The sequence below is a fragment of the Streptomyces tibetensis genome, assembly GCF_007655005.1.
GTDB classification, from domain to species: Bacteria; Actinomycetota; Actinomycetes; order Streptomycetales; family Streptomycetaceae; genus Streptomyces; species Streptomyces tibetensis.
The window spans coordinates 113957-205190 of sequence record NZ_SZVW01000018.1 but is presented as its reverse complement, the minus strand read 5'-3'; the positions used below and the strand labels follow the sequence as shown (position 1 = coordinate 205190).

Annotated in this window: 80 protein-coding genes, 1 tRNA gene and 2 pseudogenes (1 of these 83 only partly in view); 62 read left to right on the top strand and 21 right to left on the bottom strand. The window is 71.9% G+C overall.

Annotation, left to right across the window (positions count from 1 at the left end; all coding sequences use genetic code 11):
* The first annotated feature begins 97 nt into the window (after nt 1-97).
* The 10 genes from FDO69_RS29480 (at nt 98) to FDO69_RS29435 (ending at nt 9844) form a co-directional block, all read left to right on the top strand.
* Entirely contained in the window at nt 98-1024 is a 927-nt protein-coding gene (locus FDO69_RS29480; RefSeq protein WP_234388167.1) for a permease, read from the top strand.
* Nucleotides 1021-1728 (top strand): TIGR03943 family putative permease subunit, encoded by a 708-nt coding sequence (locus FDO69_RS29475; protein WP_104783766.1) that lies wholly within the window; start codon nt 1021-1023, stop codon nt 1726-1728. Before FDO69_RS29480 ends, FDO69_RS29475 begins: the two co-directional genes overlap by 4 nt.
* 64 nt (nt 1729-1792) lie before the next feature.
* Entirely contained in the window at nt 1793-2203 is a 411-nt protein-coding gene (locus FDO69_RS29470) for a Pycsar system effector family protein (RefSeq protein WP_104783763.1), read from the top strand.
* Nucleotides 2204-2437: 234 nt separating this feature from the next.
* Nucleotides 2438-3004, top strand: coding sequence for a class I SAM-dependent methyltransferase (locus FDO69_RS29465; protein ID WP_104783760.1), 567 nt, complete (start codon nt 2438-2440; stop codon nt 3002-3004).
* 531 nt (nt 3005-3535) lie between these two features.
* Entirely contained in the window at nt 3536-3904 is a 369-nt protein-coding gene (locus FDO69_RS29460) for a hypothetical protein (protein ID WP_104783758.1), read from the top strand.
* Nucleotides 3904-5352, top strand: a complete 1449-nt coding sequence (locus FDO69_RS42760) for an FAD-binding oxidoreductase (protein WP_104783755.1) — start codon at nt 3904-3906, stop codon at nt 5350-5352. Before FDO69_RS29460 ends, FDO69_RS42760 begins: the two co-directional genes overlap by 1 nt.
* Nucleotides 5349-6122, top strand: coding sequence for an SDR family NAD(P)-dependent oxidoreductase (locus FDO69_RS29450; RefSeq protein WP_104783753.1), 774 nt, complete (start codon nt 5349-5351; stop codon nt 6120-6122). Before FDO69_RS42760 ends, FDO69_RS29450 begins: the two co-directional genes overlap by 4 nt.
* Nucleotides 6123-6275: 153 nt before the next feature.
* Nucleotides 6276-7238 (top strand): GNAT family N-acetyltransferase, encoded by a 963-nt coding sequence (locus FDO69_RS29445; protein WP_104783750.1) that lies wholly within the window; start codon nt 6276-6278, stop codon nt 7236-7238.
* Between the two features lie 67 nt (nt 7239-7305).
* The gene (locus FDO69_RS29440) at nt 7306-8145 is read left to right on the top strand and encodes an ester cyclase family protein (protein WP_104783747.1); all 840 of its coding nucleotides are present in this window, start codon (nt 7306-7308) and stop codon (nt 8143-8145) included.
* Between the two features lie 40 nt (nt 8146-8185).
* Nucleotides 8186-9844: an FAD-dependent monooxygenase gene (locus tag FDO69_RS29435; protein WP_104783744.1), complete on the top strand. Its 1659-nt coding sequence runs from the start codon at nt 8186-8188 to the stop codon at nt 9842-9844.
* Nucleotides 9845-9929: 85 nt separating this feature from the next.
* Here the strand turns inward: FDO69_RS29435 and FDO69_RS29430 are convergent, their stop codons facing one another.
* Nucleotides 9930-10418 carry a MarR family winged helix-turn-helix transcriptional regulator gene (locus tag FDO69_RS29430; RefSeq protein ID WP_104783741.1) on the bottom strand — a complete coding sequence of 163 codons (489 nt, stop codon included), beginning with the start codon at nt 10416-10418 and terminating at the stop codon, nt 9930-9932.
* Nucleotides 10419-10542: 124 nt separating this feature from the next.
* Between FDO69_RS29430 and FDO69_RS29425 the strand changes: the two genes are divergently transcribed.
* The 7 genes from FDO69_RS29425 (at nt 10543) to FDO69_RS29395 (ending at nt 20060) form a co-directional block, all read left to right on the top strand.
* Nucleotides 10543-12099 carry an FAD-dependent monooxygenase gene (locus FDO69_RS29425; protein WP_104783738.1) on the top strand — a complete coding sequence of 519 codons (1557 nt, stop codon included), beginning with the start codon at nt 10543-10545 and terminating at the stop codon, nt 12097-12099.
* A 93-nt stretch (nt 12100-12192) separates the two neighbouring features.
* The gene (locus FDO69_RS29420; protein WP_104783736.1) at nt 12193-13194 is read left to right on the top strand and encodes a methyltransferase; all 1002 of its coding nucleotides are present in this window, start codon (nt 12193-12195) and stop codon (nt 13192-13194) included.
* Between the two features lie 116 nt (nt 13195-13310).
* Nucleotides 13311-14288 carry a quinone oxidoreductase family protein gene (locus tag FDO69_RS29415; protein WP_104783733.1) on the top strand — a complete coding sequence of 326 codons (978 nt, stop codon included), beginning with the start codon at nt 13311-13313 and terminating at the stop codon, nt 14286-14288.
* A gap of 155 nt (nt 14289-14443) precedes the next feature.
* A complete protein-coding gene (locus tag FDO69_RS29410) occupies nt 14444-15421 on the top strand; it encodes a quinone oxidoreductase family protein (protein WP_104783730.1) in 978 nt (325 codons plus the stop codon).
* Nucleotides 15422-15633: 212 nt separating this feature from the next.
* On the top strand, nt 15634-17211 hold the full coding sequence (locus tag FDO69_RS29405; protein WP_104783728.1) for an MDR family MFS transporter: 1578 nt from the start codon (nt 15634-15636) through the stop codon (nt 17209-17211).
* A gap of 195 nt (nt 17212-17406) precedes the next feature.
* Nucleotides 17407-18447 (top strand): methyltransferase, encoded by a 1041-nt coding sequence (locus tag FDO69_RS29400; RefSeq protein ID WP_104783725.1) that lies wholly within the window; start codon nt 17407-17409, stop codon nt 18445-18447.
* Nucleotides 18444-20060, top strand: a complete 1617-nt coding sequence (locus FDO69_RS29395) for an FAD-dependent oxidoreductase (protein WP_104783722.1) — start codon at nt 18444-18446, stop codon at nt 20058-20060. Before FDO69_RS29400 ends, FDO69_RS29395 begins: the two co-directional genes overlap by 4 nt.
* A 351-nt stretch (nt 20061-20411) precedes the next feature.
* Here the strand turns inward: FDO69_RS29395 and FDO69_RS29390 are convergent, their stop codons facing one another.
* Entirely contained in the window at nt 20412-21989 is a 1578-nt protein-coding gene (locus tag FDO69_RS29390; RefSeq protein WP_104783719.1) for an FAD-dependent monooxygenase, read from the bottom strand.
* A gap of 205 nt (nt 21990-22194) precedes the next feature.
* Here FDO69_RS29390 and FDO69_RS29385 point away from each other — a divergent pair, with 205 nt between their 5' ends.
* From FDO69_RS29385 to FDO69_RS29300, 18 genes and pseudogenes are all read left to right on the top strand, one after another.
* A complete protein-coding gene (locus FDO69_RS29385; RefSeq protein WP_104783716.1) occupies nt 22195-22644 on the top strand; it encodes an anthrone oxygenase family protein in 450 nt (149 codons plus the stop codon).
* On the top strand, nt 22641-23174 hold the full coding sequence (locus FDO69_RS29380) for a PNPOx family protein (protein ID WP_104783713.1): 534 nt from the start codon (nt 22641-22643) through the stop codon (nt 23172-23174). The genes FDO69_RS29385 and FDO69_RS29380 overlap by 4 nt, the downstream gene beginning before the upstream one ends.
* Nucleotides 23171-25042, top strand: a complete 1872-nt coding sequence (gene asnB, locus FDO69_RS29375) for an asparagine synthase (glutamine-hydrolyzing) (protein ID WP_104783711.1) — start codon at nt 23171-23173, stop codon at nt 25040-25042. The genes FDO69_RS29380 and asnB overlap by 4 nt, the downstream gene beginning before the upstream one ends.
* A gap of 319 nt (nt 25043-25361) precedes the next feature.
* On the top strand, nt 25362-27302 hold the full coding sequence (locus tag FDO69_RS29370; RefSeq protein WP_104783708.1) for an AfsR/SARP family transcriptional regulator: 1941 nt from the start codon (nt 25362-25364) through the stop codon (nt 27300-27302).
* 161 nt (nt 27303-27463) lie between these two features.
* Complete coding sequence (locus FDO69_RS29365) at nt 27464-27835, top strand: TcmI family type II polyketide cyclase (protein ID WP_104783705.1); 372 nt, start codon at nt 27464-27466, stop codon at nt 27833-27835.
* Entirely contained in the window at nt 27832-28263 is a 432-nt protein-coding gene (locus FDO69_RS29360; protein ID WP_104783702.1) for a cupin domain-containing protein, read from the top strand. Before FDO69_RS29365 ends, FDO69_RS29360 begins: the two co-directional genes overlap by 4 nt.
* Nucleotides 28260-29546: a beta-ketoacyl-[acyl-carrier-protein] synthase family protein gene (locus tag FDO69_RS29355; protein ID WP_104783700.1), complete on the top strand. Its 1287-nt coding sequence runs from the start codon at nt 28260-28262 to the stop codon at nt 29544-29546. Before FDO69_RS29360 ends, FDO69_RS29355 begins: the two co-directional genes overlap by 4 nt.
* A complete protein-coding gene (locus FDO69_RS29350) occupies nt 29543-30919 on the top strand; it encodes a ketosynthase chain-length factor (protein ID WP_104783697.1) in 1377 nt (458 codons plus the stop codon). The genes FDO69_RS29355 and FDO69_RS29350 overlap by 4 nt, the downstream gene beginning before the upstream one ends.
* A gap of 137 nt (nt 30920-31056) precedes the next feature.
* Nucleotides 31057-31320 (top strand): acyl carrier protein, encoded by a 264-nt coding sequence (locus FDO69_RS29345; RefSeq protein ID WP_104783694.1) that lies wholly within the window; start codon nt 31057-31059, stop codon nt 31318-31320.
* Nucleotides 31320-31769, top strand: a pseudogene (locus FDO69_RS42350) (SRPBCC family protein); the annotation flags it as partial. The gene FDO69_RS29345 and the pseudogene FDO69_RS42350, both read left to right, overlap by 1 nt.
* Nucleotides 31749-32516 carry an SDR family NAD(P)-dependent oxidoreductase gene (locus FDO69_RS29340; RefSeq protein WP_234388165.1) on the top strand — a complete coding sequence of 256 codons (768 nt, stop codon included), beginning with the start codon at nt 31749-31751 and terminating at the stop codon, nt 32514-32516. The pseudogene FDO69_RS42350 and the gene FDO69_RS29340, both read left to right, overlap by 21 nt.
* 29 nt (nt 32517-32545) lie before the next feature.
* Nucleotides 32546-33295, top strand: coding sequence for an SDR family NAD(P)-dependent oxidoreductase (locus tag FDO69_RS29335; RefSeq protein ID WP_104783688.1), 750 nt, complete (start codon nt 32546-32548; stop codon nt 33293-33295).
* A gap of 1 nt (nt 33296) precedes the next feature.
* Complete coding sequence (locus FDO69_RS29330) at nt 33297-33623, top strand: antibiotic biosynthesis monooxygenase family protein (RefSeq protein ID WP_104783685.1); 327 nt, start codon at nt 33297-33299, stop codon at nt 33621-33623.
* Nucleotides 33620-34033: an antibiotic biosynthesis monooxygenase family protein gene (locus FDO69_RS29325; RefSeq protein ID WP_104783683.1), complete on the top strand. Its 414-nt coding sequence runs from the start codon at nt 33620-33622 to the stop codon at nt 34031-34033. Before FDO69_RS29330 ends, FDO69_RS29325 begins: the two co-directional genes overlap by 4 nt.
* 2 nt (nt 34034-34035) lie before the next feature.
* The gene (locus tag FDO69_RS29315) at nt 34036-35379 is read left to right on the top strand and encodes a cytochrome P450 family protein (protein ID WP_234388161.1); all 1344 of its coding nucleotides are present in this window, start codon (nt 34036-34038) and stop codon (nt 35377-35379) included.
* Between the two features lie 38 nt (nt 35380-35417).
* Entirely contained in the window at nt 35418-36236 is an 819-nt protein-coding gene (locus tag FDO69_RS29310) for an SAM-dependent methyltransferase (protein ID WP_104783680.1), read from the top strand.
* Nucleotides 36237-36242: 6 nt separating this feature from the next.
* Nucleotides 36243-37745, top strand: a complete 1503-nt coding sequence (locus FDO69_RS29305) for a peptide MFS transporter (protein ID WP_104783677.1) — start codon at nt 36243-36245, stop codon at nt 37743-37745.
* A gap of 441 nt (nt 37746-38186) precedes the next feature.
* The gene (locus tag FDO69_RS29300) at nt 38187-39275 is read left to right on the top strand and encodes an MFS transporter (protein ID WP_234388164.1); all 1089 of its coding nucleotides are present in this window, start codon (nt 38187-38189) and stop codon (nt 39273-39275) included.
* Nucleotides 39276-39379: 104 nt separating this feature from the next.
* On the opposite strand, the gene FDO69_RS29295 is transcribed toward FDO69_RS29300, so the two are convergent.
* The 4 genes from FDO69_RS29295 to FDO69_RS29275 all read right to left on the bottom strand — a co-directional run bounded on the left by FDO69_RS29295 (nt 39380) and on the right by FDO69_RS29275 (nt 42523).
* Entirely contained in the window at nt 39380-39637 is a 258-nt protein-coding gene (locus tag FDO69_RS29295) for a hypothetical protein (protein WP_234388160.1), read from the bottom strand.
* 926 nt (nt 39638-40563) lie between these two features.
* Nucleotides 40564-40637 (bottom strand) — tRNA-Pro (locus tag FDO69_RS29285).
* 47 nt (nt 40638-40684) lie between these two features.
* The gene (locus FDO69_RS29280; protein ID WP_104783673.1) at nt 40685-41455 is read right to left on the bottom strand and encodes a Pr6Pr family membrane protein; all 771 of its coding nucleotides are present in this window, start codon (nt 41453-41455) and stop codon (nt 40685-40687) included.
* 129 nt (nt 41456-41584) lie between these two features.
* Entirely contained in the window at nt 41585-42523 is a 939-nt protein-coding gene (locus FDO69_RS29275; protein WP_104783671.1) for a metallophosphoesterase, read from the bottom strand.
* A 134-nt stretch (nt 42524-42657) separates the two neighbouring features.
* Between FDO69_RS29275 and FDO69_RS29270 the strand changes: the two genes are divergently transcribed.
* Entirely contained in the window at nt 42658-43122 is a 465-nt protein-coding gene (locus FDO69_RS29270) for a GatB/YqeY domain-containing protein (protein WP_104783669.1), read from the top strand.
* 413 nt (nt 43123-43535) lie between these two features.
* Here FDO69_RS29270 and FDO69_RS29265 read toward each other — a convergent pair whose 3' ends face one another.
* Nucleotides 43536-45827, bottom strand: a complete 2292-nt coding sequence (locus FDO69_RS29265) for a transglycosylase domain-containing protein (protein ID WP_104783667.1) — start codon at nt 45825-45827, stop codon at nt 43536-43538.
* A gap of 408 nt (nt 45828-46235) precedes the next feature.
* Between FDO69_RS29265 and wblA the strand changes: the two genes are divergently transcribed.
* Nucleotides 46236-46574, top strand: coding sequence for a transcriptional regulator WblA (wblA, locus tag FDO69_RS29255; RefSeq protein WP_030846174.1), 339 nt, complete (start codon nt 46236-46238; stop codon nt 46572-46574).
* 97 nt (nt 46575-46671) lie between these two features.
* On the opposite strand, the gene bagB is transcribed toward wblA, so the two are convergent.
* The 3 genes from bagB to FDO69_RS29240 all read right to left on the bottom strand — a co-directional run bounded on the left by bagB (nt 46672) and on the right by FDO69_RS29240 (nt 49704).
* Complete coding sequence (gene bagB / locus FDO69_RS29250) at nt 46672-48102, bottom strand: ATPase BagB (RefSeq protein ID WP_104783665.1); 1431 nt, start codon at nt 48100-48102, stop codon at nt 46672-46674.
* An 88-nt stretch (nt 48103-48190) separates the two neighbouring features.
* Nucleotides 48191-49168 (bottom strand): ATPase BagA, encoded by a 978-nt coding sequence (gene bagA / locus FDO69_RS29245; RefSeq protein ID WP_104783662.1) that lies wholly within the window; start codon nt 49166-49168, stop codon nt 48191-48193.
* 308 nt (nt 49169-49476) lie between these two features.
* Nucleotides 49477-49704, bottom strand: a complete 228-nt coding sequence (locus tag FDO69_RS29240) for a hypothetical protein (protein ID WP_234388159.1) — start codon at nt 49702-49704, stop codon at nt 49477-49479.
* A gap of 212 nt (nt 49705-49916) precedes the next feature.
* On the opposite strand from FDO69_RS29240, the gene FDO69_RS29235 reads away from it, so the two are divergent.
* The 4 genes from FDO69_RS29235 to FDO69_RS29220 all read left to right on the top strand — a co-directional run bounded on the left by FDO69_RS29235 (nt 49917) and on the right by FDO69_RS29220 (nt 52325).
* Complete coding sequence (locus FDO69_RS29235) at nt 49917-50075, top strand: Sp36 family protein (protein WP_097218487.1); 159 nt, start codon at nt 49917-49919, stop codon at nt 50073-50075.
* Nucleotides 50075-50536 (top strand): RidA family protein, encoded by a 462-nt coding sequence (locus FDO69_RS29230; protein WP_053669671.1) that lies wholly within the window; start codon nt 50075-50077, stop codon nt 50534-50536. Before FDO69_RS29235 ends, FDO69_RS29230 begins: the two co-directional genes overlap by 1 nt.
* Nucleotides 50537-50628: 92 nt before the next feature.
* Nucleotides 50629-51498 carry an NUDIX hydrolase gene (locus FDO69_RS29225; protein WP_104783656.1) on the top strand — a complete coding sequence of 290 codons (870 nt, stop codon included), beginning with the start codon at nt 50629-50631 and terminating at the stop codon, nt 51496-51498.
* Complete coding sequence (locus tag FDO69_RS29220; protein ID WP_104783653.1) at nt 51495-52325, top strand: MBL fold metallo-hydrolase; 831 nt, start codon at nt 51495-51497, stop codon at nt 52323-52325. The genes FDO69_RS29225 and FDO69_RS29220 overlap by 4 nt, the downstream gene beginning before the upstream one ends.
* Before the next feature lie 6 nt (nt 52326-52331).
* Here FDO69_RS29220 and FDO69_RS29215 read toward each other — a convergent pair whose 3' ends face one another.
* On the bottom strand, nt 52332-53153 hold the full coding sequence (locus tag FDO69_RS29215) for a nucleotidyltransferase domain-containing protein (protein ID WP_104783650.1): 822 nt from the start codon (nt 53151-53153) through the stop codon (nt 52332-52334).
* Nucleotides 53154-53279: 126 nt separating this feature from the next.
* A complete protein-coding gene (locus FDO69_RS29210; RefSeq protein WP_010031945.1) occupies nt 53280-53954 on the bottom strand; it encodes a Crp/Fnr family transcriptional regulator in 675 nt (224 codons plus the stop codon).
* A gap of 335 nt (nt 53955-54289) precedes the next feature.
* Between FDO69_RS29210 and nth the strand changes: the two genes are divergently transcribed.
* The 3 genes from nth (at nt 54290) to FDO69_RS29195 (ending at nt 57537) form a co-directional block, all read left to right on the top strand.
* Nucleotides 54290-55366, top strand: a complete 1077-nt coding sequence (gene nth, locus FDO69_RS29205; RefSeq protein WP_104783647.1) for an endonuclease III — start codon at nt 54290-54292, stop codon at nt 55364-55366.
* A gap of 262 nt (nt 55367-55628) precedes the next feature.
* A complete protein-coding gene (locus FDO69_RS29200) occupies nt 55629-56324 on the top strand; it encodes an NUDIX hydrolase (protein WP_104783794.1) in 696 nt (231 codons plus the stop codon).
* A gap of 13 nt (nt 56325-56337) precedes the next feature.
* Entirely contained in the window at nt 56338-57537 is a 1200-nt protein-coding gene (locus FDO69_RS29195; protein WP_104783791.1) for a MarP family serine protease, read from the top strand.
* 54 nt (nt 57538-57591) lie between these two features.
* On the opposite strand, the gene FDO69_RS42340 is transcribed toward FDO69_RS29195, so the two are convergent.
* The 7 genes from FDO69_RS42340 to FDO69_RS29160 form a co-directional block, all read right to left on the bottom strand.
* On the bottom strand, nt 57592-57774 hold the full coding sequence (locus FDO69_RS42340) for a hypothetical protein (RefSeq protein WP_079129072.1): 183 nt from the start codon (nt 57772-57774) through the stop codon (nt 57592-57594).
* Nucleotides 57775-57902: 128 nt separating this feature from the next.
* Nucleotides 57903-58841, bottom strand: a complete 939-nt coding sequence (locus tag FDO69_RS29185) for an alpha/beta fold hydrolase (RefSeq protein WP_104783644.1) — start codon at nt 58839-58841, stop codon at nt 57903-57905.
* Nucleotides 58838-59326 carry a phage holin family protein gene (locus FDO69_RS29180; RefSeq protein ID WP_104783642.1) on the bottom strand — a complete coding sequence of 163 codons (489 nt, stop codon included), beginning with the start codon at nt 59324-59326 and terminating at the stop codon, nt 58838-58840. The genes FDO69_RS29185 and FDO69_RS29180 overlap by 4 nt, the downstream gene beginning before the upstream one ends.
* 120 nt (nt 59327-59446) lie before the next feature.
* Nucleotides 59447-60883 carry a Na+/H+ antiporter NhaA gene (gene nhaA / locus FDO69_RS29175; RefSeq protein ID WP_104783639.1) on the bottom strand — a complete coding sequence of 479 codons (1437 nt, stop codon included), beginning with the start codon at nt 60881-60883 and terminating at the stop codon, nt 59447-59449.
* Nucleotides 60884-61106: 223 nt separating this feature from the next.
* Entirely contained in the window at nt 61107-63062 is a 1956-nt protein-coding gene (gene acs, locus FDO69_RS29170) for an acetate--CoA ligase (protein ID WP_104783788.1), read from the bottom strand.
* Nucleotides 63063-63306: 244 nt separating this feature from the next.
* Nucleotides 63307-63519 (bottom strand): hypothetical protein, encoded by a 213-nt coding sequence (locus tag FDO69_RS29165; protein ID WP_138430213.1) that lies wholly within the window; start codon nt 63517-63519, stop codon nt 63307-63309.
* Entirely contained in the window at nt 63516-65885 is a 2370-nt protein-coding gene (locus FDO69_RS29160) for a bifunctional SulP family inorganic anion transporter/carbonic anhydrase (protein WP_104783636.1), read from the bottom strand. Before FDO69_RS29160 ends, FDO69_RS29165 begins: the two co-directional genes overlap by 4 nt.
* 288 nt (nt 65886-66173) lie before the next feature.
* On the opposite strand from FDO69_RS29160, the gene FDO69_RS29155 reads away from it, so the two are divergent.
* The gene (locus FDO69_RS29155; RefSeq protein WP_104783634.1) at nt 66174-67439 is read left to right on the top strand and encodes a polysaccharide deacetylase family protein; all 1266 of its coding nucleotides are present in this window, start codon (nt 66174-66176) and stop codon (nt 67437-67439) included.
* A 90-nt stretch (nt 67440-67529) separates the two neighbouring features.
* Entirely contained in the window at nt 67530-68354 is an 825-nt protein-coding gene (locus FDO69_RS29150; RefSeq protein WP_104783631.1) for a Fic family protein, read from the top strand.
* 333 nt (nt 68355-68687) lie between these two features.
* Here FDO69_RS29150 and FDO69_RS29145 read toward each other — a convergent pair whose 3' ends face one another.
* Nucleotides 68688-69521 (bottom strand): HAD family hydrolase, encoded by an 834-nt coding sequence (locus tag FDO69_RS29145; RefSeq protein WP_104783629.1) that lies wholly within the window; start codon nt 69519-69521, stop codon nt 68688-68690.
* Nucleotides 69522-70105: 584 nt separating this feature from the next.
* Here FDO69_RS29145 and ssd point away from each other — a divergent pair.
* From ssd to FDO69_RS29110, 7 genes and pseudogenes are all read left to right on the top strand, one after another.
* Entirely contained in the window at nt 70106-71209 is a 1104-nt protein-coding gene (gene ssd / locus FDO69_RS29140) for a septum site-determining protein Ssd (protein WP_104783626.1), read from the top strand.
* Nucleotides 71206-72415 (top strand): annotated as a pseudogene (locus FDO69_RS29135) (TadA family conjugal transfer-associated ATPase). Before ssd ends, FDO69_RS29135 begins: the two are co-directional and overlap by 4 nt.
* Nucleotides 72412-73284 (top strand): type II secretion system F family protein, encoded by an 873-nt coding sequence (locus FDO69_RS29130; protein ID WP_104783623.1) that lies wholly within the window; start codon nt 72412-72414, stop codon nt 73282-73284. Before FDO69_RS29135 ends, FDO69_RS29130 begins: the two are co-directional and overlap by 4 nt.
* A complete protein-coding gene (locus FDO69_RS29125) occupies nt 73281-74072 on the top strand; it encodes a type II secretion system F family protein (RefSeq protein ID WP_104783620.1) in 792 nt (263 codons plus the stop codon). The genes FDO69_RS29130 and FDO69_RS29125 overlap by 4 nt, the downstream gene beginning before the upstream one ends.
* Nucleotides 74073-74142: 70 nt before the next feature.
* A complete protein-coding gene (locus FDO69_RS29120) occupies nt 74143-74352 on the top strand; it encodes a DUF4244 domain-containing protein (RefSeq protein WP_104783617.1) in 210 nt (69 codons plus the stop codon).
* Nucleotides 74339-74698, top strand: coding sequence for a TadE family type IV pilus minor pilin (locus tag FDO69_RS29115; protein ID WP_104783614.1), 360 nt, complete (start codon nt 74339-74341; stop codon nt 74696-74698). The genes FDO69_RS29120 and FDO69_RS29115 overlap by 14 nt, the downstream gene beginning before the upstream one ends.
* On the top strand, nt 74695-75126 hold the full coding sequence (locus tag FDO69_RS29110) for an Rv3654c family TadE-like protein (protein WP_167526701.1): 432 nt from the start codon (nt 74695-74697) through the stop codon (nt 75124-75126). Before FDO69_RS29115 ends, FDO69_RS29110 begins: the two co-directional genes overlap by 4 nt.
* Here the strand turns inward: FDO69_RS29110 and FDO69_RS29105 are convergent.
* Nucleotides 75017-77545, bottom strand: a complete 2529-nt coding sequence (locus FDO69_RS29105; protein WP_234388158.1) for a DEAD/DEAH box helicase — start codon at nt 77543-77545, stop codon at nt 75017-75019. The genes FDO69_RS29110 and FDO69_RS29105 overlap by 110 nt on opposite strands.
* Before the next feature lie 78 nt (nt 77546-77623).
* Between FDO69_RS29105 and bldG the strand changes: the two genes are divergently transcribed.
* The 9 genes from bldG to FDO69_RS29060 all read left to right on the top strand — a co-directional run.
* Entirely contained in the window at nt 77624-77965 is a 342-nt protein-coding gene (bldG, locus tag FDO69_RS29100; RefSeq protein ID WP_003991900.1) for an anti-sigma factor antagonist BldG, read from the top strand.
* 124 nt (nt 77966-78089) lie between these two features.
* The gene (locus FDO69_RS29095) at nt 78090-78527 is read left to right on the top strand and encodes an ATP-binding protein (RefSeq protein WP_104783606.1); all 438 of its coding nucleotides are present in this window, start codon (nt 78090-78092) and stop codon (nt 78525-78527) included.
* Between the two features lie 273 nt (nt 78528-78800).
* Nucleotides 78801-81206, top strand: a complete 2406-nt coding sequence (locus FDO69_RS29090) for a sodium-translocating pyrophosphatase (RefSeq protein WP_104783603.1) — start codon at nt 78801-78803, stop codon at nt 81204-81206.
* Between the two features lie 193 nt (nt 81207-81399).
* Nucleotides 81400-81990, top strand: coding sequence for a small secreted protein (locus FDO69_RS29085; RefSeq protein ID WP_104783600.1), 591 nt, complete (start codon nt 81400-81402; stop codon nt 81988-81990).
* A gap of 87 nt (nt 81991-82077) precedes the next feature.
* Complete coding sequence (locus FDO69_RS29080; RefSeq protein ID WP_167526699.1) at nt 82078-83616, top strand: DUF7059 domain-containing protein; 1539 nt, start codon at nt 82078-82080, stop codon at nt 83614-83616.
* Between the two features lie 222 nt (nt 83617-83838).
* Nucleotides 83839-84036, top strand: coding sequence for a hypothetical protein (locus FDO69_RS29075; RefSeq protein ID WP_104783597.1), 198 nt, complete (start codon nt 83839-83841; stop codon nt 84034-84036).
* A 246-nt stretch (nt 84037-84282) separates the two neighbouring features.
* Nucleotides 84283-87114, top strand: coding sequence for a type I DNA topoisomerase (gene topA / locus FDO69_RS29070; RefSeq protein ID WP_104783594.1), 2832 nt, complete (start codon nt 84283-84285; stop codon nt 87112-87114).
* Between the two features lie 221 nt (nt 87115-87335).
* Nucleotides 87336-90653, top strand: a complete 3318-nt coding sequence (gene tmk, locus FDO69_RS29065) for a dTMP kinase (RefSeq protein WP_104783591.1) — start codon at nt 87336-87338, stop codon at nt 90651-90653.
* A 316-nt stretch (nt 90654-90969) separates the two neighbouring features.
* Nucleotides 90970-91234: the start of a DNA polymerase III subunit delta' gene (locus FDO69_RS29060; RefSeq protein WP_104783588.1), read on the top strand. Its footprint extends 941 nt past the window's final position; the window shows 265 of its 1206 coding nt (coding positions 1-265); it begins with the start codon at nt 90970-90972; its stop codon lies beyond the right edge, outside the window.

Sequence of the window (91234 nt, the reverse complement as noted above, 5' to 3'; positions counted from 1 at the left end):
CGGGGCGGGCCCGGGCGGGGACGCCGGGGCGGGCCCGGGCGGGGACGCCGGGGCGGGGCGGGGCAAGGAAGAGGCCAAGTACCTCAACTCCCCCCTCCTGCTGACCCTTCTGTTGCTCACGGCGGTGATGTTCCAGGACCCGGTCCGCGGAGCCCTGGCCGCACCGGTGATGCAGAGCTGGATGACGGTGTTCGTCGCGGTCCTGGTCCAGGCGCTGCCGTTCCTGGTGCTCGGGGTGCTGCTGTCGGCGGCCATCGCGGTGTTCGTGCCGCCGTCGTTCTTCGCGCGGGCCCTGCCGAAGCACCCGGCCCTCGCGGTGCCGGTCGCGGGCGCGGCGGGCGCGGTGCTGCCGGGCTGCGAGTGCGCGTCCGTGCCGGTGGCCGGCGCTCTGGTCCGCCGCGGCGTCACCCCGGCGGCGGCCCTGGCCTTCCTCCTGTCGGCGCCCGCCATCAACCCGATCGTGCTGACGGCGACGGCCGTGGCGTTCCCCGGCAACCCGGAGATGGTCCTGGCCCGCTTCGTCGCGAGCCTGCTGGTGGCCTGCTCGATGGGCTGGCTCTGGCACCGCCTCGGCCGCACGGACTGGCTCCGCCCCCCGGCCCGCGCGTCGCACGAGGGGCAGGGCAGGGGAGCGGCCTTCTGGGGCTCGGTCCGCCACGACGTGACGCACGCGGGCGGATTCCTGGTGATCGGCGCGATGGCCGCGGCCACCCTCAAGGCGGTCGTCCCCGCGGGGTGGCTGAGCCTCGCGGCCGGCCACCCCGTGCTGTCGGTCCTGGTCCTCGCGGCCCTGGCCGTCCTGCTCTCCATCTGCTCGGAGGCGGACGCGTTCGTGGCGGCGTCCCTGACCCAGTTCTCCCTGACGGCCCGTCTGACATTCCTGGTCGTCGGCCCGATGATCGACCTGAAACTCTTCGCGATGCAGGCGGGCACCTTCGGCCGCGCCTTCGCCCTGCGCTTCGCCCCCGCGACCTTCGCCCTGGCCGTCATCGTGTCGGCCCTGACCGGAACGGTCCTGCTGTGAACCGCCTGGCCCAGACGGCCCTCCTCTTCCTGCTCGGCGCGACCCTCCTGCACGCCGGCACGACCGACCTCTACCTGCGTTACGTCAAGGAGGGTCTGCGCCCCCTGGTCCTCCTGGCGGGCGCGGTCCTGATCGCCACGGCGGCGGCCACCCTCTGGTACGACCGCCGCGGCGCCCCCACACACGACCACCACCGCGAACCCCGCGTCTCCTGGCTGCTCACACTCCCGGTCCTCGCCCTGATCCTGGTCGCCCCGCCGGCCCTGGGCTCCTACAGCGCGGCGCACACCGGTACGGCCCTGACGAAACCCTTCGGCTTCCCGGCCCTCCCCACCGGCGACGCACCCCTGCGCCTGGCCGTGGCGGACTACGCCGGCCGCGCGATCTACGACGACGGCCGGGCCCTCCACGACCGTGAGCTGAAGATCACCGGCTTCGTCACCCTGGACCGGACCGGCGCCCCCTACCTGGTCCGCATGGGCCTCAACTGCTGCGCGGCCGACGCACAGCCGGTGAAGATCGCCCTGACGGGCAACACCCCGCCGGTCCTGAGCCCGGACACCTGGCTGGAGGTCACGGGCACGTACACCCCCCGCCGTACCAAGGACCCGGTCAACAACGGCCCCATCCCCTACCTCGAGGTGACGACCGCGAGGCCGGTCCCCACCCCGCGCGACCCGTACGACGAGACGGGGAACTCCTGAACTACGGTGTGGAGCAGCCTTTTTGGGGTACTCGGAGGAGACCGCTGATCAGCGAGGGGTAGGCATGACCACACTCCGAGGCGAGCGCACGGCGGACCTCGGCCGGCCGCTTCCGCCCGAGGCGGTCCGCGAGGAACTGGCGAGGGCCGACCACCGGGCGGGACTGACCCTGGCCACCCTCGGCGCCGCCCTGGCCGCGCTCCTCACCGCCATCACCGCCGGCGTCATCACCCCCGCCCAGTACGCCGCGATCCCCCAGCTCCTCCTCTGGACGGGCTGCGCGGCCTGCGCCCCGTCCCTGGTCCTGCTGAGCCTGGCGAGGACGCCCCATCCGGCCCCCACCGCCGACACCCCGCCGCAGCTGCTGACCCGGACCACCCGCGTCAAGCACCGCCGGATACGGCACGCGATGACGTGGGGGGCGGCGTTCCTCGCCCTCACCCTCGCGGGGACGCTGGCGGGGGTGCTCTCCTAAGCGTGTCCGCAAAGTCCCGCCTGCCCCGCGACGACTTAGGCCGTGTCCGCCGGATCCCGATCCGGCGCGCGGGGCCGGGCATGTGTCCCCTCCGAGCCGCTCCGACCGGCGGTTTGGAGTGCGGCTGGAGTCTCGCTCGCGAAGGCATCCAGGGCCGTCGCTCGTGGGGACGGCATCTGTAACTCTCGGCGAAGAGACCGCGAACGTCTCGAAACTCGTGACGGGGAGTTCCGCATGCCCAATGCCGTTTCCTGTACCGACCCTGCGGCCGAAGCCGCCGTTCCCACCTTCGAAGCCGCCACCGGAACCCTCCTGCGGCAGTTGGTGCTGGCGGCCGGGCCGCTGACCGTGCTCCAGATCGGCTGCCCGTACGCGTCGTTCACCGCCGGGCTCGCGGCGGCGATGAGCGAGAACGGGCACGGCCGGGTCATCTGCTGCGAGCCGGAAGCCGTACGCGCCGAGGCCGCCGCGGCGGCGGTCGAGAAGGCCGGACTCGGTCGGTACGCGGACGTACGGGTGGGCCGTCCCGAACGGTCGCTGGCGACCGTCCCCGGACCGGTGGACCTGCTGCTGCTCGGGGGCCCGCCGGAGTCCTTCCTGCCGCTGCTGAAACTGGTGGAACCGAGGATGCTGCCGGGCGCGGTGGTGGTGGCCCTCGGGGTGCGGGACGTGCCGGCGCCGTGCGCGGAGTTCCTCGCCCATGTCCGGTTCTCCGGCGGCGGCTACGTGTCGCTGCCCCTTCCCTTCGACGGTGACGGCGACGTCGACGGCGGCGTGGAAATGGCCGTCCGCGCCGCCTGACGGATCCGCGCCGTCGACGCATTGGCGCCGTCTGGCGCCTCCGCGCCGTCTGGCGCCTCCGCGCCGTCTGGCGCCTCCGCGCCGTCTGGCGCCTCCGCGCCGTCTGGCGCCTCCGCGCCGCCTGACCCCTCCGCGTCGGCCACCCCCTAGGAGTGCCGTGTCCCTTCGTCCGTTCGATCCGGAGTTCCTGCCCGAGGGACACCCCGACAAGAAGACCGTCCCGCCCCGCGTCACCGCTCCGCGTGCCGTGTGGCGAGGGCTTGTGCGCTACCTGCTGCTGCCGGCGTACCGCGCGCTGGTGGCCCTCGGCTCCGTGCACGTGGCCGCGCTCTGGCACCCGGAGTTCGGGCCCGCGTGCACGCCGCCGCGGGAGGAGCAGCCCGGCGGGCAGTCCACCGAGCGGTCCGGCTACAGGGCGTTTCGAGCGGGTCTTGAGAGCGGGCCGGAAGCCTGGCCCGGGCAACCCGCTCGCCCTGTTCCCCCAGTTCCACCGGCTTCCCCAGCTTCCCCAGAGAATCGAGGAGATCTGTGATGAGCGACGTACGGCTGGTCGGCACCTGGACCACGCAGTTGGACGACGACGGCAAGGCGGTCCCCGGGCTGGTCAGCTTCTCGGCGGACGGCACGGTCGTCTCCACCCAGCTCAACACCAAGAACATCGGCCTGGGCACCTGGCGTGCCACGGGCCCGGACAGTTTCGAGTACGGCTTCCACATCCTGGCCGCCGACCCCGAGGGCAACCACGTGGGCGAGGCACACGTGCGGGTGTCGGGCGAGTTCGTCTCGGACACCGAGTGGCAGGGCACCGGCGGTGCCGAGTTCTTCGACCCGCAGGGCACCAAGCTGCGCGGGCACGCGGGGTCCAAGGTGACCGCCGGCAAGTTCGGCATCGACGACTGATGCGGGCGGCGGCGCTGCGGGACCGGCTCGACGGGGACCTGGTTCTGCCGGACGAGGGGGGCTTCGCTCTGGCCCGGCAGCTTCAGAACACCGAGTACGACACGATCGAGCCGTACGCCGTCGCGTACTGCGCCTCCGAGGAGGACGTCGCGCTGTGCGTGCGGTACGCCCGGGAGCGGGGGGTGCGGCTGCACGTCCGGGGCGGCGGCCACAGCTTCAACGGCTGGTCGACCGGTGAGGGCCTGGTCGTCGACCTGTCCCGGATGAACCACGTCGTCGCCGAGGGGCCCGTGGTGCGGCTGGGGGCGGGCGTCCAGTCGCTGGACGCGCTGGACGCCCTGCGGACCCAGGGGCGGCAGATCGTCACCGGGACGTTCCCCACGGTCGCCGCGGGCGGATTCCTGACCGGCGGCGGGATCGGCTGGCAGACGCGGAAGTTCGGGCTGGGCAGCGACCGGGTCGCCGCCGCGCGCGTCGTGCTCGCGGACGGCAGGACCGTCCGCTGCTCGCCCACGGAGGAGCCCGACCTGTACTGGGCGTCGCGCGGTGGCGGCGGAGGCACCTTCGGGGTGGTCACGGAGTTCGAGGTGCGCTCGATCGACGCGCCCGCCCTGACCGGCTTCGAGACGCTGTGGGCGTACGACGACGCCGTGGAGGTGCTGACGGCCTGGCAGGAGTGGGCCGTCGACGGCCCCGACGAGCTCGGTACCTCCCTGGTCGTCCTCCCGGGCATGTTCGGGCCCGGCGGGCGTCCGGTGGTCCGGGTCTGGGGGGTGCACCTGGGGCCGGACGAGGCGCTGCGCGACGGGCTGGACGAGCTGGCGGAGCGGGCCGGGTGCAAGCCGCTGAGCAGGACCGTCGCTGTGCGGGGCGGGTACGCCGAGGTGATGCACGAGGCGCTGTGCGGCTCGAAGTCGGTGTCCCAGTGCCGTCGTACGGGCACCGGGCCCGAGGCCGAGGGGCACCGCCACCCGTACACCCGGCAGACTTACCGGCTCACCGCCCGGGCCGCGACCCGGCCGGAATCGGCGGCGCTGCTCGACGCCTGGGATCCCGCGCTCGACGCGGCGGGGCAGGAGCGCTATCTGCTGTGCATGGCCCTGGGCGGTGCGGCGAGCCGGGTGCCGAGCGGCGCGACCGCCTACGCGCACCGCGACGCGCGGTTCCTGGTCGGCTATCAGTTCGCCTGCCGCGAGGCGGGTGCGGACCCGGCGGCGCCGGCGCGGCTGACCTCGCTGGCGGACCGTGCGGCCGATGCGCTCACGCCGCTCGCCTGCGGCTCGTACATCAACTTCCCCAGCTCGCGGGTGGGCGAGGACTGGGAGACGGAGTACTTCGGCGCGAACCGGACCCGGCTGCGCGCCGTGAAGCGGGCCTACGACCCGGAGGACTTCTTCCGGCACGCGCAGAGCATCAGCCGTGCCCCGACGACCGAGGTGGACTCATGAGGACGGATCTGCGGAACAAGGTCGTGCTGGTCACCGGCGCCTCCTCGGGGATCGGCCGGGCGACGGCCGTGGCGTACGGACAGGAGGGGGCCAGGGTCGCGATCACGTACCACAGCAACGAGGACGGGGCCCGGGAGACGGCACGGCTGGTGACCGAGGCGGGCGGGACACCGCTGGTGGTGCGCTACGACCTCGCGGACGAGCGCTGCATACGGGACGCCGTGGGGCGGGTCGCCGAGGAGTGGGGCGGCATCGACGTGCTGGTGGCCAACGCGGTGGTCTGGAGCGAGGCGATCCCGCGGCCCGGGCAGCCGGCGCCGCGCTTCGAGGACGTACCGGCGAAGCAGTGGCAGGAGGTGCTGCGCACGTCCGTCGATGCCGTGTTCCACACGCTCCAGGCCGTGCTGCCGTGGATGCGCGGACGGCCGTGGGGCCGGATCGTGCTGCTCGGCGCGGGTCTCGCGGACACCGGCAAGGCCGGGGCGGGGGCCTACGGCGCGGGCAAGTCCGCGCTCTTCGGGCTGATGCGCAGCCTGGCCTGGGAGCTGGGGCCGGACGGGATCCTGGTCAACATGGTCGTGCCCGGCCAGACCAGCACCGAGATCGTGCGGGCGCACGTGCCCCCGGGCTTCCTGGAGGAGAAGGGCAAGACCCTGCCGTCGGGCCGGATGTCCGCTCCCGAGGACGTGGCCCGGGCCGTCACCTTCCTCGGCTCGGCCGCCAACGGCAACACCAACGGCGAGACGCTCCGCGTGACGGGTGGCGCCTGACGGGCCGGAGCAGCGTCCGCCCACGGTAGGGGCCCCGTCGCATTCCAGGTAGCTGGGAGTGCGGCGGGGCCCGCTCCGTTCCGCCCGGTGCCCGTACCCGGTGTCGAGTTGTCCTCGACGGTGTTTCGAGAGGCCCGGGTCACCGTGTGGGGCATGGAGATTCGTAGCCTCGACGGCGATGAGCCGGCGACCATCGCCGCGTTGCTTCCCGGATTCCGGGACACCATGAGTCTGGAGCTGCCCGGGGACCCGCCGGTGACGGAGGCCCTGCTGGCGCGGCTGTTCCAGCGGCGGCACGGGACGGAACGGATCGTGCTGGCCGCGTACGACGGCGGCACCCCGGCCGGTGTGCTGAAGCTCGGGCTGGATCTGGGCGACCCGAGCGGGCCGGGACACGGTTCGCTGTGGGTGTTCCCCGCTTTCCGGCGGCGCGGTGCCGGGCGGGCGCTGGCGGCCGCGGGGCTGGCGGCGCTGCGGGAGCGGGGGCGGGACCTGCTGCTCGCCGACGCTCCGAGGGCGGTGGCCGGTGAGCGGTTCGCGGCCGGGCTCGGAGCCGAACTCATCGGCGAGAGCGTGCGCCATCGGCTCCGTCCGGCCGGGCCCGCTTCAGCGGTGCTTCAGGCCGCGGCGGCCCGGCCGGTGCCCGGGTACCGCCTGGTGGCGTGGCGGGGGCCCTGCCCCGACGACCTGGTGGAGCCCTACGCGCGGGCCTGGAGCGGGCTGGAGGAGCGGGTCAACGGCCAGGCCAGGATCCGGCGTCCCTCCGCCGACGACGTGCGGGCGCGGGAGGCCGAGGCGGAGCGGGCCGGGCATCTGCCCCACGTGGTGGCGGCGCTGCCCGAGCACGGCACCGCGATCGTCGGGTACGCCACCTTGTTCGTGCGCGACAGCCCGATGGCGGACGGCGGCGAGACGCTGGTGCTGCCGCAGCACCGGCGGCGCGGTCTCGCCACCTGGCTGAAGAGCGAGCTGCTGCTCGGAGCCGCCCGGGAGAACAGCCGGCTCGCCCTGGTCCAGGTGTTCAACGACACCGCCGACACGGCCGTGGTCGCGCTCAACCGCAAGCTCGGCTTCGAGGCCGACTCGTACTGGTCGACCTACGCGCTCAAGGCCTGAGCGGTCAGCACCGCCGGATCCGCCACTCGATCCCCGAACCCGATCAAGAGCCGAGCGAGAGGAACCCATGACCACCGTCATCCCTGCCGGGCAGCGCACGCGCAACGCCGAGCTGATCCGCGAGCTGTACGGGACGCTCTACCGCGAGCGCCGCTTCGAGGAGGCGGATCGCTTCTTCCATGCCGACCACGTCGAGCACGACCCGGCCGACTGGCGGACGTCGGACCGTACGTTCCCGGCACTGCGCGCGGACATCGACCACCTGGTGGCCGGGAACGACCGGGTGATGCTCTTCGCGACCTGGACCGGGCGCTCCCGATCGGGCGCTGAACTCCGTTTGCACACGGCCGAGTTGTACCGTCTGGTGGACGGCAGGGTCGCCGAGCACTGGACCGTGGTGGACCGCGACGTGCTCGTCGCGCACGGCGTGGACGGCGGGCCGGACCGCAGCGGCCAGCCGGCCGCCCCCGGTCTGCACGGCCCGCACAGCGACACCGAGCGGGCCAACGCGGAGCTGGTGCTCGGCGCGTACCGCGACGTCTTCAGCGAGCACCGGCTGGATCTGGCCGAGCGCTACTACCACCAGGACTACCGGCACCACAACATGCGTACGGACGCGGTGCCGGACGGGCTCGACGCGTTCAAGGCGTTCTTCGCCGACAACATCGCCGCCTTCCCCGACCTGGTCACCACCGTCGACCACATCGTCGCCGCCGACGACCGGGTGATGGTCTTCGTGACCTGGACCGGCACGCTGACCGGCGCGTGGAGCGGAGGCGGCCCCTCCGGGCTGCCTCTGGAGATGCGTACCTGCGACCAGTTCCGGATCGAGCGCGGGAAGGTCGCGGAGCACTGGGAGGTCGTGGACTACCTGGCCCTGGGACGGGCCGGACTGCCGACCCCGTGAACCTGTGCCCGAGCCTGATCACCCAGAGAGGGACCGTGTGATGACCTCCGCTTCCGACCGTTCCGGCAGCGCACCCGTACTGATCGTCGGCGGCAGCCTCGTCGGGCTGTCCACCGCTGTGTTCCTGGCCCGGCACGGAGTCCGTTGCACCCTGGTGGAGCGCCATCCGGGCACGTCCGTCCATCCGAGGGCCGTCGGCTACTACCCCCGTACCGGGGAACTGCTGCGGCAGGCGGGGGTCGAGGACGCCGCAGTCCGGGAGGCGTCCGGCTTCGCCACGCACCGCACCCGGGCCGGAGTGACCTCGCTGGCCGGTGAGGTGCTGTTCAGCAAGGAGGAGCTGGAGGGCGACGACGATCTGGGCGACCTCACCCCGTCCCGGCTGCTCCTGCTGCCGCAGGACCGGCTGGAGCCGCTGCTGCGGGACCGTGCCGTGGAGCTCGGGGCCGACCTCAGGTTCGGTACGGAGCTGGTGTCCTTCGCGGAGGACCCGGAGGGGGTCACCGCCGTCCTCGACGACGGCGCCGGTGGCACCGGTACCTTCCGCAGCTCCTACCTGGTGGCCTGCGACGGGCCGCGCAGTACCGTCCGGGAGGCGCTGAAGGTGTCCCGGCAGGGGCGCGGGGTGCTGTCCCGTCATGTGAGCATCGCGTTCGGCGCGGATCTGCGCCCGGTGCTGGGGGACCGCCGCTACAGCGTGGTCCATGTGCAGAACCCCCAGGTCACGGGCATCCTCGTGCATGACGACACCTTGACCGGGGGCACGCTCATCGTCGGGTACCGGCCCGAGGACGGGGAGGGCCTGGAGGACTTCACCGACGACCGCTGCGCCGAGCTGGTGGGGGCCGCGGTGGGAGCGCCGGGGGTCGAGGTGACGATCCGTTCGCGCTTCCCCTGGGACATGGCGGAGCAGGTGGCGGACAGGTTCGTGCACGGGAGGGTGCTGCTGGCCGGCGACGCGGCCCATGTGGTGCCGCCGACCGGGGGCTACGGGGCCAACACCGGTATCGCCGACGCCCACAACCTCGCCTGGAAGCTCGCCCTGGTGGTCGGGGGCGTCGCGGGGCCCGGCCTGGTGGAGACGTACGACGCCGAGCGACGGCCCGTGGCCCTCTACACGGCCGAGCAGGGTTCCCTCCAGCTCGCGCTGCGTTCCGGCACCGCGACCCCGGAGCAGCGGGCCGCCGTCGCGGACGCGGTGACGGTCACGTCGGGTCAGGCCTACCGGTCCGCCGCGGTGGTGGCGGAGCCGGGCGGCGCGGATCTGCCGGTCGCCTCCGACCCGCGCGCGCTGCGCGGGGCGCCGGGCACCCGGGCGCCGTACGTGGAGCTCGTGCGCGGCGGTGACCCGGTGTCCACACTCGACCTGTTCGGGCGGGACTTCGTCCTGCTGACCGGAGAGAACGGCCGCGAGTGGATCTCGGCGGCGGTCGCCGCCTCCGCCGAACTGGGCCTGAAGATCACCGCCCGCCGGGTGGTGCCGGGGACGGACGCGGGGGCGGGCACCCTGGCCGACCCGGACGGCGGCTGGTCCGAGCGCTACGGCGGTCTGCGCCCCGAAGGGGCCGTGCTGGTACGCCCGGACGGCGTCGTCGCCTGGCGGTCGCCGGGTGCGGACCCGGGAGGCGAGGAAACCCCGGTGCTGACAGCGGCGCTGCGGAGCGTCCTCGCACGGGGTTCCCGCACGGGCGGGAGGTAGCGGGCCGAGGTCCGTGGCGGTCGCCGCCGCGGGCCTCTTCCGTGCGGATGGCCGGGCCGCCCACCCGGCCCGGGGCGCCGGAGGGTCAGGCGGAGCCCGACTCGTGCTGCAACTCGCCCACGGAGTCCACGTACTTGATCAGCAGACGGGCGAATTCGAGCCGCTCCGCCTCCGGCCAGTCCTGGGTGATGCGCTCGAAGGCCGCGCGCTGGTGGCGGCGGAAGCGGGCGAGCGTCTCGTGCCCCTCCGGGGTGAGCTGCAGGATCGTACGGCGGCCGTCGCGCTGCGAGGCCGCACGGATCAGATAGCCGGCGGAGATGCAGTCGGAGACCATCCGGCTCGCCACGGAGGGGTCGACCGCGAGCCGCTCGCCCACGACACCGACGGTGATCTCCTGGCCCTCCTGGTCGGGCCCGTCCTGCACGATGTTGAGCACCAGCGTCCTGGTGAAGTCCTTGCGGGACACCTGCTTCTCCACATTCAGCGCCTGCGCACGCCGCAGTCGGGAGAAGGCGGGACCGACGGCGTCGAGCAGATCCGCTGCCCGCGGCGGGGGCTGAGTCGAAGTGTCCATGTCCGCATTCTAAGCGAGTTGATTACGGCAGACGAGCATCTGTATGCTCTCAATCGACTGCATGACATTAAGCATATACCTGTGAGCGAACATGTATCGCGCACATCCAACGAGGGGGAACCTCATGTCCCAGTCCGTGCCGCCCGAGCACTCCGATCGCGACGTCGAGATCGCCTACGACACCGGCGTCGACTTCGACGTGCTGATCGTCGGCGGCGGTCCCGTCGGCATGCTGCTCGCCGCGGAGCTCCGGATCGCCCGCGTCCGTGCGGTGGTGCTCGAGCGGCTTCCCGAACGCACCCCGCACTCCAAGGCCTTCGGGCTGCACGCCCGCTCCCTGGAGTCCCTCGACCGGCGCGGCCTGCTCAAGAGGTTCCGCGAGGGGGCCCGCTCCTGGAACAACGGCCACTTCGCCGGACTCGACGAGTGGGTCGACTTCTCCACCCTCGACAGCGCGCACGGCTACGCCCTGCTCTCCGAGCAGACCCGGACCGAACGGCTGCTGGAGGAGCGTGCCGCCGAGTTCGGCGCCGAGATCCGGCGCGGTCACGAGGTCACCGCGATACGCCAGGACGCCGACGGCGTCGAGGCCGAGGTGACCGGCCCCGACGGCGCCTACACGCTGCGCGCCCGGTACGCAGTGGGCTGCGACGGCGGCCGCAGCCTGGTCCGGCAGGAGGCCGGCATCGCCTTCCCCGGCACCGGCGGCCGGGTCACCGCCCGGCTCGGCGACGTGATCCTCGCCGACCGCGAGAACGCCCCCATGGGCATGGAGCGCACCGAACGCGGCCTGCTGTTCTGCGTCCCGCTCGACGACACCTACCACCGTGTCTCCACGTTCGACTTCGAGGCGGACCGGGAGCCCGGTGCGGAGCTCACCCTGGACGAGCTGACCGCCAGCCTGCGCGAGATCTGGGGCGACGACCTCGGCGCGCACGCGCCGCGCTGGCTCTCCGTCTTCACCGACTCCGCGTGCCAGGCGGACCGCTACCGCGAGGGCCGGCTGCTGATCGCGGGTGACGCCGCCCACACCCACTTCCCGGTCGGCGGCCAGGGCGTCAACCTCGGTCTCCAGGACGCCTTCAACCTCGGCTGGAAGCTCGCCGCCGCGGTGCACGGCTGGGCCCCCGAGGACCTGCTCGACAGCTACGACCGGGAGCGGCAGGCGCCGGCCCGCAAGGTGCTGGCCAACACCCGCGCCCAGATCGCGCTGATGAACCCGGACCCGTACGTCACCCCGCTGCGCGAGCTGTTCACCGACCTCATGCGCACCGAGCAGGTGAACCGGTACCTCGCCGAGATGCTCAGCGGCGTCACCGTCCGCTACGCGATCGACGGCCCCGAGCACCGGCTGCTCGGCGACTTCGCCCGCGACCTGGAACTGAAGACCGAGGAGGGTGTGCGGCCCCTCCCCAAGTACCTGAAGCGCGGCACGGGTCTGCTGCTCGACCTGACCGGCGACTCGCTGATCGGCCAGGTCCACGAGAAGTGGGCCGCGGGCGTCTCCTGGGCCGGCCGGCTCCAGCACGTCCGGGCCGAGTGCGCCCAAGAGCCGCAGCTGGCCGGTCTGCTGGTCCGCCCCGACGGCTACGTCGCCTGGGCCGCGGACCGGGACATGCCGGAGCCGCAGCTGCGGGAATCGCTGACCGCGGCCGTCACCACCTGGTTCGGCACCGTCTGACGAAGAGGCCGGAAGGGCCGGAGGGGCGCCTCCCTTCGGCCGGTACGGCACCTTCCCCCACCCCCACACCGCATGTGCACGTGAGAGGAAGCAGTGAGCAATCCCCCCTGGTCGCAGGAGTTACTGGAGAAGAGCGACCTGATCACCCCCATGGCCATCAGAGTGGCCGCCACCCTCGGACTCTCCGACCACATGGCCGCCGGCGCGGTCACGGTCGAGTCGCTGGCCCGGGAGGTGAACGTGGACCCGACCGCTCTGGGCCGTCTCCTCGGTCACCTGGTCAACGCCGGGATCTACCGCACCCTCCCCGACGGGGGCTACGAACCGACCGACCTCGGTGTCCTGCTGCGCGACGACGTCCCGCAGTCGGGCCGCGACTGGCTCCGCCTGGACGGCCCGACCGGCCGGGGAGAGGCCGCGGTGTTCCGCCTGCTCGATGCGGTGCGCACCGGCGGCCCCGTCTACTCGGCGCTGTACGGGCAGGAGTTCTGGACGGACGTCGAGTCCGACGGCGCGCTCGCCGAGGCCTTCGCCCGGCGGATGGCGGCGAGCATGCGCTGGGTCGTCCCCGAGCTGCTGGCCCAGGGCGACTGGCAGTCCGTCCGCCATGTCGTGGACGTCGGCGGCGGCAGCGGTGACCTGCTCGCGGCCGTGATCGACGCCACCCCGGGCGCGCGGGGCACCCTGCTCGACCTGGAGGCGCCCGCGGCGGCCGCCGAGCGGGACTTCGCGGCCGCCGGCCTTGAGGAGCGCTGCCGCGCGGTGGTCGGCAGCTTCTTCGATCCGCTGCCCGCCGACGGCGACGTGTACCTGCTGTCCAACGTCCTGCTCAACTGGCCCGACGACCGGGCGGCCGAGATTCTCCGGCGCTGCGCAGAGGCCGTACGTCCGGGCGGCAGGGTCATGGTCCTGGAGGGTCTGCTCGACGTGCAGACCGACCAGACGGACCTGGACCTGCGGATGCTCATCTATCTGGGCGGGCGGATGCGCACCACCGAGCAGCTGCGCGAGCTGGCGGCCGACGCCGGGCTCGCCCTGCGCCGCGTGGTCGACCTGGGACCGGTGCGCTCGCTCGTCGAACTCACCCGGGCGTGATCCGGCCCGCTCCCTCCCCCCTTGGGACCCCCGCCGTGCATGACGGGGCTTGCCCCGTCATGCACGCGAGCGAACGACAGAGAAATCAGAGAAAACAGAGAATGAGGAGTACGTCCATGCGTATCGTCCGACACCACGAGTTCGGTGCCCCCTCGGTGCTGCGGCTCGAAGAGGCCGAAAAGCCCACCCCCGGTCCCGGCCAGGTGCTGATCCGCGCCGAGGCGGTCGGGGTCAACTTCGCCGAGTGCCAGCGCCGTCAGGGCATCCCGGTCGGCGGTCCCGCCACGCTTCCCGGCTCGCCCGGCGGTGACGTCGCCGGTGTCGTGGAGCAGCTCGGCGAGGGCGTCGACCGGGTGAAGGTCGGTGACCGCGTGGTCACCGGCGTCGCCGCCGACGGGTACGCCGAGTACGTCGTCACCCAGGCCGACTGGCTGTTCGCCGTCCCCGAGGGCATCGACGCGGGCCAGGCCACCTCGCTGCCCATCCCCGGCCAGACCGCCTACCACGTGATCGTCACGGCGGCGAAGCTCCAGCCCGGTGAGACCGTGCTGATCACCGCCGCCGCGGGCGGCATCGGGCACCTGCTGGTCCAGATGGCCAAGGCGCTCGGCGCGGGCCGGATCATCGCCGCCGCCCGCGGAGCGGAGAAGCTGTCCTTCGCCGCCTCGCTCGGCGCGGACGTCACCGTCGACTACGGCGAGGACGGCTGGGACGAGAAGGTGCGTGCCGCGACCGGCGGCCGGGGCGTGGACATCGCCCTGGAGACCGTCGGTGGGGACATCCTCACCAAGTCCGTGAACCTCACCGCCCCGTTCGGCCGGACGGTCGTGTACGGCGCGGCCGGTGGCGAGCTGCCGGCCATCGACGTCGCCGACATCTTCGACAACCGCATCGTCATGGGCTTCAGCATGTGGGGCGTGATGGCCGCCAAGCCGGACGCCATGGCCCAGGGCGCCCGCGAGCTGCTGGACATGGTGACCTCCGGCAAGGTCCGTCCCGTGGTCCACGCGGAGCTGCCGCTGAAGGACGCCGCGGCCGCGCACGAGCTGATGGAGTCGCGCTCCCAGCTCGGCCGTGTGGTGCTCGTTCCCTGACACACCCTCAGGCCGTGCATCGAATCACTGATGTGCGGTTGACAAGTGCATGCATGAGGACATGTAATTGTCCCACACCATGTAACCCGGATCCCTGGGCGGAGCCGCGCGACGACCCCCGCGGCTCGACAACACCTCCTAGTTGGGAGAACACCATGCGAATCGTCCGCCACTACGAGCACGGCGCCCCCTCGGTGCTGCGTGTCGAAGAGGCGGAGAAGCCGCAGCCCGGACCGGGCGAAGTGCTGATCCGCTCCGAGGCCGTCGGTGTCACGTTCGCCGAGGTCCAGCGCCGCCAGGGCATCCCGATCGGCGGCCACGCCACGCTGCCCGGCGCCCCCGGTGGCGATGTCGCCGGCGTCGTCGAGGCACTCGGCGAGGGTGTCACCACCCTCGGCGTCGGGGACCGTGTCGTCGTCGACGTCGACCACAGTGCCTACGCCGACTACGTGACCGCCGACGCCGCCTGGGCCATCACCATCCCCGACACCATGGACGCGGCCGAGGCCACTCTGCTGCCCAGCCCGGCCCAGACGGCGTACCACGCCATCAAGGAGTCCGGTCAGCTCAGACCCGGGGAGTCGATCCTGATCGACGCCGCCTCCGGGGGCGTCGGCCACCTCGCCGTGCAGATCGCCAAGGCGATGGGCGCCGGCAAGGTCATCGCCACCGCCAGTACGCAGGCCAAGCTGGACTTCGTCCGTGACCTCGGTGCCGACGTCACCGTCAACTACACCGACGACGGCTGGGACGACCAGGTCCGGGCCGCGACCGACGGCCGGGGTGTGGACGTCGTCCTGGAAACCGTCGGCGGCGACATCCTCACCAAGTCCATCGCCCTCACCGCCCAGTTCGGCCGGCTGGTCTTCTACGGCTCGGCCAGCGGCGACATCCAGCCCATCCACCCGCTGATGCTCAGCCGGATGAAGACCGTGGCCGGATTCGCTCTGTACGCCATGCTCTACAACAAGCCCGAGGCCATCGCCGCGGGACAGCGCGACCTGCTCGACATGATCGCCACCGGCAAGGTGCGCCCGATCGTCCACGAGCGGCTCGGCCTCGACGAGGCCGTCAAGGCGCACGAACTCATGGAGGCCCGGGCCCAGCTCGGCAAGGTCGTCCTCGTCCCCTGACACGGGCCGGCGACCCACCGCCTCCCACCCACGTGGCCGGTCACGACTTCCCCCGTTCGGGACCGGCCACTCGCCGTACGGCACGAGAGCACTCGTGCCGTACGGCGCAGTCCACAGCAATCCCCTGACGGATCCCACACCGCAGCGACGCCGGCCGGCCACGGCCCGCGGGACGGGGATGGCACCCACTCCAGCCCGAAAGGCGAATCACCGTGCCCTCCCGGACCACAGGGGCAGACGGCCCGCTCACGACCGTCGGCGCCCCTCCCCAGACCCGGATCAAACCCGTCATCACCGCCTGCCTGCTGGCCGTCTTCCTGGCCATGCTGGACTCGCAGATCGTGGCCACCGCGCTGCCCCGCATCGTCGGGGACCTCGGCGGTCTCGACGTCTTCGCCTGGGTGACGACCGCGTACATCATCGCCGCCAGCGTCACCACGCCCGTCTACGGCAAGCTCGGCGACCTCTTCGGCCGCAAGAAGATCTTCCTGATCTCCGTCGCGGTGTTCCTGGCCGGCTCCGCGCTGAGCGGCGCCGCCCAGTCCATGGACCAGCTCATCCTGTTCCGCACCGTGCAGGGCATCGGCGCCGGCGGCCTCTTCGTCTCGGTGCTCGCCATCATCGGGGAGCTGTTCAACCCCCGTGAGGCCGCCAAGTACTTCAACCTCTTCGGTATCGTCTTCGCCCTCGCGGCGCTGGCCGGGCCCGCCGTCGGCGGTGCTCTCACCGACCTGCTGAGCTGGCACTGGGTCTTCCTGATCAACCTGCCCGTCGGCATCGTGATCCTGGTGCTGGTCTCCACCTGCCTGCACCTGCCCCGCGCCGACCGCGTCGCGCGGATCGACTACACCGGGTTCGTCCTGCTCAGCACCGCCATCGTCGCGCTCACCCTGGCCGCCAGCTGGGGCGGTGTGAAGTACGAGTGGCTGGACTGGCGGATCCTCGGGCTCGGCGCGGGAGCGGTGCTGCTCGCCGTGGCGTTCATCGCCGCCGAGCGCCGGGCCCCCGAACCCGTCATCCCGCTGCACCTCTTCCGCGACTCCACCTTCAGCGTCAGCGTGCTGGTGAGCGTCGCGGCCGGCATCGTCTTCCTCGGCTCGGTCAACTTCCTGGCCATTTACATCCAGGTGGTCACCGGCGCCAGCCCGACCGTGTCCGGCGTCGTGCTGCTGCCCATGATGTTCGGCCTGGTCGCCTCCTCCGTCGTCAGCGGCGCGTTGATCACCAAAACGGGGCGCTACAAGTGGTACCCCGTGCTCAGCATGGCCATCGGCATCGCGGGGGCGCTGCTCCTGGCCACCATGGACACCGGCACCCCCCGTGCCGTGGTCATCGCCTACATGCTGGTCTTCGGCGTCGCCGCCGGGCTGAACATGCAGGTCCTCACCATGGCCGCGCAGAACACCGCGCCCCGTGACGACATCGGCGCGGTCCACGCCACCGTGTCCTTCGCCCGGCAGCTGGGCACCACCGTGGGTATCTCCCTGTTCGCCTCGATCTTCTACAACCGGCTCACCGAGGAGATCGCCGACCGGACTCCCCCGGGAGCCCTGCGCGGCATCGACCACGACGCGCTGAGCTCGACCGAGACACTGGACCGCCTCACCGAGCCCGTGCGCAACGCGGTGGAACAGGCGTACGCCGCCGCGCTCACCCCCGTGTTCCTCACCGCCGTACCGGTCCTCGTACTGGGGCTGCTGGCCGCCCTGACGATGAAGAACCTCCCCCTGCGCGGCGAGCACCAGGGTGAGGACCACCAGGATCACGAGGTGGCCGCCGAGGGGAACTGAGCTTCCCTACTCTCCGATGAGAGCCGCCGTCCCGCACGGGACGGCGGCTCTCGTGCGTCGGCCTGCCGTGCCCCGGGCCGCCCTTCAGCGCCCTTCGAGTCCGAATCGACGGCTCGCGACCATCGTCGGCACTGCACAGCCGTACGACGCAGGACGCAGGCCGAAGAACAGGCAGAGGCAGACCAGGAGGCTCGTGTGACAACGACCGAAGACCCGCAGACGGCCCCGGCGGTCGACCCCGGACCACTGATCCGGCTGACCATCGCCGACTGCGCCGCCAAGGTGCTGCACAGCGCCGTCACCCTCGGCGTGTTCGGCGCGCTGGCCGAGAGCCCCGCCGACGCCGCCGAACTGGCACGGCGCACCGGGACACACCACCGGATGGTCCCGGACTTCCTGGACGCGCTGACGGGGCTCGGTCTGCTGGAGCGGACGGAGGGCGGCTACCGCAACTCCCCGCTGGCGCAGGCCTATCTGGTGCCGGACTCCTCCTCGTACCTCGGCGGCTTCGTCGAGCTCACCAACGAGACCCTGTACGGCACGTGGGGCCGGCTCACCGAGGCGATGCGCTCCGGCGAGCCGCAGCACCTCGACCCGGACAAAGGCGGCTTCGTCGGGGACCGGCACAAGGACCCCGCCAAGATGAAGCGCTTCCTGGCGGGACTCGACGCGTACAGCGACCGGATGGGCGCCGAACTCGCCCGGCGGCTCGACTGGGACCGCCACTCCTCCTTCGTCGACCTCGGCGGCGCCCGCGGCAACCTCGCGGCCGTCCTGGTACGGGAGCACCCGCACCTGAAGGCGACCTGCTTCGACCTGGAGCGGACCCGGCCGCTGTTCACCGAGCACATCGAGGCCCTGGGCCTGACCGGCCGGGTCGCCTTCGCCGGCGGCGACTTCTTCACCGACCCGATCCCGCCGGCCGACGTCGTCGTCCTCGGACACATCCTGCACGGCTTCGACACCGCCCGGCGGTGCGAGCTGCTCGGCCGGGTCTTCGAGGCGGTGCGGCCCGGCGGCACGGTCCTCGTCTACGACCGGATGATCGACGACGACCGCAGCGACCCGGAGCGGCTGCTCAGCAGCCTGCACATGCGGCTGGTCAGCCCCGACGGCTCCGAGTACCGGATCGCGGACTGCCGGGCCTGGCTGCGAGGGGCCGGCTTCACCGACGGCGACGCACAGCCCCTGCTCGGCACCCACACCCTGGTCACCGCCCACAAGGAGGCAGCATGACGTCGCACCGGACCCCCGTGCTCATCGTCGGGGGCGGACTGACCGGACTGTCCGCGGCGGTCTTCCTCGCCCACCACGGCGTCACCGCCACCCTGGTGGAACGCCACCCGGACACCTCCACCCACCCCAAGGCCCGTGCCATCAACCCGCGGACGATGGAGCTGTACCGCGCGGTCGGCATGGAGGAGCGGGTACGAGCCGGGCGTTCCCCCATCTCCGGCAACACCGACCTGGTGCACGTCGAGAGCCTCGCCGGCAAGGAACGCGTCCGGATGCCCAGTGCCTCACCGGAGGACATCGGCCGGATCAGCCCCACCCAGTGGACGCTGATCGACCAGAACCAGCTGGAGCCGATCCTGCGGGAGCGGGCCGTCGAGGCCGGGGCGGACGTCCGCTTCTCCACCCGGGTCGACGCGATCGAGGAGTACGAGGAGGACGACGGCGGGGTGCTGGTCCGCACCACCGACCTGTCCACCGGGGAGAGTTCGCAGATCCACGCGCAGTACGTGATCGCGGCGGACGGCAGCCGCAGTCCGCTGCGCGAGATGCTGGACATCGGGGCGCACGGCCGCGGCACCATCACCAACCTTGTCAGCTTCTTCTTCGAGGCCGATCTGACCGAGGCGCTGCGCGGCCGCCGGATCATCGCCGCGTACGTCAACAACCCCGAGGTGCGCGGCACGATCATCCCCATCGACAACGACCGCCGCTGGGTCATCAACGTCTCCTTCTTCCCGGAACAGGGCCAGCGTGCCGAGGACTTCACCGAGGAACGGTGCACCGCCCTGGTGCGCGCCGCGGTCGGCGTGCCCGACCTGCCGCTGAAGATCGAGTCGGTGGACATGCCCGCGTGGGACATCTCCGCGCGCGTGGCGGACACGTTCGCGACCCGCCGGGTGTTCGTCGCCGGGGACGCCGCCCACGTGATGCCGCCCACCGGCGCGTTCGGCGCCAGCACCGGCATCCAGGACGCGTACAACCTGGCCTGGAAGCTGGCACTGGTGCTGTCCGGCACGGCGGGCCCCGGGCTCCTGGAGAGTTACGACGCCGAGCGGAGGCCGGTGGCCGAGGAGACCGTCCGGCAGGCGATGCTGCGGTTCGCGGTGCGGGAGGGCAAGCAGTACCAGGAGGTCGCCGCGGAACTGGTCGACGAGACGACCATGACGTTCGGGTACTGCTACCGCTCCGGCGCCTTCGCCGCGGAGGAGGGGGCGCCCGACGCGATCCTGGAAGACCCCGAGCACCCCGGCGCCCGGCCCGGGGCGCGGGCTCCGCACGTGCGGCTCGACGGGCCCGAGGGGCCGGTGCCGGTCACCGATCTGTACGGCGACGGGTTCACCCTGCTCGTCGACGAGGCGGCGGGCCGGTGGACCGGGGCGGTGGAGCAGGAGGCCGCGCGGCTGGGGGTCGGTCTGAAGGTCGTGCGGATCGGGCGGGGGACGCGGCTGTGGGACCAGGACGGGTCCTTCCGGCGGCGGTACGGGCTGCTGGCCGGGGGCGCGGTCCTGGTGCGGCCCGACGGGTTCGTGGGGTGGCGTACGACCGCGGGGCGCAGTGGGCCTGTCGACCGGGCGGCGATCGCTGCGTTGCGGGGGATTCTGGACCGGGTCTAGGAGCGGCCGGGGGTGCGTGTGGGGTTGCCGGGCGGCTGCGGCAACCGTCGTGGCCGGTCGCGCAGTTCCCCGCGCCCCTTGAGACGCGCTTCGCGCGTATCGGGTTGTCGGGTGGCTGCGGGGTGGTGGTGGTTGGTCGCGCCGTTCCCCGCGCCCCTATGGGCGCGCTGCGCGCCCCATGAAACGGCCGCGGTGCTCCTTCCCGGAGCACCGCGGCCGTCCGATGCGCGCGAAGCGCGCTGCGAGGGGCGCGCTGCGAGGGGCGCGCTGCGAGGGGCGCGGGGAACTGCGCGACCGGCCACGACGATGCCGCAGCCGCCCGACGGCCCACCCCACCCCCGAGCCGAAGGCTCACGCAAGCCGCAGCACCGTGTCGAGTACCGCCGTCAGCGACCCGGCAGGCTCACCCACCGCCCCACCGGAACGCCACGCGATGAACCCGTCCGGCCGGACCAGCACCGCACCGGTCCGCTGGACGCCGTAGCGGGCGAGGAAACGCTCGACGACCTCGGGAGGCTCCTCCGCGCCCACCCGGTGGAAGGACAGACCGAGCGCGGCCGCCGGCTCCTGCCAGGCCATGCCACCCGGGCCGGTGAGGAGCCAGAAACCCCCGTCGAGGAGATCGTGCAGGGCGACGTCCTTGCCCTCGCGGACCAGGGGGAGATGGGGAGCGCGGGTGCCGGGGCGGCCGGTGGGGGACGTCGGGTCCTCGACCACGGCGGTGTCGTCGTCGCCGGCCTCCTGCACGACGGCGTCCGACCGGTACACGTGGCCGAACAGCACCGTGGTCTCGGGGCGGTGCCGGGCCGCCGCCGCCTCGTCGAGGCCGCTGCGCTGAAGGTAGCGGATGACGCCCTGGTCGACGGTGAACTCGGCGACCGGGGCCCGCTCCTGCTCGTAGGTGTCCAGCAGGCCGGGGCCCGCCTGCCCGCGCAGCACCCGCGCGAGCTTCCAGGCCAGGTTGTGCGCGTCCTGGATGCCCATGTTGCCGCCGAAGCCCCCGGTGGGCGGCATGACGTGCGCGCAGTCGCCCGCCAGCAGCACGCGTCCGGAGCGGAAGCGGTCCGCGACCCAGGCGGCGATCTCCCAGCTCGTCGCGGACTCCACCGTCACCGGCAGATCGGGCACGCCCACCGCGGCCCGTACCAGCTCCACGCAGTCCTCGGTGCCGAAGACGCGGTGGTCGGACCCGGGCGGCAGGCTCGGCGCGAGCACCCAGCGGTCGGAGTCCGCGCCGCCGAGCTTGCCGAGCACGCCCTTGACGACCGGGTTGCTGACGAAGCAGAGGAAGAAGGTGCGCCCCGCCACGTACGGGTCGAGGTCCGCGTGGAAGACGATGTTCATCTGCCGGCCGAACACCCCCGGCCCGTGGTGGCCGATGCCGAGCGAGGTGCGGATCGGTGCCCGTGAACCGTCGGCCGCGACCAGGTACCGCGCCCGCACGGTCCGTTCGGAACCGTCGTCCGCACTGCGCAGGACGGCCGTGACGCCGTCCGCGTCCTGGGTGAACTCCGTCATCTCGGTGGCGAACCGGATGTCCGCGCCGAGCTCCTCGGCCCGCTCCCGCAGCACCGGCTCGAGCCGGTCCTGCCCGATCAGGGTCCAGCCGGTGGTGCCGACCTCGTGCCGGTCGAAGCGGAACGGTCCGTCGAACCGCCCGAGTTCCGCCCCGGTGAGGGACTCGGCCTGGAGGATGTCGCCGTACTGGGCGTGCGGGTTCTCCCGTGCCCGTACCGCGTCCTCGAGGCCGAGCGCGCGCAGCAGCTCCATGGTCCGCGGGCTCGCGGCCTGCGCCCGGGGGTGCGCGGAGATCTCCGCGTGCCGCTCCACCAGCAGCGGCCGGATGCCCTGCCGGGCGAGGAACAGGGCCTGGGCGAGCCCCACCATGCTGCCGCCCACGATGAGTACTTCGGTCGTCTCGTCCGCCATACCGGCTCCTTGGAGGGTGTGGATCGCGTTCGGTTCGGCGGGCCGATGCAACACCCCGCCCCTCGAACAGGGCTTGCGGCGCGGGCGAGCGGAACCGTCGCGAAGCGGTGCGCTCCCAGGCGGATTCGAGTGTCGTGCGAGGGGCGGCTGACAGGTTCGGGCCAGGCCCGAAGGACGGCGCAAGGCTCGAAGGAGGGCGGAAGCGGTGGTGGAGGCTTTCAGCGTGCTGGTGCTGACGGGCACCGGCCTGGTGGCGGGGGTGCTCTTCGCGGTCGCGGTGAGCGTGATGCCCGCGCTGGTCGCGATGTCCCCGGAGCGGTACGTGTCCACGCACATCCTGCTGGGCAGACGCTACGACCGGATCATGCCGTTCATCGTCACCGGCTCCACGGCCGTGGACGTGGGGCTCGCGATACGGGCGTCGGACGGCCCCCGGGTGCTGTTCGCGGCCGCCGCGCTGTGCATGGCGGGGGTGGCCGTGGTGTCGCAGACCCGGAACGTGCCGATCAACCGGACGGTCAAGCGGACCCGGCCCGAGGACCTCGGCCCCGGCTGGCGGGACCCCCGCCCGGCCTGGCGCGGCTGGCACCTGGTGCGCACCTGCCTCGCGATCGCGGGCTGCGCACTGACCGCCGCCGCGGTGGTGCTGTCATGAGCCCCGTCGTCGTACGCCGTCTGCCGGAGGGGCCGGAGCGGGCGGTGGCCGATGCCCGGATGCGGGAGCTGCTGTCCCGCCCCGAGCCCGGCCCGGTGGCCGAGCGGCTCGCGCTGCTGCACTTCACGGGACGGCGCAGCGGGCGGCCGTACACCGTGCCCGCCGGGGTGCACACCCTCGGTGGCGCGCTGGTGGTGGCGACCGGCAGCGGCTGGCGGCACAACTTCGCGGGCGGCTCGCCGGGCGAGCTGACCTGGCGCGGGCAGCGGCGGCCGGTGCGGTTCGCCCTGGTCGACGACGCGGAGCGCAGCGCGCGCGGCTATCTGGAGCTGTACCGCCGCTACGGGGAGGAGGCCCCGCGCCGGCTCGGGATCGCGGTGCTCGGCGAAGGGGCGCCCGGACTCGGCGAGTTCCGGGAGGCAGTCGCCCGGCACGGGCTCTCCCTGGTGGAGGTCACCCTCGTCACCCACGCCCCGGCGGAGAACAGCGCACCCCCATCAGACGCAGAGAGCGAAAGGACGTCACGATGAGCGGAATCGCCGGCTGGGTGGACTTCGAGCGGGACCTGACACCGGAGGCGCCCACCGTACGGGCGATGGCGGCGGCGCTCGCACACCGCGGCCCGGACGGCTTCGGCGAGTGGATCGAGGGCCATGCGGCGCTGACCCACCGAAGGCTCGCCCTGCTGGGTTCCGAGCCGGTGGGGCAGCCGGCCGTGGTGGAGTCGGAAGCCGGCAGCCCGGTGGCCGTGCTGACCCTGGACGGCAGCGTCACCAATCATGTGGAGCTGCGCCGCGAACTGGCCGCGAAGGGACACCGATTCACCTCGGACGGTGACGCGGAGGTGGCGCTGCACGCCTACCTGGAGTGGGGTGCCGCGTTCCCGGAGCGGCTGGAGGGCCTGTTCGCCCTGGCCGTGTGGGACGTGCGGCGGCAGGAACTGCTGCTGGCCCGGGACCGGTTGGGGGTGAAACCGCTGTGCTACTTCCTGACCCCGTCCGGTGTGGTCTTCGGCTCCGAGCCCAAGGCGCTGCTGGCGCATCCGGCGGTGCGGCCGGTGGTCGACGCCGACGGGCTGCGGGAGCTGTTCGCGCACAGCCGCAAGCCGGGCACCGGAGTGTTCCGGGGCACGCGCGAAGTGCTGCCCGGTCACACGATGACCGTGCGGGCGCCGGGCACCGGCCACCGGCGCTACTGGTCGCTGCCCGCCCGCCCGCACACCGACAGCCTGGAGACCACCGTGGCCACGGTGCGCCGGCTGCTGGCGGAGGCGGTCGCCACCCACCTGCGCGCGGACGTGCCGGTCGGCGCGATGCTGTCCGGGGGGATCGACTCCAGCGCGCTGACCGCGCTCGCGGCCCGCCGGCGCCGTGCGGACGGGGGCGTCCTGCGGTCGTTCTCGGTGAACTTCTCCGGTTACGCGGAGAACTTCGAGCCGCACCCGACCATGCGCGCCACCCCGGACGCCCCCTACGCGGCCCTCGCGGCCGAACACATCGGAACCGAGCACACCGAGATCCTGCTGGACACGGCGGCCCTCGCCGATCCGAAGACGCACGCCGCCGCGCTGCGCAGCCAGGACGCGCCCTCGCCGCTCGGCGACATGGACGTCTCGCTGCTGCTGTTCTTCGAGGCGCTGCGCGGCGCGGGGATCACCGCGGTGCTCTCCGGGGAGACCGCGGACGAGGTGTTCAACGGCTACTTCTGGGCGTACGACCCGGCCCACAGCAACTCCACGACCTTCCCGTGGGTCTCCTTCGAGCGCGGGCACGACGCGGCCGCGGGCGGTCTCGGCTGCTCGCTGGTGGACCGTACGCTCCGCAAGGAGCTGGACTTCATGGAGTACGCCGACCAGCACTACCGCGACGCGCTCACCGAGGTCCCGCAGGTGGCCGGGGAGAGCCCGGCCGAGCGCAGGGCGCGCGAGGTCACCTATCTGGCGCTGACCCGGTGGGCCCCGACCCATCTGGACCGGGCCGACCGGATGAGCATGGCGCACGGGGTGCAGCTGCGCCCGCCGTTCTGCGACCGGGCGCTGGTGGAGTACGTCTACAACGTGCCGGCCGAGCTGAAGCGGGTGAACGGACAGGAGAAGAGCCTGCTGCGGGCCGCGGTCGCCGACCTGCTGCCGGAGCGGGTGCTCAACCGGCCCAAGAGCGCCTACCCGACCGTCCAGGAGGCGGCGTACGGCGAGTTCGTACGCCACCGTTTCGGGGACGTGGCCGCGGACCAGGAGGCGCCGGTCGCCCCGCTGCTGGACGCCGAGGCGACCCGGGTGGCGCTGGGCGCGGCGGCGGCGCCCAGCGGTGCCTTCGCGTGGGTGGAGCGGGCGAGCATGGAGATGGTGCTCCAGCTGAACACGTGGCTTGCCGAGTACGGGGTCGAGCTGCGCATGTGAGGGCGCTCGCCGCCACACCCTGACCGCCGCCACACCCCGCGCAGAAATGTGCGCCTTGTCATCCATGTGTGCGAAGCATAGGATGCGAGAAGGCAAAGAGCGGGAATGTGGTAATCGGTTTCTATTCCCGTCTCCGGTGCGTGCAGGGATATTGCTGGTTTCAACTTCTTTTTCGGCGAAGCATAATTCCCCGAGTAAAAGGCGGGTAATTTTTCCGCCCCTCTGAGCGTTTGATGTTTCGCTTAAAAATGAGTGACGCAGGAAGGTGAATAACCGATGGCCGCCACCCCACAGAGGCGGCTCACTCAGGGGGAATGCAGTGATAGAGATCGGTCTGCTGGGCTCGATGCGAATACGCAGGAACGGGGAGGACGTCACACCGTCGGCCCCCAAGCTGCGTCAGGTGCTCGCCCTGCTGGTGCTCAATGCCAACTCGCTGGTCAGCGTGGACCAGCTGTGCGAGGAACTGTGGGAGGACCACCCACCGCTCAGCGCGCTGACCACCTTGCAAACCTACATTTATCAACTGCGCCGCAGACTGCTGCTGGCCACCGGACAGCACGGTGCGGCTTTCGGCTCCCGTCCACCGCACGGCTGCCCCGCGATCCTGACCAGGGTGGGCGGCTACGAACTGCGACTGGACGACAAGCAGTCGGTGGACGCCTACCGGTTCGACCAGCTCACCGAGCAGGGCCTGGCGCAGCTCCGCACCGGCGCGGGGGAGGAGGAGGCGGCCTCCACTCTCAAGACGGCGCTTTCCCTGTGGCACGGCGGAGCCCTCGTCGACATCAGCACCGGACGCCGGCTGTCGGCCTGGTCCACCCAGCTGGAGGAGCGCCGTAAGAGCGTCCAGGAGCAACGTTTCTCCTTGGAGCTCGAACTCGGTCGCCACCACGCCGTCCTGGACGAGCTGTCCGAGGCCTTCCGCGCCCACCCCACCCACGAGGCGTTCGCCGGGCAGCTGATGAGGGCCCTGCACCGCTGCGGCCGCCGCCCCGACGCCCTCAACACCTTCCGCACCCTGCGCAGCCATCTCGTCGAGGAACTCGGACTGGAGCCCTCCGCGCAGCTCCAGCGGCTCCACCAGGAGGTGCTCGCCGACCGCGGCCACCTCAGGGGGCCGGCCCCGGCCAAGAGCGACACCGTGCCCGGCGGGCGCCGCCTCGTGCCGGGCCCGGCCCAACTCCCCGCCGATATAGCTGACTTCGTCGGACGCGAACGCGAACTCGACCAGCTGGAGACCTTCCTCGGCGCGGACCGGCCCAGCACCGGCATGCGGGTGGTGGAGGTGCACGGCCCGCCCGGTGTCGGCAAGAGCGCCTTCGCCGTGCGTGCCGCGCACCGGCTGCGCCCGCGCTTCCCGGACGGGCAGCTCTTCATCGACCTGTCCGCCGTCGGCGAGGGCTCCCAGCAGCTCGCCGACGTGCTATCGGCCTGCCTCACCGCCTGCGGCATCCAGCGCGAGAAACAGCCCAGCGGGCTCGACGAGCTCAGCAGGCTCTTCCGCACCTGGACCGCCGACCGCCGGGTGCTCGTCGTGGTCGACGACGCGCTCACCGCCTCCCAGATCCGTGCCGTCCTGCCGGGCGGATCCGGCTGCGCGGTGATCGCCACCAACCGCTACCGGGCGCACAGCCTGTCCACGGGCCGCAAGATCGTGCTCCCCGCCCTGTCCCCGGAGGAGTCCCTCCAGCTCTACGACCGGGTCGCCGGGGAGCGCTCGCGGCAGGAGGACCCCACGGCCGTGCAGGAACTGATGGGGCTGTGCGAGGGACTGCCCCTGGCGATCAGGGCGGTGGCCGGCCGGCTCACCGCCCGGCCCGGCTGGTCGGCGGCCCGGCTGGCGCTGCGGCTGCGCGGCAACCCCCGGATGCTGCTCGAACTCCCCGACGGCACCCAGTCGCTGATGACCACCGTGGCCGCGAGCCACCGTCATCTGCCCGCCCGTTCACGCGAGTTGCTGCGCCTGCTGCTCCAGCGTGAGCGCCGCTGGAGCCTCGGCGAGGTGGTGACACGGCTGCGCCCCGGCACCGGAGACGCCGAGACACTCCTCGAATACCTCGTCGACGTCCACCTCGTACAGGAGCACCTGACGCCGGAAGCCGAGCTGCTGTACTCCGTGCCCCGGCTCATCCGGCAGGCCCTGATCCTCCTGTCACGGGGCACGCCCGCGGGCGACGTACCGAACGGCCGGATGGTCGGCGCCGGTGTCGTCGGCGGCAGCGGCGTCACCCTGATGAAGGCCGACGTCCGCCGGTAGCAGGACCCCTCACGGCCCGCCGCACCCCTCGGTGCGGCGGGCCGTCGTGCTGTCTGCCGCCCGCGGCACCGGGCCCGTCAGCAGTTCTCCAGGCGCCTTCGAGAGCGTCTCGACCCCCGCCGACCAGGGTGAACACAGCACCGACAAGCCGGGAGGACATCGTGCACCGAACGCTGATCGTGGCGAGGATGGACCTCGCCGACGCCGAGGGCGTCGCGCAGGTCTTCGCCGATTCGGACAGCACCGAACTGCCGCATCTGGTGGGGGTGTCGAGGCGGACGCTGTTCGCCTTCCACAACCTGTACTTCCACCTGGTGGAGGCCGACGAGGACATCGCGCCGAATCTGTACAAGGCGCGCAGCCACCCGCTCTACGAGGAGATCAACACCCGGCTCGGCCGGTTCATCTCGCCCTACGACCCCGACTGGCGCGAGCCCAAGGACGCCATGGCCGTGCCCTTCTACTCCTGGACGCCCCAGGAGGGGCCGCGGACCAGCGCCCCGCGCTCGGCGAACCTGGGCGGTGCCCGATGAGCGCCCCCGCCACCACCAGGGTCTCCGCGCACGAGGTCGCCGCCAACACCAAGCGCGGCGGCGACATCCGCGTCACCCTCAGCCCCAAGACCGTGGGCTGCACCTCGGGCTTCGGCGGCGTACTGCGGCTGGCCCCCGGCCACCACGTCACCGAGCACCTCCATCCGTACTCCGAGGAGTTCCTGCACGTCGTCCAGGGCCGGCTGGAGATGACACTGGACGGTGGCCCCCCGGTCGAGCTCGGCCCCGGCGACTCGCTGCTGGTGCCCATCGGGGTCCGCCACCGCCTGGTGAACACCGGGTCCGTGCCGGCCGAGGCGGTCTTCCACCTCTCCCCGCTCGCGCCCCGCCCCGAACTGGGCCACGTCGACACCGAACAGCCGCTCGACGCGTCCGCGGGCAACCCCGATGTGGGAGCGGCCCGATGACGTCCGGACACCGACGCGCGGTGATCACCGGCGTGGGAGCCGTCGCACCCGGCGGGATCGGGCGGGACGCCTACTGGGACCTGCTCACCGCCGGACGCACCGCCACCCGCCGCATCAGCCTCTTCGACCCGGCGGGGTTCCGCTCACAGGTCGCCGCCGAGTGCGACTTCGATCCGCTCGCCGCGGGGCTCACCCCTCAGGAGGCCCGCCGGATGGACCGGGCCGGCCAGTTCGCGGTCGTCGCCGCCCGGGAGGCCGTCGCCGACAGCGGGATCGAACTGCCCGGCACCGACCCGGAACGGGTCGGCGTCAGCATCGGCAGCGCCGTCGGCTGCACCATGGGCCTGGAGGAGGAGTACGCGGTCCTCTCCGACGGCGGCCGGGACTGGCTGGTCGACCACAGCTACGGCGTCCCCCACCTGTACGGCTACATGGTGCCCAGCACCCTCGCCGTCGAGGTGGCCCGCCAGGCGGGTGCCGAAGGGCCGGTCGCGCTGATCTCCACCGGCTGCACCTCGGGTCTGGACGCCATCGGGCACGGCGTCCAGCTGATCGAGGAGGGCACGGCCGACATCGTGCTCGCCGGGGCCACCGACGCGCCGCTGTCGCCGATCACCTCCGCCTGCTTCGACGCCATCAAGGCCACCACCGCCAACAACGACGACCCCCGGCACGCCTCCCGGCCCTTCGACGGGCGCCGTGACGGCTTCGTCCTGGGCGAGGGCTCCGCCGTCATGGTGCTCGAGGAGCTGGAGTCGGCCAGACGCCGCGGCGCCACCGTGTACGCCGAGATCCTCGGCTTCGCCGGACGCAGCAACGCCTTCCACATGACCGGACTCAAGCCCGACGGCCGGGAGATGGCCGAGGCCGTCCGGGTCGCCCTGGACCGGGCGCGACTCGACCCCGAGGGCATCGACTACATCAACGCGCACGGCTCGGGCACCAAGCAGAACGACCGGCACGAGACCGCCGCGTTCAAGCGCAGTCTCGGGCAGCGGGCCCACGAGGTGCCGGTCAGCTCCATCAAGTCGATGATCGGGCACTCGCTCGGCGCCATCGGCTCCCTGGAGATCGCCGCCTGCGCCCTCGCCCTGCGCCACCAGGTCGTCCCGCCGACGGCCAACCTGTCCACGCCCGACCCCGAGTGCGACCTCGACTACGTGCCGGTGACGGCTCGCGAGCACCGCATGGACCGGGTCCTCAGCGTCGGCAGCGGCTTCGGCGGCTTCCAGACCGCGATGGTCCTGGGCCGGCCCGGCCTGGCACACGGGGAGGCGGCATGAGCGCCTCCGGCATACGCCCCGGCCGCCGCGGCCGGTCCGTGGTCACCGGGCTCGGCGTGGTCGCGCCCACCGGGATCGGCGCCGCCCGGCACTGGGAGTCGGTGCTCTCGGGCAAGAGCGGCCTCGGCCGGATCACCCGCTTCGACCCGACCGGCTACCCCGTCCGGGTGGCGGGCGAGGTCCCCGGATTCCGCGCCGCCGGACAGGTCCCGGGACGGCTCGTCCCGCAGACCGACCGCTACACCCACTTCGCGCTGGCCGCCGCCGAGGACGCCCTCGCGGACGCCGCCGCCGACCCGGCGACCCTGCCTGAGTACGAGATGGCGGTGGTGACCGCCAGCTCCTCGGGCGGCACCGAGTTCGGCCAGCACGAGATGGAGAACCTCTACCAGAAGGGGTCCTCCTGGGTCGGCGCCTACCAGTCCATCGCCTGGTTCTACGCGGCCACCACCGGCCAGGTCTCCATTCGGCACGGCATGCGCGGCCCCTGCGGGGTCATCTGCGGCGAGCAGGCCGGCGGCCTCGACGCCCTCGGCCAGTCCCGGCGGCTGCTGGACACCGGCTCCCGGCTCGTGCTCAGCGGCGGCACCGACGCCTCCCTGTGCCCGTACGGCCTGGTGGCGCAGCTGTCCACCGGCAGGCTGTCCACCGAGGACGATCCGGCCCGCGCTTACCTGCCCTTCGACGCGGCCGCCTCCGGGTTCGTCCCCGGCGAGGGCGGCGCCATCCTCGTCGTCGAGAGCGCCGATGCGGCACACGCCCGGGGAGTCCCGGCGTACGGCGAACTCCTGGGCTACGCGGCCGGTTTCGACCCCACGGCGGACGGCGCGACGCGGTTGCCGGTGACGGACGACGCCGCGCGGTCCGCCCCGGCGCCCGACGCCACGCGGCTGCCCGTGGCGGACCGTGCGGCGCAGCCGCCGGCGCCGAGCCGTACCACCGCCCGCCGCTCCGTGCTGGTGTCGGTGATCCGGCGGGCCCTCGCCGACGCCGGGCTCGCCCCGGGCGACGTCGACATGGTCTTCGCCGACGCCTCCGGCACACCGGCCGAGGACCTCGCCGAGGCCCGCGCCCTCACCGAGGTGTTCGGACCCGGCGGGGTGCCGGTGACCGCGCCGAAGACCCTCACCGGGCGCCTCTACGCGGGCGGCGCCGCACTGGACGTGGCGACCGCGCTGCTCGCCCTGAGCGCCGGAGTCGTCCCGCACACCGCGGGACTCGGCCGCCCGGCCCCCGGCTGCGAGATCGACCTCGTCCTCGACCGCCCCCGCCAGACCGACCCGCGCACCGCCCTCGTCCTGGCCCGCGGGCACGGCGGCTTCACCTCCGCTCTGGTGGTGGGCGCCGGCGACCGCAACGCCCTCAGGAGGTGACCGACTCACCGGCAGCCGACCGATATCTGCGGGCGCAGCCCGCCCAGGGGCGCGGGGCTGTACGGATCCGCGGCTCCGCCGCGCCGCGACCAGCCCCACGCACCCGCAGCCCACACACCACCCACGAAAGGCTTCCCATGCCGGAGTTCACCCTCGACGACCTGCGCCGCATCCTCCGAGCCAGCGGCGGGGTCGACGAGCAGACCGACCTGGACGGCGAGCACTTCGCCGACACCTCGTTCGCCGACCTCGGCTACGACTCCCTGGCCCTGCTGGAACTCGTCAACCGCATCGAGCGCGAGTACGACCTCCAGATCCCCGACGGCGACCTGGCGCACACCCAGACCCCGCGCGAGGCCCTGACCTACGTCCACGCCCGGCTCACGGAGGCCCGCGTCTGATGGCAGGACACACCGACAACGCGATCGTCGTCGAGGCACCGATGGACCTGGTGTGGACGATGACCAACGACGTGGCCGCCTGGCCGCGGCTGTTCAGCGAGTACGCCTCCGCCGAGATCCTCGGCCGGGACGGCGACACCGTCACCTTCCGCCTCGCCCTGCACCCGGACGAGAACGGCACGGTCTGGAGCTGGGTCTCCGAGCGCACTCCCGACCCGGCCACCCGCACCGTCGTGGCCCGCCGGGTCGAGACCGGCCCCTTCGCGTACATGAACATCCGCTGGGAGTACGAGGAGGTGCCCGGCGGCGTACGGATGCGCTGGATCCAGGACTTCGCGATGAAGCCCGACGCCCCGATCGACGACGCCGGGATGACGGCCCGGCTCAACCGCAACACCGCCGTCCAGATGCGGCTGATCAAGGCCAAGGTGGAGACCGCGGCCCGGGCCGGCCGCCAACTCCAGGGCAAGCGCCTCCTGGTGACGGGCGGCACCCGGGGCATCGGCCGGGGCATCGTCCTCGCCGCTGCCCGTGCCGGGGCCGACGTCGTCACCTGCTACCGCACCCCCGGCGAGGCCGTCGCCACCCTGGAGGAGGAACTCGCCGAAACCCCCGGCAAGCATCAGGTGCTGCGGGCCGACGCCGCCGACGAGACGGACGTGGACCGGCTGGTCACCGCGTGCGAGGCGAGCCTCGGCGGACTGGACGCCGTCGTCAACAACGCCGGGACGTTCCGCCCCCAGCCGTACGCCGACCTCACCCCCGCCGAGTGGGCCGCCACCCTCCAGGGCAACCTGACCGCCACTCACCTGGTCACCCGGCGCACCCTGCCGCTGCTCTCGGCAGGTTCCTCGGTGATCAACATCGGCTCCACGGTCGCCTTCATCGGCATGGCGGGCGGCGTCCACTACACCGCCGTCAAGTCCGCACTGGTCGGCATGACCCGCTCACTGGCCCGGGAGCTCGGACCACGCGGCATCCGCGTCAACACCGTCTCACCCGGCCGCATCGCCACCGAGGCGCTCGACGAACTGCCCGCCGAGGAGGCCGAGCGGCAGCGCGCCACCTTCGCCTCCTTCACCGCGCTCGGCCGGCTCGGCACCGTCGACGACATCGCCCGGACCGTGCTGTTCCTCGTCAGCGACCACGCCGGCTACGTCACCGGCCAGAACATCCACGTCGACGGCTGCGTCTGAGCCGCGGCACAGCCATGGAGGGAATCCCAGTGGAACTCGCACTGCACGGCAGGAAACTGCTCATCACCGGCGGCACCCGGGGCATCGGGCGGGGCATCGTCCTCGCCGCGGCCCGGGCGGGCGCCGACGTCCTCACCTGCTACCGGCAGGAGAGCGAGGCCGTCGACAGCCTGACGGCCGCGCTGAAGGAGACCGCCGGCGACCACCACGTGATCCGCGCGGACGTCGGTGACACCGCCGAGGTCGACCGCCTCGTCGGCGAGGCCAAGGACCGCTTCGGACGGCTCGACGGTGTGGTCAACAACGCGGGCGTGATCAGCCACATCCCGTTCGGGGAACTGCCCGCCGACGAGTGGTCGCGCATCCTCGACACCAACCTCACCGCCGCCTACCGGATCATCCACCAGGCGCTGCCGCTGCTCGGCACCGGCTCCTCGGTGGTCAACATCGGCTCGCGCGGAGCCGCCGCGGGCATACCGCTGCGCGCCCACTACACCGCCGCCAAGGCCGCCATGATCGGGCTGACCCGCTCGCTCGCCAAAGAACTCGGCCCCAAGGGCATCCGCGTCAACGTGGTGGCCCCCGGCGTCATCGAGACCGAGGCCTTCGCGGCCATGCCCGCCGACCGTGCGGAGGGGCTGCGCGCCACCTACGCGCAGAAGACCGCGCTGGCCCGACTCGGCACCGTCGAGGAACTCGCCGGACCGGTGCTGTTCCTGCTCTCCGACGCCGCCGCCTACATCACCGGCGAGACCCTCAACGTCGACGGGGGGATCTGACGTGCCCGAGCCCGCCGAGCAGGTCTTCCGGGTCACGCTGCGCATGCAGATCAAGCCCGGCATGGAGAACGAGTTCGAGAAGGTGTGGCTGGAGGTCGGCGACTCGGTCACCACCCACCCCGCCAACCTCGGTCAGTGGCTCTCCCGCAGCGCCGAGGAGGACGGCGTCTACTACATCGTCAGCGACTGGCTGAACGAGCCGCTGTTCCGTGAGTTCGAGACCAGCGACCGGCATCTGGAACACCGTCAGAAACTGCACCCGTACCGCAGCGGCGGCTCCATGACGACCATGCACGTCGTCGCCGCCCTGTCCGGCGCCGCATCGTGACCGGCGGCGCCGTCGAGGTCGTGCTCTACCACCTGAGCGACGACCCGGACCGGGTGCTGCCCGCCTACCACGAGGCCAGCCGCCGGATGGCGGGCACCGCCGGCCTGCTCGGCAACAAACTGCTGCACGCCCTCGGCGACCCGCGCTCCTACGTCGTGGTCAGCCGCTGGTCGGGCTGGGAGGCGTTCACCGCCTGGGAGAGCGGCCCCGCCCACAAGGACCAGACCGCCCCGCTGCGGCCGCTGCGCGACACCGGCCGGGACCGGCCCTTCGAGATCTACCGGGAACTCGCCGCCTACGCGGGGGACCGGGCCGCCACCCCCGTCGCCGACGTCGAGGAAGCCGCCGCCGCCACGGAAGCCGCCGCCGTAGAGGAAGCCGCCGACGTCAAGGAAAGGCAAGGAGTCTGAGCATGGCCCGCACGGACGCCCGGCAAGCAGCCCCACCGACCGACCCACCGACCGACCCACCGACCGACCCACCGACCGACCCACCGACCGACCCACCGACCGACCCACCGGCCGGCCCGCCGACCGACCTGTTCACCCCCGCTTTCCACCAGAGCCCGCACGACGCGCTGGCCGGCCTGCGACGGACCGCGCCCGCCGTGCCCGTGACGACCCCCAACGGCCTGCGCACCTGGCTGGTCACCGGTTACGAGCACGCCCGGGCCCTGCTCGCCGACCCCCGGCTGAGCAAGGACATGCGGGTCGGCCGGGACCTCATCCCGCGCAACTTCACCGACCCCGAGAAGCAGCGCCGGTTCCTCGCGGAATCGGGAGAGCGCAGCCAGTTCCCGCACGTCCTCAGCGTGCACATGCTGGACAGCGACCCGCCGGACCACACCCGGCTGCGCCGGCTCGTCGGACGGGCCTTCACCGCGCGCCGGGTCGAGTCCCTGCGGCCGCGCATCACCGAGCTCACCGACGAACTGCTGGACGCCATGGCCCGGCACGAACGGCTGGACCTCATGGAGGCGCTGGCCTTCCCGGTGCCCTTCACGGTCATCTGCTGGCTGCTCGGCGTGCCCCCGGACGACCGGGCCGCCTTCCGCCGCTGGTCCAACCTGCTCGTCTCCGGCGCGGGCACCGACGAGGTGCGGGAAGCCAGCGCGTCGATGATCGCGTACCTGAAGGCGCTGATCGAGGCGAAGCGGGCCGAACCGGCCGACGACATGCTCACCGACCTGGTGCACGCCCAGGACGCGGGCGACCAGCTGTCGGCCGACGAACTGATCTCCATGGCGTTCCTGCTGCTGGTGGCGGGCCACGAGACCACGGTCAACCTCATCGGCAACGGCACCCTGGCCCTGCTCACCCACCCCGACGTACGGGGGCAGCTCGCGGCGGACGCGTCGCTGTGGCCCGCGGCCGTCGAGGAGTTCCTCCGCTACGACGGCCCGGTCACCAACGCCACCTGGCGGTTCACCACCGAGCCCGTCGAGGTCGGTTCGGTCACCATTCCCGAGGGCGAGTTCGTGACCATCTCGCTCGGCGCCGCCGGCCGGGACCCGGCCCGCTACCCCGACCCCGACCGCCTGGACATCACCCGCGCCCACACCGCCTCGGTCGCCTTCGGCCACGGCATCCACCACTGCCTGGGCGCCCCGCTCGCCCGGCTGGAGGGACAGATCGTCCTCAGCCGCCTGTTCACGCGCCTGCCCGGGCTGCGGCTCGCCGTGGACGAGGGCGAACTGCGCTGGCGCAGCAGCCTCATGATGCGCGGCCTCGAAGAACTCCCGGTGCTCACGGCGTGACCGCCGATTCCGCCCCGCCCCCCTTGGAGGACACACCCGTGGAACGTCAGGACACCCAACGCCCCTCCTGGGCCCCGCCGGAGGTCGACATCGACACCCCGAGCATCGCCCGGGTCTACGACCACTGGATCGGCGGCACCCACAACTTCCCCGTGGACCGGGAACTCGCGCGCAAGGTCGCAGCCGGCAACCCGGACCTCCCGGCCACCCTCAAGGCCAACCGAGCCTTCCTGCGCCGCGCGGTACGCGAACTGTCCGCGCTCGGCATACGGCAGTTCCTCGACATCGGCTCCGGCATCCCGGCCGAGGGCAACGTGCACGACGTCGCCCTCGCCGCCCACCCGGACAGCAAGGTCGTCTACGTCGACATCGACCCGGTGGCCGTCGCGCACGGCCGGGCCCTGCTCGCCGACGAACCCCGAGCGGCCGTCTTCCAGGGCGATCTCTACAAGTCCCGGGAGATCCTGGACGCGGAGGACACCCGCCGGCTGATCGACTTCGACCGGCCGGTCGCGCTGATCCTCGCCGCCGTACTGCACTTCGTCCCGGACGCCGACGATCCGCTCGCCCTGGTACGCCGGTACACCGAGCGGCTGGCACCCGGCAGCGCCCTGGTGATCTCGCACGCCGGGGCGGAGGAGGTGCCGAGGGCGGCACCGGAGGCGGCCGAGCAGTACCGGGGCGCGGTGAGTCAGGTGATCTGGCGCGACAACCGGGAACTCGCCGCGCTGTTCGAGGACTTCGAGTTGGTGGAGCCCGGCGTGGTGCGTGCCCCGCTGTGGCGGCCCGAACCGGCCGAGACCCCCGACCCGGCGCTCGCGATGCTGGCCGGAGTGGCGCTCAAACCGGCCGGGTGACCTCCGGTGGACACCTCCCTCACCCCGCAGGACTCATCGCAGGCCACCGCTCCCGCAGCACCACCGCTCGCCGGTGACCGCAGGCCCGGCTTCGGCACACTGCTCGCGGTCGACCTGTGGGAGCGGTTCAGCTTCTTCGGCATGGCGGCGATCCTGGTCCTCTACCTGACCGCCTCCGAGGCGCGCGGCGGCATGGGCATGGCGCCGCAGACGGCCACCGCGGTCTTCGCGGCGTACATGTCCCTCAGCTTCATGGCCGGACTGCCCGGCGGGTGGCTCGCCGACCGGGTGCTGGGCGCACGCCGGGCCGTGCTGCTCGGCGGTGCGCTGATCACCTGCGGCCACGCGGTGCTCGCACTGCCGGTGACGGGCTCGCTCTACGTCGGTCTGCTGCTGGTCGTCGCGGGGACGGGCCTGGTCAAGCCGGCCATGGCGGCCATGGTCGCGGGGGTCAGCGGGGACGGGAAGGGCCGCCGCGAGGCGGCCTTCTCGCTCTTCTACATGTGCATCCAGGTCAGCGCGCTCATCGCCCCCGTCGTCACCGGGCTGCTGGCCGAGCGCGTCGCCTGGCACCTGGGCTTCGCGGCGGCCGCCCTCGGCATGACGGCGGGACTGACCCAATTCGCCCTCGGTCTGCGCCGGTACGGGGACGTGGGCGCGCGTCCGCCCCACCCGGTGCCGCGCTCCGAGGCCGCCACGATGCTGCGACGCGCCGCGTGGGTCACGGGAGCGGTGGGCGCGCTCGCGGTGGTGCCGGCGGCCTGCGGGCTGCTCCCGCTCCCCGCGGTGCTCGCCGTCCTCGGCCTCACCACGGTCACCCTCCCGTTCTGGTACCTGCGCTCGCTGCGCCGTACCCATGCACGGGGCACGGTCCACCAGCGTCGCCTCGCCGGTTTCACGGTGCTGATGGCAGCTTCGGCCGCCTTCTGGATGATCTTCGCGCAGAGCGGTTCGGTGCTCAGCCTCTTCGCCGAGCGCCACACCGACCGGGACGTGCTGGGCTTCGAGGTCCCGGCCAGCTGGTTCCAGTCCGTGCACCCGCTCTTCGTCCTGCTGGTCGCCCCGCTGTTCGCCCGGCTCTGGCTGAGGGCGCCGCGGGTGGACGTACCGGTGAAGTTCGCGGGCGCGCTGATCACGGCGGGCGTCAGCTTCCTCGTGATGGCGATGGCGGCCCAACTCGCCGAACACGGCCCGGTCGGCCCGCAGTGGCTGTTGCTGGTCTACCTGCTCTACTCCTGCGGCGAGGTCGCACTGGCCCCCGCAGGCCTGGCTCTGGCGGCCACGGTGGCACCCTCCGGCAGCACCAGCCGCCTGCTCGCGGTGAACGGCCTGTTCGGTGCGGTGGGAGTGGTGGTGGGAGGCCAGTTGTTCCGGCTGACCACCGTGCTGTCGCCGACGGTGTACTTCCTGCTGCTCGGCGGCTTCGTCCTGTCGGTAGGTACAACGATCGCACTCGCCACACCACGCCTACGCAGACTCCTCGCCCTGCCGGCCGAGCCCGGCACCTGACACGTGGAGAAATCTGCCATTTGTCCGACACCGGTGAATTTACGAAGACCGCCTGAGGAGTCCTGTCCACGGCCCAGCAGGGGTTTCTGGTCGAAACATGATGACGGGACTCGAGATGCGTGGCGAAATACCACGGAATCCGGCGACGGTCCTCGCCCCGCCTGAGGTGGTCGACTCCGAGAGGGCATTCTCCGAGGTCCAGTACGATGCGGGTCGGAGGAGTCCGGGCCAGATGGACTGGGGCTGAGGTGGGGGCTGGGGCGGTGATCAGTAGTTCCTTAAGCACCTCAAATTCGTGACGCAAGAGGTGCACTCGTGTTCTCTGCCTATAGGCGGCTGCTTTCCGAACCCGGAATTCGACCCCTCATGGCTGTGGGGTTGCTGGCGAAAATGCCCGGCCTCGGTATCTCCTCGGTCCTCATCCTGCACGTAGTGGGAAACATGGACCGCGGCTTCGGTGCGGGAAGCCTGGTAGCCGCGTTCTGGACGGCCGGCGCGGGCCTCGGGGCTCCACTGCAGGGCCGCGGTCTCGACCGCTACGGTCTGCGGAAGGTCTTCGGTGGTCTGGTGATCACCCAGTCGCTGTTCTGGGGCCTGGCGCACTTCCTGCCGTTCCCCGCCCTGGTGGCCACCGCGTTCCTCGGTGGCCTGACCACGCTGCCGGCCTTCACGGTCATCCGCCTGGCCCTGGCCAACATGGTCACCGAGGAGAACCGGCACACCGCCTACGCGGTAGAGGCGATCACCACCGACGTCGCCTATATGGCGGGCCCGTCCTTCGGCATCCTGCTCGCCTCCCTGGCGTCGCCCACGGTGGCGTTCCTGGCCATGGGTACGCTGCTGTTCGCCGCAGGCGTCGCGTACCTGCTGCTCGACCCGCCCCTCAAGGCGGCACGTCCGGCGGACGGCCCCAAGCCCCGGCTGCGCAGCTGGCTGACCGCGCGGATGGTGTGCGCGCTGAGCATCACCGCCGCCACCTCGATCGCGGTGATCGGCTTCGAGATCGCGGCCATCGGCACTCTGCAGAAGTCGGGTCAGCTGCAGTGGAGCTGGCTGCTGCTGGTGGCCGCCGGCCTCGCTTCGGCGGCCGGCGGCTTCCTCTACGGAGGCATGCGCCGCCCGCCGTCGGTGTTTGCGATCGGCGCGCTCCTCGGAGTGTTCTGCATCCCGATCGGGCTCGCGACCGAGTGGTACTGGCTGTGCGTGCTCGCCGTCCCGGCCAACCTCCTCGTTGCACCCGCCCTGTCGGCCAGTGCCGGCGCCGTGAGCCGGCTCGCACCCGACGACAGCAAGGGCGTGGCCATGGGCACGTACGCCGGCGCGATCCTGGTCGGCAACGTGATCGGCTCGCCGCTGGCCGGCACGGTCCTCGACCACGGCGGCCCCGCTGCGTCCTTCGCCGCCTTCGGTACCACCGCCGCGCTCACAGCGGCCCTGGCCTACCTCTGTGACCTGCGGCTCAGGAGCAAGGGGAGCGACATCCCCGCCGCCCGGAGCGAACAACTGGAGTCCTCGGGAGCCCTGCAGTGAGGATCGCGCCCGTCGACGGTCACTCGACGGGCGGCATCCTCGTACAGAACCCCGCGCGAGCGAGGCGTGGAGTGCGCTCACGTGAACGGGAGCCCGCGCCATGCTCACGGCATACGGCCGGCTCTCCGCCTCAAGCCGTGGATCTCCTGGAGGGCGGCCTCGGCCTCCTGCTCGTTCATCAGCGTGTCCCCGTACAGATCGACGGCGGTGAGCCTCCCGGGTACTCCTAGGAGCTGGAGGGAGCCGAGTGCGTCTGCCAGTGCGGCGCCGTGCCCGTAGGAACTCCGCAGGAGCGTTGGGCGGGACTTGCGCCAGTTGTTGCGTGCCGGCCGTGACGAGTGCAGCTCCAGATCAATCCCCATGCTTCATGATGGCGCGCTGCGCTGCAGCACCCAGCCACAACTGATGACGAGCGGCCGTGGCCTGCGGCCGCCCCGCAAGTGCAACGGCTGAGGCTTCGTCACGAAGACCGGCCACAAGGGCCGGATGAAGCACGGCAAGGACTGCCGCCGCTGCAAGGCCACCGGCAAGCGGATGCGCGTCGGCTTCTGGCTCTGCAACCTGAGCCCGCATCTACCGCACGGGTACCGGCTGACCGGAGAAGACAGACGACCGCCCGCCATGAGACGGACCCCGCGTCTAGCAGACGTGAGGTGGGCGCGGTCGCCGGTCAATGCCCCGAGCTTGCCAGCACCCGGGGCCCGCGCAGCCTATCCACCCGTCCATCTCCCCAGGAAGTGAGTTTTTGCCGCCGCGATCCTCGACGTCTCCGCCGTGCCGTTGTTCAGCGCCGTATCCGCCCACGCCGTCAAGACCAAGTCCGCCGGAGGCGCCGCGGTGGTGCTGTTCCTGTTCGGGCTCTTCGCCGCCAAGGTTGGCGCGTACGAGTCATCCGCTACTTCGTGCAGGCGTCCGCCGATGCGCTGTCCGCCCTCGGGAACTGAAGGAGGCTCGCTGTGTACGAGCACGCCGACCTCGTACCCGGCCCTCTTGAGGCGACCGTGGAAGCCCACCGGCCCGGCCCGCTCGCCCCGGCCCCGCCAGACCCGAACCGGCCGCGACCAAGCCGCCCCTCTCGCGCGCGGCCGTGAACATCGCTCCGGCCCGTGATCACGCAGGGCGCCGAAGCAATGGGTGACGTCTTCGCCGAAGATCAGGAAGGGGTGGATACGGAGGGAGAAGGAGAGGGCGACACGGTGGCCTGATCAAATGCGTTTGGCCCCCTGGGCGGGCCCCCAAACACGTCAGAGGCCACATACGGAAATCCGTATGTGGCCTCTGACCAGCGTCGGGGTGGCGGGATTTGAACCCACGACCTCTTCGTCCCGAACGAAGCGCGCTGCCAAGCTGCGCTACACCCCGATGTCGCTGCTGTCGCGGCGACGACGTTTACTTTAGCCCACCGGTGGCTAGAGACGAAATCCGGTTTTGCCGCGGTGGCGGATGGGGTTCGGGCGGGCGTGGTCGAGGGCCACGAGGAGGACGGCCAGGGCGTAGAAGGAGAGGCCCAGGAGGAGCGCGTTGCCGAGGACCCGCTTAAAGCCGTCCTGGCCGACGTCCAGGAAGGGGTAGAGGTAGCGGTCGGGGGTGCCCGGGAGGAGCAGCTCGCCCCGGGTGAGGCAGAAGGCCAGGTAGGCCATCGGGTAGAGGAGCCAGGTGCTGGCCTGGCGGAGGTGCAGGCGGCCGGGGGACGTGAGCAGGAGCCAGTCCAGTACCGCCGCGATCGGGGTCACCGTGTTCAGGACCCCGTGGGAGAGGGCCTGCCAGCCCGTCGGCGTGGCTGCCTCGCCCGTGAGGGAGAACGGACTCGCCTCGTTCGCCAGGAGCAGGTGGTGCACCAGAGCGGCGATCACGACGTAGAGCAGCGTCGCGCCCAGCACCGCACCCGGCAGGGGCCGGCCGGTCGTCCAGGCGCGGCGGGCCGAGAGGGTCATGACCAGGGCCAACAGCAGGTTGCTCTGGATCACGAAGTAGCTCAGGACCCGGGACGGGTCGCCGAGGAGCAGTTCCAGTGCCACGCCCCCCGTCGCCACGAGGGCGATCAGGAGGCGGAAGGCCGCGGCCGCGGGGCGGCGGACCGGGGTGACGACGGCCGTGGCGGGCACGGGAGCGGGCTTCCGTGCCGGCGGGGACGGTATCGCGGGGAGGCCCGGGATGTCCCGGGGTATCGGGGCGGTCATGCCCCCACGCTGACAGAAACGGACATAGGGGGCGATTTGGGCGGGGCTGTGCGGGTTACCCCACCCGGGCCGGGCCCTCGTCCCGTTGCGTTCCCTACTCCTCTACCTCCGCGACGTCCTCTACCTCCCCTACCTACCCACAGCCTCGCGCCCGACCAGCGTCAGCAACGTCGCCTCCGGCGGGCACGCGAACCGCACCGGCGTGTAGCGGTTCGTGCCGCAGCCCGCCGACACGTGCAGGTACGACGTACGGCCCTCCGTCGTGTGCGTGGACAGGCCCTTCACCCGCTCCGTGTCCAGGTCGCAGTTGGTGACCAGGGCGCCGTAGAAGGGGATGCACAGCTGGCCGCCGTGGGTGTGGCCGGCCAGGATCAGGGGGTAGGCGTCGGCCGTGAAGGCGTCCAGCGTGCGCAGGTAGGGGGCGTGTACGACGCCCATCGAGAAGTCCGCCGACTCGGACGGGCCGCCCGCCACCTGCGCGTAGCGGTCCCGCTTGATGTGCGGGTCGTCCAGGCCCGTGAGCTCCACGGAACCGCCCTCGAGCTTGAGCTCGCCGCGCGTGTTGGTCAGGTTGAGCCAGCCCGCCGCGTCGAAACCGTCCCGCAGGTCCTCCCACGGGTTGTGCACCACGCCCTCGGCCGGCGCGTTGCCGTTCAGCCCGTGGCGGCCCTGGGCCTTCTCGAGCAGGTAGCGGGCGGGGTTGCGCAGCTTGGGGCCGTAGTAGTCGTTGGAGCCGAAGACGTACGCGCCGGGGAACTCCATCAGGGGGCCGAGCGCGTCCAGGACCTCCGGGACGCCCTCCGGGTCGGACAGGTTGTCGCCCGTGTTGATCACGAAGTCGGGGCGCAGGCCCGCCAGGGACCGCAGCCAGCGCTGCTTCTTGCGCTGGCCGCCGACCATGTGGATGTCGGAGACCTGGAGCACGCGCAGAGGGCGCATACCCGGCGGCAGGACCGGGACGGTGACCCGGCGGAGGCGGAAGGAGCGGGCCTCGAAGCCCGCCGCGTACACCAGACCGGCGGCGCCAGCCGCCGCGATTCCCAGGGGGACTCCGTATCGCGCGCGCATACGACCATCGTGTCAGACCCCGGCCGTGGTCCGTGCCGGGCGGTGCCCGAAATCCCCTGATCGCACCGGCCCTTCGGGCACGGCCGCCTAAATCGAGGGGCGCCGTTCCTTCCGGACCTGCGACAATCGGCCCCATGACCACGCTCAAGTCGAAGCTGCAGGAAGACCTCAACGTTGCGATCAAGGAGCGCGACGAGCTGCGCTCCTCGACGCTCCGGCTGACGCTCGCCGCGATCACCAAGGAGGAGGTCGCGGGCAAGGAGAAGCGCGAGCTCTCCGACGACGAGGTCCAGAAGGTGATCACCCGGGAGGCGAAGAAGCGGCGCGAGGCGGCCGACGCCTTCGCCCAGGGCGGTCGCGCCGAGCAGGCCGAGCGCGAGAAGGCGGAGGGCGAGGTCCTCGCCACGTACCTGCCGCAGCAACTGTCGGACGAGCAGCTCCAGCAGGTCGTCGCCCAGGCGGTCGAGGAGGCGAAGGCGGCCGGTGCCGAGGGGCCGCGGGCCATGGGCGCGGTCATGAAGATCGTGAACCCGAAGGTGGCCGGGCAGGCCGAGGGCGGCCGCGTCGCCGCCGCGGTGAAGAAGCTGCTGGCCGGCTGACCCGGTGATCGGCCGGAGGCTCCGGTGACCGACCGGTTGACCTGGTGGTCGGACCGGAGGGGCTGGTGCCCGGCTGACCTGGTGGTCGGCTCCGGTGACCGACCGGTTGGCCTGGCGGTCGACTCGGGAGTGCCGGCGGCCGGCTGACCGTTCAACCGGACGACGCCGGACCAGGATGAGCCGGACCAGGATGACGACGGCCCGGACGGCGACGGCCCTGGGTGACGCCGGCCCCGGACAGCGACGGCCCCGGACGGCGACGGCCCCGGACGGCGACGGCCCCGGACTACGACGGCCCCGGGCGACGACGGCCCCGGGCGACGCCGGCCCCGGACTACGACGGCCCCATCCCACCCACGCGGGTAGGAAGGGGCCGTCGCCGTTTCGTCACACCGTTCCGTCACACCGTCGGCTCAGCCGAACCGGCCGCCGTTTCCGTTGCCGCCGCCGTTGCTCTGCCCCCGGAAGAAGCCCTCCGGGATGGAGAACGAGGGCGTCGGGAAGGGCTCGCCGCCGCCTCCGCCGTTGTTGTTGCCGCCGACCAGACCGCCGATGAAGCCGTCGTTGTCGTCGTTGCCGCCGTCACCACGGCCGCCACCGTCCTCGTCCCCGTCACCGCGGTCCCGCGGCTTGCTGTCGGGGATGTGGACGGCGTTGAAGTTCTCGACGGGCTTGCCCTCCAGCGCGCCGGACATCATGTCGCGCCAGATGGGACCGGGGACCTCGCCACCGAAGACCTTGCCGTACGACCGGCCGCCGATGGTGATGCCGGACATCTTCCGCTTGTGCGCCGGGTCGCCGACCCAGACCGCACCGGCCATGTTCGGCGTGTAGCCCACGAACCAGGCCGCGTAGCGCTCGTCCGTCGTACCGGTCTTGCCGGCGCTGGGGCGGCTGCCGAGGCCCGCCTTCGTGCCCGTACCGTCCTCGACGACGCCCTTCAGCAGCGCGTTGATGGTGTCGGCGGTGTTCTCCGACATCGCGCGCGAGCAGGTCGACTTCGGGACCTCGAGCGACGTGGTCTTGTCACCGACCCGCCGGCTGACCGACTCGATGGCGACCGGCGTGCAGTGCATACCCCGCGAGGCGAAGGTCGCGTACGCGTCCGCCATGGTCAGCGGGGACATCTCCTGGGTGCCGAGGGCGATGGAGGGCACCTGCGGCATCTTGTCGCCGTCGGCCCGCACGACGCCCATCTTCTTCGCCATCGTCGTCACCGGGCAGATGCCGATGTCGCTGATCATCTGCACGTAGTAGGTGTTGACCGACTTGGCGGTCGCCTCCCGCATGTCGTACGGGCCGACCTCGGAGGAGTTCTCGTTCTGCAGCCTGGCCGGGTTGGCGGGGTCGTTCATCCACCGCTTGCCGTCGCAGGCCGAGACCGGGCTCGGGTACGCCATCCGGTAGGGCGACGAGTACACCTTGTTCGCCGGCATGCCGTCCTCGAGGGCCGCCGCGGCCACGATCGGCTTGAACGTCGAACCCGGCTGGTAGCCCATGCCCCCGCCCATCGACTGGTCGACGGAGAGGTTGATCTGCGTCTCGTTCTTCTTGAAGCCGTACGGACGCGACTGGCCCATGGCGAGGATCTTGCCGGTGCCCGGCTGGACGATCGTGGCGGCGGTGGCCACCTCGTCGCTCTTGTAGACGTGGTCCTTGATGGAGGCCTGCGCCGCGTTCTGGGACTGCGGGTCCATGGTCGTGCGGATGGTGAGGCCGCCCTGGTTCCAGATCTTCGCGCGCTTCTCCTTGGTCTTGCCGAAGACCGGGTCGGTCAGGAAGACCTCGCGCACGTAGTCACAGAAGAAGCCGGCGCCCTTCACCGCGGTGATGCAGCCGTTCTTGGGCTTGCTGACCTTCAGGCCGAGCGGTGCCTTCATCGCGTCGGCGGCCTGCGCCCTGGAGATGTCGCCGACGGCCGCCATGCGCTGCAGCACGGTGTTGCGGCGCTTGGTGGCCTCCGTCTCGTCGTTGACCGGGTCGTACCGGCTGGGCGACTGGACGATGCCGGCGAGCAGGGCCGACTGCTCGAGGGTGAGGTCCTTGGCCGACTTGGAGAAGTAGCGCTGGGCGGCGGCCTCGACGCCGTAGGCCTGCTGGCCGAAGAACGTGATGTTCAGGTAGTTCTCGAGGATCTTCTTCTTGCCCAGCTCCTCCTCGACCTGGATCGCGTACTTGAGTTCGCGGATCTTGCGGCCGATGGTCTGCTGAGTGGCCTGCGCGACCTTCGTCGGGTCGTCGCCCGCCTCCTCGACGAAGACGTTCTTCACGTACTGCTGCGTCAGCGTCGAGGCGCCCTGGGAGACCTCACCGCTGCGCGCGTTCTTGTCGAGGGCGCGCAGGACGCCCTTGAGGTCGACGGCGCCGTGCTGGTAGAAGCGCGAGTCCTCGATGGCGACGATCGCCTTCTGCAGGTACGGCGAGATGTCCTTGAGGGGGACCACCGTGCGGTCACGCGAGTAGACCGTGGCGATCTGGCCGCCGTCGGCGTCGAGGATCGTGGTGCGCTGACTCAGCGGCGGGGTCTTCATGTTGACCGGGAGCTCGTCGAAGCTCTCGACCGATCCCTTGGCCGCCAGACCCAGCGCGCCCACGGCGGGCAGTGCGATGCCGGCCAGCACGGCTCCCGCGAGGACACTGACACCGAGGAACTTGGCGGCCTGCTGCGTGGGAGACAGACCACTGCCCGAGCGCTTCTTTGGCATGAGGGCAGCCTACGTTCTCATTCGCCGGACAGGCGTATAGGCCTTGGCCTAAGCTGCTCTCAACTGTCACAGCAGTGAGGCCACGTATCAATACGTCCGGCGACCCCGAATCGTTCTGGGTGTTCCCCAACTTTTTCGTTGGGATCGTGTCCGAATCCGCCTTGTGTGTCATACGGCGTCCGTTGTGACGCAACTGAACTGTCCTGGTTTGCCAGGAAAGTTACGTATGTCGCCAGCTCACTCCCCCGGGTGATCTGCCGCTTACCCATAGTCCGTTCGGGCCATTCAAGATTGGGCCCGCTGGGGGTGTTGCGCTGTGCCCACCTTCCGTAACGTCCTCAACTGGCGGCGGTGAATATGCCGCTGCCGCCGTGGGGGAGCCTCGATTCGGGAGAGGACGGCGCCGGTATGGGCTGGGTAGTCGACTGGAGTGCGCAGGCGGCCTGCCGCACTACCGATCCGGATGAACTGTTCGTTCAAGGAGCAGCGCAGAACAGGGCCAAGGCGGTGTGCACCGGCTGCCCGGTGCGGACGGAGTGCCTGGCCGACGCGCTCGACAACCGCGTCGAGTTCGGTGTGTGGGGAGGCATGACGGAGCGGGAGCGCCGCGCACTGCTGCGCAGGCGTCCCACAGTGACCTCCTGGCGCCGGCTGCTGGAGACGGCGCGCACGGAGTACGAGCGGGGGTGCGGTGTGCTGCCCCTCGACGACGACGAGATCTACGAGAACTACGCGGCGGTGAGCTGAGGAATTCCCTCGGGAACTCCCCAGGTCCTGGTACGAACCCTCGCCGCCGGTGCCGACGGGTCCCCCACCACGGTGACCCGCCCTCACCCGGTTGCGCTCAGGCACTCGCCTCGGGCGGTTCCGGCAGGTCGGCGGGGCCGGGAAGCTCACGCTCGTCGGCGGCGAGCCGGTCGCCGATCTCGCGCAGTCCCGCGAGGTCGTGCACGTCCCCGGGAAGCGCGGCCACTTCCGTCACGGCCACCTCGGGGTGCAGCGCGGTGAAGCGGTCACGCGTGCGCTGCTCACGGGAGAGCAGCTGCATGCGATCGGCGTGCAGCCTCAGCAGGCCTGCCGTGAGCTGCTCGACGGACCGCTCGGGGTCCTCCGTGTGCTCGGCGTCCCCGGTGTGCTCCGTGTGCTCGGTGTTCTCGGCGTCTTCGGTGGGGGAGCCACTCTCGGGAGCCGATGCCCGAGCTGGTGTTCCGGGCGTGGGAGAGTCTGAACTGTCCTGTGCGTCGGGGGAGTTACGAAGTACTGCTTTCCCGTCCTCCTGATCCACAATGCGGGGCTCTTCAAGATTTTCCGCGGCGGCGAGCGCCCGCTCGGCCGACAGTCCGTCGGCGCCGCTGCCGTGCACCCGGTTGAGCACCAGGCCGGCCAGCGGCATGTCCTCCGCGGCCAGCCGCTCCACGAAGTAGGCGGCCTCGCGCAACGCGTCCCGCTCCGGGGCCGCGACCACGAGGAACGCCGTGCCGGGCGCCTGGAGCAGCTTGTACGTCGCGTCCGCGCGGGTGCGGAAGCCGCCGAAGGTGGTGTCCATCGCGGACACGAACGTCTGGACGTCCTTGAGGAGCTGACCGCCGAGCAGCTTGCCGAGGGTGCCGGTCATCATCGACATCCCGACGTTGAGGAACTTCATCCCGGCCCGGCCGCCCAGCTTCGCGGGCGCGGTCAGCAGCCGGATCAGCCGGCCGTCCAGGAACGAGCCGAGCCGCTTGGGCGCGTCCAGGAAGTCCAGCGCCGAACGGGACGGCGGGGTGTCGACGACGATCAGGTCCCACTCGTCCCGGGAGCGCAGCTGCCCGAGCTTCTCCATCGCCATGTACTCCTGCGTGCCCGCGAAGCCCGCCGAGAGCGACTGGTAGAAGGGGTTGCCCAGGATGGCGGCCGCCCGCTCGGGGTCCGCGTGCGCCTCGACGATCTCGTCGAAGGTGCGCTTCATGTCGAGCATCATCGCGTGCAGCTCGCCGCCCGCCGTGTCGTCGATGCCCTTCACCCGGCGCGGGGTGTTGTCCAGGGAGTCGATGCCCATGGACTGGGCCAGCCTGCGGGCCGGGTCGATGGTCAGGACGACCACCTTGCGGCCCCGCTCGGCCGCGCGCAGCCCCAGAGCCGCCGCGGTCGTCGTCTTGCCGACCCCGCCCGAGCCGCAGCACACCACGATCCGGGTCTTCGGGTCCTCCAGCAGCGGGTCGACGTCGAGCAGGCGCGCGGGGGCGAGGTGAGGGCGGGCCGGATCGTGGGTGTGGGCCGGGTCCGGACGACTCATGACATCCCCTGCTTCCGACTCATGACGGGCCTTGCCTGTCTGTCCCGGCGAGTGAGGCGCGCTGCTCGCGTGCCCCGTCCGCGCCGGCTCATGACACGCCCTGCTCGCGCAGCTCGCGGGCCAGCTCGTACAGCCCTGCCAGATCCATGCCCTCGGCGAACAGTGGCAGTTCGTGCAGCGGCAGGCCCAGCTCGGCCAGGACCGCACGCTGCTCGTGCTCCAGCGTGTACCGCTCGGCGTACTCCTCGGCCTGCGTGAGCAGCGGGTCCACCAGCCGCTCGGCGTGCCCCCCGCGCCGCGCCCCGCCGAGCCCCGCGGACGATAGGGACCGCGCGACAGTGGAACGCGGGGCCGTCCGCAGGAGTTCCAGGTCGGTCTCGTCCAGCACCTCAGGCCGGACCATGTTCACGATGATCCGTCCCACCGGCAGCCGGGCCGAACGCAGCTCGGCGATGCCGTCCACGGTCTCCTGGACGGGCATCTCCTCCAGCAGCGTCACCAGGTGAACCGCCGTCTCCGGCGACTTCAGCACCCGCATCACGGCCTGCGCCTGATTGTGTATCGGGCCGATCTTGGCGAGGCCGGCGACCTCGTCGTTCACGTTCAAAAAGCGCGTGATCCGACCGGTCGGCGGGGCGTCCATGACGACGTAGTCGTAGACGAACCGTCCGCTGCGCTCCTTGCGGCGCACCGCCTCGCACGCCTTGCCGGTCAGGAGGACGTCCCTGAGGCCGGGCGCGATGGTGGTGGCGAAGTCGATCGCGCCGAGCTTCTTCAGGGCCCGTCCGGCGCTGCCCAGCTTGTAGAACATCTGGAGGTAGTCCAGAAGGGCCAGTTCGGGGTCGATGGCGAGGGCGTACACCTCCCCGCCCCCGGGTGCTACCGCGATTTTCCGTTCCTCATAAGGCAGCGCCTCCGTTTCGAAGAGCTGCGCGATGCCCTGACGGCCCTCGACCTCGACGAGAAGCGTCCGCTTCCCCTCCGTGGCCAGGGCCAGCGCTAGGGCCGCGGCCACCGTGGTCTTGCCGGTACCGCCCTTGCCGCTGACGACCTGGAGCCTGCTCACGTATTCGAGCCTAATTCCTTCTTAAGTGCTCCGGGGGTGTCGGGTGGGATCACCGGAGTGTTCGAGTGGTGAGGTCCGTTACGTCTGATTCGAGCTGGGCCTGTGAAGCCTCTGGTTAGAGCGTGCGGGCGGGCCTCGCGCTTGGTGTGGTGGCGGGCGCGTGGGCGTCGGGCGGATGCCTATAGCGAACCGGGTCTCGATGCCTCTGGCTAGAGAGGTGGCGCCCGGCGTCTTCCCGGCCCCGGTCGAAGCCCCGACGGCTACGGCCGCACAAGCGACGCACGCCGCAACGGGCCGAGGGTGCCGGTCTACTCCGGGATGATCAGCCCGCGTTCGCGCAGCTGCGGCAGGCACTGCTTCAGGCACGACTCCACCGACACGGCATCCGTCCGGACCAGCAGATCCTCATGGAACGGGTTGCCACTCGCGACGAAGGTCCATGGCTTCCTGCCCTCACGCATCCGCTCGGCATCCGCCTTGAACAACACCGTGACCCCCTGCTCGGCCAGCGCCTCCATAACCCGCACCACATCCACCGAGACGCCCCCTTGAGCTGCTAATCGAACAGTCAGCAAAGCTATACCGGGTATTTCAGCTACCCACTTGACGGCTTGGGGCCGCGAGGCGTCTAACCAGTCCGCGCCCGGGCTACGCGGGAGGCTGTGGACAACCGCGGCTGTGGCCCCTGGACAACCGGTGCGGTGGTGGGCCGCGTGGCCCCTGCCCGCCAGGGGCTAGAGTCGGCCGCATGACCAAGTGGGAATACTCGACTGTGCCGCTGCTCGTCCACGCCACGAAGCAGATTCTGGACACCTGGGGCGAGGACGGCTGGGAGCTCGTCCAGGTCGTGCCCGGGCCGAACAACCCCGAGCAGCTCGTCGCCTACCTGAAGCGGGAGAAGCAGTAGTGGGCGCCGTCGAGGCGAAGCTGGCCGAGCTCGGCCTGAGCCTGCCCGACGTGGTCCCGCCGCTCGCCGCCTACCAGCCGGCCGTGCAGTCCGGGCCGTACGTCTACACCGCCGGGCAGCTCCCGATGGTGGAGGGCAAGCTTCCGGTCACCGGCAAGGTCGGTGCGGAGGTCACCGCGGAGGAGGCCAAGGAGCTGGCGCGTACGTGCGCTCTGAACGCCCTGGCCGCCGTGAAGTCCGTCGCCGGTGACCTGGACCGCATCGCGCGCGTGGTGAAGGTCGTCGGTTTCGTGGCCTCGGCCTCGGACTTCACTGGCCAGCCCGCGGTGCTGAACGGCGCGAGCGAGCTGCTCGGCGAGGTCCTCGGCGACAAGGGCGTGCACGCGCGCAGTGCCGTGGGCGTCGCGGTGCTGCCGCTGGACGCGCCGGTCGAGGTCGAGATCCAGGTGGAACTCGCGTAACACCCCTCGGGGCCCGTCAGCGGGTCCCAGCTGCGGAATCCGTCCCCGGGGGCCACTCGAACATCCGCCCGTCACGGGATAGCCTCGCGCCCATGGCGAACGGTCAGTGGTACCCCCCGGAGTGGCCGGACCGCATCCGCGCACTCGCGGCCGGCACCCTCACGACGGTGGCCCCCAAGCGCGCGGCCACCGTCATGCTCCTGAAGGACACCGGCAGCGGCCCCGCCGTCCACATGCTGCGCAGACGCGCCTCCATGGCCTTCGCCGGAGGCGCGTACGCGTATCCGGGCGGCGGCGTCGACCCGCGGGACGACGACCACCACGTCCGCTGGGCGGGCCCCACGCGCGCGTGGTGGGCCGAGCGGCTCGGCGTCGACGAGACGGAGGCCCAGGCGATCGTCTGCGCTGCCGTACGGGAGACGTACGAGGAGGCGGGCGTCCTGCTCGCCGGGCCGGCCCACGACTCGGTCGTCGGTGACACCACGGGCGCCGACTGGGAGGCCGACCGGGCCGCCCTGGTCGCCCGGGAGCTGTCCTTCGCGGAGTTCCTGGACCGCCGCGGCCTGGTCCTGCGGTCCGACCTGCTGGGCGCCTGGACCCGCTGGATCACCCCGGAGTTCGAGGCCCGCCGCTACGACACCTGGTTCTTCGTGGCCGCGCTCCCCGCGGGCCAGCGCACCCGCAACGCCTCCACGGAGGCCGACCGCACGGTGTGGATCGCCCCGCGCGAGGCGGCGGCCCGGTACGACGAGGGCGAGCTGCTGATGATGCCGCCGACGATCGCGACCCTGCGCCAGCTGACGGCGTACGACACGGCCGCCGGGGCACTCGACTCAGCACAGGGGCGTGACCTCACGCCGGTCCTGGCAACCGCCCGCCTGGTGGACGGGGAGATCGTGCTCTCCTGGCCGGGCCACGACGAGTTCACCAAGCACATTCCGACCGGTGGAGCCACCGCATGACGGACGCAAGCGCCCTTCCCGGCCGGCCCCGCGGCGGGGTCCTCTCGGGGCCCGCCACCGCGCGGGCCGTCAACGTCCTGGCCCCCAACGCGTCGGCCATGACCCTGGACGGCACCAACACCTGGATCGTCTCCGAGCCGGATTCGGACCTGGCCGTGGTGGTCGACCCGGGGCCGCTGGACGACGGGCACCTGCGCCGGGTCGTCGCCACGGCCGAGCAGGCCGGCAAGCGCGTCGCCCTGACCCTGCTGACCCACGGCCACCCCGACCACGCGGAGGGCGCCGCCCGGTTCGCCGAACTGACCGGCACGCGCGTGCGTGCCCTCGACCCGGCCCTGCGCCTGGGCGACGAGGGCCTGGCCGCCGGGGACGTGATCACCACCGGCGGTCTTGAACTGCGCGTCGTACCGACCCCCGGCCACACCGCGGACTCCCTCTCCTTCCACCTCCCGGCCGACGGGGCGGTCCTCACCGGCGACACGGTCCTCGGCCGCGGCACGACGGTCGTGGCCCACCCCGACGGCCGCCTCGGCGACTACCTGGACTCCCTGCGCCGCCTGCGCTCCCTGTCGGTCGACGACGGCGTCCACACGGTCCTGCCGGGCCACGGCCCGGTCCTGGAGGACGCCCAGGGCGTCGTCGAGTACTACCTCGCGCACCGCGCCAACCGCCTCGCCCAGGTCGAGACGGCCGTGGAGGACGGCTACCGCACACCCGCGCAGGTCGTCGCCCATGTCTACGCCGACGTCGACCGCTCCCTCTGGCCGGCGGCGGAACTGTCGGTGCGGGCGCAGATGGACTACTTGGAAGAACACGGGCTCATCTAGAGCCCCTCAGGGACGCGGTGCTTTGACGCCGTGCACGCGCGCGTACTCCCCGGCGAGCCAGGGGCCCAGATCGCCGACGTACGCCGCGAGCACAGCGGCGTCTCCGGCCGGCTCCAGCCCCAGGGCGGCCGCGGCCCGCATCTGCTCGCCACGCTCGGGGTAGTACCCCGCGAAGGCCTCGGCCATCTCGTGCAGGTCGCTGGTCCAGCCGCTCCAGCGGGGCATGACGAGCGTGAAGCCGGTACGGACCAGATGCCGGGACATGAAGCGGACCAGGGGCCGCCGGGCCTCCTCCGTGTCGTCCGCCTCGGCGATCCGCCGGCGCCAGCGGGGGAGGAGCAGGGCCAGGTCGCCGTTGGTCTCGCGGGCCAGCAGCGAGTCGGGGCGGTAGCGCGGCAGGCACGCGGCCAGGTCCTCGCCCAGCAGCGGAGTGCACAGGCAGGCGACGAACCAGCCCAGGTCATGCCTCTCCAGGTCGCTCAGCAGCCGCGCCCGGCTGAACAGCAGGGCGCCGTGCCCGTCGATCTGCTCGAACTCCGCGTCCAGTGCCGCGCCGAGCGCCCGGGCGTCGTCCCGGTCCGTCGCGGTCGGCTCCTCGTGCAGGGCGAGCAGCAGATCCAGGTCGCTGCGGCCCACGCGCGCGGTGCCGCGCGGTATCGACCCGTAGAGGTAGGCGCTGTGCAGCCGGTGCCCGAACACGTCGGCCAGCCCCTGGCGTGTCGCGGTGACGACCGGACGGAAGGCCGGGGGCACGCGCGCGAGGGAGCCCTCCCGGGTGAGGAAGCCCCGCGCGTCGAGTCCGGGTCGGTGGGCGGTGCTGCCGGTCATGCGCTCACCGTGCCGCGAGCGGAGCCCTCGTGGGGCGCGCTTGCCGCTTCCTTGACGACTTCCTCGACGACGTCGGGCCCCGGCTCGCGAGGAGACGGGGCCCGATGACGTACGGCAGGGTGCGTGTCAGCGTGAGCGCTTGGCGAGGCGCTCCACGTCCAGGAGGATCACCGCGCGGGCCTCCAGGCGGAGCCAGCCGCGCTGGGCGAAGTCCGCGAGGGCCTTGTTGACCGTCTCGCGGGACGCGCCGACCAGCTGGGCCAGCTCCTCCTGCGTGAGGTCGTGCACGACGTGGATGCCCTCCTCGGACTGCACGCCGAACCGGCGCGACAGGTCGAGCAGGGCGCGGGCGACGCGGCCCGGGACGTCCGAGAAGACGAGGTCGGACATCGCGTCGTTGGTCTTGCGCAGCCGGCGCGCGACGGCGCGCAGGAGCGCGGTGGCCACCTCCGGGCGGGCGTTCAGCCAGGGCTGGAGGTCGCCGTGGCCGAGGCCGAGCAGCTTGACCTCGGTCAGTGCCGTGGCCGTCGCGGTGCGCGGGCCCGGGTCGAACAGCGAGAGCTCTCCGATGAGCTCACCGGGGCCGACCACGGCCAGCATGTTCTCGCGGCCGTCGGGGGACGTGCGGTGGAGCTTCACCTTGCCCTCCGTGACCACGTACAGGCGGTCACCGGGGTCGCCCTCATGGAACAGCGAGTCACCGCGGGCGAGGGTCACCTCACTCATGGAGGCGCGGAGCTCCGCGGCCTGCTCGTCATCGAGCGCCGCGAAGAGCGGATTGCGCCGCAGAACGTCGTCCACGAGTTCTCTCCTTGTCGACCTGCTCAGGGGATCTTGCTCCCCCGTGTACCGAGGGACCGTGGTGCCCATTTTGTCGGGCGGTCCAAACAGTGTGATCTGTCACAAGGATGCCGCACACGTGTCCCGGGGTACGCGGCAGGGGTCCAATTGGACGCCGATCTTCAGGGGCCGGGCCGGATGTCGGTGCCGGGCCTTAGGCTGGCCGGGTGTCCAAATCGCCGGTGAGAGCACAGGCCGAGGGGGCTGCGCGGGTGGTTGTACGTCGCGATTCCGCTGTGGGCGAACAGAGCCCCGATGGCGGTAGGAAAACGGCGAAAGAGAACAAGACGGAACCGGTGAGGAAGACGGCGTCCGCGGAGAAGGCCGCCTCTGCGGAACGGGCCGCCCCCGCGAAGAAGGCGGCCTCCGAGAAGAAGGCGGCGTCCGTGAAGAAGGCGGCGTCGACGAAGAAGGCTGCGTCCAAGACGTCCGCCGCCGCCGGGAAGGCCGCCCCCGCCGGGAAGGCCGCAAAAGGTGCCGCCAAGAGTGCTGCCGTGAGGAAGGCGCCCGCCGCCAAGAAGGTCGTGGTCGCGCCGAAGAAGGCCACGGCCCGTCTCAAGGGCACCGCCCCCGCCAAGGCCGTCGTCCACCCGCCGGGCGACGAGTCGCGTACCGCCCTGGTCCGCCGGGCCCGCCGGATCAACCGCGAGCTCGCCGAGGTCTTTCCGTACGCGCACCCCGAGCTGGACTTCGCCAACCCCTTCCAACTGGTCGTCGCGACGGTCCTGTCCGCCCAGACGACCGACCTGCGCGTCAACCAGACGACGCCCTCCCTCTTCGCGAAGTACCCGACCCCGGAGGACCTGGCCGCCGCCAACCCCGAGGAGGTGGAGGAGATCCTCCGCCCGTGCGGCTTCTTCCGGGCCAAGACGAAGTCCGTCATAGGGCTGTCGAAGGCCCTGGTGGAGGACTTCGGGGGCGAGGTGCCCGGCCGGCTGGAAGACCTGGTCAAGCTGCCCGGTGTCGGCCGCAAGACCGCGTTCGTCGTGCTCGGCAACGCCTTCGGCCGTCCCGGCATCACCGTGGACACGCACTTCCAGCGCCTGGTGCGCCGCTGGCAGTGGACCGGCGAGACCGACCCGGACAAGATCGAGGCCGCCGTCGGCGCGCTCTTCCCGAAGAGCGACTGGACGGATCTCTCGCACCACGTGATCTGGCACGGCCGCCGCATCTGTCACGCCCGCAAGCCCGCGTGCGGCGCCTGCCCGATCGCTCCGCTCTGCCCGGCGTACGGCGAGGGCGAGACCGACCCGGAGAAGGCCAAGAAGCTCCTCAAATACGAGAAGGGCGGCTTCCCGGGTCAGCGTCTGAACCCCCCACAGGCCTACCTGGACGCGGGCGGCAAACCGGCGCCGCCGCTGGGGGCCGGATGAGCCGCCCGAACCGGCGGAGGGGCCTGATGCGTGACCCGAGCGGCCCGGTGCACGACCCGATGGGCTCGGCCTGCGGCCCGAGCGGCCCGGCGTGCGACCGGAGGGGCTCGGCGGGCGATCTCAGGGGTTCCGCGCGCCACCCGATGGAGCCGATGCGCCGCCCCGAGAGCCCGGCGCGCCGCCCGTTCAGGGGATCCCGGCGGCTCGCGGAACGATCTCAGGGCCGTCGTGCGTTGGATGCGGCAGGACGACGGGGGTGGCGATGACGCGCGCGAGCGACACACAGGGTGGCCCGGTGGCGCTGAGCAAGGACGGGCTGCCCGGCTGGCTGGACCCCGTGGTGCACGCCGTGGAGACGGTCCGTCCGAGGCAGCTGAGCCGGTTCCTGCCGCCGGAGGACGGGGCGGGGCGGCAGTCCGCCGTGCTGGTCCTCTTCGGTGAGGGCGCGCACGGCCCGGAGCTGCTGCTGATGGAGCGTGCGAGCTCCCTGCGCTCGCACGCCGGGCAGCCCTCCTTCCCGGGCGGCGCCCTCGACCCCGAGGACGGCGACCCCGGCGGCGACGGCCCGCTGCGGGCCGCCCTGCGCGAGGCCGAGGAGGAGACCGGCCTCGACCCCTCCGGCGTCCAGCTCTTCGGCGTCCTGCCGCGGCTCTACATCCCGGTGAGCGGCTTCGTCGTCACACCCGTGCTGGGCTGGTGGCGCAAGCCGAGCCCGGTCGGAGTCGTCGATCCGAACGAGACCGCCAGGGTCTTCACCGTCCCCGTGTCGGATCTCACGGATCCGGCCAACCGGGCGACCACCGTCCACCCCAGCGGCCACCGAGGTCCGGCATTTCTGGTCGAATCAGCCCTTGTCTGGGGTTTCACGGCCGGAATCATCGACCGGCTGCTGCACTTCGCGGGCTGGGAGCGGCCCTGGGACCGCGAGAAGCAGGTCCCCCTCGACTGGCGCGCATGACAGGGTGGCCTCCGTGAACGTGCTGGACATCTTGTTGCTGGTCGCCGCCGTGTGGTTCGCGGTCGTGGGGTACCGCCAGGGGTTCGTCGTCGGCATCCTGTCGGTGATCGGCTTCCTGGGTGGCGGCCTCGTCGCGGTCTACGTGCTGCCCGTCATCTGGGACGCGCTGACGGACAACGCGGAGGTGAGCACGACCGCCGCCGTCGTCGCGGTCGTAGTCGTCATCGTCTGCGCCTCCGTCGGCCAGGCCCTCACCACCCACCTCGGCAACAAGCTGCGCCGGCACATCACCTGGTCCCCGGCCCGGGCCCTCGACGCCACCGGCGGCGCCCTGGTCAACGTCGTGGCGATGCTCCTGGTCGCCTGGCTGATCGGTTCCGCCCTCGCGGGCACGACCCTGCCGACCGTCGGCAAGGAGGTCCGCAACTCCAAGGTGCTGCTCGGCGTCTCGCAGGCCCTGCCGGACCAGGCGGCCACCTGGTTCGCGGACTTCTCCTCCGTCCTCGCGCAGAACGGCTTCCCGCAGGTCTTCAGCCCGTTCTCGAACGAGCCGATCACCGACGTCCAGCCGCCCGACCCGGCGCTGGCGAACAGCCCCGTGGCCAACCGCGCCCAGCGCTCCATCGTCAAGGTCATGGGCACGGCTCCGAGCTGCGGCAAGGTCCTGGAGGGCACCGGCTTCGTCTTCTCCGGCCGTCGCGTGATGACCAACGCACACGTGGTGGGCGGAGTCGACGAGCCGACCGTGCAGATAGGCGGCGAGGGCAGGAAGTACGACGCCAAGGTCGTGCTCTACGACTGGCGGCGCGACATCGCCGTCCTCGACGTGCCGGACCTGAAGGCGCCCGTGCTGCGGTTCACCGAGAAAGACGCGAGCAGCGGCGACAGCGCGATCGTCGCGGGCTTCCCGGAGAACGGGGCGTACGACGTGCGCGCGGCCCGTGTGCGCGGCCGCATCACCGCCAACGGCCCGGACATCTACCACCGCGGCACGGTCCGCCGCGACGTCTACTCCCTCTACGCGACCGTCCGTCAGGGCAACTCGGGCGGCCCCCTGCTCACACCCGACGGCAAGGTCTACGGCGTCGTCTTCGCCAAGTCGCTGGACGACGCGGAGACGGGCTACGCGCTGACCATGGACGAGATCCGGGAGGACATCACCAAGGGGCGCACCGCCAGCCGGCAGGTGGGCAGCGACAGCTGCGCCCTCTAGGAGCGGCGGCCCTGGAGCGGCAGATGTCGGGGTGTCACTCGCGCGAGTGGCAGCTCAGTCGCGTGTGTGGCGAAGACGTACGGAGACCCAGCGGGCCCGGCGGCGGAGGATGCGCGGGATCCCCACCCTGGGATCCGCGGTCACCATCTGCGGTGCGCCGCTTCGCTGGTGGGGGTTCGTACCGCTCGCCGAGCGGCGATTGCGGGTTGCGTCACTGTAGTCGTGCGTCCAGCCCATACCCCGACGTGTGCCCCCGCCCCATGGTCGATAACCGCTCCCGGGGCGCCCAATTGGCCTATGCGCCGGGCAATTGGCCGTTCGTCAGACAAGCGTTCACGTGCCGGTGACCGGGCGGGGCCGGCCGGTCACCGGTCGGGTTCGGGATCCCGCAGCCAGTTGATGAGTTCCGAGGAGAACGCGACCGGGTCCTCCTCGTGCGGGAAGTGCCCGAGGCCGTCGAACAGACGCCAGCGGTAGGGGGCTTCGACGTACTCGCCGGAGCCGGCCGCGCTACGGGTGCGCATCACGGGATCGAGCGAGCCGTGCAGATGGAGCGTCGGCACCCGCACCGGCCGCTTCATCCGGCGGTTGAACTGGATGCCGTCCGGGCGGGCCAGAGAGCGCACCATCCAGCGGTACGGCTCGACCGCGCAGTGCGCCGCGGAGGGGATGCACATGGCGCGGCGGTACGTCTGCAGCGCCTCGTCCTCGGGCGGGCGCGGCCCGGACCACTCCTGGATCAGCTCCGCCACGAGCGCCCCGTTGTCGGCGGTGAGCTGCCGCTCCGGGATCCAGGGCCGCTGGAACCCCCAGATGTGTGAACCGGCGCGGCTCTGCTTGACGTCCCTCAGCATGGCCGAGCGCCAGCGCCGCGGGTGCGGCATGGACGCGACCGCCAGCCGCCGCACCAGCTTGGGGCGCATCGCGGCCGCCGTCCACGCGAGGTATCCGCCCAGGTCGTGGCCGACCAGCGCGGCGTCGGACTCGCCGAGGGAGCGGATGACGCCGGTGACGTCGAGCGCGAGGTTGGCGGGGTCGTAGCCGCGCGGTGTGCGGTCGCTGCCGCCGACACCCCGCAGGTCCATGGCGACGGCCCGGAAGCCGGCGTCGGCGAGCGCCACCAGCTGGTGCCGCCAGGTCCACCAGAACTGCGGGAAACCGTGCAGCAGCAGCACCAGCGGCCCGTCGCCCAGCTCGGCGATGTGGAAGCGGGCGCCGTTGGCGGCGACGTCGCGATGGCTCCAGGGGCCGTCGAGGAGGACGGCCGAAGCCGGTTGAGCAGGGGGCGGGGCGGGGTCCGTCATGACGACGAGCGTGCCACAGCCTCGATGGCCTCGGGGACCCGGTCCTGCGCGAGCTCCGGTCGCGGGTGCGGCTTGGCCTTCTGCAGCACGACCGCGGTCTCCTTCATCGACGCGGCGACCTTCTGCGGGCCCTTGCTCTTCTTGGCCTTCTTGGCGAACGTCACGCCGACCAGCGCGAGCACTCCGGCGACCAGCACGTTCGCCGCGAACGACAGCAGGAAGCAGACCGCGAGGTTCCAGTGGCTCCAGGTGCGAATGCCGTACGCCAGCGCGAAGTTCAGCATCGGCAGGGAGAAGATCAGCACCGCGCCGGCCGCCGAGAAGGCGCCGCCGCTGGTCGCGCCGCGCTTCACGTCCTGCTTGAGCTGAGCCTTCGCCAGCGCGATCTCGTCGTGCACCAGCGCCGACATTTCCGCCGTCGCCGAGGCGAACAGCTGGCCGATGCTGCGTTCGGCGCCGACCGGGCTGCCGTCGGGTGCGCTCATCGCGGTCTCCCTCTTCTGCTTACGGTCCGTTTTCCGCGTCTTGTGCCTGACCCGCCGCAGTCGTCCGACTGGGTACGGCCTGACTGCGTACGGTCCCGTCTTTTGTACCGTCTCGTCAGATCATGCCGGACGGTGGTGGTCCTCGCCTGCCCCGCCCGGTACTTCGGCAAGCCCGTGGCGCGCCGCTGCCTTCTCCTGGGCGATCCTGCGGTGCTCGGCGGCCCTGCGCTCGTACACGGCGGCGAGCCGCAGGTGGTACGCCGGGTCGTCCTCCTCGTACACGTCCGGGATGCCGTCGGCGTCCTCGTCGCGCTCCTCGTCCTCCCACAGCCGTCGGTACTTGGCGTTGCGGATCTTCAGCAGGACGGTCGCGAGTGTCGCGGCGATGAGCGAACTCAGCAGGACGGCGACCTTCACCTCGTTCGTCATCGTCCGGTCGCCGTCGAAGGCGAGTTCGCCGATGAGCAGCGACACGGTGAAGCCGATGCCGGCGAGGGTCGCCACCGCGAACACGTCCGCCCAGGCGAGGTCGTCGCTGAGCGAGGCCCGGGTGAAACGGGCCGTCAGCCACGTCCCGCCGAAGATGCCGATCGCCTTGCCGACGACCAGCCCGAGGACCACACCGAGGGTCTCCGGCTGGGTGAACACGCCGGCGAGCGCTCCGCCGGACACCGTGACGCCCGCACTGAACAGCGCGAACAGTGGCACCGCGAGCCCCGCCGAAAGGGGCCGTACGAGGTGCTCGATGCGCTCGCCGGGGGAGCGGTCCTCGCCCTCGCGCCGGTGGCAGCGCAGCATCAGGCCCATGGCGACACCGGCGACGGTGGCGTGGACGCCGCTGTTGTACATCAGCGCCCAGACGACGAGGCCCAGCGGCACGTACACGTACCAGCCGCGCACGCCGGTGCGCAGCAGCAGCCAGAACAGCACCAGGCCTGCGACGGCACCGCCGAGCGCGGCGAAGTTCAGGTCGGCGGTGAAGAACACCGCGATGATCAGGATCGCGAAGAGGTCGTCGACGACGGCGAGCGTGAGCAGGAAGGCCCGCAGCGCGCTCGGCAGGGAGGTGCCGATCACGGCGAGCACGGCGAGCGCGAACGCGATGTCGGTCGCGGTCGGCACGGCCCAGCCGTCCAGGGAGCCACCGCCGGTGACGGTGGAGAGGGTGTAGACGAGCGCCGGTACGGCCATGCCGCACAGCGCGGCGACGACCGGCAGCGCGGCGGCCTTCGGGTCGCGCAGGTCGCCCGCCACGAGTTCTCGCTTCAGCTCGATCCCGGCGACGAAGAAGAAGATCGCCAGCAGCCCGTCGGCGGCCCAGTGCGCGACGGACAGGTCGAGGCCGAGGGCGGCAGGGCCCAGGTGGTAGTGGGCAACGCTCTCGTAACCGTCGTGCAGCGCGGGGATGTTCGCCCAGAGCAGCGCGATGACGGCGGCGGCGAGCAGCAGCACCCCGCCGACGGTCTCGGTGCGCAGCGCGTCCGCCACATACGTCCGCTCGGGCAGCGACAGCCGGCCGAGGGCCTTGCGGGGGGTGGTGGGGCGGGGCGCGGTCACGAGGGAGACCTCCGGTCGGTGGGCAGGACGGAACACATGCCGACCAGACTTCCCGGCGCACCATGGAGCACTTGTTCTGCTCGGATGTCCGAGCAGTTGTTTTGCTTAGTTTAGGTAAATGTACGGCTGTGCGCATCCGGCGGCCCTCGCCGCGGGGGCCTGCCGACGGAGGGCACCGGTGATCGGGTGCCCCTCCGTCGGCTTCGTCATGCCGGTGCCGCGATCAGTCCTCGCTGGACGCGGCGGGCAGCTTGGACTGGATGAGGTCCATGACCGTGGAGTCGGTCAGCGTGGTGACGTCACCCAGCTGGCGGTTCTCGGCGACGTCCCGCAGCAGCCGCCGCATGATCTTGCCGGAGCGGGTCTTGGGCAGCTCCGCCACCGGCAGGACCCGCTTGGGCTTGGCGATCGGGCCGAGGGTGTTGCCGACGTGCGTGCGCAGCTCGGCCACCAGGTCCTCGGTCTCCGAGGCCGTCCCGCGCAGGATCACGAACGCGACGATCGCCTGCCCGGTCGTCTCGTCCGCGGCGCCGACCACGGCCGCCTCGGCGACCGAGGGGTGGGAGACCAGGGCCGACTCGACCTCCGTGGTGGAGATGTTGTGCCCCGAGACGAGCATGACGTCGTCGACCCGGCCGAGCAGCCAGATGTCGCCGTCGTCGTCCTTCTTGGCACCGTCACCGGCGAAGTACTTGCCCTCGAAGCGCGACCAGTAGGTGTCGATGAAGCGCTGGTCGTCGCCCCAGATGGTGCGCAGCATCGACGGCCACGGCTCGGTCAGCACCAGGTAGCCGCCCCCGCCGTTGGGCACCTCGTTGGCCTCGTCGTCCACGACCGTCGCGGAGATGCCGGGCAGCGGCGTCTGCGCCGAGCCGGGCTTCGTGGCGGTCACGCCCGGCAGCGGGGTGATCATCATCGAGCCGGTCTCGGTCTGCCACCAGGTGTCGACGACCGGGGTGCGGTCGCCGCCGATGTTCTTGCGGTACCAGATCCACGCCTCGGGGTTGATCGGCTCGCCCACCGAGCCCAGCACCCGCAGGCTCGACAGGTCGAACTTGGCGGGGATGTCGTCGCCCCACTTCATGAACGTGCGGATCGCGGTCGGCGCGGTGTAGAGGATCGTCACGCCGTACTTCTGCACGATCTCCCAGAAGCGGCCCTGGTGCGGGGTGTCGGGTGTGCCCTCGTACATGACCTGCGTCGCGCCGTTCGCCAGCGGGCCGTAGACGATGTACGAGTGGCCGGTCACCCAGCCGACGTCGGCGGTGCACCAGTAGACGTCGGTCTCCGGCTTGAGGTCGAAGACGGCGTGGTGGGTGTAGGCGGTCTGCGTGAGGTAGCCGCCGGAGGTGTGCAGGATGCCCTTGGGCTTACCCGTGGTGCCCGAGGTGTAGAGGATGAACAGCGGGTGCTCGGCGTCGAAGGCCTGGGGGGCGTGCTCCGTGCTCTGCCGACCCACCAGGTCGTGCCACCAGACGTCGCGTCCCTCGGCGAAGGCGACCTCCTGACCCGTGCGGCGCACGACCAGGACGTGCTCGACGATGCCCGCCTTCTCGACGGCCTCGTCCACGGCAGGCTTGAGCGCGGACGGCTTGCCGCGCCGGTAACCGCCGTCGGAGGTGATGACCACGCGCGCGTCGGCGTCCTGGATGCGCGTGGCGAGCGCGTCCGAGGAGAAGCCGCCGAAGACGACCGAGTGGGCGGCGCCGATCCGGGCGCAGGCCAGCATCGCGATCGCCGTCTCGGGGATCATCGGCATGTAGACGGCGACCCGGTCGCCCGCCTGGACTCCCAGCTCCAGCAGGGCGTTGGCAGCCTTGGAGACCTCGTCCTTGAGCTCGGCGTAGGTGATCGCGCGGCTGTCGCCCGGCTCGCCCTCGAAGTGGATGGCGACCCGGTCGCCGTGTCCGGCCTCCACATGGCGGTCGACGCAGTTGTAGGCGACGTTGAGCTCGCCGTCCTTGAACCACTTGGCGAACGGCGGGTTCGACCAGTCGAGGGTCTCGGTGGGCTCCTTGGCCCAGGCCAGCCGGCGGGCCTGCTCGGCCCAGAAGCCGAGCCTGTCAGCCTTGGCCTGTTCATACGCCTCCGCTGTGACGTTGGCGTTGGCGGCCAGGTCGGCGGGGGGTGCGAACCTGCGCTCTTCCTTGAGCAGGTTGGCCAGGCTCTCGTTGCTCACGGCATCTGCCTTTCCCAGGGTGTCCGTTGTGTCCCAGGCCACAGCTCATCAGACCCGGGGGTGCGATGACAAGGGCCGACCGCCGATTGGTTTAGACCTGTGGGGACGGTGCTGTCGGGGACCGGGGTCATCCGTACCCACGGACGCCGACCAGGGAAAGTTCAGTGCGTGTGCTGCCCGTGTGCTGCCCGTCCCCCTGCCCGGCTCTTGTGTCGTGGCGGAGCCGAGGGGGGAACGGCGATGTTCATGGAGACCTCGACGGCCGCCGGTGGTGACAGGGCTCTCCGGCGGCATCGGTGGCGGTTGCATCGGTGGCGGTGGCGGTGGCGGTGGCGGCTGTCGCGGCCGTGGCGGTGGCGGTGGCGGCTGTCGCGGCGGTGGCGGCGGCCGTGGCGGTGGCGGTGGCGGCGTCGGCCGGGGCCGGGCGGGAGCCCCGCCCGGCCGACGCCTGGCTCACGCCGTCAGGTCCGACTCCCGGACCCGGTCGAAGACGCCACCGGCGTCAGTCTCGGTGAGCAGGTACGCCTCCGCCTCGCCCACGTGGAAGTACATCCCGTGCAGCTCCAGGCTGCCCTCCTCGATGGCCCGGGCCACCGAGTCGTGGACGCGCAGGTGCTCCAGCTGCTGGACCACGTTGGTCAGGCAGAGCTGCTCGACCGCGTCATCGGGGGAACGCCTGGCCAGTCTGCCCCGAGGCAGACTGTCGTCGGCCATGCGCTCCAGGCTGGGCAGGCCGTGCCGCAGCCACCGCTTCAGCGGGCTCCGGGCGCCTCCGGGCTCGGAGTTGAGCAGCGCCTGCATGGCACCGCAACCCGAATGCCCGCACACCGTGATGGAGCGCACCTGAAGCACGTCCACGGCATACTCGATCGCCGCCGCCACCGAGTCGTCGCCGCTCTCCTCGCCCGGGCGCGGGACGAGGTTGCCCACGTTGCGCACGACGAACAGGTCACCCGGGCCACTGGAGGTGATCATCGATGTGACCAGTCGGGAGTCGGCGCAGGTCAGGAAGAGCTGCGAAGGCCGCTGTCCCTCTCTCGCCAGCCTGGCCAGCTCGCTGCGCACCAAGGGCGCGGTGTTGCGCTGGAACGCGCTGATGCCACGCGCCAGTTCGTGCCCGCTGGCTCCGCCGGTGCCCGTCGGGTCCGGCTCGGAGCGGTCCGACCCGTCCGGGTTCTTCTCGGCCGGGGGTGTGGACTGGGGGCCGTCGCACTGGTGGTTGCGCCAGGGCGTCCAGGGCCGGCAGCGGCAGTCGCCGGAGACCTGGGGCTCGGAGATACGGGTGCCGGGATGACGGCCGGTGATCTCGACGGTACCGCCCTGCGCGGTGTGCGTCTTCTGCCAGTCCTGCAGCGTCTCGTACGCCGCGTGGTCCATGAACGACCCGTCCAGCTCGACGACGGTGTCGGCACCGTGGGGCACGAGATGCAGGACCCGGCTGAGCCGTGGCACCGCGAGGAACGTCAACTGTCCTCTGACGTGTACGTGATGGACTCCTTCCCTGACTTCGTGCGTGATGCGGGTGCGGGTGAGGCGGTGCAGGGCGACGCCGACGGCTGTGGCGATGCCGAGCGCCACGCCCTCCAGGACGCCGAGGGAGACGACGCCGAGGGTGGTGACGGCGTAGACCCACACTTCGCGGTGGCGGGTCACCGTGCGGATGTGGTTCAGGGACACCATCTGGATGCCGACGGCCATCACCAGGGCGGCGAGCGAGGCGAGCGGGATGAGCTCCAGGATCGGGACCATCAGCAGCGTGGCGATCACTACGAGAACGCCGTGCAGCATCGTGGAGTTCCGGCTGACCGCACCGGCGTGCACATTCGCCGAACTCCGCACGGCCACACCGGCGATGGGCAGGCCGCCGAGCGAGCCGGAGACGATGTTGGCGGCTCCCTGCCCGAGCAGTTCGCGGTCGAGCTTCGAGCGCCCGACGCGGGGTGACAGACCGGGGCGGCCGGCCACCAGCTTGTCCACGGCGACCGCGCCGAGCAGCGACTGGACGCTGCACACCAGCGTGGTGGTGAGCACGGCGGCGACCAGGCCGAGCACGGGGCCCTCGGGCAGACCGGCCAGGGCGTGGTTGCTCCAGGACGGCAGGTCGACCTTGGGCAGGCGGAGCCCGGCGAGGGCGGCGGCCGAGGTGGCTCCGGCGACGGCGACGAGCGCCGCCGGGACCGTGCGCAGCAGGCGTCCGGCCCGGCCGGGCAGGCGCGGCCAGAGCAGCAGCAGTGCCAGGGTCAGCACGCTCACCGACACCGCCGCGGGGCGCATGTGCGCCAACTGGGCGGGCAGGGCACGCAGGTTGTCCGGGACGGAGCTCTGTGGTGTGCCGCCGAGCACGATGTGCAGCTGGGCGACGGCGATGGTGACGCCGATCCCGGCGAGCATGCCGTGCACGATCGCGGGGCTGACGGCGAGGGCGCCACGGGCCACGCGCAGGCAGCCGAGGCCCAGTTGGGCGACGCCTGCGAGGACGGTGATGGCACAGGTGGTCCGCCAGCCGTACCGCTGGATGAGGTCGGCGGTGACGACGGTGAGTCCGGCGGCCGGTCCGCTCACCTGGAGCGGGGAGCCGCCGAGTCGCCCGGCGACCAGCCCGCCCACGGCGGCGGCGACGAGGCCGGCCTGGAGGGGGGCGCCGGTGGCCAGGGCGATGCCCAGGGACAGGGGCAGCGCGATCAGGAAGACCGCGATCGAGGCCGACACGTCGGCACCCGCGATGCGGAATCGGCGGGGCCCGGCCGGCGGCGGACTGTGAGGCGGATGGGTGCGCTCGGTTCGGTTCGGGTCGGTGACGCGTGTGGGGACGCAGGCTGACATGGTTTTCCCGTCTCCTCCGGGGCTGCGCGGTCGCGTATCTGGGGGGCCCGCTCGGGGCGGGTGTCGGTCGCGGCGGTCACGGCGTAAATCGGCGGGATGAATTAACGCTCGGTAAACGGATCGTAATGCAGAGTAAAGGGCGAGCATAGACTTTACGGGCAAATGGGTGAATAGATCACTCTGAAGAGTGAAGTGGCCATTTGATCGGCTTGTCCTACTAATTCCTTCTCGGTCTCGTGCGAATTTGGCGGCGTCCGCACCCGAGAGAAGGAAGAAGGTGGGCGGAACATGGCCGCCACCCACAGGATCGCCGCGGGTTCCGTGATCGCCGCGGTCTGCGCCGCATCGCTCGCCGGCTGCGCGACCGACACCCCCCGTCCGGAGACACCCGAACCGCAGAAGGCGACGCCCGCACAGGCGCCGAAGAGCGCGGTCCGGCTGATCGGAGACGGCTCCACCGCCTACACCGGGGCCCAGCCGCACCTGCCCCGCCCGGAACGCCTCCGGCCCGGCCAGAAGCCCCCGCAGTTCGTCGTCTTCTCCTGGGACGGCGCGGGCGAGGACAGCCAGAAGCTGTTCTCGCACTTTCGTAAGGTCGCGAGGAAGAACAACGCGACCATGACGTACTTCCTGAGCGGCGTGTACATGCTGCCGGAGGACAAGCGCGACCGGTACCGGCCCCCGCAGCACTCCCCGGGTCGCTCCGACATCGGCTTCAACGACCGCCGCGGCATCGCCGCCACCGCGAAGCAACTGCGCCTGGCATGGCTGGAGGGCAACGAGGTCGGCACCCACTTCAACGGCCACTTCTGCGGCAGCGGCGGCGGCGTCGGCGAGTGGTCGGTGCAGGACTGGAAGGACGAGATCTCCCAGGCCAAGCAGTTCGTGAAGACCTGGAAGACCAACGCCGGCCTGAAAGGCGCCTCCCCGCTGCCCTTCGACTACGACAAGGAACTCATCGGCGCCCGCACACCCTGCCTCGAGGGCCAGCGCAACTTCATGAGGGCAGCCCGCGACATGGGCTTCCGCTACGACACCAGTGGCGTGAACGACCAGGTCTGGCCGAAGAAGAAGATGGGCCTGTGGGACGTCTCCATGCAGCTCGTGCCGTTCCCCGGCCACTCCTTCGAGCAGCTCACCATGGACTACAACTTCATGGTCAACCAGTCCGGCACCACCACCCAGGGCAACCCCGCCAAGTTCGACTTCTGGGGCGACCAGATGCGAGACGGCCTGCTCAGGGGCTTCTCACGGGCCTACCAGGGCAACCGCGCGCCCCTGATCATCGGCAATCACTTCGAGTCCTGGAACGGCGGCACCTACATGCGGGCCGTCGAGGAGGTCATCGAGACGGTGTGCACCAAGGAGGAGGTGCGCTGCGTCTCGTTCCGGCAGCTCGTGGACTGGCTCGACGCCCAGGACCCGAAAACGCTGGAAAAGCTGAGCACCCTGCCGGTCGGCCAGGCGCCGAAGGCCGGCTGGGCGTCCTTCCTGTCGGACCGGCCCGCCCCCGCACCCAAGGGTGTCCCCGGGGCTCCGGCGGTCGGGAGGTAGTCCTTCGGGCGGACGTCGGGTGGCGCACGCGCGCGTGAAGAAGGCCACTCCGCCGTGGGTCGGGGCCCCGGGGTGCGTAGGGTCGTACTCATGAGTACAGCAGGCGCGACCGCCGATCCCCTCGCGGCCCTGGGGGCGCTGCCCGGAGTGGCCGATTCCGTGGAGTCCGTACGCAAGGCGGTGGACCGGGTCTACGGACACCGGGTCATGCGGCGGCGCAGCAACGCGATCACCTCCGAGGCCGCGCTGCGCGGCGCCCGCGGCTCGGCCGCGCTGTCCGGCGCGGACTGGGCCCTGGAGGAGGTGCGCCGGCGCACGGACTTCAGCGGTGACGACGAGGCCCGCACCGTGGGTGCGGCCCTGCGGCTCACCGCGGAGGCGGGCCAGCTGCTGTCGATCTGGCGGCAGTCACCCCTGCGGGTGCTGGCCAGGCTGCACCTGGTGGCTGCCGCGGACGAGGGCGACCAGGTGGGACGGCCCCGCAAGGAGGGCGAGCCGGTCGACGAGCCGCTCGTGGGGCTGCCGCTGCCGAGCGCCACCGAAACGCACGGCAGGCTGGACGGACTGGCCGGGCTGATCATCGCGGGCGGCTCCGCTCCGGCGCTGGTGACGGCCGCCGTCGTGCACGGCGAGCTCCTCGCGCTGCGTCCCTTCACGTGCCACAACGGCCTGGTCGCGCGTACGGCCGAGCGCATCGTCCTGGTCGGCAGCGGGCTGGATCCGAAGTCGGTCTGCGCGGCCGAGGTCGGTCACGCCGAACTGGGACGTGACGCGTACCTGGAGGCCCTCGCCGGGTACGTCTCCGGTACTCCGGAGGGCGTGGCCGCCTGGATCGCCCACTGCGGCGGGGCGGTCGAACTGGGGGCGCGCGAGTCGATGGCGGTGTGCGAGGCGCTGCAGCGTGGAGCGGCCTGACATCACCGGGCCACATAAATGCGGCGGTACGAGTTCTCGTACCGCCGCTGGCATGAGCATCGGGTTACCAAGCGTCCTCGATATATGCCCATCAGGTCGGAAGCTTTGCCCGTTCCCTGGTGTGGCTGGCCCGTATTCGACGGGTCGACGTCGCGTGGGTGCCCGGTGTTCATGCTCGGTCCGTGGGGCCAAATGAGTAAAAAAGGTGATCCTCTCGGATGTCCTTGGTCTCGCGGGCCGTTGAGTCCTTTGTACTCCTGCGCCGCAGTGAGCGGAAGTCCAGGCCCTGCTTCTTTACTTTCGGGTTCACCCGGGAAGGGCGATCGCCACAGGTCAAGCGACCGTGGCCCGGCGCCGGTTCGCATACCAGACGAGTCCCGCGGTGGCCGCGGCGGCGCCTATCGCTGCGACCGCGACCAGCGCCGGGCGCGGCGGTACGGAGAACGAGGGGATGCGCTGCTTGAGCCGGACCGGGCGATGGAAGTCCAGGATCGGCCACCCGCGCGCGAGGGCCTCGCGGCGCAGTGCCCTGTCCGGGTTCACGGCGTGTGGGTTGCCCACGGACTCCAGCATCGGCACATCGGTCGCCGAGTCGCTGTAGGCGTAGCAGCGGCTGAGGTCGTACCCCTCGGACTCGGCGAGCTCCCTGACGGCCTCCGCCTTGGTCGGGCCGTACGCGTAGTACTCCACCTCGCCGGTGAAGCAGCCGTCGTCGCCCACGACCATGCGGGTGGCGACCACGCGGTCCGCGCCCAGCAGCTCGCCGATCGGCTCGACCACCTCCGCGCCCGACGTGGACACGATCACCACGTCGCGGCCGGCGGTGTGGTGCTCCTCGATGAGGGAGGCGGCCTCGTCGTAGATGATCGGGTCGATCAGGTCGTGCAGCGTCTCGGCGACGATCTCCTTGACCTGCTGCACGTTCCAGCCGCGGCACAGGGCGGACAGATATGCGCGCATGCGCTCCATCTGGTCGTGGTCGGCGCCGCCGGCGAGGAAGACGAACTGGGCATATGCGGTACGCAAGACGGCCCTGCGGTTGATCAGACCGCCTTGGTAGAACGACTTGCTGAACGTGAGCGTGCTCGACTTCGCAATGACCGTCTTGTCCAGGTCAAAGAAGGCGGCTGTGCGGGGCAACGAGTGGTTTTCCACGCCCCAGAGCATAGGGGCAGCCCATTCGGCGTAAGGTGGGGCGCGTGGGTTTGCCTGAGAAGGCTCTCGGGTACACCATGGAAGTCACGGATCGTTCGCGACCGTGCTAACCCGGCCCGACTCCTCCCCCCCCCGAGTCGGCCGTGGGGACGACCCCCGCTCTCCCCCCCGGCGGGGGTCGTCGCATGTCCGGGTGGGTTTCTTCCTTCTTCTTACGGCCTGGCGGCCGCTCCGATGCGGCTCCGGTCCCAGCTTTGTCATGCTCATGTTGAATCACGGTGTGTAGCCGTCGGGCTGCTCTGTGGGAGTCGTACGCAGGGTCTGAGTGGCTCACCGGTATGGGTGATGGCGATATTCACAACTCCCGGGACGTCCACAGTTATCCACCAAGATCCACACGATTTCCGGGATCGCTGCACCGTGATTCCTACGCATCCCGCTCGCGGCGAGTTCATGGCCGGTTCCGAGTACCCGGGGGCGTTTGGCCGGTTTCTGTCGGCCGTTCACAGGGAGGCCGCTTGTCGGTTCTTCCCACGTATGGGAATCGCGGGGCCGCAGGGGCCGCGCGAGTCGTGCAGCGAAGGGGGTTGGAAACCGTGGCCGGAACCGTCACACACGATCCGCCGCCGGCCGCCGGAGGGCGGCAGGGAGGACCGCTGATCGTCACCGAGGACACCGAGCTCCTCGACGATCTGCTGCGCCTGTGCGCGGCAGCCGGCGCCACACCCGAGGTGCACCACGGGGTGCCGGAGCGCAGAGGCAGCTGGGAGGCCGCACCGCTCGTCCTGGTCGGCGACGACGCCGCTCGGCGGGTGCGCGGGGCCGCGCGCAGAAGGGGCGTCGTCCTCGTCGGCCGGGACCAGGACGACTCCGGGGTGTGGCGGCGGGCCGTCGAGATCGGCGCCGAGCACGTCCTGATGCTGCCCGACGGCGAGCAGTGGCTGGTCGACCGGATCGCCGACGTGGCCGAGGGCGTCGGCCGGCCCGCCCTCACCGTCGGCGTCATCGGCGGCCGGGGCGGGGCGGGAGCGTCCACGCTCGCGTGCGCCCTCGCCGTCACCTCCGCGCGGGAGGGACTGCGCACCCTCCTCGTGGACGCCGATCCGCTGGGCGGCGGACTCGACGTACTCCTCGGCGGTGAGACGGCCGAGGGGCTGCGCTGGCCCGCCTTCGCGTCCTCACGCGGACGGGTCGGCGGCGGAGCCCTGGAGGAGTCGCTGCCCGAGCTGCACGCGCTGAGGGTGCTCAGCTGGGACCGCGGCGACCGGATCGCGGTCCCGCCCCAGGCGGTGCGCGCGGTGCTCGCGGCGGCCCGCCGCCGGGGCGGCACCGTCGTGGTCGACCTTCCGCGCCGGATCGACGACGGCGTCGCCGAGGTCCTCTCCCAGCTGGATGTGGGCGTGCTGGTGGTGCCCGCAGAGCTGCGGGCCGTCGCGGCGGCCGGGCGGGTCGCCTCGGCGGTCGGCATGGTTCTCCGGGACCTGCGGGTGGCGGTCCGCGGGCCGTACCCGCCGGGGCTCGACGATCGAGAGGTGGCCCGGTTGCTCGGACTGCCCCTGGTCGGTGAGGTGCCGGTCGAGCCGGGACTGTCACGCCCGGACCAGGGCACGGCACCGCCGGGCACCACCCCGCGGGGACCGCTGGCCCGGTTCTGCAGGGAGTTCTGGGAGCGCGCGCTCGTCGAGGCGGGTACGGCATGAGCACCCTGGCCGGACTCGAGGGCGCGGAGCTGCTGGACGGGGTGCGGCGGTGGCTGGCCGAGAGCGGGGGCGAGCCGACCCCCGCGCGCGTGGCGCAGGCCCTGCGGGAGCAGGGGCGTGTCCTCGGGGGACACCGAAGTCCTGGGAGCCGCCGCACAGTTGCGGTCCGAGCTGGTCGGCAGCGGGCCGCTGGAGCCGCTCCTCGCCGATCCGTCGGTCACGGACGTGCTGGTGTCGGCCCCGGACCGGATCTGGGTGGACCGGGGCGGCGGACTGGAGCTGACGCAGGTGCGGTTCGCGGACGCCGCGGCCGTGCGACGGCTCGCTCAACGTCTCGCCGCCGTGGCCGGACGCCGCCTGGACGACGCCCGGCCCTGGGCCGACGCCCGGCTGCCCGACGGGACGCGGCTGCACGCGGTGCTGCCGCCGGTGGCCGTGGGATGCGCCTGCCTGTCGCTGCGGGTTGTGCGGCCACGTGCCTTCACGCTCGGCGAGCTGGTCGCGGCGGGCACCGTGCCGCCGGGCGGGGACCGCATGTTGCGCGCCCTGCTCGACGCCCGGCTGTCCTTCCTCGTCAGCGGCGGCACCGGCACCGGCAAGACCACGTTGCTGAGTGCCCTGCTGGGGCTGGTGGGGCCGGGGGAGCGGATCGTCCTCGCCGAGGACTCGGCGGAGCTGCGGCCCGACCATCCGCACGTCGTGCGACTGGAGACCAGACCCGCCAACCAGGAGGGTGCCGGCCTCGTCACTCTGGAGGACCTGGTGCGCCAGGCGCTGCGGATGAGGCCCGACCGGCTGGTCGTGGGCGAGGTGCGCGGGCCCGAAGTGGTGCACCTGCTGGCCGCGTTGAACACCGGCCACGAGGGCGGCTGCGGGACCGTGCACGCCAACGCCGCCGCCGATGTACCGGCCCGGCTGGAGGCGCTCGGCACGGCCGCGGGGCTCGATCGGGCAGCGCTGCACAGCCAGTTGGCGGCCGCCCTCTCCGTGGTGCTGCACCTGGTGCGCGACCGGGCCGGGCGGCGGCGGATCGCCGAGGTGCACGTGCTGGAGCGGGACGCGTCCGGCCTCGTGCGGACGGTGCCGGCGCTGCGGTGGGGAGCGGAGGCGTTCGTGCGCGAGCGCGGATGGGAGCGGCTGAGGGGTCTCCTGCGGGGCGGGGCGAGTGGGATCGAGCCGGGTGCGGACGAGAGGGGAGAGTCATGACGGAGGCGCCTGGGGTGGCGGTGGGTGCGGCCGTGGCGTGCATGGGGGCGGCTGTCTGGCTGCTGGCCGAGCGCGATGGGACGGCACGGCGGACGCGGTTGCTGCTCGCGGAGGGCGCCCCCGTCGGGAAGGGGCCCCCGGGGTGGACGCGCACGGCCGGTGAGCTGCGGCGCGTCCGTGGGCGGCTGCGGGCCGAGTGGTGGTCGGCGGTGGCCGGGCTGGTGCTGGCGGTGCTCGGGGCGTCGGTGCTGCCGCTCGTTCTGGGAGCGGCCGGGGTGCCGTTGCTGCGGCGGGCCCGGCTGGCCGGCCGGGCGCGGCGGGACCGGGAGCGCCGGACCGACGCGGTGATCGCGTTGTGCGGGGCGCTCGGCGGCGAGGTGCGGGCGGGACGCCAGCCGGGTGAGGCGCTGCTGCGGGCCGCCCGGGACTGCGGCGGACTCGCGGACGCGCAGTCCACGGTGCTGGCCGCGGCGCGGTTCGGCGGCGACGTGCCGGACACGCTCGCCACGGCGGCACGGCAACCGGGCGCCGAGGGCCTGCGCGGACTCGCGGCGTGTTGGCGGGTGGCCGTGGACCAGGGCGCGGGACTCGCGGACGGACTCGACCGGCTCGCCGCCGCCCTGCGCGCCGAACGCGACCAACAGTGCGATCTCCGAGCCCAGTTGGCGGGAGCCCGGGCCACGGCGGTGATGCTCGCCGGGTTGCCTGCCCTGGGGCTCCTCATCGGGACCGCCCTCGGAGCCGATCCCCTCCACGTCCTGTTGCACACCGGAGCGGGTCTGGGCTGTCTGGCGGCCGGCGGGGTGCTGGAGGGCCTGGGGCTGTGGTGGGTGCGGCGGATCGTGCGGGGCGCGGAGGCTGCGGCATGAGCGGGGACGTTGTCCACAGGCTGGGGGTGGCCGTGGGGATCGTGCTGGCCGCCGGATGGCTGGCGCGCCGACTGGTACGGGCGCGGCGCCACCGGAGGATGCGCCGGCGACTGACCGAGCTGTCAGGGGTACGGGAAGCGACTGTTCCTGTCCCGCGGACGGCATGGCGCGGGGCCGCACGGACGTGGCTGGCCCCGGTGGGCGTGGCCGGTGCCGGATGGGTGCTGATCGGAGGCCTCGCCGGGGCCGCCGTGGGACTGGCCGGGGCGGTGGGGGTGTGGCGGTGGCGATCGAGCCGGGAGACGGCCGGTGCGGACCCGGGCGCCCCCGACCTCGCAGAGGCGGGCCGGCAACTGCCCCTCGCCGCCGACCTGCTGGCGGCCTGCATCGCGGCGGGCGCCGGCCCGGTGATCGCGGCTCAGGCGGTGGGTGAGGCCTTGGGCGGCCCTGTCGGCGATGCCCTCGCCCGGGGTGCGGCGGAGGTGCGGTTGGGCGGCGAACCGGGCTCGGCCTGGCGGAGGTTGGGTGCCGTGCCGGGCGCCGAAGGGCTGGCCCGGCTGCTCGAACGGGCCGATGTGTCCGGGCTGCCCGCGGCAGTGCCGGTCGCGCGGCTCGCCGCCGAGGCCCGGGCCGAGTGGGGCCGCGCCGCCACGGCCAGGGCCCGTCGAGCGGGAGTGATGGTCAGCGCACCGGTCGGTCTGTGCTTCCTGCCCGCGTTCATCGCGGTCGGTGTGCTGCCCGTGGTGATCGGACTCGCGGGCGGCGTGCTCGGAGGGGGTGGTGGGTGACGCGGCGACGGACCCGGAGCAAGTGAGCGACAAACAGTGATGGTTCGGACTCTTTCCTACGGGGGTTGAGATGTACAAGGCGGTACGGGCACGGCTGTGTGCCCTGGTGTGTGGGATGCGTGCGGCGCGGCGGGACGCTGGGATGGTCACCTCCGAGTACGCGATGGGAATCGTCGCGGCGGTGGCGTTCGCCGTGGTGCTCTACAAGGTCGTCACGAGCGGCCCGGTCAGTGCGGAGCTGCAGAACATCGTGAAGGACGCCCTCAGTGCGCGGATGTGAGCGGGGGGCGGACCGGGGGTTCGTCACGGCGGAGTCGGCCGTGGTGCTGCCGGTGCTGGTGATGTTCGCGATGGCGCTGGTGTGGGGGCTGCTGGTCGTGGCCGCGCAGATCCAGTGCGTGGACGCCGCGCGGACGGGCGCGCGTGCGGCGGCCCGCCAGGACCCGCCCGGCGCGGTCGTGAAGCTGACCCACGAGGCGGCGCCGCCCGGCGCGAAGGTGACGGTCAGCCGGGATGCGGAGCACGTCCGGGTGACCGTGGTGGCCGAGCCGCCGGTGTTGCGGGGCCTGTCCTTCGCCGTGCGCGAGGAGGCCGTGGCGTCGGTGGAGGAGGCGGTGGGCACGTGAGAGGGGGCCGAACGGTGGTGGGGTCGGACAGGGGCTCCGCCACCGTCTGGAGCGTCGGGGCGATCGCCGTCCTGTGCGTGGTGTTCGGGGTCGTTCTCGCGCTCGGGCAGGCCGTCGTCGTCCGGCATCGCGCGGCGGGCGGGGCCGACCTCGCGGCGCTGGCCGCTGCGGACCACTGGGCCGACGGCGGCCCGGCGGCCTGCGCCCGGGCCGGCCGGGTGGCCCGGGCGCAGGGCGTGCGGCTCGTGCGGTGCGAGGTCGCCGGGGAGATCTCGGACGTGACGGCGGCGTCGGGCCGCGGACCATTCACGGTGGAGGTCAGGGCGCGGGCGGGGCCTCCGGCCGCTCCGCTGGATGTCCCGGCGGCTGCTCGGGTGCCTCGTCCCCGGACTCCTTCTCCGCCGGCGCTCCCTCCAGCAACACCGTGAGGAGCCGCACCGCCCCCCTCTTGTGCAGCGGGTCGTTGCCGTTGCCGCACTTGGGGGACTGGATGCAGGAGGGGCAGCCGGCGTCGCACTCGCAGGAGGCGATGGCCTGGCGGGTGGCGGTCAGCCAGGTGCGGGCGGTGTGGAAGGCGCGCTCCGCGAAGCCCGCCCCACCCGGATGGCCGTCGTAGACGAAGACCGTCGGCAGGAGTGTGTCGGGGTGGAGCGGGATCGAGACGCCGCCGATGTCCCAGCGGTCACAGGTCGCGAAGAGGGGCAGCAGGCCGATCGACGCGTGCTCGGCGGCGTGCAGGGAGCCGCCGAGGATCTCCGGGTTGATCCGGGCGCGGTCCAGCTGGTCCTCGGTGACGGTCCACCACACGGCGCGGGTGCGCAGCGTACGAGGAGGGAGGTCGAGTTTCGTCTCGCCCAGGACTTCACCCGTGATGAGCCGGCGACGCAGGAAGGAGACGACCTGGTTGGTGACCTCGACGGAGCCGTAGCAGAGGCGGCCGTCTCCCCAGGGGATCTCCACGTCCGTCTCCAGGACGGAGATGGACGTGGTGTCGCGGGCGACCGTGGAGTACGGCGGGGCGGCCTCCTCGACGAGGGCGACGGAGTCCTCCAGGTCCAGCGACCGCACCAGGTAGGTGCGGCCCTGGTGCAGGTGGACCGCCCCCTCGTGCACCGTCGAGTGCGCGGCACCGGCGTCGACCGTGCCGAGCAGCCGGCCCGTGCCGGTCTCGACGACCTGGACCGGGCGCCCGCCCTCACCGCGGATGTCCGTCAGGTCGGCGGCGCGCTCGCGGCGGGTCCAGTGCCAGGCTCTGGTCCGGCGGCGCAGCAGCTTCGCGGCCTCCAGCTGGGGCAGCAGGCCCTCGCTCGCCGGGCCGAACAGGTCGAGGTCCTCGTCCGTCAGGGGCAGCTCCGCCGCGGCCGCGCACAGGTGCGGGGCCAGCACGTAGGGGTTGTCGGGGTCGAGGACGGTCGATTCGACGGGCTGGTCGAACAGGGCCTCGGGGTGGTGGACGAGGAACGTGTCCAGCGGGTCGTCGCGGGCGACCAGGACGGCCAGGGCCCCCTGCCCGGCCCGTCCGGCCCGGCCCGCCTGCTGCCACAGGGAGGCCCGCGTGCCCGGGTAGCCGGCGATGACGACCGCGTCGAGGCCGGAGATGTCGATGCCGAGTTCGAGGGCGTTCGTCGCGGCGAGGCCCAGGAGTTCACCCGAATGGAGGGCTTGTTCGAGAGCGCGGCGCTCTTCCGGAAGATAGCCGCCCCGGTAGGCCGCGACACGCCGGCTCAGCGACCGGTCGACCTCGGCCAGACGCTCCTGGGAGATGACCGAGATCAGCTCGGCGCCGCGCCGGGAGCGGACGAAGGCGACCGAGCGCACGCCCTGCACCGTGAGGTCGGTCAGCAGGTCGGCGGCCTCGGCGGTGGCCGTGCGGCGGACGGGAGCGCCCTTCTCGCCGTGCAGCTCGGTCAGCGGCGGCTCCCAGAGGGCGAACACCAGTTCACCGCGGGGGGAGGCGTCGTCGGCCACTTCCACGACCGGCAGGCCGGTCAGGCGGCGGGCTGCCACCGAGGGCTCCGCGGCCGTCGCCGAGGCCAGCAGGAACACGGGCGACGCGCCGTAGCGGGCACACAGGCGGCGAAGCCGGCGCAGCACTTGGGCGACGTGGGAGCCGAAGACACCGCGGTAGGTGTGGCACTCGTCGATGACGACGTAGCGCAGCGACTTCAGGAAGGAGGACCAGCGGGGGTGGGAGGGCAGGATGCCCCGGTGCAGCATGTCCGGGTTGGTCAGGACGTAGTTGGCGTACTGGCGGATCCACTCGCGTTCCTCGAACGGAGTATCGCCGTCGTACACGGCTGCGCGTACCGAATGGCCCAGAGGGTGTGAAAGTTCCTTCACCGACCGGCACTGGTCCGCCGCGAGCGCCTTGGTCGGAGCCAGGTAGAGGGCGGTGGCGCCCCGGCCGTTCGGGGCCTCCGCGCCCTCCAGAAGGGTGGACAGGACCGGCGCGAGGTAGGCCAGGGACTTGCCGGAGGCCGTGCCGGTGGCGACGACGACGGACTCGCCGTCCAGGGCGTGCTCGGCCGCCCGTGCCTGGTGGGCCCAGGGATGCTCGATGCCCGCGGCTCGCACGGCCGCCACGACCTCCGCGCGGATCCGGTCGGGCCAGACGGCATGCCGACCCTCACGCGGGGGCAAGTGCTCCGTATGAGTAATGCGCGAAGCCCTGCTCGGACCGGACGCGAGCCGGTCCAGGACCGCGCCCGGCGCGGGCCGGGAGGCGGGGTCCGTCGGGGTTCGATCGGATCGGTGATTCTTGGCCATCGGCACCGAGTGTGTCACTGGAGTGACGGACAATGGAGCCAAGGCGTCGTGCACGCCTGCCGGTAAGTGATTGAATGCCATCGCGGCTGGCGAAGCGTCCAGGGGCTGAAGCCGAATGCCCCTAGGGCGACCGCTCGATAGCAAGGTGCTGGAGGATCCGTGGACCTGTCCCTGTCGACCGAAACCATGGGCGATCGCACGATCGTCAGGGTCGGTGGCGAAATCGACGTATATACCGCGCCCAAGCTGCGCGAGCAGTTGGTCGAGCTGGTGAACGACGGCAGTTTCCACCTTGTCGTCGACATGGAGGGCGTGGACTTCCTCGACTCCACCGGACTCGGCGTACTGGTCGGCGGCCTGAAGCGCGTGCGGGCCCATGAGGGCTCCCTGCGCCTGGTCTGCAACCAGGAGCGCATTCTGAAGATCTTCCGTATCACCGGTCTCACCAAGGTGTTCCCGATTCACACCTCGGTCGAGGAAGCGGTTGCGGCCACCGACTGACGCCGGTCCCGGGCCGTGTGCCCGGGTCGGGTCGGCCGATGGCCGGCGAAAGAAGACCGAGGGGGCCCGGGCTTCGGCGGCCCGGCGCCTCTCGACAGCACGCCCGTAGTTGCGAGGGGGATGCATGGCCACCGTTGAGCTCCGCTTCAGCGCGCTGCCCGAGCACGTCAGGACCGCCCGTCTGGTGGCGGCAGCGGTGGCGCGCAGGGCCGGAGTGGACGAGGCCGTCCTCGACGAGGTCAGGCTCGCCGTAGGCGAGGCGTGCACCCGGGCCGTCGGGCTGCACCAGACCGTCGGGATCTCGGCACCTGTGAAGGTGCTGCTGATCGAGGAGGAGAAGCAGTTCTCCATCGAGGTCGGCGACGAGGCCCCGCATGCGGTGGCCGGCGAGCGCGCCCCCGGCGCGGGACCCGGCGATCCCGACGGTGAGGCCGAGGAGGACGAGATGGGCCTCGCGGTCATCAGCGGACTCGTCGACGACGTCGAGGTCAGTGCGGGCGAGCACGGCGGGCTGATCAAGATGACCTGGCCGACCACGCCGCCGCCGACGATTCTGGTCTGACCCCGCCACCGCACACACCCGTTCTTCCGAAGGGCCCCACTCGTGGGGCCCTTCGGCATGTGCGGGTGTCAGTGCTCGCCTTTACAGTAGTTCCTGTGTCGTTCATCGCGTGAATTCGTTCACGATCATTCGCGCGCCCTCCGGCAGCCTCAGAATGCTTTCAGGGCATTACCACGGAAGGCCAATCCGTTTATCGCGCTCTGTTTTGATCAGGTTCCGGTACCTACAATCCCGTCCACATCTTGAGCTCAGCCCAAGCGTCAAGGAGGACGAATGGCGGGGCTTTCCCTCTCACAACAGTCGGGCCATCCCACAGACCTCGCAGCCGCCGTACTGACCGATGGCAACCGCGTTCTCATCGTGGTCATCGCGGTCGTCGCACTGGCGGCGCTGGCGGTCGCGGGCGTCCTGGTGCGCCAAGTGCTCGCGGCCGGCGAGGGCACCGACAGCATGAAGAAGATCGCGGCGGCGGTCCAGGAAGGAGCCAACGCCTATCTGGCCCGTCAGCTGCGCACGCTCGGCGTATTCGCCGTGGTCGTGTTCTTCCTGCTCATGCTGCTGCCCGCGGACGACTGGAGTCAGCGTGCCGGACGGTCGGTGTTCTTTCTGATCGGAGCGGCGTTCTCGGCGGCCACCGGCTATATCGGCATGTGGCTCGCCGTACGCAGCAATGTGCGTGTCGCCGCGGCGGCGCGTGAAGCCACTCCGGCTCAAGGCGAGCCGGAAAAGGATCTGACCGCCGTCTCGCACAAGGCGATGAAGATCGCCTTTCGCACGGGTGGCGTGGTCGGCATGTTCACGGTGGGCCTCGGCCTGCTCGGCGCCTCCTGCGTGGTGCTGGTGTACGCGGCCGACGCGCCCAAGGTGCTCGAGGGCTTCGGCCTCGGGGCCGCGCTGATCGCGATGTTCATGCGTGTCGGCGGCGGCATCTTCACCAAGGCCGCCGACGTCGGCGCCGACCTGGTCGGCAAGGTCGAACAGGGCATTCCGGAGGACGATCCGCGCAATGCCGCGACCATCGCCGACAACGTGGGCGACAACGTCGGCGACTGCGCGGGCATGGCGGCCGACCTCTTCGAGTCGTACGCCGTGACCCTGGTCGCCGCGCTCATCCTGGGCTCGGCGGCCTTCGGGAACGCGGGGCTCGGCTTCCCGCTGCTCGTGCCGGCGATCGGTGTGATCACCGCCATGATCGGCATCTTCGCGGTGGCGCCCCGGCGCGCCGACCGCAGCGGCATGAGCGCCATCAACCGCGGGTTCTTCATCTCCGCGGTGATCTCGCTCGTGCTGGTGGCGGTGGCCGTCTTCGTGTACCTGCCGGGGAAGTACTCCGAGCTCGACGGCGTCGCCGACAGCGCGATCCTGGGCAAGGACGGTGACCCGCGCGTCCTCGCGCTGGTTGCGGTGGCCATCGGAATCGTGCTCGCCGCCCTGATCCAGCAACTGACCGGCTACTTCACCGAGACCACCCGCCGGCCCGTCAGGGACATCGGCAAGTCCTCGCTCACCGGCCCGGCCACCGTCGTCCTCGCCGGTATCTCCGTCGGTCTCGAATCGGCCGTCTACACCGCCCTGTTGATCGGACTCGGTGTGTACGGGGCGTTCCTGCTCGGGGGCACGTCGATCATGCTGGCGCTGTTCGCGGTGGCACTGGCCGGCACCGGCCTGCTCACCACGGTCGGTGTGATCGTCGCGATGGACACCTTCGGGCCCGTGTCCGACAACGCACAGGGCATCGCGGAGATGTCCGGCGACGTCGAGGGCGCGGGCGCGCAGGTGCTCACCAACCTGGACGCGGTCGGCAACACCACCAAGGCGATCACCAAGGGCATCGCGATCGCCACGGCCGTGCTCGCGGCGGCGGCGCTGTTCGGGTCGTACCGCGACGCCATCTTCACCGGCGCGCGGGACGTGGGCGAGAAACTCAGCGGGGACGGCGCCCCGATGAGCCTGATGATGGACATCTCCCAGCCCAACAACCTCGTGGGCCTCATCGCCGGCGCGGCGGTCGTCTTCCTCTTCTCGGGGCTGGCGATCAACGCCGTGTCGCGGTCGGCGGGTTCCGTGGTCTACGAGGTGCGCCGGCAGTTCCGCGAGAAGCCGGGGATCATGGACTACAGCGAGACCCCGGAGTACGGCAAGGTCGTCGACATCTGCACCAAGGACGCCCTGCGCGAGCTCGCCACGCCCGGTCTGCTGGCGGTGATGGCGCCCATCTTCATCGGGTTCACGCTCGGTGTCGGTCCGCTCGGGGCGTTCCTGGCGGGCGCGATCGGCGCGGGCACGCTGATGGCGGTGTTCCTCGCCAACTCCGGTGGCGCCTGGGACAACGCCAAGAAGCTCGTCGAGGACGGCCACCACGGTGGCAAGGGCGGCGAGGCCCATGCGGCGACCGTGATCGGAGACACGGTCGGCGACCCCTTCAAGGACACCGCGGGCCCCGCGATCAACCCGCTGCTGAAGGTCATGAACCTGGTGTCGCTGCTCATCGCACCCGCGGTGATCAAATTCTCCTACGGGCCGGACAAGAGCATCGGGGTGCGGATTCTGGTCGCCGTCCTCGCGTTCCTTGTGATCGCCGGGGCGGTGTACGTCTCAAAGCGGCGCGGAATCGCCATGGGTGACGAAGACAACGCCGGGTCACAGCCCAAGTCCGCCGATCCGGCGGTGGTTTCGTAGGGAGGGTTCTCCGGCCCCAGCCCAAGGTGCGGGCGGGCGGCACGCGTTGGCGTGTCGTCCGCCCGCGCTGTGTGGGTACACGCTCACGCGTGAGCCTTCTCTCGCTTGGTGCAAAAGGTTACAAAACGGTCTTAATAGGCGTCTGGCGTGCGGTTGCCGTGCATCTGGCGTGTATGTTCCGGGGCCGAGAGCCATGGAAGGGACCAAACCGGTGAACAAGAAGCTCGCGGCCGCACTGTCCGGCGGTGCGGTACTGGTACTGGCGCTGTCGGGCTGCGGCGGCGACGACGGCAACGACAAGCTGGACTCCTGGGCCAAGCAGGTCTGTGACGCCGTACAGCCGCAGGCCAAGAAGATCGAGTCGGCCAATGCCGCGATCCAGAAGGAGACCTCGGACAACAGCACGCCGAAGGACGTCCAGAAGACCGACGCACAGGCCTTCCAGGACATGTCCGACGCCTACAAGGCGATCGGGACCGCTGTGAACAAGGCCGGGGCGCCCGACGTCGAGAACGGCGAGAAGAAGCAGCAGGACGCGGTCAAGGAGCTCAACTCGATCTCCGCCTCGTACGCCTCCCTCAAGAAGCAGGTCGACGAGCTCGACACCAAGGACCAGGGCAAGTTCGCCGACGGTCTCAAGGACATCGCCACCGAGCTGGACAAGCTGAGCCAGAGCGGGAACGACGCCCTCAGGAACCTGGAGGAGGGCGAGGTCGGCCAGGCGATGGCCCAGCAGTCCAGCTGCAAGGCGGCCACGGCGTCGGCGGGGGCCACGCAGAGCTGAGCGACCGGGAAACCGGACCGGGAAACCGGGCGGCAGGGGCAGTTCGACCCCGCACGGGCACGTGCGACCTCCGCCCCGGCGGCCACAATGGGGGGCGTGAGTAACGCCAGCCAGTCACCCCTGCCCCCGCTGCCCTCCTCCGACCGTCCCGATGTCGCCGCCCGGCTCAGGGACGCCCTGCTCGCGGCCTCCTTCACCGCCGACGGACTGCTCGAACTGCTCGGCGCCCCCGCGTACGCGGCGCTCGCCCGGAGCGAGACCGTGCCCGCGCTCCGGGCGACTCGCGGGGACACCCGGCTGGAGATGCTCGTCCGGCTGTTCCTGCTCCAGCAACCCGTGCCGCACGCGCGCGTGGCGGAGGTCCTGCCCGTGGACGTCTGCCTGGAGACCGGTTGGCTGGCCCGGACCGGCGGGAACGACATCTCCGCAACGGTCGACGTACGGCCCTACGGCGGTCCCGGTGGCGAGGACTGGTACATCGTGTCGGACCTCGGCTGCGCGGTCGGCGGCGCCGGCGGTATCGGCCGGCGGGACGAAGGCGTCGTCCTCGGAGTCGGCGGCGCCTCCACGACCCTGGCCGGCATCACCGTGCGTACGCCCGTCTCCGCCGCGCTGGACCTGGGTACCGGCTCCGGTATCCAGGCCCTGCACGCCGCACAGCACGCCACACGTGTGGTGGCCACCGACCTCAACCCGCGCGCCCTGCACATCACCGGCCTCACGCTGGCACTGTCCGGCAGCCCGGCCGCAGACCTGCGCGAGGGCTCCCTGTTCGGACCGGTCCGGGGCGAAGAGACGTACGACCTGATCGTCTCCAACCCGCCGTTCGTGATCTCGCCCGGCGCCCGGCTCACGTACCGCGACGGCGGGATGGGCGGGGACGATCTGTGCCGCACGCTCGTTCAGGAGGCAGGGGAGCGCCTGAACCAGGGCGGGTTCGCGCAGTTCCTCGCCAACTGGCAGCACGTGGAAGGGGAGGACTGGCAGGACAGGCTCAGGTCATGGGTGCCCCGCGGGTGCGACGCGTGGATCGTGCAGCGCGAGGTGCAGGACATCAATCAGTACGCCGAGCTGTGGCTGCGGGACGCCGGTGACCACCAGGGCGACGCGGCGGAGTACCAGGCGCGGTACGACGCGTGGCTCGACGAGTTCGAGGCGCGCAAGGTGAAGGCCGTCGGCTTCGGCTGGATCACCCTGCGCAGGACGGACGCCGCCGTGCCCTCGCTCACGGTGGAGGAGTGGCCGCACCCGGTCGAGCAGCCGCTCGGCGACACGATCAAGGCCCACTTCGACCGGCTCGACCACCTGCGCGACCACGACGACGCCGCGCTGCTCGAAGGGCACTTCCGGCTCGCCGCCGAGATCGTGCAGGAGCAGGTCGGGCTGCCCGGCGCGGAGGACCCCGAGCACGTCATGCTGCGCCAGAACCGCGGCATGCGCCGGGCGACCCGGGTGGACACGGTCGGCGCCGGCTTCGCGGGCGTCTGCGACGGCACGATGAGCGCCGGCCGCATCCTCGACGCCATCGCCCAGCTGATCGGCGAGGACCCGGTGCTGCTGCGTGACCGCACCCCGGCCCAGATCCGGCTGCTGGTCGAGCAGGGGTTCCTGGAACCGGTCCGCTGAGCGGCCCGCCGAGGGGGCGATGCTGGGGGCGTCGAGGAGCCCCGCCAATAAATTCGAGTCGATTTGAACACCTCGACCGAAAGGGGTCACGAGGAAGCGGACGCCCTTGATCCACCGTCGTGTCGCCCCGGCGTTCACCTCGGGTTCGCCTGCCCGCCGCCCACGCGTGTCAGCCTCCCGTCGCTGGGGATGCGCGACAGGGGAAAAGGGGCACGACGGGTCATGGAGAGCGAACCGGCGATCTTCGCGGGAGTGGTGTTCTCCCTGTTCGGAGGCGCACTGCTGGCCTGGACCGTGATGCGCGTGCGTCGGCACCTGCCTGTCGCCGAGGGTGTGAGACCGGTCTCCTCGGCGACCGTCGCGAGCGTCGTCGCGGTGCTCGCCCTGGCGCTCGGAGCGTGGTGCTTCAGCCGCCTCTGAGACCCGCGCCGGCGGCCCAACGGCCAGTGACCGTGAGGTCGCGCTCCGCGCAGGGCCAGGCCTGGCCCTGCCACTCCGGGCGGCAGGATCGGTGGTAGTCGGGTTACCGTTCGAGTGGCCGTTGCGGGCTTTTCCCGTTTGACACGGGGGCGGGATGTACCGTCACACTCCGCAGCGTCACCACGTACCCAGCCCCGGTAAGCGACTCCGGGGAGGCCCCAGCGTCGACCGGAGAGAAGAGCGAAGTTGTCCCCGACCAGCGAGACCGCAGAGGGCGGCCGCCGACTCGTCATCGTCGAGTCGCCCGCCAAGGCGAAGACGATCAAGGGCTATCTCGGCCCCGGATACATCGTCGAGGCGAGCGTCGGGCACATCCGCGACCTTCCCAACGGCGCCGCCGAGGTGCCCGATAAGTACACCGGTGAGGTCCGCCGCCTCGGTGTGGACGTCGAACACGACTTCGCGCCGATCTATGTGGTCAACGCCGACAAGAAGGCGCAGGTCAAGAAGCTCAAGGACCTGCTGAAGGAGTCCGACGAACTCTTCCTCGCCACCGATGAGGACCGCGAGGGCGAGGCCATCGCCTGGCACCTCCAGGAAGTGCTCAAGCCCAAGGTCCCGGTCAAGCGGATGGTCTTCCACGAGATCACCAAGGCCGCGATCCAGGCCGCCGTGGCCAACCCGCGCCAGCTGAACCAGAAGCTCGTCGACGCCCAGGAGACCCGCCGCATCCTCGACCGCCTCTACGGCTACGAGGTCTCGCCGGTCCTGTGGAAGAAGGTCATGCCGCGGCTGTCCGCGGGCCGTGTCCAGTCGGTCGCCACACGACTCGTGGTGGAGCGGGAACGCGAGCGCATCGCCTTTCGTTCTGCTGAGTACTGGGACCTGACGGGCACCTTCGCCACCGGCCGCGCGGGAGACTCGTCGGACCCGTCGTCGCTGGTCGCGCGCCTGCAGACCGTCGACGGCCGGCGGGTCGCGCAGGGCCGCGACTTCGACTCCCTGGGACAACTGAAGAGCGCGAACACCCTCCACCTCGACGAGGCGAACGCCCGCGCCCTGGCCGCCGCCCTCGAGGACACGCGGTTCGCGGTGCGCTCCGTCGAGTCCAAGCCGTACCGCCGCTCGCCGTACGCCCCGTTCCGTACGACGACGATGCAGCAGGAGGCCAGCCGCAAGCTCGGCTTCGGTGCGAAGGCCACCATGCAGGTCGCGCAGAAGCTGTACGAGAACGGCTACATCACCTACATGCGTACGGACTCCACGACCCTGAGCGACACGGCGGTCTCCGCCGCCCGCGCCCAGGTCACGCAGCTGTACGGCGCCGACTACCTGCCGCCGCAGCCGAGGACGTACGCCGGGAAGGTCAAGAACGCGCAGGAGGCCCACGAGGCGATCCGCCCCTCGGGTGATCGTTTCCGCACTCCCGCCGAGACCGGACTGACCGGTGACCAGTTCAAGCTGTACGAGCTGATCTGGAAGCGGACCGTCGCCTCCCAGATGAAGGACGCGACCGGCAACAGCGTCACGGTGAAGATCGGCGGCACGGCCGCCGACGGCCGGGACGTCGAGTTCAGCGCGTCCGGCAAGACGATCACCTTCCACGGCTTCCTCAAGGCCTACGTCGAGGGTGCCGACGACCCGAACGCCGAGCTGGACGACCGCGAGCGCCGGCTGCCGCAGGTCTCCGAGGGCGACGCCCTGAGCGCCGAGGAGATCACGGTCGACGGGCACGCCACCAAGCCCCCGGCCCGCTACACCGAGGCCTCCCTGGTCAAGGAGCTGGAAGAGCGCGAGATCGGTCGCCCGTCGACGTACGCGTCGATCATCGGCACGATCCTCGACCGCGGCTACGTGTTCAAGAAGGGCACGGCCCTCGTGCCGTCCTTCCTGTCCTTCGCCGTGGTCAACCTCCTGGAGAAGCACTTCGGGCGGCTCGTCGACTACGACTTCACCGCCAGGATGGAGGACGACCTCGACCGCATCGCCCGCGGCGAGGCTCAGTCCGTGCCGTGGCTGAAGCGGTTCTACTTCGGCGAGGGCACGGTCAGCGGCGCCGCGGCCGACGCCGGCAACGGCGACGGTGACCACCTCGGCGGCCTCAAGGAGCTGGTGACCGACCTGGGCGCGATCGACGCCCGCGAGGTGTCGTCGTTCCCGGTGGCCAACGACATCGTGCTGCGGGTCGGCCGCTACGGGCCGTACATCGAGCGCGGCGAGAAGGACACCGAGCAGCACCAGCGCGCCGACATCCCCGACGACCTGGCGCCCGACGAGCTGACCGTCGACCTCGCGGAGGAGCTGCTCGCCAAGCCGAGCGGCGACTACGAGCTGGGCACGGACCCGGCCACCGGCCACACGATCGTCGCCAAGGACGGCCGCTACGGCCCGTACGTGACGGAGGTCCTCCCCGAGGGCACCCCGAAGACGGGCAAGAACGCGGTCAAGCCGCGTACGGCGTCCCTCTTCAAGACGATGTCCCTCGACACGGTGACCCTCGACGAGGCCCTGAAGCTGATGTCGCTGCCGCGTGTCGTCGGCGCCGACGCCGAGGGCCAGGAGATCACCGCGCAGAACGGCCGCTACGGCCCGTACCTGAAGAAGGGCACGGACTCGCGCTCGCTGCAGGCCGAGGAGCAGCTCTTCACGATCACGCTGGAGGAGGCGCTGGCGATCTACGCCCAGCCCAAGCAGCGTGGCCGGGCGGCAGCCAAGCCGCCGCTGAAGGAGCTGGGCACCGACCCGGTGAGCGAGAAGCCGGTCGTGGTCAAGGACGGCCGCTTCGGCCCGTACGTCACCGACGGGGAGACCAACGCGACCCTGCGCTCCGGCGACAGCGTCGAGGAGATCACCCCGGAGCGCGGTTTCGAGCTGCTCGCCGAGAAGCGCGCCAAGGGGCCGGCGAAGAAGACCGCGAAGAAGGCGGCCAAGAAGGCGCCGGCGAAGAAGACGACGACGGCCAAGAAGACCGCGGCGAAGAAGACCACCACCGCGAAGAAGACGACAGCGAAGAAGACCACCACCGCGAAGAAGACGGCCGCAAAGACGGCGACCGCCGCGAAGTCCACGGAGGACTGAGCGACAGGTGCGCCCCGAGTCTCCGGAGGACTGAGCGGCAGATTCGCCCTAACTCTCCGGAGGACTCAGGTCGTTCGAACCTGTCCGGAAACCGGACCGCCGCGTCCGGTTGTTCGCCCAGGGTTCGGAAAGCGAACGCCCCGGCAACACTTCGGTGTCGGGGCGTGCGCATGCCAGCCCGCGCCCTCCGGGCTGTCGGTGGCTCCCGATAGGCTGAACGCATGACGCGAGCCGACCACCCAACGGCCCCTCAGCCCGCCCCCGACGATGCCCTGGTCGCGGACTCCCGCGAGCGTGCCGTCCGCGCCCTGCTGCGACGACCGCAGCTGAAGCGGTTGTGGAGCGCACAGCTCGTGGGCGGCGTGGGGGACACCCTCGCCCTTCTCGTGCTGGTCCTCCTGGCGCTCCAGGCGGCCGTCGCCGAAGGCTCGTTCGGGGGCGGCTACCGGGGCGTGGCGTTCGCAGTGGCGACCGTTTTCGGGGTGCGCATCCTCGCGACACTGCTGTTCGGTGCCGTTCTGCTCGGCCCCCTCACCGCCCTCACCTCGCAGGACGGCCCGCTCGACCGCCGCTGGACCATGGTGGGCGCCGACGGGCTGCGCGCGGCGCTGCTCATCGTCGCGCCCCTGTGGATCGACTGGACGCCCGACAACGCACTGGCCCTCCTCCTCGTCACGGCGTTCGTGACCGGGGTCGCCGAGCGGTTCTGGACGGTGTGCCGTGAAAGCGCGGCCCCCGCGCTGCTCCCCGCCCCGCCGCCGGAGGGGGCGACGGTCCGGCCGCTGCCCGACCACATGGACGCCCTGCGCCGCCTGTCGCTGCGCACCGGCTTCGCGGCGATCCCCCTGGCGGCCGTCGTGCTGGTCGTCGCGTCCCTGTTCAACAACCTGCTGGGCGCCGGCATCGACTGGTTCGGTCAGCACCAGGCCGCCCTCGCCTCCTACGTGGCCGCCGGGCTGTTCGCCGCGTCCCTGTCCGTGCTGACCTTCCTGGAGCTGCCCGGCACGCGCACCCCGCGCGCGCGGTCGCCGCTGGAGGGACTGCGCCGTCCGAAGACCACGGCCGGCGCCGACAAGGGCCGCACCGGCGCGATGCCGCTGCTGGTCCTGTCCTGCGCGGCCGTCGCCGCCGCGGTGTCGGCCGCCGTCGCCGTGGCCGTGCTGCACGCCAAGGACCTGGGCGGCGGCCCGGTGCTCTACGGCCTGTTCGTGGCCGCGCTGACCGGCGGTGTCGTCGTCGGCATCCGTACGGCGCCCGCCCTCGTGCCCGCCCTGTCGCGCCGTCGGCTGCTCGCGCTGACGATCGCCTTCACCGGTGTCGCCCTGCTGGCCGCCGGGCTGGTCCCGGACGTCACCACGGTGCTGCTGATCCTCGCGCTGGCCGGCGTCGGCGCGGGCCTGTCCGCCAACATCGGGCACACCCTGCTCGACCAGGAGACCGAGGAAAGCCGACGCGCCCGCACGACGGAGCACCTGCACGCGGTCGTGCGGGTCTGTGTCGCGCTCGGCGCGGTCATCGCCCCGCTGGTGGCGGCGGCGATCGGACCGCACCGGCTGGAGAGCGGCAAGTTCGTCTTCGCCCACGGCGGCGCCGCCTTCACGCTGATGCTGACCGGTGCCCTGCTGCTGCCCGTCGCCGCGCTGGTGCTGGCGAAGGTCGACGACCGTTCCGGCGTGCCGCTGCGGAAGGACCTGAAGGACGCCCTGCTCGGCGGCGACGACCCCGACCAGGAGGCCGCGGCCTCCGGCTTCTTCATCGCTCTGGAGGGCGGCGACGGGGCCGGCAAGTCCACCCAGGCCGAGGCGCTCGCCGAGTGGATCCGCGTCAAGGGCCACGAGGTGGTGCTGACGCGCGAGCCGGGGGCCACGCCGGTGGGCAAGCGGCTGCGGTCGATCCTGCTGGACGTGTCGAGCGCGGGCCTGTCGCACCGCGCGGAGGCGCTGCTGTACGCGGCCGACCGGGCCGAGCACATCGACACCGTCGTACGGCCCGCCCTGGAGCGCGGCGCGGTCGTCATCTCCGATCGGTACATCGACTCGTCCGTCGCCTACCAGGGCGCCGGCCGGGACCTTTCGCCGACCGAGATCGCCCGGATCAACCGCTGGGCGACGAACGGGCTGGTGCCGCATCTGACCGTGCTGCTGGACGTCGCCCCGGAGACCGCGCGCGAGCGGTTCACCGAGGCGCCGGACCGGCTGGAGTCGGAGCCCGCGGAGTTCCACGCGCGCGTGCGGGCCGGTTTCCTGACCCTGGCCGCGGCCGACGCCGGGCGGTACCTGGTGGTGGACGCCGGTCAGGAGCCCGAGGCCGTCACGACCGTCATCAGGCACCGCCTCGACCAGGTGCTGCCGCTTTCCGAGGCCGAGATCAAGGCCCAGGAGGAGGCACGGAAGAAGGCCGAGGAGGAGGCCCGCCGCAAGGCCGAGGAAGAGGCCGCCCGCAAGGCCGAGGAAGAGCGCCTGGAGCGCGAGCGCCAGGAGCAGCTCGCCAAGCTGCGCGCCGAGGAGGAGGAGCGCAAGCGCCGCGAGCTGGAGGAGGCGCAGCGCCGCGAGGCCGAACGGCAGGCGGAGGAGGCCCGCCGCCGGGCGGAGGAAGCGCGCAGGAAGGCCGAGGAGGAGCGGGCCCGGCTTCTCGCGGAGGAGAAGGCCCGCGCCGAGGAGGAGGCCCGCCGCAAGGCCGATGAGGAGCGGCGCCGCCAGCAGGCCGAGGAGGAGGCGCGACTGCGTGCCGAGGCCGAGGCGCTCCGCCTGGAGAAGCAGCGCAAGGCCGAGGCGGCGCTGCTGCGTGCGGAGGAGGCCCGGCGGCTGGCGGAGGCGGCTGCCGCGGCGGCCGAGGTCGGCCCGAAGAGCTCCACTGCGAAGAAGGGCGTGTCGGGTTCGGCGGCCGCTCAGGACGCGGCGACCGTGCCCACGCCGGTGGTGACACCGGGCGGTGCCGCCGACGACACGACCGTGCTGCGCCCGGTGCGGGACGAAGAGCAGCGTGCGGACCGGGGCCGGGCCTCCGGTGAGTCCGATGCCGAGGTGACGGCCGAGCTGCCGAAGCCGCCGGTTCCGCCGGTGGGCGGGGAAGGGACGGAGGCCCTGCCGCCGTTCTCGCCTCGCGCCGGTGACGAGACCGAGGTGCTGCCGCAGGTGCCCGACCGGGACGCCTCCGGCGCGGCCGACGAGACAGCGGTGCTGCCTCCGGTCCGGCCGGGCGACGCCGAGGAGACGGCGGTGCTGCCTCCGGTCCGGCCTGAGGACAGCGAGGAGACGGCCGTGTTCCCGCCGGTGCGCGGGGACGAACCGGCGGACCGGGTTCCGCCCGGGTACTTCCGGGAGGAGGCCCCGGCCGCCCGGCCCGACGGCACCGAGGACCGTACGCGGGAGATGCCCCAGGTCGACGCCGAGGGGACGCCGCGGCGCCGCCGGTCCGACTGGGCCGAGGAGACGCCGCTGGACGACCTGCCCTCGCTCGCGGACGAGCTGCTCGGACCGCACGACGACGAGCCGGACCAGGGCCGCGGGCGCCGCGGGAGGGGCGGCCGGGGGCGCTGAGGCCTCCGGCGGGTCGGTGCGGGAGCTTGGAGCCCGGGCTCGACCGGGGGCTGAGGTCTCCGGTGGGTCGGTGCGGGAGTCTGGAGCCCGGGCTCGACCGGGGGCTGAGGTCTCCGGTGGGTCGGTGCGGGAGCCCGGGGTCCGGACTCGGACGGGGGTTCCGATGGCCCGGCAGGCCGGCGCGCGGCAGCCCGGGGGCCGGACTGCGAGGTGGCCGGTCGGACGCAGTGCACCGGATGGGGCGGCGGGCGTTGTCAGTGGTCGCCCCCACAATGGGTCTCGCAAAGCGGAACGTGACGGAAGGGCGGCGTGACCCATGACCGTGTGGGACGACCTCGTCGGGCAGGAGAGGGTGAGCGAGCAGCTGGCCGCTGCCGCCCGGGACGCCGACGCGCTGGTCACCGCGGCCGCCACCCACGCCCCGCCGCCCGAGGCGTCGAAGATGACGCACGCGTGGCTGTTCACGGGCCCGCCCGGGGCCGGGCGGAACCAGGCGGCGCGTGCGTTCGCGGCGGCGCTGCAGTGCGTCAGCCCCGACCGGGCCCTCGGCGGCTCCCCAGGCTGCGGCTTCTGCGACGGAT

Excerpts from the sequence above, each read along its gene's own strand:
- FDO69_RS29470 (WP_104783763.1), top strand. The coding sequence starts at position 1,793 with ATGACCACACTCCGAGGCGAGCGCACGGCGGACCTCGGCCGGCCGCTT.
- FDO69_RS29465 (WP_104783760.1), top strand. The coding sequence starts at position 2,438 with ATGCCCAATGCCGTTTCCTGTACCGACCCTGCGGCCGAAGCCGCCGTT.
- FDO69_RS29460 (WP_104783758.1), top strand. The coding sequence starts at position 3,536 with ATGAGCGACGTACGGCTGGTCGGCACCTGGACCACGCAGTTGGACGAC.
- FDO69_RS42760 (WP_104783755.1), top strand. The coding sequence starts at position 3,904 with ATGCGGGCGGCGGCGCTGCGGGACCGGCTCGACGGGGACCTGGTTCTG.
- FDO69_RS29450 (WP_104783753.1), top strand. The coding sequence starts at position 5,349 with ATGAGGACGGATCTGCGGAACAAGGTCGTGCTGGTCACCGGCGCCTCC.
- FDO69_RS29445 (WP_104783750.1), top strand. The coding sequence starts at position 6,276 with ATGGAGATTCGTAGCCTCGACGGCGATGAGCCGGCGACCATCGCCGCG.
- FDO69_RS29440 (WP_104783747.1), top strand. The coding sequence starts at position 7,306 with ATGACCACCGTCATCCCTGCCGGGCAGCGCACGCGCAACGCCGAGCTG.
- FDO69_RS29435 (WP_104783744.1), top strand. The coding sequence starts at position 8,186 with ATGACCTCCGCTTCCGACCGTTCCGGCAGCGCACCCGTACTGATCGTC.
- FDO69_RS29430 (WP_104783741.1), bottom strand. The coding sequence starts at position 10,418 with ATGGACACTTCGACTCAGCCCCCGCCGCGGGCAGCGGATCTGCTCGAC.
- FDO69_RS29425 (WP_104783738.1), top strand. The coding sequence starts at position 10,543 with ATGTCCCAGTCCGTGCCGCCCGAGCACTCCGATCGCGACGTCGAGATC.
- FDO69_RS29415 (WP_104783733.1), top strand. The coding sequence starts at position 13,311 with ATGCGTATCGTCCGACACCACGAGTTCGGTGCCCCCTCGGTGCTGCGG.
- FDO69_RS29410 (WP_104783730.1), top strand. The coding sequence starts at position 14,444 with ATGCGAATCGTCCGCCACTACGAGCACGGCGCCCCCTCGGTGCTGCGT.
- FDO69_RS29395 (WP_104783722.1), top strand. The coding sequence starts at position 18,444 with ATGACGTCGCACCGGACCCCCGTGCTCATCGTCGGGGGCGGACTGACC.
- FDO69_RS29390 (WP_104783719.1), bottom strand. The coding sequence starts at position 21,989 with ATGGCGGACGAGACGACCGAAGTACTCATCGTGGGCGGCAGCATGGTG.
- FDO69_RS29380 (WP_104783713.1), top strand. The coding sequence starts at position 22,641 with ATGAGCCCCGTCGTCGTACGCCGTCTGCCGGAGGGGCCGGAGCGGGCG.
- asnB (WP_104783711.1), top strand. The coding sequence starts at position 23,171 with ATGAGCGGAATCGCCGGCTGGGTGGACTTCGAGCGGGACCTGACACCG.
- FDO69_RS29360 (WP_104783702.1), top strand. The coding sequence starts at position 27,832 with ATGAGCGCCCCCGCCACCACCAGGGTCTCCGCGCACGAGGTCGCCGCC.
- FDO69_RS29355 (WP_104783700.1), top strand. The coding sequence starts at position 28,260 with ATGACGTCCGGACACCGACGCGCGGTGATCACCGGCGTGGGAGCCGTC.
- FDO69_RS29350 (WP_104783697.1), top strand. The coding sequence starts at position 29,543 with ATGAGCGCCTCCGGCATACGCCCCGGCCGCCGCGGCCGGTCCGTGGTC.
- FDO69_RS29345 (WP_104783694.1), top strand. The coding sequence starts at position 31,057 with ATGCCGGAGTTCACCCTCGACGACCTGCGCCGCATCCTCCGAGCCAGC.
- FDO69_RS29315 (WP_234388161.1), top strand. The coding sequence starts at position 34,036 with ATGGCCCGCACGGACGCCCGGCAAGCAGCCCCACCGACCGACCCACCG.
- FDO69_RS29300 (WP_234388164.1), top strand. The coding sequence starts at position 38,187 with ATGGACCGCGGCTTCGGTGCGGGAAGCCTGGTAGCCGCGTTCTGGACG.
- FDO69_RS29295 (WP_234388160.1), bottom strand. The coding sequence starts at position 39,637 with ATGGGGATTGATCTGGAGCTGCACTCGTCACGGCCGGCACGCAACAAC.
- FDO69_RS29280 (WP_104783673.1), bottom strand. The coding sequence starts at position 41,455 with ATGACCGCCCCGATACCCCGGGACATCCCGGGCCTCCCCGCGATACCG.
- FDO69_RS29275 (WP_104783671.1), bottom strand. The coding sequence starts at position 42,523 with ATGCGCGCGCGATACGGAGTCCCCCTGGGAATCGCGGCGGCTGGCGCC.
- FDO69_RS29270 (WP_104783669.1), top strand. The coding sequence starts at position 42,658 with ATGACCACGCTCAAGTCGAAGCTGCAGGAAGACCTCAACGTTGCGATC.
- FDO69_RS29265 (WP_104783667.1), bottom strand. The coding sequence starts at position 45,827 with ATGCCAAAGAAGCGCTCGGGCAGTGGTCTGTCTCCCACGCAGCAGGCC.
- wblA (WP_030846174.1), top strand. The coding sequence starts at position 46,236 with ATGGGCTGGGTAGTCGACTGGAGTGCGCAGGCGGCCTGCCGCACTACC.
- bagB (WP_104783665.1), bottom strand. The coding sequence starts at position 48,102 with ATGAGTCGTCCGGACCCGGCCCACACCCACGATCCGGCCCGCCCTCAC.
- FDO69_RS29235 (WP_097218487.1), top strand. The coding sequence starts at position 49,917 with ATGACCAAGTGGGAATACTCGACTGTGCCGCTGCTCGTCCACGCCACG.
- FDO69_RS29225 (WP_104783656.1), top strand. The coding sequence starts at position 50,629 with ATGGCGAACGGTCAGTGGTACCCCCCGGAGTGGCCGGACCGCATCCGC.
- FDO69_RS29220 (WP_104783653.1), top strand. The coding sequence starts at position 51,495 with ATGACGGACGCAAGCGCCCTTCCCGGCCGGCCCCGCGGCGGGGTCCTC.
- FDO69_RS29215 (WP_104783650.1), bottom strand. The coding sequence starts at position 53,153 with ATGACCGGCAGCACCGCCCACCGACCCGGACTCGACGCGCGGGGCTTC.
- FDO69_RS29200 (WP_104783794.1), top strand. The coding sequence starts at position 55,629 with ATGACGCGCGCGAGCGACACACAGGGTGGCCCGGTGGCGCTGAGCAAG.
- FDO69_RS42340 (WP_079129072.1), bottom strand. The coding sequence starts at position 57,774 with ATGGGCTGGACGCACGACTACAGTGACGCAACCCGCAATCGCCGCTCG.
- FDO69_RS29185 (WP_104783644.1), bottom strand. The coding sequence starts at position 58,841 with ATGACGGACCCCGCCCCGCCCCCTGCTCAACCGGCTTCGGCCGTCCTC.
- FDO69_RS29180 (WP_104783642.1), bottom strand. The coding sequence starts at position 59,326 with ATGAGCGCACCCGACGGCAGCCCGGTCGGCGCCGAACGCAGCATCGGC.
- FDO69_RS29160 (WP_104783636.1), bottom strand. The coding sequence starts at position 65,885 with ATGTCAGCCTGCGTCCCCACACGCGTCACCGACCCGAACCGAACCGAG.
- FDO69_RS29155 (WP_104783634.1), top strand. The coding sequence starts at position 66,174 with ATGGCCGCCACCCACAGGATCGCCGCGGGTTCCGTGATCGCCGCGGTC.
- FDO69_RS29150 (WP_104783631.1), top strand. The coding sequence starts at position 67,530 with ATGAGTACAGCAGGCGCGACCGCCGATCCCCTCGCGGCCCTGGGGGCG.
- FDO69_RS29145 (WP_104783629.1), bottom strand. The coding sequence starts at position 69,521 with ATGCTCTGGGGCGTGGAAAACCACTCGTTGCCCCGCACAGCCGCCTTC.
- FDO69_RS29130 (WP_104783623.1), top strand. The coding sequence starts at position 72,412 with ATGACGGAGGCGCCTGGGGTGGCGGTGGGTGCGGCCGTGGCGTGCATG.
- FDO69_RS29125 (WP_104783620.1), top strand. The coding sequence starts at position 73,281 with ATGAGCGGGGACGTTGTCCACAGGCTGGGGGTGGCCGTGGGGATCGTG.
- FDO69_RS29120 (WP_104783617.1), top strand. The coding sequence starts at position 74,143 with ATGTACAAGGCGGTACGGGCACGGCTGTGTGCCCTGGTGTGTGGGATG.
- FDO69_RS29105 (WP_234388158.1), bottom strand. The coding sequence starts at position 77,545 with ATGGCATTCAATCACTTACCGGCAGGCGTGCACGACGCCTTGGCTCCA.
- FDO69_RS29095 (WP_104783606.1), top strand. The coding sequence starts at position 78,090 with ATGGCCACCGTTGAGCTCCGCTTCAGCGCGCTGCCCGAGCACGTCAGG.
- FDO69_RS29090 (WP_104783603.1), top strand. The coding sequence starts at position 78,801 with ATGGCGGGGCTTTCCCTCTCACAACAGTCGGGCCATCCCACAGACCTC.
- FDO69_RS29085 (WP_104783600.1), top strand. The coding sequence starts at position 81,400 with ATGGAAGGGACCAAACCGGTGAACAAGAAGCTCGCGGCCGCACTGTCC.
- FDO69_RS29080 (WP_167526699.1), top strand. The coding sequence starts at position 82,078 with ATGGGGGGCGTGAGTAACGCCAGCCAGTCACCCCTGCCCCCGCTGCCC.
- FDO69_RS29075 (WP_104783597.1), top strand. The coding sequence starts at position 83,839 with ATGGAGAGCGAACCGGCGATCTTCGCGGGAGTGGTGTTCTCCCTGTTC.
- tmk (WP_104783591.1), top strand. The coding sequence starts at position 87,336 with ATGACGCGAGCCGACCACCCAACGGCCCCTCAGCCCGCCCCCGACGAT.